At 62.5% G+C, this 114190-nt stretch carries 111 protein-coding genes, 3 tRNA genes and 1 pseudogene (1 of these 115 cut by a window edge); 48 read left to right on the top strand and 67 right to left on the bottom strand.

The annotated features are described in order from the left end of the window. Window positions 1-900 precede the first annotated feature (900 nt). A complete protein-coding gene (locus KTJ77_RS12450; RefSeq protein WP_217339028.1) occupies window positions 901-2775 on the bottom strand; it encodes an FAD-binding monooxygenase in 1875 nt (624 codons plus the stop codon). 136 nt (window positions 2776-2911) lie between these two features. Here KTJ77_RS12450 and KTJ77_RS12455 point away from each other — a divergent pair, with 136 nt between their 5' ends. Beyond that, on the top strand, window positions 2912-3721 hold the full coding sequence (locus KTJ77_RS12455; RefSeq protein WP_217338884.1) for an IclR family transcriptional regulator: 810 nt from the start codon (window positions 2912-2914) through the stop codon (window positions 3719-3721). A 105-nt stretch (window positions 3722-3826) separates the two neighbouring features. Here KTJ77_RS12455 and KTJ77_RS12460 read toward each other — a convergent pair whose 3' ends face one another. The 7 genes from KTJ77_RS12460 to KTJ77_RS12490 all read right to left on the bottom strand — a co-directional run bounded on the left by KTJ77_RS12460 (window position 3827) and on the right by KTJ77_RS12490 (window position 10215). Then, a complete protein-coding gene (locus KTJ77_RS12460; protein ID WP_217338885.1) occupies window positions 3827-4597 on the bottom strand; it encodes an enoyl-CoA hydratase/isomerase family protein in 771 nt (256 codons plus the stop codon). Between the two features lie 7 nt (window positions 4598-4604). Further along, the gene (paaE, locus tag KTJ77_RS12465; protein ID WP_217338886.1) at window positions 4605-5747 is read right to left on the bottom strand and encodes a 1,2-phenylacetyl-CoA epoxidase subunit PaaE; all 1143 of its coding nucleotides are present in this window, start codon (window positions 5745-5747) and stop codon (window positions 4605-4607) included. 1 nt (window position 5748) lies between these two features. Then, entirely contained in the window at window positions 5749-6246 is a 498-nt protein-coding gene (gene paaD, locus KTJ77_RS12470) for a 1,2-phenylacetyl-CoA epoxidase subunit PaaD (RefSeq protein ID WP_217338887.1), read from the bottom strand. After that, complete coding sequence (gene paaC, locus KTJ77_RS12475; RefSeq protein WP_217338888.1) at window positions 6240-7109, bottom strand: 1,2-phenylacetyl-CoA epoxidase subunit PaaC; 870 nt, start codon at window positions 7107-7109, stop codon at window positions 6240-6242. The genes paaD and paaC overlap by 7 nt, the downstream gene beginning before the upstream one ends. Next, the gene (gene paaB, locus KTJ77_RS12480; protein WP_147826293.1) at window positions 7106-7411 is read right to left on the bottom strand and encodes a 1,2-phenylacetyl-CoA epoxidase subunit PaaB; all 306 of its coding nucleotides are present in this window, start codon (window positions 7409-7411) and stop codon (window positions 7106-7108) included. Before paaB ends, paaC begins: the two co-directional genes overlap by 4 nt. Beyond that, a complete protein-coding gene (gene paaA / locus KTJ77_RS12485; protein ID WP_217338889.1) occupies window positions 7408-8376 on the bottom strand; it encodes a 1,2-phenylacetyl-CoA epoxidase subunit PaaA in 969 nt (322 codons plus the stop codon). The genes paaB and paaA overlap by 4 nt, the downstream gene beginning before the upstream one ends. A 225-nt stretch (window positions 8377-8601) precedes the next feature. After that, window positions 8602-10215, bottom strand: a complete 1614-nt coding sequence (locus KTJ77_RS12490; protein ID WP_217338890.1) for an HNH endonuclease signature motif containing protein — start codon at window positions 10213-10215, stop codon at window positions 8602-8604. 149 nt (window positions 10216-10364) lie between these two features. On the opposite strand from KTJ77_RS12490, the gene KTJ77_RS12495 reads away from it, so the two are divergent. Further along, window positions 10365-10760: an HNH endonuclease signature motif containing protein gene (locus tag KTJ77_RS12495; protein ID WP_217338891.1), complete on the top strand. Its 396-nt coding sequence runs from the start codon at window positions 10365-10367 to the stop codon at window positions 10758-10760. Between the two features lie 38 nt (window positions 10761-10798). On the opposite strand, the gene paaI is transcribed toward KTJ77_RS12495, so the two are convergent. From paaI to KTJ77_RS12515, 4 genes are all read right to left on the bottom strand, one after another. Beyond that, on the bottom strand, window positions 10799-11197 hold the full coding sequence (gene paaI / locus KTJ77_RS12500; RefSeq protein ID WP_217338892.1) for a hydroxyphenylacetyl-CoA thioesterase PaaI: 399 nt from the start codon (window positions 11195-11197) through the stop codon (window positions 10799-10801). 291 nt (window positions 11198-11488) lie between these two features. After that, window positions 11489-13633 carry a phenylacetic acid degradation bifunctional protein PaaZ gene (gene paaZ / locus KTJ77_RS12505; RefSeq protein ID WP_217338893.1) on the bottom strand — a complete coding sequence of 715 codons (2145 nt, stop codon included), beginning with the start codon at window positions 13631-13633 and terminating at the stop codon, window positions 11489-11491. Beyond that, window positions 13630-14601: a 3-hydroxyacyl-CoA dehydrogenase family protein gene (locus tag KTJ77_RS12510; RefSeq protein WP_217338894.1), complete on the bottom strand. Its 972-nt coding sequence runs from the start codon at window positions 14599-14601 to the stop codon at window positions 13630-13632. Before KTJ77_RS12510 ends, paaZ begins: the two co-directional genes overlap by 4 nt. Then, entirely contained in the window at window positions 14598-15395 is a 798-nt protein-coding gene (locus KTJ77_RS12515; RefSeq protein WP_217338895.1) for an enoyl-CoA hydratase/isomerase family protein, read from the bottom strand. Before KTJ77_RS12515 ends, KTJ77_RS12510 begins: the two co-directional genes overlap by 4 nt. Window positions 15396-15516: 121 nt before the next feature. Between KTJ77_RS12515 and KTJ77_RS12520 the strand changes: the two genes are divergently transcribed. Both KTJ77_RS12520 and KTJ77_RS12525 read left to right on the top strand, forming a co-directional pair. Then, entirely contained in the window at window positions 15517-15990 is a 474-nt protein-coding gene (locus KTJ77_RS12520) for a GNAT family N-acetyltransferase (RefSeq protein WP_217338896.1), read from the top strand. Between the two features lie 460 nt (window positions 15991-16450). Next, complete coding sequence (locus KTJ77_RS12525; protein WP_217338897.1) at window positions 16451-17728, top strand: hypothetical protein; 1278 nt, start codon at window positions 16451-16453, stop codon at window positions 17726-17728. Between the two features lie 435 nt (window positions 17729-18163). Here KTJ77_RS12525 and KTJ77_RS12530 read toward each other — a convergent pair whose 3' ends face one another. Together KTJ77_RS12530 and KTJ77_RS12535 are read right to left on the bottom strand one after the other, a co-directional pair. Then, on the bottom strand, window positions 18164-18706 hold the full coding sequence (locus KTJ77_RS12530; protein WP_217338898.1) for a hypothetical protein: 543 nt from the start codon (window positions 18704-18706) through the stop codon (window positions 18164-18166). Continuing rightward, window positions 18690-20189 carry a reverse transcriptase domain-containing protein gene (locus KTJ77_RS12535; RefSeq protein WP_217338899.1) on the bottom strand — a complete coding sequence of 500 codons (1500 nt, stop codon included), beginning with the start codon at window positions 20187-20189 and terminating at the stop codon, window positions 18690-18692. The genes KTJ77_RS12530 and KTJ77_RS12535 overlap by 17 nt, the downstream gene beginning before the upstream one ends. A gap of 367 nt (window positions 20190-20556) precedes the next feature. Here KTJ77_RS12535 and KTJ77_RS12540 point away from each other — a divergent pair. The 4 genes and pseudogenes from KTJ77_RS12540 to KTJ77_RS12555 all read left to right on the top strand — a co-directional run. After that, window positions 20557-20955 (top strand): annotated as a pseudogene (locus KTJ77_RS12540) (TrmH family RNA methyltransferase); the annotation flags it as partial. Between the two features lie 249 nt (window positions 20956-21204). Continuing rightward, window positions 21205-21864 carry a hypothetical protein gene (locus tag KTJ77_RS12545; RefSeq protein ID WP_217338900.1) on the top strand — a complete coding sequence of 220 codons (660 nt, stop codon included), beginning with the start codon at window positions 21205-21207 and terminating at the stop codon, window positions 21862-21864. Then, on the top strand, window positions 21857-25144 hold the full coding sequence (locus tag KTJ77_RS12550; RefSeq protein WP_217338901.1) for a DEAD/DEAH box helicase: 3288 nt from the start codon (window positions 21857-21859) through the stop codon (window positions 25142-25144). Before KTJ77_RS12545 ends, KTJ77_RS12550 begins: the two co-directional genes overlap by 8 nt. 2 nt (window positions 25145-25146) lie before the next feature. Then, complete coding sequence (locus KTJ77_RS12555; protein WP_217338902.1) at window positions 25147-26181, top strand: Eco57I restriction-modification methylase domain-containing protein; 1035 nt, start codon at window positions 25147-25149, stop codon at window positions 26179-26181. Between the two features lie 159 nt (window positions 26182-26340). Here KTJ77_RS12555 and KTJ77_RS12560 read toward each other — a convergent pair whose 3' ends face one another. From KTJ77_RS12560 to KTJ77_RS12595, 8 genes are all read right to left on the bottom strand, one after another. Then, complete coding sequence (locus tag KTJ77_RS12560; RefSeq protein ID WP_217338903.1) at window positions 26341-26808, bottom strand: hypothetical protein; 468 nt, start codon at window positions 26806-26808, stop codon at window positions 26341-26343. Continuing rightward, on the bottom strand, window positions 26805-27281 hold the full coding sequence (locus KTJ77_RS12565; RefSeq protein ID WP_217338904.1) for a hypothetical protein: 477 nt from the start codon (window positions 27279-27281) through the stop codon (window positions 26805-26807). Before KTJ77_RS12565 ends, KTJ77_RS12560 begins: the two co-directional genes overlap by 4 nt. After that, on the bottom strand, window positions 27242-27667 hold the full coding sequence (locus KTJ77_RS12570; protein ID WP_217338905.1) for a hypothetical protein: 426 nt from the start codon (window positions 27665-27667) through the stop codon (window positions 27242-27244). The genes KTJ77_RS12565 and KTJ77_RS12570 overlap by 40 nt, the downstream gene beginning before the upstream one ends. 311 nt (window positions 27668-27978) lie before the next feature. Next, window positions 27979-28932 (bottom strand): Shedu anti-phage system protein SduA domain-containing protein, encoded by a 954-nt coding sequence (locus KTJ77_RS12575; RefSeq protein WP_367948920.1) that lies wholly within the window; start codon window positions 28930-28932, stop codon window positions 27979-27981. 88 nt (window positions 28933-29020) lie between these two features. Then, the gene (locus KTJ77_RS12580; RefSeq protein ID WP_217338907.1) at window positions 29021-29425 is read right to left on the bottom strand and encodes a hypothetical protein; all 405 of its coding nucleotides are present in this window, start codon (window positions 29423-29425) and stop codon (window positions 29021-29023) included. A gap of 1 nt (window position 29426) precedes the next feature. Further along, complete coding sequence (locus KTJ77_RS12585) at window positions 29427-30104, bottom strand: DUF433 domain-containing protein (RefSeq protein ID WP_217338908.1); 678 nt, start codon at window positions 30102-30104, stop codon at window positions 29427-29429. A gap of 185 nt (window positions 30105-30289) precedes the next feature. Next, window positions 30290-31168 (bottom strand): hypothetical protein, encoded by an 879-nt coding sequence (locus KTJ77_RS12590; RefSeq protein WP_254367833.1) that lies wholly within the window; start codon window positions 31166-31168, stop codon window positions 30290-30292. Between the two features lie 295 nt (window positions 31169-31463). Further along, window positions 31464-32207, bottom strand: a complete 744-nt coding sequence (locus KTJ77_RS12595) for a hypothetical protein (protein ID WP_217338909.1) — start codon at window positions 32205-32207, stop codon at window positions 31464-31466. A gap of 266 nt (window positions 32208-32473) precedes the next feature. Between KTJ77_RS12595 and KTJ77_RS12600 the strand changes: the two genes are divergently transcribed. Then, window positions 32474-33226, top strand: coding sequence for a DUF4839 domain-containing protein (locus KTJ77_RS12600; RefSeq protein ID WP_217338910.1), 753 nt, complete (start codon window positions 32474-32476; stop codon window positions 33224-33226). A gap of 133 nt (window positions 33227-33359) precedes the next feature. Here KTJ77_RS12600 and KTJ77_RS12605 read toward each other — a convergent pair whose 3' ends face one another. The 4 genes from KTJ77_RS12605 to pdhA form a co-directional block, all read right to left on the bottom strand. After that, a complete protein-coding gene (locus KTJ77_RS12605; RefSeq protein ID WP_254367843.1) occupies window positions 33360-34490 on the bottom strand; it encodes an acyltransferase in 1131 nt (376 codons plus the stop codon). Window positions 34491-34568: 78 nt separating this feature from the next. Then, window positions 34569-36206 (bottom strand): dihydrolipoamide acetyltransferase family protein, encoded by a 1638-nt coding sequence (locus KTJ77_RS12610; RefSeq protein WP_217338912.1) that lies wholly within the window; start codon window positions 36204-36206, stop codon window positions 34569-34571. Next, complete coding sequence (locus tag KTJ77_RS12615; RefSeq protein ID WP_217338913.1) at window positions 36203-37222, bottom strand: alpha-ketoacid dehydrogenase subunit beta; 1020 nt, start codon at window positions 37220-37222, stop codon at window positions 36203-36205. Before KTJ77_RS12615 ends, KTJ77_RS12610 begins: the two co-directional genes overlap by 4 nt. Further along, window positions 37219-38328: a pyruvate dehydrogenase (acetyl-transferring) E1 component subunit alpha gene (pdhA, locus tag KTJ77_RS12620; protein ID WP_367948927.1), complete on the bottom strand. Its 1110-nt coding sequence runs from the start codon at window positions 38326-38328 to the stop codon at window positions 37219-37221. Before pdhA ends, KTJ77_RS12615 begins: the two co-directional genes overlap by 4 nt. A 247-nt stretch (window positions 38329-38575) precedes the next feature. Between pdhA and KTJ77_RS12625 the strand changes: the two genes are divergently transcribed. Both KTJ77_RS12625 and KTJ77_RS12630 read left to right on the top strand, forming a co-directional pair. Continuing rightward, the gene (locus tag KTJ77_RS12625; RefSeq protein WP_217338914.1) at window positions 38576-39013 is read left to right on the top strand and encodes an Lrp/AsnC family transcriptional regulator; all 438 of its coding nucleotides are present in this window, start codon (window positions 38576-38578) and stop codon (window positions 39011-39013) included. Then, entirely contained in the window at window positions 39010-39594 is a 585-nt protein-coding gene (locus tag KTJ77_RS12630) for a TetR/AcrR family transcriptional regulator (protein WP_217338915.1), read from the top strand. Before KTJ77_RS12625 ends, KTJ77_RS12630 begins: the two co-directional genes overlap by 4 nt. A 189-nt stretch (window positions 39595-39783) precedes the next feature. Here the strand turns inward: KTJ77_RS12630 and KTJ77_RS12635 are convergent, their stop codons facing one another. Then, a complete protein-coding gene (locus KTJ77_RS12635; protein WP_217338916.1) occupies window positions 39784-40125 on the bottom strand; it encodes a LysR family transcriptional regulator in 342 nt (113 codons plus the stop codon). A 275-nt stretch (window positions 40126-40400) separates the two neighbouring features. On the opposite strand from KTJ77_RS12635, the gene KTJ77_RS12640 reads away from it, so the two are divergent. From KTJ77_RS12640 to KTJ77_RS12675, 8 genes are all read left to right on the top strand, one after another. Further along, window positions 40401-41072, top strand: coding sequence for an amino acid deaminase (locus KTJ77_RS12640; RefSeq protein WP_217338917.1), 672 nt, complete (start codon window positions 40401-40403; stop codon window positions 41070-41072). A gap of 254 nt (window positions 41073-41326) precedes the next feature. Beyond that, entirely contained in the window at window positions 41327-42004 is a 678-nt protein-coding gene (locus tag KTJ77_RS12645) for an HAD family hydrolase (protein WP_217338918.1), read from the top strand. A 27-nt stretch (window positions 42005-42031) separates the two neighbouring features. Further along, window positions 42032-43042, top strand: coding sequence for a phosphate/phosphite/phosphonate ABC transporter substrate-binding protein (locus KTJ77_RS12650; protein ID WP_217338919.1), 1011 nt, complete (start codon window positions 42032-42034; stop codon window positions 43040-43042). Further along, window positions 43043-43879: a phosphonate ABC transporter ATP-binding protein gene (gene phnC, locus KTJ77_RS12655; RefSeq protein WP_217338920.1), complete on the top strand. Its 837-nt coding sequence runs from the start codon at window positions 43043-43045 to the stop codon at window positions 43877-43879. Beyond that, window positions 43876-44706 (top strand): phosphonate ABC transporter, permease protein PhnE, encoded by an 831-nt coding sequence (phnE, locus tag KTJ77_RS12660; RefSeq protein ID WP_217338921.1) that lies wholly within the window; start codon window positions 43876-43878, stop codon window positions 44704-44706. The genes phnC and phnE (KTJ77_RS12660) overlap by 4 nt, the downstream gene beginning before the upstream one ends. Then, window positions 44703-45533, top strand: a complete 831-nt coding sequence (phnE, locus tag KTJ77_RS12665) for a phosphonate ABC transporter, permease protein PhnE (protein WP_254367834.1) — start codon at window positions 44703-44705, stop codon at window positions 45531-45533. The genes phnE (KTJ77_RS12660) and phnE (KTJ77_RS12665) overlap by 4 nt, the downstream gene beginning before the upstream one ends. Window positions 45534-45578: 45 nt before the next feature. Continuing rightward, on the top strand, window positions 45579-46442 hold the full coding sequence (locus tag KTJ77_RS12670; RefSeq protein WP_217338922.1) for a MurR/RpiR family transcriptional regulator: 864 nt from the start codon (window positions 45579-45581) through the stop codon (window positions 46440-46442). Between the two features lie 149 nt (window positions 46443-46591). Then, window positions 46592-47539 carry an LLM class flavin-dependent oxidoreductase gene (locus KTJ77_RS12675; RefSeq protein ID WP_254367835.1) on the top strand — a complete coding sequence of 316 codons (948 nt, stop codon included), beginning with the start codon at window positions 46592-46594 and terminating at the stop codon, window positions 47537-47539. Between the two features lie 11 nt (window positions 47540-47550). Here KTJ77_RS12675 and KTJ77_RS12680 read toward each other — a convergent pair whose 3' ends face one another. Together KTJ77_RS12680 and KTJ77_RS12685 are read right to left on the bottom strand one after the other, a co-directional pair. Beyond that, a complete protein-coding gene (locus KTJ77_RS12680) occupies window positions 47551-48990 on the bottom strand; it encodes an aldehyde dehydrogenase (protein WP_217338924.1) in 1440 nt (479 codons plus the stop codon). Window positions 48991-48992: 2 nt separating this feature from the next. After that, entirely contained in the window at window positions 48993-50057 is a 1065-nt protein-coding gene (locus tag KTJ77_RS12685; protein WP_217338925.1) for a zinc-binding dehydrogenase, read from the bottom strand. Window positions 50058-50281: 224 nt separating this feature from the next. Here KTJ77_RS12685 and KTJ77_RS12690 point away from each other — a divergent pair, with 224 nt between their 5' ends. The 8 genes from KTJ77_RS12690 (at window position 50282) to KTJ77_RS13490 (ending at window position 58919) form a co-directional block, all read left to right on the top strand. After that, complete coding sequence (locus KTJ77_RS12690) at window positions 50282-51403, top strand: ABC transporter substrate-binding protein (protein WP_217338926.1); 1122 nt, start codon at window positions 50282-50284, stop codon at window positions 51401-51403. Between the two features lie 218 nt (window positions 51404-51621). Next, window positions 51622-52464: an ABC transporter ATP-binding protein gene (locus KTJ77_RS12695; RefSeq protein WP_217338927.1), complete on the top strand. Its 843-nt coding sequence runs from the start codon at window positions 51622-51624 to the stop codon at window positions 52462-52464. Continuing rightward, window positions 52461-53336, top strand: a complete 876-nt coding sequence (locus KTJ77_RS12700) for an ABC transporter permease (protein WP_217338928.1) — start codon at window positions 52461-52463, stop codon at window positions 53334-53336. Before KTJ77_RS12695 ends, KTJ77_RS12700 begins: the two co-directional genes overlap by 4 nt. Window positions 53337-53374: 38 nt before the next feature. After that, window positions 53375-54544: an acyl-CoA dehydrogenase family protein gene (locus KTJ77_RS12705; RefSeq protein ID WP_367948921.1), complete on the top strand. Its 1170-nt coding sequence runs from the start codon at window positions 53375-53377 to the stop codon at window positions 54542-54544. 5 nt (window positions 54545-54549) lie between these two features. Beyond that, window positions 54550-55746 carry a thiolase family protein gene (locus tag KTJ77_RS12710; RefSeq protein ID WP_217339032.1) on the top strand — a complete coding sequence of 399 codons (1197 nt, stop codon included), beginning with the start codon at window positions 54550-54552 and terminating at the stop codon, window positions 55744-55746. After that, entirely contained in the window at window positions 55743-56507 is a 765-nt protein-coding gene (locus tag KTJ77_RS12715; protein WP_217338929.1) for an SDR family NAD(P)-dependent oxidoreductase, read from the top strand. The genes KTJ77_RS12710 and KTJ77_RS12715 overlap by 4 nt, the downstream gene beginning before the upstream one ends. Further along, window positions 56504-57757, top strand: coding sequence for an acyl-CoA dehydrogenase family protein (locus tag KTJ77_RS12720; RefSeq protein WP_217338930.1), 1254 nt, complete (start codon window positions 56504-56506; stop codon window positions 57755-57757). The genes KTJ77_RS12715 and KTJ77_RS12720 overlap by 4 nt, the downstream gene beginning before the upstream one ends. After that, window positions 57750-58919, top strand: coding sequence for an acyl-CoA dehydrogenase family protein (locus KTJ77_RS13490; RefSeq protein ID WP_217338931.1), 1170 nt, complete (start codon window positions 57750-57752; stop codon window positions 58917-58919). Before KTJ77_RS12720 ends, KTJ77_RS13490 begins: the two co-directional genes overlap by 8 nt. 50 nt (window positions 58920-58969) lie before the next feature. Here KTJ77_RS13490 and KTJ77_RS12730 read toward each other — a convergent pair whose 3' ends face one another. The 10 genes from KTJ77_RS12730 to KTJ77_RS12775 are packed head-to-tail and all read right to left on the bottom strand — an operon-like array spanning window position 58970 to window position 69842. Further along, window positions 58970-60517, bottom strand: a complete 1548-nt coding sequence (locus KTJ77_RS12730; protein WP_217338932.1) for an AMP-binding protein — start codon at window positions 60515-60517, stop codon at window positions 58970-58972. Then, window positions 60514-61542, bottom strand: a complete 1029-nt coding sequence (locus KTJ77_RS13740; RefSeq protein WP_217338933.1) for an acyl-CoA dehydrogenase family protein — start codon at window positions 61540-61542, stop codon at window positions 60514-60516. Before KTJ77_RS13740 ends, KTJ77_RS12730 begins: the two co-directional genes overlap by 4 nt. Beyond that, the gene (locus KTJ77_RS12740) at window positions 61539-62765 is read right to left on the bottom strand and encodes an acyl-CoA dehydrogenase family protein (RefSeq protein WP_217338934.1); all 1227 of its coding nucleotides are present in this window, start codon (window positions 62763-62765) and stop codon (window positions 61539-61541) included. The genes KTJ77_RS13740 and KTJ77_RS12740 overlap by 4 nt, the downstream gene beginning before the upstream one ends. After that, complete coding sequence (locus KTJ77_RS12745; protein ID WP_217338935.1) at window positions 62758-64722, bottom strand: acetate--CoA ligase family protein; 1965 nt, start codon at window positions 64720-64722, stop codon at window positions 62758-62760. Before KTJ77_RS12745 ends, KTJ77_RS12740 begins: the two co-directional genes overlap by 8 nt. Then, the gene (locus tag KTJ77_RS12750; RefSeq protein ID WP_217338936.1) at window positions 64677-65483 is read right to left on the bottom strand and encodes an enoyl-CoA hydratase/isomerase family protein; all 807 of its coding nucleotides are present in this window, start codon (window positions 65481-65483) and stop codon (window positions 64677-64679) included. Before KTJ77_RS12750 ends, KTJ77_RS12745 begins: the two co-directional genes overlap by 46 nt. 11 nt (window positions 65484-65494) lie before the next feature. Next, a complete protein-coding gene (locus KTJ77_RS12755) occupies window positions 65495-66628 on the bottom strand; it encodes a hypothetical protein (protein WP_217338937.1) in 1134 nt (377 codons plus the stop codon). Beyond that, window positions 66625-67017 (bottom strand): OB-fold domain-containing protein, encoded by a 393-nt coding sequence (locus KTJ77_RS12760; protein ID WP_217338938.1) that lies wholly within the window; start codon window positions 67015-67017, stop codon window positions 66625-66627. The genes KTJ77_RS12755 and KTJ77_RS12760 overlap by 4 nt, the downstream gene beginning before the upstream one ends. A 10-nt stretch (window positions 67018-67027) precedes the next feature. After that, window positions 67028-67882, bottom strand: a complete 855-nt coding sequence (locus tag KTJ77_RS12765) for a MaoC family dehydratase (RefSeq protein ID WP_217338939.1) — start codon at window positions 67880-67882, stop codon at window positions 67028-67030. After that, entirely contained in the window at window positions 67876-68775 is a 900-nt protein-coding gene (locus KTJ77_RS12770; RefSeq protein ID WP_217338940.1) for an SDR family NAD(P)-dependent oxidoreductase, read from the bottom strand. Before KTJ77_RS12770 ends, KTJ77_RS12765 begins: the two co-directional genes overlap by 7 nt. After that, window positions 68772-69842, bottom strand: coding sequence for an MBL fold metallo-hydrolase (locus KTJ77_RS12775; RefSeq protein WP_217338941.1), 1071 nt, complete (start codon window positions 69840-69842; stop codon window positions 68772-68774). Before KTJ77_RS12775 ends, KTJ77_RS12770 begins: the two co-directional genes overlap by 4 nt. Before the next feature lie 123 nt (window positions 69843-69965). Here KTJ77_RS12775 and KTJ77_RS12780 point away from each other — a divergent pair, with 123 nt between their 5' ends. After that, the gene (locus KTJ77_RS12780; protein ID WP_217338942.1) at window positions 69966-70853 is read left to right on the top strand and encodes a LysR family transcriptional regulator; all 888 of its coding nucleotides are present in this window, start codon (window positions 69966-69968) and stop codon (window positions 70851-70853) included. Here KTJ77_RS12780 and KTJ77_RS12785 read toward each other — a convergent pair. The 7 genes from KTJ77_RS12785 to KTJ77_RS12815 are packed head-to-tail and all read right to left on the bottom strand — an operon-like array spanning window position 70766 to window position 77671. Continuing rightward, window positions 70766-71719 carry a LysR family transcriptional regulator gene (locus KTJ77_RS12785; protein ID WP_217338943.1) on the bottom strand — a complete coding sequence of 318 codons (954 nt, stop codon included), beginning with the start codon at window positions 71717-71719 and terminating at the stop codon, window positions 70766-70768. The two genes, KTJ77_RS12780 and KTJ77_RS12785, sit on opposite strands and share 88 nt — an antisense overlap. A gap of 43 nt (window positions 71720-71762) precedes the next feature. Continuing rightward, on the bottom strand, window positions 71763-72917 hold the full coding sequence (locus KTJ77_RS12790) for an acyl-CoA dehydrogenase family protein (RefSeq protein WP_217338944.1): 1155 nt from the start codon (window positions 72915-72917) through the stop codon (window positions 71763-71765). 10 nt (window positions 72918-72927) lie between these two features. Beyond that, entirely contained in the window at window positions 72928-73965 is a 1038-nt protein-coding gene (locus KTJ77_RS12795) for a CaiB/BaiF CoA-transferase family protein (protein WP_217338945.1), read from the bottom strand. Further along, window positions 73950-74714, bottom strand: coding sequence for a crotonase/enoyl-CoA hydratase family protein (locus KTJ77_RS12800; RefSeq protein WP_217338946.1), 765 nt, complete (start codon window positions 74712-74714; stop codon window positions 73950-73952). The genes KTJ77_RS12795 and KTJ77_RS12800 overlap by 16 nt, the downstream gene beginning before the upstream one ends. A 13-nt stretch (window positions 74715-74727) precedes the next feature. Continuing rightward, complete coding sequence (locus KTJ77_RS12805; RefSeq protein ID WP_217338947.1) at window positions 74728-75729, bottom strand: nitronate monooxygenase family protein; 1002 nt, start codon at window positions 75727-75729, stop codon at window positions 74728-74730. Then, window positions 75726-76511, bottom strand: a complete 786-nt coding sequence (locus KTJ77_RS12810; RefSeq protein WP_217338948.1) for an enoyl-CoA hydratase/isomerase family protein — start codon at window positions 76509-76511, stop codon at window positions 75726-75728. The genes KTJ77_RS12805 and KTJ77_RS12810 overlap by 4 nt, the downstream gene beginning before the upstream one ends. Then, window positions 76508-77671: a thiolase family protein gene (locus KTJ77_RS12815; protein WP_217338949.1), complete on the bottom strand. Its 1164-nt coding sequence runs from the start codon at window positions 77669-77671 to the stop codon at window positions 76508-76510. The genes KTJ77_RS12810 and KTJ77_RS12815 overlap by 4 nt, the downstream gene beginning before the upstream one ends. 244 nt (window positions 77672-77915) lie before the next feature. Here KTJ77_RS12815 and KTJ77_RS12820 point away from each other — a divergent pair, with 244 nt between their 5' ends. Both KTJ77_RS12820 and KTJ77_RS12825 read left to right on the top strand, forming a co-directional pair. Next, window positions 77916-79013 carry an ABC transporter substrate-binding protein gene (locus KTJ77_RS12820; protein ID WP_217338950.1) on the top strand — a complete coding sequence of 366 codons (1098 nt, stop codon included), beginning with the start codon at window positions 77916-77918 and terminating at the stop codon, window positions 79011-79013. A gap of 422 nt (window positions 79014-79435) precedes the next feature. Next, the gene (locus tag KTJ77_RS12825) at window positions 79436-79627 is read left to right on the top strand and encodes a hypothetical protein (RefSeq protein WP_217338951.1); all 192 of its coding nucleotides are present in this window, start codon (window positions 79436-79438) and stop codon (window positions 79625-79627) included. A gap of 46 nt (window positions 79628-79673) precedes the next feature. On the opposite strand, the gene KTJ77_RS12830 is transcribed toward KTJ77_RS12825, so the two are convergent. Then, the gene (locus KTJ77_RS12830) at window positions 79674-80579 is read right to left on the bottom strand and encodes a LysR family transcriptional regulator (protein WP_217338952.1); all 906 of its coding nucleotides are present in this window, start codon (window positions 80577-80579) and stop codon (window positions 79674-79676) included. Window positions 80580-80702: 123 nt separating this feature from the next. Between KTJ77_RS12830 and KTJ77_RS12835 the strand changes: the two genes are divergently transcribed. From KTJ77_RS12835 to KTJ77_RS12840, 3 genes are read left to right on the top strand one after another with little or no spacing between them, the layout of a single operon-like run. Beyond that, a complete protein-coding gene (locus KTJ77_RS12835; protein ID WP_254367836.1) occupies window positions 80703-81620 on the top strand; it encodes a YeiH family protein in 918 nt (305 codons plus the stop codon). A gap of 11 nt (window positions 81621-81631) precedes the next feature. Next, entirely contained in the window at window positions 81632-81853 is a 222-nt protein-coding gene (locus KTJ77_RS13500; protein ID WP_254367837.1) for a hypothetical protein, read from the top strand. 40 nt (window positions 81854-81893) lie between these two features. Then, a complete protein-coding gene (locus KTJ77_RS12840; protein WP_367948922.1) occupies window positions 81894-82328 on the top strand; it encodes a MepB family protein in 435 nt (144 codons plus the stop codon). Window positions 82329-82412: 84 nt separating this feature from the next. Here the strand turns inward: KTJ77_RS12840 and KTJ77_RS12845 are convergent, their stop codons facing one another. Both KTJ77_RS12845 and KTJ77_RS12850 read right to left on the bottom strand, forming a co-directional pair. Then, on the bottom strand, window positions 82413-84596 hold the full coding sequence (locus KTJ77_RS12845) for a malate synthase G (RefSeq protein WP_367948923.1): 2184 nt from the start codon (window positions 84594-84596) through the stop codon (window positions 82413-82415). Then, complete coding sequence (locus tag KTJ77_RS12850) at window positions 84593-85024, bottom strand: heme-binding protein (RefSeq protein ID WP_217338953.1); 432 nt, start codon at window positions 85022-85024, stop codon at window positions 84593-84595. The genes KTJ77_RS12845 and KTJ77_RS12850 overlap by 4 nt, the downstream gene beginning before the upstream one ends. 85 nt (window positions 85025-85109) lie before the next feature. On the opposite strand from KTJ77_RS12850, the gene KTJ77_RS12855 reads away from it, so the two are divergent. Further along, window positions 85110-85874 (top strand): IclR family transcriptional regulator, encoded by a 765-nt coding sequence (locus KTJ77_RS12855; protein ID WP_217338954.1) that lies wholly within the window; start codon window positions 85110-85112, stop codon window positions 85872-85874. Between the two features lie 54 nt (window positions 85875-85928). Here KTJ77_RS12855 and KTJ77_RS12860 read toward each other — a convergent pair whose 3' ends face one another. From KTJ77_RS12860 to KTJ77_RS12895, 8 genes are all read right to left on the bottom strand, one after another. Further along, a complete protein-coding gene (locus tag KTJ77_RS12860; RefSeq protein WP_217338955.1) occupies window positions 85929-86516 on the bottom strand; it encodes an isochorismatase family protein in 588 nt (195 codons plus the stop codon). 215 nt (window positions 86517-86731) lie between these two features. Then, a complete protein-coding gene (locus KTJ77_RS12865; protein ID WP_217338956.1) occupies window positions 86732-87853 on the bottom strand; it encodes an FAD-binding oxidoreductase in 1122 nt (373 codons plus the stop codon). Window positions 87854-87870: 17 nt separating this feature from the next. Continuing rightward, window positions 87871-88671, bottom strand: a complete 801-nt coding sequence (locus KTJ77_RS13745; RefSeq protein WP_217338957.1) for an IclR family transcriptional regulator — start codon at window positions 88669-88671, stop codon at window positions 87871-87873. Between the two features lie 73 nt (window positions 88672-88744). After that, window positions 88745-90301, bottom strand: a complete 1557-nt coding sequence (locus tag KTJ77_RS12875; RefSeq protein ID WP_217338958.1) for an ABC transporter substrate-binding protein — start codon at window positions 90299-90301, stop codon at window positions 88745-88747. 51 nt (window positions 90302-90352) lie between these two features. Further along, the gene (locus tag KTJ77_RS12880) at window positions 90353-91183 is read right to left on the bottom strand and encodes an ATP-binding cassette domain-containing protein (RefSeq protein ID WP_217338959.1); all 831 of its coding nucleotides are present in this window, start codon (window positions 91181-91183) and stop codon (window positions 90353-90355) included. Beyond that, on the bottom strand, window positions 91180-92148 hold the full coding sequence (locus KTJ77_RS12885; protein WP_217338960.1) for an ABC transporter ATP-binding protein: 969 nt from the start codon (window positions 92146-92148) through the stop codon (window positions 91180-91182). The genes KTJ77_RS12880 and KTJ77_RS12885 overlap by 4 nt, the downstream gene beginning before the upstream one ends. A gap of 1 nt (window position 92149) precedes the next feature. Continuing rightward, the gene (locus tag KTJ77_RS12890) at window positions 92150-93037 is read right to left on the bottom strand and encodes an ABC transporter permease (RefSeq protein WP_217338961.1); all 888 of its coding nucleotides are present in this window, start codon (window positions 93035-93037) and stop codon (window positions 92150-92152) included. Beyond that, window positions 93030-93947: an ABC transporter permease gene (locus KTJ77_RS12895; RefSeq protein WP_217338962.1), complete on the bottom strand. Its 918-nt coding sequence runs from the start codon at window positions 93945-93947 to the stop codon at window positions 93030-93032. Before KTJ77_RS12895 ends, KTJ77_RS12890 begins: the two co-directional genes overlap by 8 nt. A gap of 243 nt (window positions 93948-94190) precedes the next feature. Here KTJ77_RS12895 and KTJ77_RS12900 point away from each other — a divergent pair, with 243 nt between their 5' ends. Continuing rightward, a complete protein-coding gene (locus KTJ77_RS12900; RefSeq protein WP_217338963.1) occupies window positions 94191-95534 on the top strand; it encodes a deoxyribodipyrimidine photo-lyase in 1344 nt (447 codons plus the stop codon). Between the two features lie 196 nt (window positions 95535-95730). After that, window positions 95731-97326 carry an isocitrate lyase gene (locus tag KTJ77_RS12905; protein WP_217338964.1) on the top strand — a complete coding sequence of 532 codons (1596 nt, stop codon included), beginning with the start codon at window positions 95731-95733 and terminating at the stop codon, window positions 97324-97326. Window positions 97327-97503: 177 nt separating this feature from the next. Here KTJ77_RS12905 and KTJ77_RS12910 read toward each other — a convergent pair. After that, window positions 97504-97587, bottom strand: a tRNA-Leu gene (locus KTJ77_RS12910). A gap of 385 nt (window positions 97588-97972) precedes the next feature. Here KTJ77_RS12910 and KTJ77_RS12915 point away from each other — a divergent pair. From KTJ77_RS12915 to pknB, 7 genes are read left to right on the top strand one after another with little or no spacing between them, the layout of a single operon-like run. Next, complete coding sequence (locus tag KTJ77_RS12915; RefSeq protein WP_217338965.1) at window positions 97973-98707, top strand: DUF3662 and FHA domain-containing protein; 735 nt, start codon at window positions 97973-97975, stop codon at window positions 98705-98707. After that, entirely contained in the window at window positions 98704-99198 is a 495-nt protein-coding gene (locus KTJ77_RS12920; protein ID WP_217338966.1) for an FHA domain-containing protein, read from the top strand. Before KTJ77_RS12915 ends, KTJ77_RS12920 begins: the two co-directional genes overlap by 4 nt. A 3-nt stretch (window positions 99199-99201) precedes the next feature. Further along, window positions 99202-100437 carry a Stp1/IreP family PP2C-type Ser/Thr phosphatase gene (locus KTJ77_RS12925; protein WP_217338967.1) on the top strand — a complete coding sequence of 412 codons (1236 nt, stop codon included), beginning with the start codon at window positions 99202-99204 and terminating at the stop codon, window positions 100435-100437. Window positions 100438-100493: 56 nt separating this feature from the next. Then, entirely contained in the window at window positions 100494-101819 is a 1326-nt protein-coding gene (locus KTJ77_RS12930; protein ID WP_217339035.1) for an FtsW/RodA/SpoVE family cell cycle protein, read from the top strand. Next, a complete protein-coding gene (locus KTJ77_RS12935) occupies window positions 101816-103273 on the top strand; it encodes a penicillin-binding protein 2 (RefSeq protein WP_217338968.1) in 1458 nt (485 codons plus the stop codon). Before KTJ77_RS12930 ends, KTJ77_RS12935 begins: the two co-directional genes overlap by 4 nt. Then, window positions 103270-105069 (top strand): serine/threonine-protein kinase, encoded by a 1800-nt coding sequence (locus KTJ77_RS12940; RefSeq protein WP_217338969.1) that lies wholly within the window; start codon window positions 103270-103272, stop codon window positions 105067-105069. Before KTJ77_RS12935 ends, KTJ77_RS12940 begins: the two co-directional genes overlap by 4 nt. Before the next feature lie 30 nt (window positions 105070-105099). After that, complete coding sequence (pknB, locus tag KTJ77_RS12945; RefSeq protein WP_217338970.1) at window positions 105100-106809, top strand: Stk1 family PASTA domain-containing Ser/Thr kinase; 1710 nt, start codon at window positions 105100-105102, stop codon at window positions 106807-106809. 25 nt (window positions 106810-106834) lie between these two features. On the opposite strand, the gene KTJ77_RS12950 is transcribed toward pknB, so the two are convergent. From KTJ77_RS12950 to KTJ77_RS12960, 3 genes are read right to left on the bottom strand one after another with little or no spacing between them, the layout of a single operon-like run. Then, window positions 106835-107467, bottom strand: a complete 633-nt coding sequence (locus tag KTJ77_RS12950) for a gamma-glutamyl-gamma-aminobutyrate hydrolase family protein (RefSeq protein ID WP_217338971.1) — start codon at window positions 107465-107467, stop codon at window positions 106835-106837. Between the two features lie 12 nt (window positions 107468-107479). After that, window positions 107480-107635: a hypothetical protein gene (locus tag KTJ77_RS12955; protein WP_217338972.1), complete on the bottom strand. Its 156-nt coding sequence runs from the start codon at window positions 107633-107635 to the stop codon at window positions 107480-107482. Between the two features lies 1 nt (window position 107636). Continuing rightward, complete coding sequence (locus KTJ77_RS12960; protein WP_367948924.1) at window positions 107637-108425, bottom strand: class E sortase; 789 nt, start codon at window positions 108423-108425, stop codon at window positions 107637-107639. Window positions 108426-108480: 55 nt separating this feature from the next. Between KTJ77_RS12960 and KTJ77_RS12965 the strand changes: the two genes are divergently transcribed. After that, on the top strand, window positions 108481-108714 hold the full coding sequence (locus KTJ77_RS12965; protein WP_217338973.1) for a cell division protein CrgA: 234 nt from the start codon (window positions 108481-108483) through the stop codon (window positions 108712-108714). Between the two features lie 172 nt (window positions 108715-108886). Here KTJ77_RS12965 and KTJ77_RS12970 read toward each other — a convergent pair whose 3' ends face one another. Continuing rightward, on the bottom strand, window positions 108887-109603 hold the full coding sequence (locus KTJ77_RS12970; RefSeq protein ID WP_254367838.1) for a rhomboid family intramembrane serine protease: 717 nt from the start codon (window positions 109601-109603) through the stop codon (window positions 108887-108889). A 155-nt stretch (window positions 109604-109758) separates the two neighbouring features. Continuing rightward, window positions 109759-110316, bottom strand: coding sequence for a peptidylprolyl isomerase (locus KTJ77_RS12975; protein ID WP_217338975.1), 558 nt, complete (start codon window positions 110314-110316; stop codon window positions 109759-109761). 114 nt (window positions 110317-110430) lie between these two features. Here KTJ77_RS12975 and KTJ77_RS12980 point away from each other — a divergent pair, with 114 nt between their 5' ends. After that, on the top strand, window positions 110431-110949 hold the full coding sequence (locus KTJ77_RS12980; protein ID WP_217338976.1) for a DNA helicase: 519 nt from the start codon (window positions 110431-110433) through the stop codon (window positions 110947-110949). Then, complete coding sequence (locus tag KTJ77_RS12985; RefSeq protein WP_217338977.1) at window positions 110946-111419, top strand: YbaK/EbsC family protein; 474 nt, start codon at window positions 110946-110948, stop codon at window positions 111417-111419. Before KTJ77_RS12980 ends, KTJ77_RS12985 begins: the two co-directional genes overlap by 4 nt. Before the next feature lie 69 nt (window positions 111420-111488). On the opposite strand, the gene KTJ77_RS12990 is transcribed toward KTJ77_RS12985, so the two are convergent. After that, a complete protein-coding gene (locus KTJ77_RS12990; RefSeq protein ID WP_217338978.1) occupies window positions 111489-111908 on the bottom strand; it encodes an NUDIX hydrolase in 420 nt (139 codons plus the stop codon). A 247-nt stretch (window positions 111909-112155) separates the two neighbouring features. Between KTJ77_RS12990 and KTJ77_RS12995 the strand changes: the two genes are divergently transcribed. Then, window positions 112156-112701 (top strand): CGNR zinc finger domain-containing protein, encoded by a 546-nt coding sequence (locus tag KTJ77_RS12995; RefSeq protein ID WP_217338979.1) that lies wholly within the window; start codon window positions 112156-112158, stop codon window positions 112699-112701. Between the two features lie 44 nt (window positions 112702-112745). Here the strand turns inward: KTJ77_RS12995 and KTJ77_RS13000 are convergent. After that, window positions 112746-112818: transfer RNA gene (locus tag KTJ77_RS13000), tRNA-Ala, on the bottom strand. 143 nt (window positions 112819-112961) lie between these two features. Continuing rightward, window positions 112962-113038: transfer RNA gene (locus KTJ77_RS13005), tRNA-Ile, on the bottom strand. A 139-nt stretch (window positions 113039-113177) separates the two neighbouring features. Between KTJ77_RS13005 and KTJ77_RS13010 the strand changes: the two genes are divergently transcribed. Beyond that, window positions 113178-113888, top strand: coding sequence for a VIT family protein (locus KTJ77_RS13010; RefSeq protein WP_217338980.1), 711 nt, complete (start codon window positions 113178-113180; stop codon window positions 113886-113888). A gap of 68 nt (window positions 113889-113956) precedes the next feature. Here KTJ77_RS13010 and KTJ77_RS13015 read toward each other — a convergent pair whose 3' ends face one another. Then, window positions 113957-114190: the end of a hypothetical protein gene (locus tag KTJ77_RS13015; protein WP_217338981.1), read on the bottom strand. The gene runs 1260 nt beyond the window's last position; the window shows 234 of its 1494 coding nt (coding positions 1261-1494); its start codon lies off the right edge, out of view; its stop codon occupies window positions 113957-113959.

Genomic DNA, 114190 nt, shown 5'->3' on the forward strand with positions numbered 1-114190 from the left:
CTCACCCAGCCGAAGCTAGACGAGGATAATTTGGCATTTGACAAGTGCACGCTGTTGAGTTCTCAAGGATCGGATGCTCCCCCACCAAACCATTCCTGGCCTGCCGAAGGGCAACTTCTCTATCTTATATGTTTCGTTCTCGCTGTCAAATCGACAGTTTCAAGCGAAATAAGATTTCCCAACACAAACTCAACCGAATTTCTTCGGCATGAAGTGTGTTTTGGGAGGTGGTCCGCCGCTTGAGGGGAGCCAGACCTTCCGGCCTTCCGCTCTACCCTGTGGGGCGAACAGGTAATAACTTACGCGGGTTCCGGGGGTCGGGCAAATCCAGCTCAAACCTCGGGCGTGTCGCCGCGGCTGTTGCCGTCGACCGCGAGGAGAAAAGTCCTGAGTAGGCCACGAATCTCCGCCAACTCGGCCGCTTCTGTGCGCCAACCGGCGCCATATCTGCACGCCTCCGGCCCACCACGCTCACCCTGTTCTGCACGATCAAATGGCCGAAGCGCGACGAAACGCCGCGATTTCAGCGCGTGCGCGCACTCCGGTCGTGCAGAACAGGATTTCAATCGTGCAGAACAGGATTGCGCAGCGGAACCTGGAGGCGAGAGGAGACCTCGGAACCAGGAGGCGGGAGTTGACCTCGGAACCAGAAGTACGTGAAGGACAAAGAGCGGAACCATAGCGACTCGGCTAAAGAGGAGGAGAAGACCACCCGTAAAGACCAATGCACCCGGAAAGACAAGATCACCGGGAAAGACACAAGCACCCGGACAGACACATGCACCCGGACAGACACATGTGGCCGGACAGACACATGCACCCGGACAGATACATGCGGCGCCCGGGGAATCTTTACCCGGGCGCCGCACGTATCCTCGCGAGCGCAGTGCTCGCGAGCTCTTACTGGTCGATCATGAGGCCCGCGAAGAAGGTCGCGAGCTCGGTGGTCGCGCCATCCAGCGGAAGGATGTGCGCGACGTAGTGGTCGGGGCGCACAACGACGACGACACCGCCGCGGTCGATGCCGCGCTCGGCGAAGATGTCGGCGTCGGGCGAGACGGCGTACACCTTCTCGTGGTCATCGAGCTGGAATGGACCGACCTGCGGGAAGAAGAGGCGCGGAACCGCGGTGAGGTCTACGTCTTCATAGCGCGTCGGGTACACGGCCTTGACATCGAAGACCGCATCCTTATCGGCGCCGGCCGGCGTAAAGCGGGCGATCGGGGATTCGGGGGACGTGTTCATCCACTCTGCCCACGCGTCCAGCTTCGGCGACTGCCCCGTGGTTCCGTCAGCGAATGCGTACACGCGCCAGCGGCCGTCAGCACGGTGGTGGTGTCCGATGTGAATCGGGTTCGCATCGGCGACGCGCGTGGTCATGACCGACTTGAAGCGCTTGCCGAGCGGGAATCCGGTGGCGAGCTGCTGCTGGGCGTCACCCGACGTGATCATCGACGGCTCGTACTGCGTCATGAAGCCTGCCGGGAACTCGGCGGTCGTCGTGTAGAACTCGGCGAGGTCGTCGGGGTTTTCAAACTCCTCCGGCTTCTTCGCCATGAGCGTCGACCACTCCTTATCAAAGTCGATGAGGTTCTGCGCGATGACCTGACGCTCGCCCGAATAGGTGGCAAGCAGCGACTCGGGGCTGCGGCCCTCGAGCACCTGGCCAAGCTTCCAACCAAGGTTGAAGCCGTCCTGCATCGAAACGTTCATGCCCTGCCCCGCCTTCGCGGAGTGGGTGTGGCATGCGTCGCCTGCGATGAAGACGCGAGGCGTCGTGGTGTCGTCGTTGACGTCGTCGAACTTGTCGGTGACGCGGTGGCCGACCTCATAGACGCTGTGCCACGGCACATCCTTCACGTCGACCGTGTAGGGGTGCAGAATCTCGTTCGCCTTCGCGATGATCTGCTCGATCGTGGTCTTACGGATCTCGCCATTGTTGTCGGCCGGAACCTCACCGAGGTCGACATACATGCGGAACAGGAATCCGCCCTCGCGGGGGATCAGGAGGATGGAACCATGGGTCGACTGGATCGCGCACTTGGTGCGGATATCGGGGAAGTCAGTGTTGGCGAGCACGTCCATGACACCCCAGGCATGGAATGCCTGGTCGCCGACAAGCTTGCGTCCGATCGACTCGCGCACGGCGCTGCGGGCACCATCGCAGCCGACGACGTACTTCGCCTTGATGGTCTGTTCTTGGCCGGCCTTCTCTCCGTCGGTGTGCTTGAGCGTCACGGTGACGGGGTATTCGCCCTCCCCCACGCTGAGGGTGACGAACTCGTAGCCGAAGTCGGGGTGGATGCGTGCCGGCCCGTTGGCTGCGTACTCGGCGAAGTAGTCGAGCACGCGGGCCTGGTTGACGATGAGGTGTGGAAACTCGCTGATGCCGTGCGGGTCATCTTCGGCGATCGCCGTGCGGATGATGTTGCCGTGGTTGTTGGGGTCTGGTGACCAGAAATTCATCGCCGAGAGCTGGAAGGCCTCGGCGACGATGCGCTCGGCGAAGCCGAATGCCTGGAATGTCTCGACGCTGCGGGCTTGGATGCCGTCTGCCTGACCGATCGCGAGGCGGCCAGGGCGGCGCTCGATGATTCGCGTGGTGACGCTCGGGTACCGCGAAAGCTGCGCGGCAAGCAGCATGCCTGCGGGGCCGGAACCAACGATGAGCACGTCGGTCTCGTCGGGGAGCTCGGTTGGGCGATTGAGGCCGGTGCCCTCGGCGGGGAGAACTCGGGGCTCGCCTGAGACGTATCCGTGGTGGTGAAACTGCATCGTCGTCATCCCTTATTCAGCAGCTCTGCTGGTCTTGTTATCCGGGTTTGCCTGTTCTAATATCGAACACAAAGTTCGTATAGTGAACACGAGCATGGTACGTGACCATTTCGTATACGACAAGTGAGGGATTGCGATGGCGACGGAACCACGTGCTGCGGCCGGCGGGAGCGCGAGCGATGTCGACACCCGAAGCCGCGCAGGCGGGAGTGCAAGCGCCGCAGGCGGGAGTGCGGGCGCGGCGACCGAGAAGGAGGCGCCGGCTTCACAGACCCTGAGTCGTGGCGTCAGGATCTTGGAGATTCTGGCTTCCGCCCGGGAGCCGCTACTGATTGCGGACGTTGCCCGTGAGCTCGGTGTACACCGCTCCATTGCGTACCGCCTGTTGCGCACGCTTGAGGGGCACGGCCTCGTCACGCGCGATGCGAATGGCGTCATCGAGCTAGGCCCGCGCATGGCTGCGCTGGCGGCCGGTGTCGCGCGCGATCTCCAGTCGCAGGCGCTGCCCGAACTCACCGCGATTGCGAACGAGCTGGGTATGACGTGTTTTCTCGGTGTGCTCGATCGAGATGAGGCCATCACGATCGCGACCGTCACCCCTCGTCACTCAATCGCGACCGTTGCTCAGCATCCGGGTGCGCGGCACTCGGTGCGACTTGGGGCGACGGGCAAGGCGATTCTTGCTGCGATGCCGGAGTCAGATTGGCCGTCGGATATTTCCGATGCCCTCCGCGACGAAGTGCGCATCGTGCATCAGACCGGTTATGCCGTGAGTCACGATGAGGTGATTCCCACCGTCAAGGCGATTGCGGTTCCGCTCGCTCTGCGCGGCCAGCGCCCGGCGGCGATCTCCGTCATCTACGTTGGTGAGAATGCCGACGCCGAAGCAGTGGGCGCACGGCTCACCGCGTCAGCCGCCGCGATTCGCGCCGAGATGGGCCAGTAGCCGCACTACTCCGCGTAGCGCACAACGGCGGCTACAGAGCGACGCAACCGCAGAAGGCGGGTCTGCAGACCTCGGAAACCACGGGGCGGCGAAACCGCGGAACCATTAATTGCCGCGGAAGTTCGGCATGCGTTTCTCCTGGAAGGCGGCGAAGCCCTCGCGATAGTCGTCGGTGTCGCAGAGGGCGGCCTGAGCGGCGTTTTCGTCGGCGACGGATTCCCAGAGTCCGAGGCGCTCATCGCGGAGCTGGGCGATGAGGTTCTTCGAAGCGACGAACGCGTGGGTGGCGCCGGTTGCCGCTCGAGTAGCCGCCGCGCGCACCGCCGCGAGCGCCTCCCCCGCCGGGAACACCTGCGAGAACAGTCCGGACTGCACAGCCTCGGTGCCGCTCATGAGCCGGCCGGTATAGATGAGGTCGAGAGTCTTGTGGGCGCCGAGTCGCTCGAAGAAGAGGGCATGGCCACCGGAGTCGAGGGTCGCGCCGAGGTTCGCGAACGGTGACCCGATTTTCGCGTTTTCGTCGACGTACACGACGTCGGTCGCGATCAAGAGGCCAAGACCCACGCCCAGGCAGGGGCCGTGCGCCGCAGCGAACGTCGGCGCGGGAAAAGCCGACATCTTGCGCAGGAGCGGCGTAACGAGTTCGCCGAGATATCCGATGACGTCGTCGTCGCGCGGGTCGACGCCGGCGATATCGCGCCCGGCGCAGAAAGCCCGGCCCTCACCCCGCAAAACGAGCGCGCGCACCGCCGCGCCCTGCGCCTCGTCATATGCATCACTCAATGCCGCGAGCGCGTCTTCGCCCAGCGCGTTGAGTTTGTCGGGGGCGTTCAGCACGATTTCGGCGACGCCATCAGCAATGGTCAGCTCGATCATCAGAACCTCACACGTCGTAGTCGACAACGACCTTCTCGGTCGTCGGGTGGGATTGGCAGGTGAGCACGTACCCGCGTTCGAGTTCGGCGGGTTCGAGCGCATAGTTCTCCGTCATCGTGACGGAACCTTCTCTCAGCAACGCGCGACAGGTTCCGCACACCCCGCCGGCACAGGCGTACGGCACGTCGGGTCGCACGCGCATCGCGGCGTCGAGGATCGCCTCGCGGGCACTCATCGGCGACTGCACGGTCGCTCGCTGCCCATCGAGGGTGAAGTCGATCGTGATCGTGGGTTCGTCGGCGCGGGCGATGACGGGGCGGGCCGGTCCGCGGTGCGCGGAGTCGGTGGTGAACAGTTCGTGGCGGATGTGTTCGCGGGCGACCCCAACGTCGGTGAGCACCGAGCGGCACATGGTCACGAGTTCAAGGGGCCCGCAGAGGAACCATTCGTCGACGGTATCGGGCAAGACGAGCCGCTCGACGATTGCGTGAAATTTCTCGGCGTCGACGCGTCCGGAGAGGAGTTCGGCCGCCCGCTGCTCGCGCGACAGGATGTGATGCACCACGAATCGGGTGGGGTATTTGTCTTTCAGGTCGGCGATCTCCTGCAAAAACATGATGTCGTGGGCGGAACGATTCGTGTAGACAAGCGTGAACCGGGACGTCGCCGATCGTTGCAGCATCGCCGTCGCGAGTGCCATGAGGGGTGTGATGCCGGAACCGGCCGCGACTCCTACGACGTGGGTGCCGTCGACGTCGGCGAGGGTGGAGGTGAACATGCCCTGCGGGCTCATCACGTCGATCGTGTCGCCTGCGCGCAGTTCGGTCTGCGCCCACGTGGAGAACACGCCTCCCTCGTCGCGCTTGATGCCGACAGAAATGCGGCCGGGTGTCGGCGGACGGCACAGCGAGTACGACCGACGAATTTCGTGGCCCTCAAACTGTGCGCGCAACGCGACGTATTGGCCAGGCAGGTAGTCGTATTCGTCAGCCAGTGGTTCCGGAACCACGAAGGTCACTTCGACGGCGCTCTCGGTGAGGGGACGCACGTCGGCCACTTCGAGGGCGTGGAATTTCGCGCGGCGGCGGGCGGGAGCGCCGCCGACTGCGGTCTGCAGGAGAGCGGTCGCGACGTCTGTGTTGTCTGCCATGTCAGTGATTCTTGAAGTGGTCGAAGGGTTCGAGGCAGTCTTCGCATTGCCAGAGCGACTTGCAGGATGTGGATCCGAATCGTGCGAGCTCTTTGGTGCGCAGTGACGAGCAGCGCGGGCACTTGACGGCGAGCGTCAGCGGGATGGGCCCCCTGACCGCCGATCGGCCGGTGGGCGGGGCGATGCCGTAGGCGGTGAGTTTTTGTTTGCCTTCGTCGCTCATCCAGTCGGTTGTCCAGGCGGGCGTGAGGGTGAGGTTGATCACGACGTCGGTGAAGCCGGCGGCTTCGAGCGCGAGGTGCAGGTCGTCGCGGATCGTCTCCATCGCCGGGCAACCGGAGTAAGTGGGCGTGATGGTGACGGTGACGGTGCCGGTCTCTTGATCGATGGCGACGTCGCGGAGGACTCCGAGGTCGGCGATCGTGAGCACCGGAACCTCGGGGTCTGCGACAGCACCCGCGATGGCCCGGGCGTGGTCGAGTTGGGTTGTGGTCACCATGTCGCTCCCGGGTGTTGGCGGGCGAGCACCTGCATTTCGGCGAGGATGAAGCCGAGCGCTGAGAAGTGGCTGCCATGGCGGCCGCCGGCGCTGGATGGTTGGGGCTGCGGAACCTCGAGATCTTCTTCGGCGAGCACGGCGGTGAAGATGGCTTCGCATTCTTCCTGGAGGCTGGACGGACGCACGGCGATGCCGCGTTCGATGAGCGGTTCTATCGAGGCGTCGTCGCGGAAGAGTTCCCCGACGAACGGCCACAGATTTTCCAGCGCGCGCTGGGTGCGGGTGCGGGATTCGTCGGTGCCGCCCGCCAGTCGGAGCGTCCACTGTACGGCGTGGTCACGGTGGTATTCGACCTCTTTGACTGCTTTCGCGGCGATCGCGGCGAGGGCCGGGTCGGTGGAGTCTGCGAGGCGCGTGTAGAGGGCGAACATGTAGGTGGCCATGACGAGTTGGCGGATGATCGTGTGGGCAAAATCGCCGTTGTCTTGTTGCACCATCCAGCTGCACCGGAACTCTGGTTCGTTACGGAAGTAAGCGAGGTCGTCTTCGGTGCGGCCGCTGGCGGATCCCGCGTAGCGGAGGAGTGCTCTGGCGTGGCCGAGGAGATCGAGGGCGATGTTTCCGAGCGCGACGTCTTCTTCAATTTCGGGTGCATGGGCGATCCAACGGCTGAGTTGTTGCGCAAGGATGAGCGCGTCGTCGGCGAGCCAGAGCACGTATTCGGCGGTCTCGGGGGTCGCGATGGCATCGGCATCGCCAGCGAGTTCTGCTTCGAGATCGAGTTGGTCGACGGTGACGGCACCGTGCGGGTTTTCACTGTCGTCGCGAGCCAGCTCTGTGGTTCCGTTCTGTGCGCTCGTCATAGGTGGGGCACCCCTTCGGACGCCGTGTAGTAGATGGCGTGGCGGTAGTTTTTGCCTGCGGGGCTTTCGAAGAAGGCGCCGCGGGAGTCGGGGTCGCTCGTCGTGATGGCGTCGGCCGGAACCACCCAGATGGAGGTGCCTTCGCTGCGGCGGGTGTAGAGGTCGCGGGCGTTGCGGAGGGCGAGTTCGGCGTCGGGCGCGTGGAGTGAGCCGGCGTGCACGTGGCTGAGGCCGCGGTTGGATCGCACGAACACTTCCCAGAGTGGCCAGGTGTCTTTGTTGTCTGATCCGGGGCTGGTCATGCTGCTTGCTCCTTCGCGGCTTGCTTTGCCGCCTGCTTCGCGGCGTAGGCGACGGCGGCTTCGCGCACCCAGGCGCCCTCTTCGTGTGCTGCGCGGCGGTTTTGGAGTCGCGTGGCGTTCATGGGTCCGCGGCCGGAGAGGACTTCGTGAAATTCGGTCCAGTCGATCTCGCTGGTGTGCCAGTGGTCTTCGTCCCAGCGAAGTTCCGGGTCGGGGAGTGTGATGCCGAGGATTTCGGCTTGCGGAACCAGCATGCCGATGAAGCGTTGGCGCAGTTCGTCGTTGGAGAATCGCTTGATTTTCCACGCCATGGACTGTGCCGAGTTGGGTGATTCGTCGTCGGGCGGGCCGAACATCATGAGGCTGGGCCAGTACCAGCGGTTGACGGCGTCTTGTGCCATGTCGCGCTGGGCTTCGGTGCCCTGCATGAGGGTCAGGAGGATTTCGAATCCCTGTCGCTGGTGGAACGATTCCTCTTTACAGATGCGCACCATGGCGCGTCCGTACGGTCCGTAGGATGCGCGGCAGAGCGGAACCTGGTTGCAGATGGCGGCGCCGTCGACGAGCCAGCCGATCGCCCCCATGTCTGCCCAGGTGGGTGTTGGGTAGTTGAAGATCGAGGAGTATTTGGCTTTGCCGTCGATGAGTTGCTGGGTCATTTCGTCGCGGGTGATGCCGAGGGTTTGGGCTGCGGAGTAGAGGTAGAGGCCGTGGCCGGCTTCATCCTGGACTTTCGCCATCAGGATCGCTTTGCGCTTGAGTGAGGGGGCGCGGGTGATCCAGTTGCCCTCCGGTTGCATGCCGATGATTTCGGAGTGGGCGTGCTGGGAGATTTGGCGGATCAGGGTGCGGCGGTAGGCGTCGGGCATCCAGTCGCGGGGTTCGATGCGCTGTTCTGCGGCGATGAGCGCGTCGAACGTCTGTTGCTCGTCTGTGACGGCGGATAGTTGTGCGGCAGTCATCATCGACTCCTATTTACAGAACGATCGGTCAGTAAATAGTGTACGGCGGGTGTGTGGTTTGGGGAAGGGGTGCGGAACCAGGTGCTGCGGTGGGTGCACCACACGCGGGTGCCGGCTCGCGTGTGGTGCTGGGTGCGCGGAGGGGTGCAAAAGCAGGTGTAGCACTTACCCACTCGGGCACCAACTCGGGGGCTGGATCTCATCCATGCACACCCCTCCCCCGAATGGTCAGGCGGCGTCGGCGCGCTCTGCTGGCCGGAATCGTGGGCGTGGCAGCGTCACGTTTAGCCAGGCGTATTCGAGTGGAGCCTTTGGTGGGAGTGTGCGAGGCGGATGGTCGGGATGGGTAAGCATGAACTCCCCCTTACCCTCCCGGGTGATGCGCCAGCCTCCGTTATGGAGGTTCATATGGTGATGCTGACAGAGCATGATTCCGCGGTCGGCGTCGGTGGTTCCGCCCTCTGACCACGGATCGATGTGATGCGCTTCGCAATAGGAGGCTGGACGGTCGCAGTTGGTCCAGCGGCAACCACCGTCGCGAATCGAGAGTGCAATCTTCTGCGCCGCCGAGAACATACGCTTCGCGCGGCCCAGGTCGAGAGGGTTGCCGTGCGAATCAACGGTCACGTGGACGCTCTCGCTGTCACACAACCGCTGGTCAGCGACCCCACCGGGCAGCGACACGAGTCGGTCTTCGGTGTGCGCGATATTCGCGCGCTCACCAGCCCCGTCGATCACCTGCACCAGGCGCACGCCAGCCTGCCTGGTTCCGAATACCGTCTTGGACTCGGCGAGCACACCGGCCCGCAGGATGTCGACCATCAGGTCATGAGCGAGTTGGGCGTTCGAGCGCGGATCGGCCGACAGCTCGGCCGCCTGGGCACGTTCGGCGGAGTCGACGAATCGCGGCCCACCTCGTCGCGGACGCAGTGCGGCGTCTTGAATTGACGCGATGAAGAGGGCGGTCTCGTCGTCGAGGATCCAGCTGGCACGAGTCGCGCCGTTGTCGAGCGAGTGGAGGCGGAACGATCGCGCCTCATACCGCTCATCGAACCGGCGCTGGGCGCCCTCGGGATCGAGCTGGTCACGCATGGTGCGGGCATGCTGATGGAGATCGTGAACGGTAGATACCGGAGCCTCGTCAATCAACACCTCAACCGCGGCCGACCAAGCTTCACGCGCCTGCGCGTCGAATGCGTCAGCCTCGGCCGCGGAGATCACTCCGCCGGCACCGACGCCACGGCCCTCTGCGTCTCGCTCAATGAGAGGAGGCTCCCCCAACCCATTCTTGATCGCGTCGTACTGCGCCGACGAAAGATGTTCGGCACGCAGCGCGACGTTAAGCGGCTGATGCCACGGCGGAGGCGGGGCAACAAAGCAATCGGGAGAGCTCTCAACCGACTCGAGTTCGCGCTCTTCGGCCGAGATTGCACTGTCAGGCAACGCCGCAGACCCGGCGGCATCAACGAGAGCCTCGCTCACCCGAACCTGTCGGGCAGCCTCAGCCTGGCTGACACCCATAACCTCTTGCACAAGCGATACCGCCGAGCGATGACCCCGCTTCGCGGCCAGGCCGTCATGACCAAACTGACGACTCGATCGCGCCGACGCGATGCCCGTCGCAATCTGCCGCAGGTGCGCGGCCTGACGCTCCAGCATCGACGCCTCGTGCATCACCGCGTGAATCTCGGCGTCATTCATCGTAAGCATGCGCGACTGCATCTCACTCGAAGCCGCCACGGCATCTTCATCGATCGCGACAGCGCTGGCAGGCGCACCACCGACCGTGCCGTGCCCACACAGGGTGGGTATCAGCGCCGCGACGTCGGTTAAAAGTGCCATGCTTTATTCTCGCATGCACCACCGACATTAGTAAATAGATTCTATAGAACTGGGGAAAAGAACTTCAATGATCCGAAACCGCCCCCGAAGTTCCCACCAAGACCAGTGATCGCCCACGCTCCGACACCAACCCCGCTAGTTTTGAACCCGTGACAACCCGCCGCAGGTTCCCCGCCAAGCAGTCTGCGGCGACCAGCGCGCGCTACGCGAAACGCCGAAAGAATCGCCTCGCCCGCGTCGACAACGACCTGACTCCCGAGCAATGGCAAACCATCCGCGAAGCCTGGAGCTCCTGCGCCTACTGCCAAGCCACCGACGTCCCGCTGCAGCGCGATTGCGTGCAGCCCGTCTCCCGCGGCGGACGCTACACACTCAGCAACGTGGTCCCGGCGTGCGCATCCTGCAACGCGAGCAAGCACAACAGCGAAGTCACGTCGTGGCTGCGCCGCAAAAAGCTCGACGAACGCACATTTCTCCTCCGCCACGCCGAAATCCTCGGCGTGCTCCTCACCGCCGAGGCTGAAGAGAGCGGAACCATCGACTGACGCCTAGAGGGAGCGAGCGGAACCACGTGGTTGCGTCGCTAGTCGATGGATGTGCTTGTGGTGCGGGAGCGTCCACGGAATTCGGCGGCCACATCGCCGGATGCGGTGGTGACGGTGACGTCGTAGATTCCGCTGCGGCCGCGGAGAGAGACGCGGCGGGCGTGGGCGGTCAGCACGTCGTCTTCGCGCGTGGGCGCGAGGAAGGAGATGTCGGCGCCGGCGGCGACCGTCACGGTCTCCCCCTCGTTGCACGCGAACGCGAACGCGGTGTCGGCGAGCGCGAAAACCATGCCGCCGTGGGTGATGCCGAATCCGTTCAGCATGTCGCGTCGCACCGTCATGCGGAGGGTCACGTCGCCTGGCTCGGCGGCGACGATCTCGATGCCGAGCGCTTGGGAGGCGTAGTCGTCACGCATGAGCCGGTCAGCGGCAGTCATGAGACACCCCGCCCCACGGACGTTGAGCGAGGACGCGAAGCGCCCGAGACGAAACGGATCGGCCCGGCGTGACTCGTCAGGTCAAGACGTTTCGTCTCGCTCCGCTCGCTCAACGGCCGGAGGGAGAGGTCAGCGGTCGCAAGAGCAGCTGCGCGAGTAACGGGGCTCGAACCCGTTACCTCAATTTCGGAGCTCCACCCCCGCTCCCCGCCCGTTGAGCGAGGACGCGCAGCGCCCGAGACGAAACGAACCGACCCGGCGTGATCGGCCAGGTCAAGACGTTTCGTCTCGCTACGCTCGCTCAACGACCGACCCGCCGTCAGCCCCAGCCGCCGCCCCAACCCGTTTCTCCACAAGCGTCAACACGTCATACTGCGCGACGACCTCATCGTTCTGGTTATGAATGACAGCATCCCACCGCACCTCGCCATACTCATCGGTCTCACGCGGTGAGATCTGCTTTGCGGTCAACGTGACGCGAATCGAATCGTCCGGCGACACCGGCGTGATGAATCGCAGATTCTCCAGCCCGTAGTTCGCCAGCACCGGCCCGGGCGCAGGGTCAACGAACAGCCCCGCCGCCCACGAAACGAGCAGGTAGCCGTGGGCGACGCGTCCGGGGAAGAACGGATTCGCCGCCGCATCCTCCTCATTCATGTGCGCGTAAAACGTATCGCCGGTGAAGTGCGCGAACGTCTCAATATCGTCCAACGACACCGCCCGCAGCCCCGACGCAAACTGGTCCCCCACCCGCAGTTCCGCGAGCGACTTCCGAAACGGATGCACCCCGTCCGAACGAGCAGACGCCCCCGCATGCCACACCCCGGTGAGCGCGGTCAGCATGTCGGGCGAACCCTGAATCGCCGTGCGCTGCATGTGGTGGAGCACCGCGCGGATTCCGCCGAGCTCCTCACCACCACCCGCACGTCCGGGCCCACCGTGCACCAAATGCGGAACCGGCGCGCCATGCCCAGTCGACGTCTTCGCGTCGTCGCGGTCAAGAAACAGCAGGCGTCCGTTATAGGCAGCGGAACCAGTGAGCAGGTCCGCAGCGAAGGCCGGGTCGTGCGTCACAACACTCGTGACGAGCGACCCACCACCCCGCGCCACCAACGCGGCAGCCTCAGCAGCAGACGAATACCCAATCACCGACGACACCGGCCCAAACGCCTCAACCGAGTGCACAGCGTCAGGCTCAGCACCAGCACCAGCACCAGAACCAGCACCCGAACCCGAACCCGAACCACCAAACCGCAGCACCAGCGGCGCAACGAAAGCTCCCTCGGGCGCCAGCCCAATGGTTCCGTCGCGCTTCACAACTGAAGGAGCAGAAACGTCGCCGATCACCACCTCGCCACCCGCGTCGACCAGCCGAGCAACCTGCGCGAGCACGTCGTCGCGCTGCTCGACCGACACAAGCGGCCCCATCGTCACACCCTCGGCATGCGGGTCGCCGAGCACGATGCGCTGGTCGATCTTCGCGCGCAACGCGGCAACGACGTCGTCAACCACCGCAGACGGCACAATCGCGCGGCGAATCGCGGTGCATTTCTGCCCCGCTTTCGACGACAACTCCACAAACCATTGCGATACGTACGCGTCGAACTCCGGGGTTCCGGGCACCGCATCGGGCCCCAGCACCGACGCGTTGATCGAGTCGGTTTCGCTCGTGAATCGCACCGTCTTGTTCTGCACGTTGGGGTGCGTGCGCAGGCGGTCGGCGGTGGTGGCGGAACCAGTGAATGCGACCAGATCGCCGAGGCGGAGGTGGTCGAAAAGGCCGGGGATGCTGCCGTTGATGAGCTGGAGGGTTCCGTCGGGCACGAGGCCGGTTTCAAGCAGAATCCGCACCCACGCCTCCGCGATGTACGCAGTAGGAGTGGCCGGTTTAATCACGCTCGGCACGCCGGCGAGAAAAGCGGGCGCGAACTTTTCGAGCGCACCCCACATCGGAAAGTTGAACGCATTAATCTGCACCGCGACCCCGGGCAGCCGCGTGTAGATGTGCCGGCCGATGAAGGTTCCGTCTTTCGACAGCGGCTCGACCGGGCCATCGAGATACACGGAACCAGCGGGCATTTCGCGGCGCCCCTTGCCGGAGTAGGTGAACAGCACGCCGATGCCGCCGTCGATGTCGGCGCCCGAGTCGCGCACGGTGGATCCGGCGCGCTTGGAGAGTTCGTACAGCTCTTGCTTGCGCTCGGTGAGGGCCTGACCCATCTGCTTCAGCAGCATCGCGCGCTGCGGAAAAGTGAGCTCTCCGAGGCTCGCCTGCCCGACCGTGCGGGCGTAGTCGAGCGCTCCGGCAAGGTCGATGCCCTTGCTCGACACGCGCGCGATGACCTCGCCGGTCGACGCATCACGCACGTCGACGCCGTCATCGCCCGTGGGCGTAACCCATTCGCCGCGAACAAAACTAGGCAGGATGGCAGTCATTCGGTGCTCCATTCGTAGAATCCGCGGCCGGTTTTGCGGCCCAAATGCCCCTCCGCGACGAGACGCCGCAGAATCTCCGGCGGCGCAAACCGCTCGCCGTACGCGCGGTGCAGTTCTTCTGCGATGTCGAGTCGCACGTCGAGTCCGACGATGTCGGTGGTGCGTAGCGGGCCGGTGGGGTGACGGTAGCCGAGTTGCATCGCCGTATCGATATCGGCGGCAGATGCGACGCCCTCCTCAAGCATGCGCATCGCCTCGAGCGCGAGCGCGACGCCGAGTCGACTCGACGCAAAACCGGGGGCATTCGCGACCGTAATCGCGGTCTTACCGAGGTCGTCGACCCACGTTTGCGCCCGCGCGATCACGTCGGGCGCGGTGTGCGCCCCGCGCACTATCTCGACGAGACTCGACGACGGAACCGGGTTAAAGAAGTGCATCCCCACAAACCGCTGCGGGTTGTCGATGGCACCGGCGAGGTCGTCAATCGAGATGGACGACGTATTCGTCGCCATCACCGCCGTGCGCGCGACGACCTCATTCACGCGGGCGAGCGCGACGGCCTTGAGCGCGCGCGATTCGGTCACGGCTTCGATCACGAGCTGCGCGCCGGCGAGCGCGTGCATGTCTGCCGACGTCTCGAAACCCGCCCCCGCTTTTGTGCCGACTGTCGTGGTTCCGGAACCATCGGCTGCGTTGGATGCAGAACCTGCGGCGACGGAACCATCGGCTGGCACGTGCGGGGCGGAGTCGTGGTGCGGGTGGTGTTGGGGTGCGTGTTCGGCGGCGTGTTGGGCTGTGCGTTCGGCGGATCGGGCGAGGAGGGTGGCGATGCGTTCGTGGGCGACGAGGGCTGCCGCGTCGTTTTGCTCGACGACGGTCACGTGGCTGCCGGCGAGGATGAAGGCGTGGGCGATGCCTGCGCCCATGCGTCCGCCGCCGACGACGGCGACGTGGGAGGGAACGGTCATCGGGTTTTCCTCTCGAGAAAGGCGGTCATGCGGCGCATTTTGGCGTCGCTGTCGAAGAGTTCGGCCTGGAGTTCGCCGATGAGTTCGGGCTGGTCTTGTTTCGGCGTGTGGAGCACGGTTTTGGTGTGCTCCACTGCGCGGGGTTCGAGCTGTGCGATGCGGTCGGCGATGGCGTGGGCTTCGGCGAGCGGGTCGTCGGTGATGCTCGTGATGAGGCCGTAGGCGAGCGCTTCTTCGGCGGTGAGGGTGCGGCCGGTGAGGAGGAGTTCGGCGGCGCGCGCGTGGCCGACGATCTCGGGCAGGCGCATCGTCGCGCCGGCGGCCGCGATAATGCCGAGTCCGGGTTCGGGGTTGCCGATTTTTAGCGTGGGTGATGCGATGCGGATGTCGGCCGCGTAGGCGAGTTCGGCTCCGCCGCCGAGCGCGTAGCCACTGAGCGCGGCGATCACGGGCATAGGCAGGGCGTGGATGCGCTGGAACGCGGTGAGGTTGATGCCCTGTTTAGCTTCTGCGGCGCGGCGGTCGCGGAGTTCGGCGATGTCGGCCCCGCCCGCGAAGTGTGGGCCAGCCCCGGTGATGATGAGGGTCTTGGGGTGTTGCTCGAGCTCGGCGCAGAGGTCGTGGAGGGCGTCGATCGTTGCCTTGTTGATTGCGTTGCGCTGCTCGGGTCGGTTGAGCGTGGCAACGACGCGGTCGGCGTGGTGCTCGATGAGGAGGGGGGCTTGCGCTTGGCCGTGGGGTTCTTCGCGCGCGCGAATCACCGGCTCGTCAGGTGCCAACGGTTGCGACGTCATCGTCGAACTCCCTAATTACAGACCGATCGTTCAGTAAATAGTACTGGGGATGTAGGAGGAGGGGAAGATGGTGGTGGGACCTTGCGGCCGACGCACCCCTCGCCCGTTAGGGGTGAGAGCCGTGCACGCCGCTCATTTCCGTCCTCTGAGTGGGTCCGAAACCGCGCTCCTCGAGTTCGCGACCCTCGGAACCACGAAATGGTGCGGTGAGCGCATCACACCTGATGACGTGCGAACGAAGCCGGAGTACACGCACTACACACGGCTCATCGCCGAGCGGGGTGACTTTGGTGTCGTGGCTGAGATCGATGGCGAAGTCGCCGGGGTTGCGTGGGCGGTGTTTCTGCCAATCACCGACGCGGGCTACGGCTTCGTCGACGAGCAGACCCCCGAGCTCAGCCTCTGGGCGTCAGCCGATCATCGCCGGCTCGGAATCGGGCGCAAGCTCCTGTACGCCCTCATTGCGGAGGCGACCGCTCGAAGTCGCGCGCAAATCAGCCTGTCGGTCGAAGCCGGCAACCATGCCAAGCGGAAGGGCTCGCCGAGGTTCCGGGGCGCCGAAGCCGACGGTGTCATGCTGCGGCGGTTGCCATAGAGGTCGTACGTGGCGCGGCTACGGTGCGCAAACGAGGGCGACAATCTCTTCGGCCAACCGCGCGTCATCGCGATCGAGCCCATCAAGCATGTCGTGCAACACGGACTTCTGCCGCACCTCGCGCTTGCCGCCGTATGCCAAGAACAGTCGTCAGCGTCGTCCGCCCCAGCCGCGCCCCGCCCTCACAGACACTCGCACCGGTTGCGTTGCGAGTGACCTTTGGGAATCCGGGAGCGCGTGCCGGCATGTCGGCGGTATGCGACCTCTCGATCACATCCCGTCAACATTGACCGGCTTTCCACATTCCTTCGCTTGGAACGGATGATCCACAACCCGGTGCACGCCCGCGCACGCCCAGCCGCCTGTCGGATCGGCCGCGCCGCCGCTCGACCGGTCGCGTAATACCCGTCGCGCCGAGGCCCAGGGGTCGGTGTCGCAACGGCCATGTAACGTGCTACCTATGAGCACGGAGCGTCCCGAGGAACACCTCAACGACGGAGTCGACAGCGATGATCGCGTTGAACTCGTCAGCGACGGAGAGAATATCCTCATCGTCGGATCTGATCGAGGCATCGTGGAGCGAGCTCTGGACGCCTACGGTCTTGTGAAGCACGCCAGCGAGGTGAGCCTCGAGAGGCTCTCGCAGATGATCCAGACGGGTGCTTCGATCGCGCAAGAAACGACGAAGGTGGCTGGCGAGTTCGGCATGTGGCTCAAGGTCACGCCTGAGTCCGCCAAGGCGATCCAGGACGCCGGCCTGATCGACACGGGCGTGAAAGGCGTGAAGTATGCCATGGTCGGCGTGCCGGGGAAAGTGCAGTCCTGGGTGTCGGTGGAGACCGGCGTTGGTGCAGCGCTCACCAACCCGGCCGTGCTCGCCGGTGCCGCGGGGGTCCTCGCTCAGGCCGCGCGGCAGCAGGAGGCCGCCCAGCTCAAGGCGTTGCTCGAATCGATCGACGGCAAGCTCGACGAGGCGCTCCGCAACCAGCGTGACCAGCTCCTGGGCGACCTCGAAGGCATCGAGGATGAGCTGCGCGAGGCCTTCACCATCCGCGATCGTGAAGGCCGCGCGGACGAGATCGCCTGGTCGAAGGTCCAGGGCGAGTCGTCGGCGATCAAGAAGACGCTGAGGAAAGCGCTGCGCAGGCTCGACGGGCTGGCCGAAGACCTAGAGAGCCAGAAGAAGCTCAAGGACATATCTGTGCGCATCCCGGCAGCGCAGGGCGAGGCCGAGTGCTGGCTGTCGGTCGTCGCGCGCTGCCTCCAACTCCAGGACCAGATGGCCGTGCTCGAGCTCGATCGAGTCCTCGAGATCGACCCCGGCAACGTGAACAACCGCCGCTTGTCCCTTGAGGAGTTCAGGGATACTCACCGGGCCCAGGTGCTCGCGACCGCGTCGGAGCTCGTGGCGCGCATGGACGCGGCTGCGACGCGAGCCGACAGGCAGGGGCTCCTGCACAAGGACAAAGCACCCGCGGTCGTGCAGGCGATCGACGGCACCAAGAAGTCGATCGCCGAACTGGTGAAATCGATCGGCGTGGAGCTGGCGCTCGACGCGATCCGGAGCACCGACTGGAAAGAAGCGCTCAAGAGCAAGGAGCACCTGAAGGCGGCCGGCAAGGAAGCGGGAATCACGGCGCTGAAGGGCCTCGGCGCGGTAGCGGTTACCGTAGTGGCCGTCGTCGTGTCCAAGGACAAGGTGGGAGACCTCCTCAGCGGCAAAGGATCGTCTGTTTGAGCGTCAGGCCGTGGTCTCCGGCCTGACGCGAGGGTCGCGCCGAGACGCCGGGGCGTCAGCAACAGCCGGAGTGCAGAGAGCGCGGGCCTGCGCACCGGCCAGCAGCGGAAGTGATATGGGCCGAGCACTTATCGCTTCCTATCGAAAACGTTGATGAGTACCTTCTCTCAAGTCAGCCTTCGGTGCGCGCCGTGCGCGAGATCCGGCAGTTCCGCGGGCAGAGGCAAGAGGCCCTGGCCGAGCAGCCCGGGATCACCCCGCGGTACGTCGCCGGCATCGAGCGGAACCTCGCACTGGACTCGATCGAAGCGTTGGCGGCGCAGTTCGGGTCAGCGCAGCGTCGTTGCTCCTGCGAACCGAGTGAGTTCGCACAACGACCGCTACCGATGGCTGCGGAAAGTCATCTTTTCCGGCGATGCGCGTCGAGGAAGAATGCTATCGCGCCACCACGGAAGCCTGACGGCGACCTGCCACGTCATCCAGTGCGCGGACGTACTGACTAACGATCTTGATGGCTTTCTGCACGGTCGCCTCGGAGCACGTCACCTGGTCGCCGTCCGTGTGCGCTCCTAACTTCCTCTCGAAATCGGCTAGAAGCGAGAGCTGTTTGGGGAGGCTCTTTCTCTGCAGATGAGTGATTCGACCGCCTCCGTGGGCGATCGCATTGCGCAGATCGACGACCAGGTCGAAATCCTGGGAGACGCTCTGCCCGGACAGAGCGACGCCGAACGTGCTCAACCACTTGCGTCGCTCGGACCAGCTCTGGCGCAGTTGGGTGCCCACGAGATCTGCCACGGCGCGCTCGAAGGTCGTCGTGTCGCTGAGGTGACGCGAGGAGAGCTCTTCGAGAAGTTCGTCGACGTAGACTTCGACGATCGAACTGACGCGCAGAATCGCGTATTCGGGCTCCGCGGTCGAGTCCGCGTCCGCGATTCCGATCAGCGCCCGCTCCGCGAACTCGCTAAGCACCGGAGGCATCGGCTTTGCTTCCCCACTCGTGCGCTGCCTTGAACAACGGTGACGCGCCGATGATCGACTTCGTCAAGCTGGTGCTATGCGATGCGCCTGAGCGCCCGAGCGCCGCGGCCAGTCCAGGTCTGGTGATCCGGGTCGCGCGACCGAAGAGGTCCCCGAGGTCATGTTCTGGTAGCGAACCCCAACCCGCCAGAACCCAGGCTGCTTCGGCTCGCACGATCTCGTGCTCGTCCTTGAGCTGTGCGATGACCCAGTCCCGCAAGGCGGTCCACTCGGCAGAATCGTCGACAAGCGATGCCTCTGCTGCGCTCAGGAGCCAGATCTTCGCCCAAGGGCTCTGGCGTTCCATCGCCGCCAGTTCAGCCAGCGACTTCAGATTCTTAGCGGCTTCGTCGCTTCGCTTGCTGAAGTAGGCGATGATGCTGCTGAGCTTGAGCGGATCTATCCAGACCATCTGAGTCAGGGCGTCATCGCTGATTCGTGTGCTCGCCGGGCCGAGCGATCGGATGGCTTTGGAGATCAGCCGGGGAGGGAAGCTCGAATCCCTTGGCTCGGCGGTCCAATCCTGGAGGAGCCGGCGAAACGCTTCGTGCAGCGCCTCGTGCTCGGTCGGTTCGATCTCGATCTCGCCCGGCTCGCCGTACCAGTCCATCACGTCGTCGAAGACGGTGAGGTCAGTCATCGCTTCTTTGAAGTATCTGTCCACCAGGGCCTGCAATGCATCTTCGTCCTCACGGAGGGTTGACGCGAGTCTCACGGTGGTTTTTTCGGACGACAGCACGAGCCCGATCGACCGAGCGGCCTCAGCGGCGTGTTCGATGATCCGATGCGCTTCGCCCCAGGACTGCGCGAGGACGCGGAAGTCATCGGCGAAGCGCGCCAGCTCGTACCCTTGCCGAAGCAGTTCTCGTTCCAGTATCCCGAGGTAGACGTCGCCGAGCAGGTCGCTTGACGAAGTCATCTGGGGCAGCCCCCGAGCGAAGCTGAAGGCCTCTCCGAGAAGATCGATGATCGCCTCGGCGGTCGGTCGGTCGAGCGTTTGCACGAGCAGCTCGCGCTTGAGCACTTGATGGTCCACGTATTCGTACATGGATGCGATGTCGATGGACACGACGTACTTCGGAGAAGCGTCGTCCTGGGGGAGTCCGAACTTGCTGAACGCGGCCCAGTTCTCCGTGCCTCGCGACTCTGGCGGCAATGCGGGACGCAGACGGTCCACCAAAGCGTCAAACAGCGCGCGGTCACGCCCTGACAGCACGGTCACGGGACGTGGGCCAAACCCTTTCCGGGGCATGCTGAAGGTAGCGGAGGAGACCCGCGTTCCAGAAGAGAAATCGGTGCTAATCGACCTCGCGAGATTGCTTGTCGTTTCGGCGAGTGCCCGTTCTGAGATCAGCACGGGGAGTCTATCCAAGCTCTTGGTCGTCACCTGAGCGGCTGCTTCACGCAACTTGAGGCTCTTCAGCAAGTCGGGGCTCAGTTTCATTCGTACTCCCTCATAGGAAGACATTGCGCTCGGGCGGGGGATGCCAGCGCTATGAAGCGCGGTGCTTAACCACTTCGAGTACCGCCGTGGTCTCTTTCTGACTCAGCATACGTATGCCCAAGCCTGCCAGATTCTGACGGCCGAGCCAGTCAAGCGCCCAAGCCCGAGACCAGAAGTCGGTACCGCTGTGCTCAGAGAGCGCGAGCGTTGTATTCCGCGACCGCCCCATCGACATCAGCAGGACTTCGCTGGCTCGCGAAACGCTTAGCTCGAGCGTCAGGGCATAGGCGGGGCGATCTAGCGACTTCGGTCCCATCTTCGCGCGCTTGGTGTAACCGCGCTCGTCGACGCCTCGCAGGATGTGCCATCCTGGCGGACGAACGCTGCAGCGCTCGGTGTCGATGCCGTTCTTGTGACGCCGACCTGCGCGGATCCGCTGTATCGGCGCTCTGTGCGCGTCTCCATGGGCACGGTGTTCCAGGTGCCGTGGACGCGGATTCCGGAGTGGCCAGCGGGCATCGACGAGCTCAAGGACGCTGGCTACGTTGTCGCCGGCATGACGCTAGGGGAGGGAGCGATCACCCTCGACGAGCTGGTTGCTGAGGATCACGAGAAGCTCGCGCTGGTGTTCGGCACCGAAGGCGACGGCATCACGCCAGCAACCGACCGCCTGCTCGATCGCCGCGTGACCATTCCCATGATGGGTGGGGTCGATTCGCTGAACGTCGCGGCGGCGACGGCGGTGACGTTCTACGCGACGAGCTAGCACCCCCGTGGTGCTGTCGGCCTGAATTGAACGGGTCGCACCCCTGTCCTGACGGGAGCGCGGGGTCTGACGGGTTTCTGCCGCCTGAAAAGTGCAATGTCCGAGTCTGCGGCTACTGTGATGCGGAAGCGGCTCACTTCGCGCTCGGACTTGGGATGATTCTTTCGGCCGCCATCCCGGTCGGCTCGTGATGAGCCAGTAAACTCGCAGGCGGACGGCATCTGCCGACCGTGCAAACGAAGAGGGACAATGGCAGTGCTGTCGGATGACGAACGACTCATCAAGTCGCGTCAACGAGTGAAAGCTCACGGAGAGGTATTTACTCCTCGTCAGATGGTGGACCAGATGCTGGACCTCGTGAGCCTAGAGCTCGAGTCCGGGCCAGGCTTCGTAGACAAAACCTTCCTTGAACCGGCCGCCGGTGACGGCAATTTCCTGGTTGCCATCCTTCAGCGCAAGCTGCGCGCGATCGAGAAGACCATCCAGCCAGAAGAGTGGGTCACTGAATCGCTCTTCGCGCTCGCCTCCATCTACGCAGTGGAGTTCCTCGAGGACAACCACGCAGCTGCACAGGCAACCTTGCTGAGTGAGTTCGCCGCATTCCACAAGCGTGCTGGCAACGCCTGTGGCGCTCAGACGAACCTGTATCGGTCAGCGCGCACGCTCATTGAGTCCAACATCATCTGCGGGAACACGTTGACCGGCCTCGACGTACGCGGTGAAGAGATCCAGTTCTCATGGTGGCATCGCGTTCCCAACGAAGCCGGCATGGTTCAGCGCGAGCCGTTCACGTTTGCCTCCCTGCGTGAGGGTGCCGGCGGAAACGGCATGTTCGATTTCACTACCTACGAGACCTACGCCGTGTGTCGCATCGACCACGTCTACGATGAAGTGAGGGCCGATGGCTAATCCCGAGATCAGCACCTTCCGCGAGGTCGTGCCGGTCGTCTACTCGTGGACGACTCCGGACATCCCCAAGTATGCGGGCTGGGAGAAGATCGGCTATACCGAGCAGGAGGGCGGTGCTGACGCACGCATCGCCCAGCAGGCCTCACAGCTGGGGATCGCCAAGCAGAAGCTCTGGTCTCAGCGCGCGTACTTTACGTCCGAGTCTGGCGGTGCCTTCACCGACAGAGAGTTCCATGCGTATCTCAAGCAGGTCGGTGTAGAGCGCGAGCTCTCGCCGCGGACCGAGTGGCACCGTTTCAACGACATGCCGATGACCTCCAAGCAGTACTTTCTCGATTTCGCCAGTCAAGATGGTGCCGATCTCCAGCGCGGCGGTGTCGAGGATTACGAGCTTCGTCCGGAACAGCAGGCAGCAGTCCAGCAGGCTCTGACGGCCTACGCAGCTGGCTATTCCGAGGTGCTCTGGAACGCCAAGCCTCGATTCGGTAAGACCCTGACGACGTACGACCTCATGCGTCAGCTTGATGCCACCAAGGTTCTCATCGTCACGAACAGGCCGGCGATCGCCAACTCGTGGTTCGACGACTTCACCCGCTTCATAGGCCACCAGACTTCGTATGTCTTCGTTTCAGACTCGGCCTCGCTCGCCGGCCGGGCTGCCATGTCACGCGACCAGTGGGCTGGCTATGCCCGCGAGCATTCCGAAGACGATCCCCGCATCATCGAGTTTTTGTCACTGCAAGATCTCAAGGGCTCGCAGTACTTCGGCGGCGTCCACAAGAAGCTGAAGCACATCGCTGAGTATGAGTGGGACCTGCTTGTGATCGACGAAGCCCATGAGGGCATCGACACCACGAAGACCGATGTCGCGTTCGACAAAATCAAGCGCAAGCAGACTCTTCATCTCTCTGGCACGCCGTTCAAAGCACTGGCCTCAGGCAAGTTCGACGGCGAACAGATCTTCAACTGGACGTACGAAGATGAGCAGCAGGCCCGTGTTGACTGGTCAGACGCGACCAGAGAGAACCCCTACTCAGCACTCCCGACACTCAACATGCTCACCTATCAGGTGTCGCGGATGATCAGCGCACGTCTGGCTGAAGGCGTTGCGCTGGCAGAAGACGAAGCCAACATCGACTACGCCTTTGACCTGGGCGAGTTCTTCGCTACCAAAGAGAACGGTGTTTTTGAGCATCGCGATGACATCGTGAAGTTCCTTGACTGCCTGGTGTCGAACGAGAAGTACCCCTTCTCGACGCCGGAGCTGCGTGACGAAGTCCGGCACTCCTTCTGGCTACTCAACCGTGTTGCCTCTGCCAAGGCGCTGGAGAAGCTCCTCAAACAGCACGACGTATTCAAGGACTACACGATCGTCCTGGCTGCAGGTGACGGTCGCAGTGAAGACGACTCCGACACGGTGATCTCCGCCAAGTCCCTCGACAAGGTGCGCTCTGCCATCGCCGAGGCGGAGAAGACCGGAGGGAAGACCATCACGCTGTCGGTGGGCCAGCTCACCACCGGTGTCACTGTCCCTGAGTGGACTGCAGTGCTGATGCTCTCGAACCTGTCGTCGCCTTCCCAGTACATGCAGGCGGCCTTCCGTGCGCAGAACCCGCACACCTTCATCCGAGGTGAGCAGATGCTGCAAAAGAAGAACGCCTACATATTCGACTTCGCCCCAGAACGCACGCTAACGATCGTTGACGAGTTCGCCAACAATCTGGGGCCGAATCCGTCGGGCAACGCTGACTTACGACGCGAGAACATCCGGCGTCTGCTCAACTTCTTCCCCATCATCGGGGAGGACTCCGAAGGCCACATGGTGGAACTCGATGCCGCACAGGTGCTCACCTTCCCCCAGGTATTCAAGGCGAAGGAGGTCGTACGCCGCGGCTTCCTGTCCAACCTGCTGTTTGCCAACGTGTCTGGCATCTTCCGCTACTCCGAGCACGTGAAGACGATTCTGGAGAAGCTGCCCGAGGCGAAGCAAGGCAAGCTCAAGACGGGTACGACGATCACCATCGAGGAGCCGACGCCGGTCACTGACAAGGACGGCAACGTCAAGGTCGACGTCGAGACCGTGATCAATCCCAAGGTCGCTGGACTCGGGGCACCCGTCTGGGGTGTCGAGGAGATCCCCGAGATTTCTCTTGAGACACCGGTGAACACCGTGGCCAAGTATCTTGCAGCCCTCGTGACGCAGAAGGCGCACGAGACGCGCGAGAAGCTCAAGGAAGAGTACAACCTCACCGCGGCCCAGGTCACACGCGACGTGAAGCGCACCGAGGACACCGTCACTGCTGCTGTAGAGCGCGCCTTCGTTGAACAGAACATCGCGCAGAAGCACCTCGAGGACGAGCTCGAGACCGCAACAACTGATGAGGAAGTTGCCGCTGTCGCTGAGAAAAAGGCCAAGCAGGACAAGAGCTTTGCCGCTGACATCGCTGTGATTCTTCAGGGCGCAACTGACGCGATCGCCACTGAGGTGGTGACCCGCGAGGAGACCAAGAAGGAACAGAAGCGCGCCAACACCGCCATGGATGACGCTCGCTCCCACCTGCGAGGCTTCGCGCGGACCATCCCGCTGTTCCTCATGGCGTACGGCACACCGAGCATCAAGCTGTCGAACTTCGACGACCACACACCCGACGATGTCTTCGAAGAGATCACAGGGATCACGGAAGCAGAGTTCCGCATCCTGCGTGACGGTCAGGATGTCACCGAAGATGACGGCACTGTCACTCGTATCCCTGGCATGTTCGACGAGGCGGTCTTCGATCAGTCAGTTCAAGAGTTCCTGATCAAGAAGGCTGAGCTTGCTGACTACTTTGACGACGCGCTCACCGAAGACATCTTCGCTTACATCCCGAGGCAGAAGTCTTCGCTCGTATTCACGCCCCAGCCTGTCGTGAAGCAGATGGTTGACATCATCGAAAAGGAGAGCCCCGGGATCTTCGAGGACTCGACGAGGACCTTTGCCGATCTCTTCTCGACCGCCGGTCTCTTCCTCATGGAGTACGTGCGCCGGCTTGACCACGGCCTCGCGACACAGATCCCGGATCCCGACGAGCGCCTCCGGCACATCCTCACCCAGCAGGTCTACGAGATGAGCCACAACCAGATCCTCCACGACATCAGTATTGAAGCTGTCTCCGGTGGCGTTGAGGAACGCAAACGCTGGATGGATGAGTCTGGTCACTACCGCGTCGGCAACCTTGCCGGCATGACATCAGCTGAGCGCGAAGAGATGCTCAACGACATGCTCCAGGAAGGCAACTGACCATGGCCAAGAAGTTTGACGTTGTCATTGGCAACCCGCCGTATCAAGGTGAGTCAACAGGAGATGCAACTCACGCAATGCCGATCTATCACCAGTTCATGGAGGCGGCATACGAGGTCGGCACAAAAGTCGTCCTCATCACGCCCGCTCGGTTCCTATTCAACGCTGGCTACACGCCAAAAGCATGGAACGAGAAGATGTTGCGTGATTCGCACCTGAGCGTTCCCTATTACGCGCCAAATAGTGATGCGCTGTTTCCCGGTACGGACATCAAGGGCGGGATTGCTGTTACATTCCGTGACTCCGAACGGCAGGGCGAGCCGATCGGCACGTTCACGAAGTTTCCGGATCTGAACGATATTCTGCATCGAGTTCAGGGCAAGGCGGGCGATTCGCTCGCTGGATTGATCACGAGCTCGAGGTCGTATGCGTATACGGATACCATGCACGAGGCTCATCCCAACGCCGCAGCCGCGATGGCGACGGGCGAGCAGTACAAGATGAACACCAAGACCTTCGAACTGTTACCGCAGATCTACTCAGAGCAGAAGCCAGCTGACGGACATGATTACGTTCAGGTACTCGGGCTCATCAACAACAAGCGTGTTCGCCGCTGGATCCGCAAAGATTACATAGCTGGTCCTGCAAATTTTGATGCATACAAGGTCGTGCTGTCGGCCGCATACGGTGCTGGAAACTTTGGAGAGACTTTAGCGTCACCACACGTCATCGGCCCAGAGGTGGCTGTCACTCAATCTTTTGCTACTATCGGATGCTTCGATAATGCTGCGGACGCCGATGCATGCCTCAAGTATGTGAAGACGAAGTTTGCACGAACACTGCTCGGCGTTCTCAAGATCACCCAGCACGCTCCTGCCAAGGTCTGGAAACACGTGCCCCTGCAGGATTTCAGCGCCGACTCTGATATCGATTGGACGAAGAGCATCGCTGAAATCGATGAGCAGCTGTTTGCGAAATACGAGCTCACGCCGGAGGACATCGACTTCATCGAGACTCAGATCAAACCGATGGAGTGAGGCTGTAGTCACCACATTGGCCAGCTGCACTGAACTATCCCGTTATCTGTCAACGCAGTACCTGACCTCCTTAGCCAATTAGCCCACCGATTGCAGGACTGCACGAATTGCGCGGAGCGACGGCCTCAGAGGCTCGGCTGCTGCCCGCTGATCAGCGGATCATGCTGTCAACTCCGCCGTAGCTGTCGCCTCGTCGATGAGCTTGGCAAACGCAGAGTTGCTGAGCACCGTGAGCCCGAACTCCTGAGCTTTGCGCCGGACGGCTTCATCGGCGGTTACGACCAGCCAGTCCGGGCTCAGTAGCGATTGGTTGTCATGCTCCTGCCCTTCGAGCGCGCATGCCACGACGATCGGGTCGGCGTTGCCCCGGTTAGCGTAAAGGTCGACTACGCGCGTGTCGTCCGCAGGTACCGTCGCCATGACCCCGGCGAGCCAGAAAAGCACCCGTGGCGTCGTCGGATGCATGTTGTCACGCAGCGCGGCGATGTCCGGGAACCCCGTTGCTTCATACAAGACCTCTTCAGGTATCACCGACTGTTCCAAGAAGAACTCGCTTGAGCGACGCTTCCGGCCGAGCTGGCTGAGAGCGTTGGTGTCGATGACGAAACGTCGTCCAAAGTCGCTCATTGGAGCGCTCGCCGAAGGTCATCGATCCCCGAGTGATCGATATGGTTCAGACAGACCGACCGGCAGAACTCCCCTGTTGAAATTGTGCCGCTGTCGAGCACGCGGAGCATCCGAACGGTCAGTTCCCTGCCGTTGTACTTGCGGACGGCGTTCTCGGGGAGGATCCGATTACCTCCGGTCGTCTTCGGATGGCTCCTGAACTCGTCGCGCAGCTGTGCCAAATATTCACTGGCGACCTCACTATTCATGATGCCCAACCGCATCGCCCGCACCGGGACGGCACTCGCTGTCACCTTGAACTCGTTCGAGGCTGCCTTGAGGTCATCGAGCGTGGCGAGTTTGAGGGTTCGCACCCGATCCGCTGGCATGAGCATCGAACCGGCGATGTCATATTCGCGGCCCGGGTCCGTCTCGGTGCTACCGCCATCCCACGTCATCGGCGCGAAGATGCGTCGCGCGACCAGCACCGCCATGAGCGCCAGGGTAAAGATAGTCCGTCTACCGGTTCCTGATCATCGCCGTGATCACCTCCTGTCAGGAAGATGTATGGGACTTTGTTGTCCCGGATCGTCATCCCGCTGAATTTCACGTGGGACAGGCGCTGCGGCATGGAGTTCTGGACGTTGCGCGAGACCAGTGTCTGGTTGGCCTCGAGGCGCTCGATCATATGGTCAAGCGCCTTCTGCTTGGTCCGGCACGCACTCATGCGGTCGTGAGAGAGGTCGAGCGCCGCCATGAGCTTGGCTGCATCGGCGTCGATAGAAGCTGAGTCATCGCGGAGTAGCCCGATAATTTTGTTCTGCCCCAACGAGTCGTCGTGTTTGCGGACGAGCTGCTGCTTGCGGATGAGGTCTTTCACGATCAGCTCCACATCGCGGGGATCCACCTTGGCGCGCGAGCTGATGGAGAAGGTGTCTCTGCTGACACCTGCGAGGAGCGTAATTCTGGGGCTGCCGCGGGTTCACCCTCATCGGTTCACGCGACCGCGAACCGCCCATCACGCATAGGGATCTGCGTGGGATCTTCGAACGTCATCGAAATTCGGGCGGATTCGCAGAATATGGCGACAGGCCAGCGCGGCCAGGTACTGAGACTGAATCATGCTCACATAGTCTATGTGGGGTGAACGTCCCGAAGTCCTCGCACCGACGATTGTTCCGCTCGGAATCGTTAAGGAGTTGGGATCGGCAGGCTGCCGAGGTAAGTATCTCCACTAGCTATTCGTCTCCCCGCTGACCGCTCTTTTGTCCAGGCGGCAAGAATTTCGCCCGCGCGTACGGAGTTGATCTCCGAGTTCTGCGCAATCGCATTCTCTATCGGCCCGAGATAATGGGCACCTGTTGGGTCTCCGAGCCTGTCGAAAGATTTTGGTACCCATTCGACTCGAAACCTTCCACTCGTTGACGCTGACACGGTCACGAGGTTCTCATTGTGCGAGTTCCACCTCAAAGAATCGAAGGTGCGCAAGTGCACATCGGGACCCGCACCCAAGTAGATACGCTTGCTGTGCCGAGCTTCAATAGATAGCTTGTGATCCTCAGTAAAATCGGACTCACGGCCATAGATCAACACGAATTGCGGTTTCAGGACGCGGCGCGGCCACCTGTTCTTCAGGTAATTCTCTCTGAACAGTTGTTGATTCAGCGCCTCGCTGAACCAACTTCTCCATTGATTGAGCTGGTCTAGGGCCTGGGTCAGTTGTGCAGTTGGGGTTCCGTCTTTCGTGAACCAGCGTTTTGTCGGTCGCTCGATCTCAATGCACACAGGCGTGATTTCAACGGTCGACCTCGGAATCCACATAAAGTCTGGCACTCGAGTGCTGTCGAGCCCCTGGAGAGGAGGTTGCCGAAAAACCGCGCTGTACATGGGTCCGTGGTGACCCCCCGAACCAAACTCACCCCACGCTCCGGGCAGCAGGGCAACATGGCGTTCCAGGAATTCCTGAACTTTCGCCTCGCAATCCGATGACTTCAGCGATTCCCAGGCCCGCCTGGTTGCGTCGTCGAAAGCGTCGTCATTCGGAGCCCCAACTACCAAGACCTCACCCTTCCCTTCCAACTTCCACTGATCAGCTTCATATGGCGGCTGCAATCTGAGCCTCTGCCTCGCGGCGTAGCCTATCAATCAAGAAGCATCGCGGATGCGCGCGTCTGAGCCCCATGTGACATGAGGCTCCTGGAGAATAAGCTTGCTGATTGGCGGGACCTCGCGCTCATGGTCGATGCAATTGCTTTCGTTTCAAGCCTGCCTGGCCTAGGGAAAAGACGAACGGAGCGCGAGCCACCGCCAGTCGGAAGATACTCGCCTCATATCGAATACACAGGTCACCCATTGTCTCCGCGGTCATGTCCCCGCGTGCGAAAGCAATGAGTCGCGCATCGTTCACATAAACGGCCTCGGCTTCCAGCGGCCGTAGCGCAATTCGATGGTCCTTGGAAAGAAGTATGAATCCGCGTGCCGTGCCTTCGCGAATCCACTCTTCATCCCGCATCTGTTGCGCGCGCTGATCGCCGAACTGCTCCGCCAAGGTTGCCGCATCCCACCCTGCTTCACGCAGGCGTGTGACTAACTTTGCACCGCCCACCGATCGATCAAGGAGAAATTGCGCGGCCTGCATGTCAAGCTGCCTGCAATATGAGGGAGCGCACCTCGTGGGCCTCTAGTGCGAAGTCGTCGGCGACCTCCGCTAGTGGTTCCCCCGCCCGCACACGGCTAAGGACGTCCTCAATCCGCACACCTATTCTGTCGATTGTGGGTTGTCCCCCATTGCGCAGCGGGTCAACGACGACGTCAACGACCTCAAACGTCGGCAGCTGAATCACACTAACGAAGCCATCTCGATATGTGATGCTCTTCAAATATTCGCTCACGACCTCTTTGAATACACCCTGGCTGTTGCGGACGACGACGAGGTCACCTTCACCGTTCTGGTAGAGAATTTCAGCTCCATCAGTCATCAGCTGCTCGCTAAGCAACGCATTATGGAGACCAATTTCGTTGCGCAACACTTCGACGGCGGGGCGGATGCGCGCGAGCGGTAGCCCCGCGCGGCGGAAGGACTCGATGATGAAGCCTTCAGCTAGCGCGTTAAACGGCACTGTGATCCCTCGCCCCGGGCGCACGCCAGTCAGGAGCGCGGCGCTCCGACCCCACTGTCCTTCTTGCCGCTGCTTGAAGGTGTGCCCCTGAGCCCAGCGCCCAAAAGATGTCGTCGGCGCCTGAATGATACGCGCGGCTTCGCTCTGCGAGTAGAGCGGTGTCGTATACGCAGAGTCACCGATGCGGCCTGTTTGCATGCAAACAGGCTAGCGCACCCAAATCCGAGAAGCTCCGAACGTGGCTGAGGCGTAAGCGTCTGGCGGCGACACCCTGTGAACGCCGCTCCCTCATGGTGTCAGGGACCCTCGTGAGGACAGGAATTAGGTCACCACTTCGTCACCGCCGACGCTCCGAAGCTGTCAAAATCAGTAGCTAATGGGCTTCAACCATCAAGGCCGAATGCCGCGGAGACCTGGTCGATCGTGAATTGCTGACGCAACTTGGTGGCTGTGTTCTGGTTTGCGAACATGCCAGGCTTCCAGAACCCTTGTTCACGAGGCACAGTATGTATCCATGTGACGGGGACAACCCGCTCGGCCATGTCGTCCGACTCATCGCCGGCGCGGCGATAAGTTCCTTCAAGTGGCAGGTCGCGAAGTGGCGTGGAGACGCCGTCGCGAGTGATGATCGCCTCGTCAAATCGTTTGGCTTCACCGACGACAGTTCCGACGCCGACATAGCCCGTCCCGGGGATGCAGACGAAAACACGACCGCCCACCTCCAGGTTCTTCAGTGTTCGGGAGAACCAGTCTCCCCCGCCTGCCGAAACGAAGCCGTACTCGCGTCCGTCCACCCATCTACGCCCGGTCGGATTCTCGCCGAATGAGACGTACCAATCCAGCTGGTTCCATGTTTCCCGAGTACTCGAACGCTTACCTGGCACCACGGCTTTGGCTGCTGCTTGGACCTCATGCTCTACAAGCCACGTGCGCGCGAGGTAAGTCGACCCGTTGTCGACAAAATGACGGAAGAACACGACGTTGATCGGGACGTTGTAATCCTCGTTCAAGAACCGGACGATCCGCTCCGTTGCAGCGTCAACACTTGCCGCCACGATGGTGAACGTCTGCTGCGCGCTTATCTCATCCGGGACGGTCTCATCAAAGGCGTCAACAAATGCGGATTCCAGTGGGACTCCTGGGCGGTACGCCTCGAACACGTTTTGAATCTCTGAGCGGCCGAGCGTTGACACCCAAGCGCCATAGTCGAGAACTTGCGCAGTGACCTCCCTCGGGGTCTTGTCACGCTTTAGTTCGATCACGTGAACCCCACCGCTCCCGTCCAGTGCAAGGAGGTCGATGAACCCTCCGAACGCCGTTGCCACTTGACGACCGACAATGAGGAGCCTCTGTCCGAGCACCGCGGGGTCGGACTCGATTAGTTCTCGAGTTGAGATTCAAGACCAATCGCTGTTGGAACGATGCGGCTTAGCTTGTCGCCGTCTGCCCGCCAAAGACCCATCTCGATCCCCATTGCTTTTGCTCCCTTCGAGAATGCCTTGACTGGAGAATAGCCCTCCTTGGCGCACCATCCGTCTCATCAGTCAGAGCAGGATCCTAGAGACTGCGCATCGAAGGTCTGTCATCCCTCGTTTCAGCCCACGCCGAAATGCGCCGGTTACGGGCAAGCACGAATTCGACCGCGCGTTCGCTGTATTCCAGGTACTCGGTCACTGTCTGCGGCATTGCGGGTGAATCAAAGTCTTGCCACTTCGTGAAGAAGCGGACGGTTCCGTTACTCAGATCTACAAGATCCTGGAGCAGAAAGTGAGCGACGTACCCCTCGAAATCGTCGAACAGGTCGAAGAAACTCGCATACCGTGCGAGTGTTGCAGTCAAGGGGCTCGGTGCCCCCTCATAGTGACGGCGGATGCACTCGAGGGTCAGGTCAAACCGGTCTTCGATGCGCCGGTGGGTTCCGCGGGCCTGATTGATTGTGTGCTTACCTTCGATTCGGTGAGCCGGGAACACGATTGTTCCACCCACCGTGCAACCGTTTCGGCTCGAGTTCTCTAAAACCTCCTGGGGAACCTGCTCGATAACGTGCCGCATGCGCACAACCGGGATGAAGGAGCGGTGGATCATGTCGCTCGAAAGCATGAACTCACCCAATTCAGACTGATGCTGTAGGTAGCCCTTCGGATACACATCGTCGAGGGGAAATGGCGCACCATTTGGTAGCGGCTTGCCCCACAGCTGCCGGTGGTAGCCCCGCAATGTTGCGCTATACCTGTCGGGGTCCTTGCCGCCAGCATCTGACCGAATGTCGAATGTCACGTCGATCGGCTGGTCCGCAGGCATCGAAAGTCCTTTCCTGGGCTGCCATGGATCCCATAAGTGCGGCATCAGAACACCTCGATACGAGCGGCGCAACGGGTGGGAGCAGCCTAAATCGCCACCGATCACCTCGTTCAGCCCGGTTGCACGCCCCCTACGCAAGCGGTGCGAACCCACACGAGCCCAGCAATCTCTTCGACGCCAACTACACACGTGAAAGTTGGTACGAAGTAGCCGATACGCTCGAAATGTTGGTGCCCGACCAACGAATGCCAGACGTGGGGAGACGCGTGGCCGAGCAAGAAGAAATCAAGTACGAGACCATGACGGTCAAATCCATTCGCGGACGCGAAAGCCGAGCGATCGAGAAGTGGGAGAAGGAAGGCTGGGAACTCGTATCCCAGCCTCCAGGCAAGATTCAAACCGAGATCGTCTTACGTCGCCCCAAGAAGAAGTTGCCCATTGTCCTGTTCGCGATTCTTGGTGGACTGGCGGTCACCGGGTTGATCGTCGGCGTGATCGTTAGTTCGATCAACGCAGGTGAGAACGTTCCTGACGCTGAACCCACCACAATCACGTCTGAGGCACCGGCAGAGCCATCCGCACCTGCATCAGAAGCGACCGAGCCTTCAGAAACGCCGAGCACGACCAATGAAAGCGAGGCCATCACTATTGACAACAATGCTGAGTTCGCTGCGCTTCTTCAGGAACGAGACTACTGCTCACCCGTGGTGTCTACCTTTGCCGAGAAGTACGCCGGAAAGACCATCGAGCTCGACGCAAGCATCGGCGCCATGAACAACCATGACGGATCTGCAACGCGATACGACATTCTGATTAGCGCCGGTGACTTCAGCGAGACCACTGCGGTTGGTCCCGCGTTTCAATTCCGCGATGTAAACGCAGGGGATTTGCACCTCACCGACAATGACCGAGACGCATTCGGCGTCGGCGACAACCTCCGGGTTACCGCCACCGTCGAAAAGTATGAGCAACAGTCATGCCTATTCCTTCTTGATCCGGTGGAGACGTCATTCCGCTAGTCAGATGCCCACGCTAATTGTGGTGAACGTCGAGAGAACTTCGTAGGCGCGGTCGGCGACAGCAGGTCTGGGCGTTTCGCCTCGGGCGCTGCGCACCCTCGTTCAACGATCACCGGGGGCCCGTCCGGGACGTTCAGGAAACCTTAACGGCCTTCGCACGCAGCCGGCGGTCCTGCCAGCCGCGGAATTTCTTCTCCACCGGCTTCTCGACGAAGCGGTGCAAGAACCACGAGCCGAGAATTGAGAGGCCGAGGAGGAGGCCGCCCCAGAAAAGCGTGCGCCAGTACGATCCGTGCTGGCCGCCGAAGATCTCGATCGCCGCATACATGAACGTTGCGTGGATCAGGTAGAACGCGAACGACCATTCACCAAGCAGAACGAGCGGACGCCAGCTACCGATGCGGGTGGTTCCGTTGATATCGCTCGTGGCCGCCGCGGCAATCACGAAGACGCACAGCAGTGCCACAACCTCGGCCGTCATCGCGCTCAGCACCGACAGCGGTCCAGTCGAACGACCAGCAAGAACGCTGACCAGTAGCCAAAGAATGAGCGCGCCGCCCGGAATCAGCACAGGAATGTGCAGGCGCCATCCGTTGCGGAATGCCCACGCTGCGAGCATTCCGATGATGAAGGCAGGCACATGGTAAATCGGCTGCGGCAACGCGGCAAACACACTATCTGGCCACGTCAGCGCCCCGAGTTTCAGCAACAACGAGACGGTGAAGATCAGCGCACCAACGCCGAGGGCACCGTACTTGCGCAGCGGAACCATCATGCGGATGAGAAGTGGGTGCAGCGCGTAGAAGAAGGCCTCGACGGTGAGCGTCCATGCGGCCGGGTTTCCGGAGAACAGAATCACCGGGTCGCGAGACCAGCCCTGAATCACCAGGAAGCTCAGCACCAGAACGCCCCAGTCCAGAGGCTTGATCCAGCCCTGATCGGCGTTAGGAATCATGCGGTAGAACACCGGAATGGCAACCAGCAGCGCGATCAAATGCAGCGGGTAGATGCGCGCAAAACGCCGCCAGTAGAAGGCACGCACCGGCGTCTCACGCCGCCACGACCACGTGAGCACGAAGCCGGACAGGACGAAGAAGAAGGTGACACCGTGGTGCCCTTGTTCAACGAACCACTGCAGCCACGGCGGAAACGTCACCATGTTGCGCATGTGAAACAGGAATACGGCAAACGCCGCCCACCAGCGCAGGCTCGTCAGAGAGTCCAGTCGCGCTACGGGCACAGCAGGAGCAGTGGCGGCGTGCATCAAGGCTTGAGCTTACCTGACACACCCCCCCCGAACCCGCTGGCCGATGAGCGAGCACAAGGCGTGGGGCGCAAAGCCTCAAACCTCCCGAAACCTCACCATCGGCTTCTCGAGCGACGTCACGAGGTGACGCAAGAAACCAGCCGCATACCCGCCGTCACACACGCGGTGGTCAAACACGAGCGACACCTGAACGATGCGGCGCGCGACGATCGCACCATCAACAACCCACGGGCGCTCAATCGCACGTCCCATGCCGATGATCGCGACCTCGGGGTGGTTGATGATCGCAGCCGATCCGTCCACACCCAGCGCACCATAGTTGTTGAACGTGATCGTTGAACCCGTCAGCTCGGCCGGCGCCAACGAACCCGCGCGCGCAGACGCAGAAACAGCACGCAGCGCCGCATCCAACTCCCCCACCGACATCGCGTCAGCGCGCTGAATCACCGGAACCATGAGTCCACGCTCGGTGTCCGTCGCGACGCCGAGATTCACACCGTTGAACGTCACCAAGTCAGACCCGTCAACGCGCGACGCCAACAACGGATACTCCGCGAGCGCCATCAGCACAAACCTCGCCGCGAGCGCCGTGAGACTCGGGGCTGGCTGGTCACCGGCCGCCATTTGCGCGCGCATCGCCCACAGGTCGGTCACGTCAACGTCAACCCACACCGTCGCCTCAGGAATCTCCGCCCGCGACGCCGACATCTTCGCCGCCACCGCACGCCGCAGCATCGACATCGGCTCCCGCGCGGCAACCCCCAACCCGGCAGGTGCGGCACCGGAACCAGCACGCGCGCTGGCTACGGAAGAAGCGGAACCAGCATGCGCGTCGGCGGTGGAAGAAGCGGAACCACGGCTCACGTCCGCGGCGGAGGTGCCGGCAGATGCCGCCAAGACATCGGCACGTGTCACCACGCCATCCGCGCCTGTGCCGACAACCCGGCCGACATCAACACCCAGCTCACGCGCGAGCTGACGCACGATCGGCGACTTTACCGCCACCGGCCCCGCTTTCGCAGCCCGTGGTTCCGGCGCCACGGTGCCCACGGCGGTCGCAGGAGCCCCAGAAGTCGAAGCCTTGGCAGTCGCCTGCACCGCGGAAGTCGCACCGGCAACCAGTGGTTCCGGGGCCACGGCGCCCACGGCGGACGCACCAGCCGTCGCCCGCACACCCATACCCGCGGCCCGTCGTTCCGGAGCACCCACACCCGCACCCGCAACACCGGCAGTCGCCCGCGCCACCGGAACGCGGCGCCGCTGCGGCGCGCCGCCGTGGGAGGAGGTTCCGTACCCAATCAACACATTGCCCGAGCCCGAAGAACCAGAACCGCCCGAACCCACCGGCTCTTTCGTGCCGGCACGCTCTTCGTGGCGGTAGCCCTCCAACTCGCGCGCGTCGTCAGGAACCCGCACCGTCGCAATCTCCGCCGTCGTCGGCCCCGCAACCCCTGGTTCCACACCACCCTCGGCGCCGACAGGAGACACCTCAATAAACGGCGCCCCGACCCGCACCTCGTCACCAACGCCACCATGCAACGCCACCACAACCCCGGCGAACGGCGACGGCAGCTCGACGATGCTTTTCGCGGTCTCGACCTCGGCGATGACCTGATCCACCGCCACCGTGTCGCCGACAGAAACGTGCCAGGCGACGATCGCGGCCTCGGTCAGCCCCTCCCCCAAATCGGGCAGCAAAAACGTGCGGGTCATGACTCCCACCCCAGCGCGTCGATCGCGTCGAGCACGCGGTCAACGTCGGGCAGGTAATACTTTTCGAGCTTCGGCGGCGCGAACGGAACATCGAATCCCGTCACCCGTAGCACCGGCGCTTCCAAGAAAGAGAAGCAGTTCTCCTGAATGCGCGCGACGAGCTCAGCTGCGACCGACGCGAACCCGGCCGCCTCCGCCACCACAACCGCACGACCCGTCGCCCGCACAGCGGCAAAAATCGTGTCGTCATCACACGGCGTCAGCGTGCGCACATCCACCACGCGCACACTCTTACCCTCGGTCTCCGCCACGGCCGCAGCGTCGAGAGCGATCTGCACGCTGGATCCGTAACTAATCAGAGTGACGTCGGAACCATCGCGCACGGTGCGCGCGCGGCCGAGAGCTTCGCGCACGGACGTATCGACCGGGCCCTTTGACCAGTACAGCTTCTTCGGCTCCAAAAATACGACGGGGTCGGGCGACTCGATCGCGGCCCGCAGCATCGAATACGCGTCCTGCGGGGTCGCCGGGCACACCACCGTGAGCCCCGGCGTGTGCGCGTAATACGCCTCAGACGAATCACAGTGATGCTCAACACCACCGATACCGCCCCCAAACGGAACCCGAATCACAATCGGCATCCGCAGCGCACCCCGCGTGCGGTTGCCCAGCTTCGCAACGTGCGACACCACCTGCTCAAACGCGGGGTAGGCGAACGCGTCAAACTGCATCTCCACCACCGGGCGCATGCCGTTCATGGCGAGGCCGACAGCGAAGCCCATGATTCCCGACTCGGCGAGCGGCGTATCAAAGCACCGCTTCTCACCGAACCGCGCGGTCAGCCCATCGGTGATGCGAAACACGCCACCGAGCGCGCCGACATCCTCACCAAACATCAGCACCGACTCATCGGCAACCATCGCATCGGCGAGCGCCCGGTTGAGGGCGGCCGCCATCGTCATCGTCTCGACGTTCGTCGCCGCGGGCGCGTGCACGGGGTGATCAATCAGTGTCATGATTTCTGCTCCTTGGTTCCGCTCTCCGTGGTTCCGCCACCCGCAGCGCCCGTCGCCTCAAACGCCGCCGTCCGCTCCAGCTCGTCTTTCAGCTTGTTCCACTGCCGGTCCAGGTGCGCGGGACGGGAGGCATACACATACCGAAAGAGGTCTTCGGGGTCGACCTCGACCTCACGGTTGAGCGCATCACGCAACGCGGATGCCATCGTCTCGGCCTCTGCCGCGAGCGCCGAATCGTCCTCCGCAGACCACGCACCGGCCGCAGAAAGGTACGCGCGCATGCGGGTCAGCGGGTCGCGCTCGACCCACGCCTTCACCTCGTCGCGCTCGCGATACCGGGTGTCGTCATCAGCGTTGGTGTGCGCCTGCATGCGATACGTGTGCGCCTCCACCAACGACGGACCACCGCCGCCCCGCGCCCGCTCGACCGCCTCGTCGAGCACCGCCATCACCGCGGCGACGTCGTTGCCGTCAACCCGCTGGCCAGGCATGCCGTACCCGATCGCCTTGTGCGCAAGCGACGGCGCATGCGTCTGCTTCGCGAGCGGCACGGAGATCGCGAACTCGTTGTTTTGCACGAAGAAGACGACCGGAACCATGAAGACGGCGGCAAAGTTGAGAGCCTCGTGAAAGTCGCCTTCGCTCGTCGCACCATCGCCACACAGCGCCATCACGACGGTGTCTTCACCGCGCAGTGTGGCGGCGTGCGCGAGACCGACGGCGTGCAGCAGCTGGGTCGCGAGCGGCGTGGCCTGCGGGGCAACCCGGGTGTGCTTCGGGTCATAACCGCTGTGCCAATCGCCGCGCAGCAGCACGAGTGCCTCTTCGGGCGTGACGCCGCGGTTCACGATCGCGACGGTGTCGCGGTAAGTGGGAAAGAGCCAGTCGTTCTCGCTAAGCACGAGCGACGCGGCGACCTGGCAGGCTTCCTGTCCGTGCGACGACGGATACACCGCGAGACGCCCCTGCCGCACGAGCGCCGAACATTGGTCGTTAAGGCGACGGCCGTTCACGAGCGCGCGATACGCGGCGACGAGTCGTTCGTTCGACGGCATCGCGTAGGTGTCATCGGCGTGCGTGGTTCCGGTCTCATCGATCAGCTGCACGGGAGTTTCGCGCGGCAACAGGGCCGGCGCGTGCTCAACAGAAATACTCACGGTTCCCGCCTTTGGGTCGTGTGGCTTCACGTCGACGGCCTCAGTGCCGAAGACGTTTCGTCTCCCCAGCATGCGCCGCACGGCACGAATAGTCACGGGATAGCCCGACCCGGTAGACGTTCTGTATGCTGAGTCCACCAACTTCGGCAATGCGTCTCGTCAGTGATGACGAAACCTTCACATCATCAGGAGAATCGTGGACGCTCTCGATCACGCCATCCTCGACATCCTCCGCGCCGACGCCCGCACCTCCGTCAACGTCATCGCGCAGCAGGTGCACATCTCCCGCGCCAACGCGTACGCGCGCATCAAACGCATGACCGACGACGGCGTGATTCTCGGCTATCGCGTGGTCACCGACCCGGTCAGCGCGGGCTTTCGCTCCTCCGCGTACGTGTCAATGTCGGTCGATCAGCGCCGCTGGCAAGAGATCCGCGCGGCGCTCGACGCCCTCCCCGAAATCGAGCATGTCGCGCTCGTCGGCGGTGACTTTGATGTGATGGTGTTGGTGCGAGCCCGCGACAACCGCGACCTGCGCCGCATCGTGCTGGAAGAAATCCAGTCCATCGACGGCGTCACCAGCACCCAAACCTTCCTCATCTTCGAAGACCACCAACCAAAGGCCACGTCATGACCGACACGCCCCGCCGCGGACGCCCCGGCTACGACCGCACCCAGGCGCTCGACGCCGCCGTCGCGGTCTTCAACGAGCAGGGATACGACGGAACCTCGATTGCAGCTCTCGCAGAAAAGCTGGGGGTCACGAAGTCGGCTTTGTACCACCACTTCGACTCAAAAGAGGCAATTCTCGCCGAGGCCTTGAGCGTTGCCCTCGACGGCCTCGACGACGTGATTGCCGCGGCGGAAGCAGCCCCTGGTTCCGCTCTCGACCGCCTCACCCACGCCATCACGGGCGCCGTGCGCCTGCTCGTGCGGGAGAAGGCGTCGGTCACTCTCCTGCTCCGCGTGCGCGGCAACTCGGCGACCGAGCGGGCGGCGCTGGAACGTCGCCGCGACTTCGATGCCCGCGTTGCCGCACTCGTCAGCGAAGCGCAAGCCGCTGGTTCCGTGCGATCCGATGTTGACGCCCGCACCGCCGCCCGCCTCCTGTTCGGCACGGTGAACTCCGTCGTCGAGTGGTACCGCGGCGACGACCCCGACGGCCTAGCACGCGACGTCGTCGCGATCGGCCTAGACGGCCTCCGCGTCCGCTAGCCCCTTTCTCAACGCCGAAACACATTTTGGTCGGCGAGACACCAGCGGGTTCCATGTGTCTCGCCGACCAGAATGTGTCTCGCATCGGAAGTGGGTTCGCGATGGCCGGGAGCCACGACACCTGTGCGTGCGGGTAGGCCGGGCTCTCCGCGTGCGGGTTAGGCCGCTGAGTCCGACCGGCGGAGCGCGCTACCGCCCCTGACGCTTCTTATAGGGCTTCGGTTGGCCCTTCACGACGGGCGCACGGCCCTTGCCCTTGTTTGCCTTCGCCTTACCGCCAGCCGGCGCCTTCTGCCCGGATGGTTCCGGAGCATCCGCGATGCGTGCGTGAGCTTCATCGAGCAGCAGCACTCCGGAGGGCGTGAGGTGGGTGTTGGCGCCGCGCGTGATGACCGGGTGGCCGACCTCTTCTTCGATCTTTTCGATCGACGAATACAGCGCCTGCAGCGAGATGCCGAGGCGCTGAGCCGCCCGCGGAAAGTGCAGTTCTTGGGCAACGACGACGAAGTGTCGCAGCTGAATGAGTTTCACAGTCGTCGTCCTCTGGAGTCGGTTGATCTCTCCCCAGCGTACGCGGCCACCCTGTCGGCACGCCGTGTTCCCTGAAAGAGTGGGCCGCATGTCTGTCTGGCTCGACAATGCGTGCGCGAACGGGTCCGCCGAGAGCAGCGTCACCGAGGCGATCTGTGCGCGCTGCGCGATGACATCACAGCACAAAGGCCAGGCGGCTGGTCGCAGCGAACTCACGATCTCGTGACCCGCTGAAGCGGAGCAACCACCCATTGACCCGTCCTAGGCTTGAGGTCATGTTTTTGCCGTCGGTCGACACCGCTCTAGATCACATGCGACGCGACGCCGAGGCCGGGCGCTTCGCCGTGTGGGGCCAGTCGACCCTGATCGACGAATTCACCGGAGTCCCCTCCATTGAGAAGGACCTCTTCGACACCCTGCACGCCGCCGCTGGCATCGACGCAGAGTTTCCGATCGGCAACGCGGGCGTGCTGCACGTTTACGGCTACTGGTTCTCCGAGGTTCCGACCCCCTTCGGCTACAAACGCGACCGCTGGGCTGACGGCGCCCTCGCCCAAGCCCTCGGACTCGAACCAGACGCCTTTCACCTGACCTCTGGTTCCGGAACCGCGGGTGCAGACAGCGGAACCACGGGTGCCGACTCCGGAACCACGGGCGCAGGCTCCGGAACCACGCTGCTCGAGCGCGTCACCGCCGCGGTTCTTCCGGCACTGATCTCCCCGCCCGCCAACGCTCACTCGGCGGATGTCCCCGTCGGTGACGTCATCACGCGCGTGGTCACTCTGTCTCCCCGCGCCGGTACTCCTTCGGCCCTGGTCTATGGTTCCGCCCCCGTCTCAGCGCCCACCGATTGGCGCCTCATCACGACGTTTCCGTTGGCGTCAGACCCCGCCGCCATGGTCGCCGAATGCATCGCAGACCCCCGCCTCCGCTTCAACGCCGCCTGAAGTTCGCCCCTCGGTCGCCGAGCGCGCGCAGCGGCGGGCTCAGATCCGTCAAAATGCAACGGATTATGTGACAGAAGTAAACCAGAGTGACGAATGAGCAAGGCATTTCGTCATTCGTGATGCATTTTCACGCGAGGGCTCGAGGGCGACGCCGTACCCCCGAAAGTTCACCGTTCCGTCACCTTTCGAGCGACTTTTCGTCCAAACTCGCTGATACGTTTGGATCAACAGTCCAGAGCGGAAAGCGAGCACACATGACGCCCAGTATCGTCTTCGACTTCGACGGAACCTTGGCCCTCGGCCACGGCCCGGTGATCGCCTTCGCTCGTGCCATTGCCGACCAAGCTGGCCCCGACTACCTCGCTCGCGTCGACGAGAGCCTCGCCGCTTACGACGCCGGCTCCACCGAATACCGCGACGGATACGACATCGTCACGCAGTTCGCGAAGGCTGACGGCGTCTCCGCCGAAGCCCTGCAGGTCGCCTACAACGTGAGCCGCGAATCGCTCGGAACCGATGCTGGTTCCGTCGGCACGATGGACGATCTCGCCGGATTCCTCAAGACCGTCGGAACCTCGGCTCGCCTCGTGCTCGCCACGAACGCCCCCGAAACGGGTGTCGACCGCGTGCTCGACGCCTGGGGCGTCACCGACCTGTTCGACGAGAAGCACTTCACCGTCGGCAAGCCCGCCGGTCTCGGTGGCCTCGTGAGCCGTCTGCTCGCTGACGGCCCGGTGCTCTCCATTGGCGATATCGCCATCAACGATCTTCTGCCCGCCCAAGAACTGGGCGCAGACACAGCCCTCGTCGGCGCAACCGCGCAAACGAGCCCCATCAACACAACCATGCGCGGTGCGTCCCTGGCCGCACTGCGCTCCGACATTGAAGCCTGGGTCGCATCCGCGGCTGCAGGCACTACTCCGGCCGCATAAGCGCCGAACTTCTGAAAGGTCATCACGATGCGTAAACCCCTCATCGCCGTCGGCACCCTCGCGGTCGCGGCCCTCGCTCTCGCCGGCTGCTCGGCAGGAGACACCGGCTCGGCAGGCGCGGGAGAAGACCAGGCGTGGCCGGAAGAGATCACGATCTCGCTGGTTCCGTCTGTCGAAGGTGAAGACCTCGCCGAGGCTCTTGACCCGCTGACCGCCTACCTGTCGGAGAACCTCGGCATCAAGGTCAACGGTGTTGTCGCCAACGACTACGCAGCCACCGTTGAAGCTCTCGGCGCCGACCAGGCTCAGATCGTCATCACCGACGCGGGCTCGATGTACAACGCCATCACGCAGTACGACGCGCAGCTCATTCTCCGCGACGTGCGCTTCGGTGCCACCAGCTACGCAGCGGTTGCGTACACGAACAACCCCGACAAGTTCTGCGACGGTGACGTCACCACCGCGTCCTACGCAGCCAACGGTGCTGAGTTCTCATACTGCAACGGGATCGAGCCGGAAGCTGCCGCAACCGGAACGGGCCCCGCAGGCCTCGACGCTCTGAAGAACATCGACAAGAACACGAAGGTCGCGCTGCAGGCTGTCACGTCGCCCGCCGGTTACCAGTACCCGATCGTCGCCATGCGCGACCTCGGCATCGACACCGACGCTGACTTCGTTCAGGTGCCGATCGAGGGCAACAACAACGCGATCCTCTCGGTCTACAACGGTGACGCTGAGGTTAGCTTCGGCTTCTGGGATGCCCGCGCATCGGTCATCTCCGAGGTTCCGGATGTCGCTGAGAAGGTTGTCGCTTTCGCCTATTCGGACATGATCCCCAACGGTGGCGTTGTCGCAGCTAAGTCGCTGCCGGCAGACCTCACCGACAAGATCGCTGAGCTGATGGACGGCTACGCCGACTCGTCGGAAGAAGCAAAGTCGATCATGTTCGACCTCGTTGGCCTTTCGGACTGGACCAACGAGACCGCTGAAGAAGAGATCACGCGCTACGGCGAGATCCTCGCGGAGTTCTCAAAGTAAATGTCAGCTCCCGCTAACGCGGCCCACGAGGCGGACGCCCGACAGCAGTCGGGTGCCGCCTCGTGGCGCATCGCGCTCGATGATGTTTCGGTCACCTATGGCAACGGAACCAAGGCTCTGCGCAACGTCTCGCTCGACATTGCGCCGGGCGAAATGGTGTCGATTGTGGGCCTGTCGGGCTCGGGCAAGTCGACGCTGATCCGCACGATCAACGGCCTGGTGCAGGCGACGAGCGGAACCGTGAATGTCGGTCCGTACGAAGTCTCCAGCCTCAAGGGTCGCAAGTTGCGTGAAGCACGCGGCCACATCGGCATGATCTTCCAGGCTTTCAACCTCGCCGAACGTGCCGACGTGTACCGCAACACTCTCGTTGGCCGGTTTGCGCACACCTCGTCGTTGCGCACGCTCCTCGGGATTCCGACGGCATCCGACCGCGAGATCGCGCTGCGAGCCCTCGACTCGGTCGGCATTCTCGACAAGGTCTGGACCCGCGCGGGTTCCCTCTCCGGCGGCCAAAAGCAACGCGTCGCCATTGCGCGCGCGCTGTCTCAGCAGCCGAGCGTCATGCTCGCCGATGAGCCGGTCGCGAGCCTGGACCCGCCGACCGCGCACTCGGTGATGGCCGACCTCCGCCGCATCAACGCGGAGCAGGGCCTGACGGTGCTGATCAACATTCACCTGATGGATCTGGCCCGCCAGTACACCACCCGCATGATTGGCCTCCGCGCCGGTGAAGTGGTTTACGACGGCCCGGCAGCAAACGCCACCGACGCCGACTTTGAGCAGATCTACGGCCGCCCGATTCAGGCGAAAGACCAGATGGGCACGGGGGAATGACGACCCTCACCCCCACTCCTGCGGCCTCTGAAGCAGAACTTATGGTTCCGCCGAAGCCCTCGAACCGTCTCAAAAAGGCACTCATTGCGGTCGCCGTTGTGGCGTTCACCGTGGCGACGTGCATTCCGGCGATCGGTGGCATCGAGCTCGACATCGCCTCGATCATCAAGAACTGGCAGAACGGCGCGAACAAAATCGCGCAGCTGATGACCCCCAACTGGGAGTTCTTGCCGCGTACGTGGGCGCCGATGCTGGAGACCATCCAGATGGCGATTGTTGCGGCAGTACTGTCGGCGGCGGTGTCGGTTCCGCTCACCCTGTGGGCGGCAACGACGACAAACCCCAACGTCGTCAGCCGCTTCATTGTGCGCACGCTCGTCAACATCAACCGCGCGGTGCCTGACCTCGTGTTCGCGACCGTGCTGGTCGCGATGCTCGGTGTGGGTGCGCTGCCCGGTGTCGTGACGCTGTTCTTGTTCAACCTCGGCATCGTCGTGAAGCTGGTTTCTGAGGCGATCGACGCCTCCGACCACAGCTACATGGAAGCCGGGCGCGCGGCCGGTGGCACGCAGTTCCAGATCAACCGTCTGACCGCGCTGCCGCAGACCCGCCCGCTGTTCATGAACCAGTGGCTGTACGCGCTCGAGCTGAACGTGCGTATCTCGGCGATCCTCGGAATCGTGGGCGCCGGTGGTATCGGCCGTTTGCTTGACGAACGTCGTGCGTTCTTCGCGTACTCCGACGTCTCGGTCATCATCATTGAGATTCTCGTCGTGGTGATCGCGATTGAAGTGCTCTCCAACGTGCTGCGCCGGAGGTTGGTATGACGATGACAGCTGAAACGAAGGCCCCCTTCTCGGGGCTAAGTTCTGCGGTTCCGGCGAAGCCGTCGAAGCGCGCGGCGACCCTGTGGGCGCTGCTTGCTGGTTCCATTTTCCTGGTGGCAGCCGGTGGCCTGCAGATTTCGTGGGACGATCTGCCGTCGCTGCCCGCGCGCATTTGGGACTACCTCGTGCTGATGTTTGCCGAGCCCAATTGGGACAAGCTGCCGCGCGCACTGTTTGAGACGTGGCGCTCGATTTCGATGGCGTGGATCGGCGCCATCCTCTGTGTTGTCGCGTCGATTCCGCTCGGCATGATGGCAGCGAAGGGCGTCGGCCCGGCGTGGCTGCGCCTGCCGTTGCGTGGCCTGTTTGCTGTGATTCGTGCGGTGCCTGAGGTCGTTATCGCGCTCATCCTGCTGACGGTCACGGGTCTCACGCCGCTGACGGGTGCGCTCGCGCTCGGCATCGCTGGCATCGGAACCCAGGGCAAGTGGGTGTACGAGACGGTTGAGTCGGCAAACGACGGTGCCGCTGAAGCAGTGCGTGCCGCGGGCGGAACCACGGCTGAAGTGACGCGGTGGGCCATCTGGCCGGCGGTGGCACCGACGCTAATGTCGTTCGCGCTGTACCGTTTCGAGATCAACATCCGTACCTCGGCCGTGCTCGGCCTCGTCGGTGCGGGCGGTATCGGAAGCATGCTGTCGAACTACACGAACTTCCGTCAGTGGGACACCGTTGGCATGCTTTTGATCGTCGTCATCGTCGCTACGATGATCATCGACGCGATCTCAGGTGCGATTCGCCGGCGTCTTATGAACGGGGGCAAGTAGCGTGAGCGTTTCTGCGGTTTGCGTGCTGTCTGACGGAGTGATGACGTGAGCTGGATCGGGGCCACCGACGCCAAGCCGAGTGTGCGCATCGCCGCTCTCGCGCCCGACCTGCTGCGCACCGAACGACTCGTCGTCGATGCGATCGCGCAGGATCGCGGCAAGGCAACCGAGCTGACCGCGCAAGAACTCGCGGAGTGGGCGGGCGTTGGCCGCACCACCGTGATCCGCGCGGCGCAAGCGCTCGGGTACGAGGGGTACTCACAGTTGCGGGTGGCGCTGGTTCAGGAGCTCGCCTCTGAGGCTTCCACGTCTGCCGTGGAATCTGACTCATCGTCGCTGGGCGTGATTCGTTCGCGCATGGTGCAGGTGGGCTCGAGACTCGAGAACACGCTCGCAGTGCTGACGCCCGAGGCGATTGACGCTGTGCTCGACCTGCTGAATTCAGCCGGCCGCGTGCTGGTTGCAGGCAATGGCCTGTCTGGCCCGCTGGCGTTGGCCTTGGCCATGCGCTTGAATGCGGCCGGTCGCTCGGTGGAATACTTCGCCGACCCGATCGCGCAGCAGATCGCGGCCAAGCAGTTGGGTGCTGGTTCCGCTCTGTTCGTGCTGTCGGGTTCAGGGGCGAGCCGGTCGACGCTCGACGTGATTGCCGCCGCTCAAGAAAGTGGCGCACAGGTGATCGCCCTGACGTCATTCGCGCGGTCGGCGGTCGCCAAGCTCGCCGACTTCCCACTCGTGATGCCGCCGACGCAAGAGTCGTTCCACGATGAGCTGGTCCACACGTCACGCGGTGCGCTCATGCTGTTCGTGGAGGAGCTCGTCGACCTATTCGTTGAGCGCCGCGGCGAACGCGGGCGCATCGCCCGCCAGACGGCGATTTCAATGCTGGGCCGGGCTATCGCCGACTGAGGTTGGGTTCGCTGGGTTCTCAGTTTGGCCCCGGAACATTCCCGCGCGGTTCGCGGGGAGGTTCCGGGGCCTTTTCGGTTGCGGTCGGGCTATTGATGCCATAGGCGGTCAGTCACCTGTCGGGACTGCTGGACTGGTAACCCTGGAGCATGCGTATCTGTGTGAACTGGTTGCCGCTGTCGTTGTCTCAAACACGAGAAGTGGCGCAAAGGGCCGAAGACGTCGGTCTCTGGGGTATCGGAATCGGTGACTCCCCCCGCTACGCGGAGCTTTACTCCGCCTGCACAAGCGCGCTCGACGCGACCAACGAGCTCCGAGTCACCACCTGCGTGACCAACCCGGTCACCCGGCACTGGTCGTTGCACGCGGCAGCCGCGCGTGGCCTCGTTGGCGAATTTGGCGCCCGTCTGCAACTCGGCTTCGGCCGTGGCGACTCGGCTGTGCATTCGTTCGGAATGAATCACGCGACGCTCCGCGAGCTCGAAACAGCCCTCACCCACGTTCGCGAGGCCGTCGATGTGCCGCTGCTCCTTGCCTGCAGCGGCGACAAGACAGCCGCCATCGGGGGTCGCGCGGCCGACGGCATCATTGCTGGGGTTGGTCGCCACATTTCTGACATTGAACGGATCGCTGCGATCACCCAGGGTGCTGCTGCCGCGAACGTGAAACCCTCCACGTGGGCGACGATCCGCATCGCTGTGGTTGACGATGTCGCCGCCGAACAAGCGATGCGGCGCCGTCTCATCCCCCGGGCAATTAGCGCGTCGCACTTTGCGTTCGGAAGCACCTTTGCCGGCAAGGGTGTCCCCGAGGAGTTTCAAGAAATCATGGCGGAGCGCTACGAGCGTTATGACTACCAATCGCACGGGAGCTCAGGAACGACAAGCAACGCCGAATTGTTCATCGACCACCCGGAGATTGAAAACTACCTGCTGGACCGCTTTGCAATCATCGGAACCATCGACACATGCGCTGCTGAGTTGGATGCGCTCGCCAACCATGTTGACGGCGTCTTCCTCTCCATGCTCTTTGAAGACGCGCTCGACCAGATCGACAAAGTCGGTCAGGCCGCGCGCGAAATCTCACGACTCTCTTAGGAGCCCCGGCCTCAGCCCACGAGGGCCTGGAGGTCGGTGTAACTGTCAAGGGCATAGGTGCCACCGGTGCGCCCCAGCCCGCTCAGGCGGTTGCCACCAAACGGTGCGTCCGGGTGCCTGCGCACCGTGTTGATTCCCACCTGTGCGGCATCGAGTTGTCGGCCCACTCGTACCGCTGCGTCACGATCTCGGGAAAAGACGTAGTCGTACAGGGCATACTTCGTCGAGTTTGCGACTTCAATGGCGTGGTCGTCATCGCGCATGCGCATGAGTGCGACGACCGGCCCGAAGACCTCCTCCTGCATGATTTCCGCATCCGGGCGTACATCAGAAATAAGCGTCGCTGCCTGGTGAAAACCACGTGCTGGCGCACCACTGCTCTGCGCGACGGTGAAGCCATCGTCGCGAGCACGCTGGATCATGCCGGCAACGCGGGTGCGCTGCACCTCGGAGATCAACGGGGCCACGTGCGTCGCCGCGTCACGAGGGTCGCCGTGCACAAGTTCTCCCACGCGCGCCTGCAACCGTTCCTGCAGCTCGTCGTAGACACTGTCGTGTGCAAGAATCCGCGACGCGGTGAGGCATACCTGGCCGGCGTGGTAGGTCCATGCGCGCTCAATCGCGGTAGCCACCGCATCAATGTCGGCGTCGCTCCGCACGATGAGCGCACCCTTGCCCCCCAATTCGAGCAGGAGTCGCTTCATGGTCGGTGCCGCCGAAGCATAGATCGACGTGCCCACAACCGTGCTGCCCGTAAAGCTCACGGCGCCCACGCGCGGGTGCTCGACAAGAGCCACTCCGGAGTCAGGAGTTGACCCCACGACGTAGTTCACGGTTCCGTCTTGCGCACCCGCTTCACGAGCCGCCTCGTCAAGCGCCTGCGCAAGTGCACTCACCAGCAGCGGGTCTTGTGGCGCCGGCTTCATGACGACGGTGTTGCCAGAGAAGAGGGCGGGTGCAACTTTCGCGACCATCGCAAGCAGCGGAAAGTTGTACGGGCTAATGCATGCCACGACACCGACCGGTCGACGCTCGAGGTCGACATTCAAGCCACCGAACTCGGCGGGCCCCTGCGGCTTGAGCAGAGATCCCGGCGCTTGCGACCACTTCTGCAGACGTGCGAGCGCCGCATCAACCTGCATTTCAGCGGCGACGGCAGCGCGCGCACCGGTGTCTGCGATAGCGAGCTCGACAAGCGCGTCTCGCTGCTGCGTCAGGCGGCGAGCCGCTCCCGCGAGTACCGCGCGGCGGGTATCGAGCGACGTCTGCCCCCAGTGAGGTGCCGCATCGGCGGCAGCATTTGCGGCAGCCGTGGCCGCGTTTGCGTCAGCATCGTGTGCGAGCGCGATGACCGATCCGTCATTGGGATCCGTCACTTCATACATGTCTCCCGCCGTCAGGCGTTCGCCACCAATCAGCGAACCGTACGTTGGTACCGTCGATGTTCTCATGCTTATGCCTCCTGAAAACTGAAGAATCCACGCTCGACCGAGCCGCCCCGAAGCTCCGAAACAAGCGTCGCGCATTCGGCCAACTCCACCGTCTTCGTGACGAGTGGTTCCAGATCAATCTCCCCGCTCAAGCACCGCTCCGCGAGGCGCGGGATCTCAATCCAGGGGTCAACGGAGCCCATTCGGCATCCCAGAATTGACTGATCGCGGAACAGATCACGCACTTCTAGCGGGATGACAGTGCCGTGGGGCGGTAGCCCGACGATCACCACGCGCCCGCCCCAGCCGAGGGAACGGATCGATTCTTGAAGGAGGTCACCGCGTCCGACGCATTCAAGAACCACATCAAACCCATCGGGCTCGAGTTCCAACGCGAGCGCAGAGACCGAACCCGGAACGATGAAGTCCGTCGCACCACACGTGCGCGCGATCGCCTCCTTACGCGGGTTGAGGTCGGCGACGACGATACGACCGGCGCCTGCAGCGCGAGCCGCAATCACGGCATTGAGTCCGATGCCGCCGGCACCAATGATGAGAACACTCTCGCCCGGTTGCACGCGCGCCCGCTCTTCGACAGCGCCAAACGCGGTGACCGTCGCACAACTCAACATGGCCGCAATCTCGTCGGAGAGGTCTTCGCTAATGGCGATGATCTGGGATTTTCCGACGACAGTTTCTCGGGCGAACGCGCCGAGGCGAACAAACTGGTGCACCGGTTCACCGTCACGACTGAACGGAGTCGGCGGGGCAGCTGCCGTGCGTCGACAAAGAATTCGGCGCCCGGCGAGGCAGTATTCGCACTCCTCACAGGCACGCATGACGGTCATAACAACGCGCGTTCCAACGGGGGTATCGACGCCAGCACCGACGGCCGCGACGCGACCGACGGCCTCGTGGCCAAGGATCACCGGCAGATCTTGCGGAATGTCCGCGTCAATGGGTTTGAGGTCGCTGTGGCAGAGACCAGCAACGTCCACGCGGACGAGCACTTCACCGTCCCCCGGCTGACGGACCTCGATGTCATCATGCGGAGCAAGCTCCACACCATCCCAAACAATCGCGCGCATGCCGCTCCTCTTCATCGATGACACCGCTCACACGCACAGATATGTGAGGTGAACCCTACAAACAGGAATATCAATCATTCCGGGATCATGAGACGCCAGAAATGCCTATTCTTCGGTTAGCCAATACCTTTGCTCTTGACGTTGACGCTGCTACGGCCGCTCCGCTCGAATGTCGTTACCCCCTACGCACATTGGCGTGCGTAGATGCAAATGGAGGCCATCACATGCAAGCACAAGTTCGTCGCAAGGTCACAGTTGTCGCCGCGCTGGCGGCTCTCGCGCTCACGCTGGCTAGTTGCGGCGGAGCGTCCACTCCCACGGACACGGGAGCGGCTCCCGAACCGTCCACCTCAACCCCGAGCGACGTCAACCCGCTCTGCCCCACCCCAGAAACGACCGGCACGATCACGATCGGAAACCCCGCACAGCTCAGCGTCTTCTCTTCGGTCTACATGGCTGATGAACTGGGCCTTTTCGAGGACGCCGGCCTCGATGTGAAGTACGAAGTACTACCGACGGCCGACGGCATGCCGCTACTGGCTCAGGGCAAGCTCGACATGCAGATGACGTCGTACTCGGCCGGACAGTTCAACGCCGTCAAACAAGGCATCGACATGCAGTGGGTTATGCCCTTCGACTTCGGCCAAGAAGCGCTCCCCGGCGATGCAATCCCGGGCTTCTGGAGCCGCAAGGATGTCGTGGGCGACGCCAAGAATATGGACCTAACCAAACTCAAGGGACAACTCGTTTCATCCCCGACTGCCGGCACCGGAGTTGCGGGCATGATTCTCGACAACGCTCTGAAGACGGTGGGTCTCACCTTTGGTGACGTCGAGATGACCAAGCTTTCCGGCCCTGATGCACTTATCGGCCTCCAAAACGGCGCCGTCTCCGCTGCGTGGATTGCCGCTCCACTCGAGGTTGAGGCAGCAAAGGACCCGAACCTGGTTCCGGTCGCCGGCTACGCGCCGGGTGTCACAGGCACTGCCATGATGGCTGGTCCGAGCATGCTCGATCGTCCGCAGCTTCTGGTCGCTTTCATCCAGGTCGTTAACGAGGCGATCAAGACCAAGATGACTGGCGATTGGCGCGAAGATGACGCCGTCGTCGCAACCCTTGCTGGGGTTCTGAACGTTGACGAGTCGATCATTCGTGACTCGGCACTGCTGGTCTTCGACCCGATGACGATGGACGGTGTGGATACCTTCCTCGAAGGAATTCAGGCCTTCCAGATCGAATATGGCCAGCTCGACTACGACGACCCGCAGGACGTCAACGGACTCTTCGACCGTACGTTCGTCGATGCGGCACTGACCTGCTCCACCGACTGGATGAAGAAGAAGTAAGCATTAGCCCAAAGGGCGCGGTCACGATTTCAGTCGTGACCGCGCCCTTTGTCGTTACCTAGGGCCGGTCATACGGGTGCTCAAGATTGCCTACGCCAATGCCCGGTATCGGCGAATGAGAACGCCGCGGTCTTGCCCCAGCAGGGGTGAGACAACTTAGCTAAAGGCAGGTGGGAAATCCGCCGATAACCTCGTCACCGTCGACAGGAGAAACCGCGATGAATGGTCTGCAACAGACTGCCAACCTCGCTGACTCGGATACAGATTCAGGAGTGGGTTCAGGAAAGATCGTGATCGACAATATGTCGTTCGCGTACCGTCGACCGCACAAACCTGAAGTCGCTGCACTTTCTGACATCAATCTCACGATTCAGTCGGGTGAGTTTGTCTCCATCGTCGGCCCCTCTGGGTGTGGAAAGTCCACGCTGCTACGCATTCTCGCGCAACTTCAGCGTCCGACGTCGGGCGTTGTGGAGATCAACACCGCCGGCGCCGGACGAGCGCTTGTGGCTCCCGTCTTCCAGGAGTACAGCATCTTCCCGTGGCGCACCGTCCGCGCAAACGTTGCCCTCGGCCTGCAGGCCGCACGCGTCCCCCGTGCCGAAATCCGCCGACGTGTTGATGACTGGATCAAGCGCGTTGGCCTCGCGGGCTTTGAAGATGCATACCCGGCCAACCTTTCGGGTGGTATGAAGCAGCGCGTAGCTCTCGCTCGCGCATTCGTACTCGAGCCCGAGATCCTGCTCATGGACGAGCCGTTCGCCGCGCTCGACGCCCAGATGCGCCAGGTGCTTCAAGACGAGCTTCTCGCGATCTGCCAGGAGCAGTCCTACACGGTTTTCTTTGTGACACACAACATCGACGAAGCGATCCTGTTGTCTGACCGCATCATCTTGATGACCGCTCGTCCGGGCAAAATCCAGGGCAGCTACGAGATCCCCTTCGATTACCCCCGCCTACCCGAGCTCCGGAGCGATCCGCGCTTCGTTGAGCTCGAAGACAAGATTTGGGGCGACCTCCGCGGCGAGGTTGCAACGGCAATGGATCAGGAGAAGCGATGAGCCTTCAGACACGCCCCCGCACAATGGGTGTTCAGACCATCGGCAAGGTTCGCATCGAGCCCAACCGTGCGATGGCCGACGTCAACAAGCGGGCCCGCCGGGACAAGGTCCTGCAGATCGCGCTTGGCTTCATGATCCCTGTGCTCGGACTTATCCTGTGGGAAGTTGCTGGCCAGAACAACTGGATCGACGTTCGATTCTTCAGCTCGCCGTCGGCGATCTTCGCGCGGTTCCTTGATGACATGGGCGAAAACCTAATCTTTCCAGAACTCTGGATCACCGTACAGCGTCTGCTGTGGGGCTATGTGATCGGAGCTCTCGCAGGCATCATCATTGGCTTGCTGATGAGTCAGATCACGGTCATCCGCTGGGCGCTGGAGCCGCTGATTCGTGCTCTCTACGTCATCCCGAAGCTCGCGCTGCTGCCAATCTTTCTGTTGCTGTTCGGCCTCGGCGAGTTCCCGAAGATCCTGTTCGTAGCCCTCGGAACCTTCTACATCGTTGCATTCACCACGCTCGCCGCCGCGATGATGATTCCCACGCCGTACCACGAGGTGGCCCGCTCCTATGGCCTCTCCTGGCCGCAGCGGTTCCGTTGGCTCGTTATTCCGGCAAGCACGCCGCAGATCGTGTCGAGCCTCAAGCTCGCTTCCGGTATTTCCATGCTGCTCGTGATCGCCGTCGAGTTCGTGCAAGCACGCGAAGGCCTCGGCTACTACACGTGGCATGCATGGGAGCTATTCATCCCCGACCGTATGTACGTCGGCATCGTTCTCATCTCACTCCTCGGTGTTTCGTTCAGCCTGATCGTCGGCGCTATCGGTTCGCGGGCCACCCGCTGGGCCGACAGCGAGTACAACCAGTCCCGTTAAGCGCTTCGCGCAACCTTTCCTGAAAGGGAGTACTTATCGTGCTCGAAAATGATGACCTCCTTGAGCTTCGCGACGAAGTTCGCCGCATGGCACGCGCCCGCTATGGAGAGAATGCACGCCAGTGGGACGCCGATCGACGCCCCGTTGACCGTGCCGAACGTAAGTTCCTTGGTGCCCAGGGTTACCTCGGAATTGCGATCCCCGAGGAGTACGGCGGGAGCGGCGGAACCCACCAGGAAGCCCTCGTCGTCGTCGAGGAAATCGCTCGCGTATACGCGTCAGCGGCCTTCCAGGTCTTTGAATCCAACACCGGCCCGGCCCAGGCGCTCCTCGCACTCGGCACGGAAGAGCAGAAGCACCGTTACCTCCCCGCCATTGCTCGCGGCGAGGTAACGATGGCCGTTGGTATCTCCGAACCAGAAGCTGGTTCCGCTGCCACCGACATGAGCACGCGCGCCGAGATCCGTGGCGACAAGATCGTCATCAACGGCCGTAAGCGCTGGATCTCCAACGGCGGCGAAGCCGACACCTACCTCGTGTACGCCCGCATGAATGACACTCCGGGCGCCAAGGGCATTGGTGCCATCCTCGTCGACGCTGGTACCCCGGGGCTGTCATTCGGCGCCCGCGAGCGACTGATGGGCTTCCGCACCGTCCCGAGCGCTGACGTTGTCTTTGATGACGTCGAGGTTCCTATTGAAAACCTCGTTGTCAGCCCGCCGGACGGATTCAAGAAGCTGTTCGGCTGCTTCTCGATCGAGCGCCTCGGCAACACCACGATGAGTATCGCGATTGCGCAGGAAGCGCTGGACCGCACGATCCAGTACGTGCAGGAGCGCGAACAGTTTGGTCGCCCGATTGCCGATTTCCAGGCCGTCCAGCTCACCCTCGCTGAGATGACCATCGCCGTTGAATCTGCCCGACTGCTTCGCGACCGCGCCGTCATGAACCTTGACCGCGGCCGACTGTCGGTGCTGGAAGTTTCGCTCGCAAAGTGCGCAGCGAACGAAATGGCCCGCAAGGTGACGGCGCAGGCCATTGAGCTCCACGGCGGCAACGGGTACACGGAAGAGTTCGAGCTCGAGCGATTCCACCGCGACAGCCACGGGTGGGCACTCGCCGGCGGCACGCCCGCCATCCAGAAGATGCGTATTGCCACTGAGCTGACCGGTCGCTCCGTCAGCCACCGACCGGCCACCGCGTCATGACACGTCTGCGCGACGTCGTCATCGTTGACGCGGTTCGCTCGCCCATGGGCCGAGGCAAAAAGGGCGGCGCGCTGTCTGATGTGCACCCGGTTGACCTGCTCGCGCAGGTACTCTCGGCGCTTATCGACCGCAACCAGCTCGACGCAAGCACGGTTGACGACGTTCTCATCGGATGCGTCACGCAAGCGGGTGAGCAGTCCGCTGGTATCGGCCGCATGGCCTGGCTCGCAGCCGGCCTTCCGGTTGAGGTTCCGGCTGTCACCATCGAACGCAAGTGTGGCTCTGGTCAGCAGGCGATGGTGTTCGCCGCTCAGGCCATTGCCAGCGGTATGCAAGACATCGTCATTGCAGGCGGCGTCGAGTCTATGTCGCGGGTTCCGATGGGTGCCGCCAAGCTCGACCAGGACGGCTATGGTCCGGCGCTACGGGCGCGCTACCCCAAGCTGGCCCCGCAGGGAATTGCGGCTGAGCGCGTTGCGCACAAGTACGCCCTGACGCGCACGCAACTCGATGAGTACAGCGCGCGCTCCCACCACCGGGCCGCGGCAACCGCTGAGAACGGTCACTTTGCGAACGAGATTGTGCCGATTCGGACACCAGACGGAACCATCGTTGCCGCTGACGAGACCATCCGACCGGCATCATCGGTCGAGTCGCTCGCGGGTCTCCAGCCCGCGTTCGCCTCCCCCGACTGGGCATCACGCTTTCCCGAAATCGACTTTGCGGTGACGGCAGGAAACTCGTCTCAACTCACCGACGGCGCGAGCGTTGCGCTGCTGATGAGCCGGGCTCGAGCGCACGAACTGGGACTGACCCCGCGCGCGGTCATTCTCGACAGCGTCGTTGTCGGAGATGACCCCGAACTCATGCTGACCGCGCCGATTCCAGCGACACGCAAGCTGCTGGATCGGTTGGGCATGAAGGCTGATGACATCGATGCGTACGAAGTGAATGAAGCCTTCGCCTCGGTTCCGCTGGCTTGGCAGGCCGAACTGGGCGTCGACAGCGCCAAACTGAACCCCCGGGGCGGCGCTATCGCCCTCGGACACCCCCTCGGAGCGTCTGGTACGCGCCTGTTTACGACGATGTTGAACCATCTCGAACAGACAGGCGGAGCCATCGGCGTCCAAACAATGTGCGAAGCGGGAGGCATGGCGAACGCCTTTGCCATCGCAATTGAACCGACAAAGGAGTCACGATGAAACTCGAAAACAGTGCCACCCTCGTTACCGGTGGCGCCTCGGGCCTGGGCCTGGCCACGGCAAAAGAACTGATTACTGCCGGTGCACGCGTGACCATTCTTGACCTGCCGACTTCGGCAGGCGAACAGGTCGCCGCAGAGCTCGGCAACGGAACCACGTTTGTCGCTGCCGACGTCACCGACGCTGACGCTGTCGAGCGTGCGGTAGCTCAGGCAAATTGCGAGCTTCCACTCCGTGCGGTTGTGCACTGCGCTGGCCGTGGCGGCGCCGTGCGCCTCGTCGACCGTGAAGGCAACCCAGGCTCGCTGGACACCTTCATGTCGGTCATCAATGTCAACCTCGTGGGGTCATTCAACATCCTCCGCTTCGCGGCTGCCGCAATGGCAAAGAACGAAAAGCAGGGTGAAGAAGCCGGCGTCATCATCTTGACAGCATCGGTCGCGGCCTACGAGGGCCAGATCGGTCAGATTCCGTACGCAGCGTCCAAGGCTGGCGTCGTTGGCATGACCATCGTCGCCGCACGTGACCTGGCGAGTAAGAAGATCCGTGTCTGCACGATCGCACCCGGCCTCTTCAACACTCCCATCCTCGGTCGCCTTGCCCCCGAGGCTCGTGAGCGGTTGGCCAGCTCTGTACCCAACCCTTCGCGCCTGGGCGACGCCGACGAGTACGCGTCCTTGGCCGCACACATCATTTCCAACCCCATGCTCAATGGGGAAACAATCCGCCTCGATGGCGCCTTGCGAATGGCAGCACGATGACTGACAAATTTCTCGACGTTGAACGCGACTCTTGGGAGCCCGTGCTCCTCGACCCGCCCGCACCAGAAGGCGGGATGTGGGGCGAGCTAACCGCAGAGCAGGACGAGATTCGTCGCCGTGCCCGTGAAGTGGCCGTGACGCACCTGCGTCCGTGGGCAGCCCACTGGGACGAAACCGAAGAGTTTCCGTTCCGTTCGCTTGACGCTGTCAAGGACGCGGGTCTGCTGGACCTGTGCATTCCTGAGGAGTACGGCGGCCAGGGCAAGTCGTTGCTCGAGGGATGCATCGTTGTCGAAGAGCTCGCACGCGTGTGCCTGTCCAGCGCAATGGCCGTGCAGCCCTACCTCAACGGTCCGTGGCGAGCCATTCACGAACTCGGTTCTGACGAAATGCGCGCCCGGCTCCTGCCCGGCGTCGCCGACGGTAGCCGTCACTTCGCCATCGGCATGAGCGAGCCCGGCGCGGGTAGCGCGGGCACCGACCTGCGCACCGAAATTCGCAAGGATGGCGATGGCTATCGCCTCAGCGGATTTAAGTCGTGGATGACCGGTGGATCAGTCGCCGACACCATCATCGTGTTTGGCCGCGCCCCGGGAAGCCAAGGCCCGTACGGCATTGGTGCTGTCGTCGTGAACGGCCGCCCCGAGGGTATGAGCGAACCGCACGTAGATGCCAAGATGGGCATCCGTGGCGTCGCTGAATGCTCGGTGCGATTCGAAGACGTGTGGATTCCGGCAGAAGACGTCTTGATTGAGCCCATCGCCGACAGCAAGCAGGGCGCCCAGATTCTGGTGAACCAGTTCAACCCGGAGCGTTGCGGCAACGCCGCGATGTGTGTCGGCCTGGCACAGGGTGCACTGGATGCCACCGCCGGCTACCTGCGTACGCGCCAGCAGTTTGGTCGTCACCTTTACGAGTTCCAGGGTCTGCAGTGGAGGGTCGCCGACATGGCACTCGACATTGAGCTTGGACGCGTCATGATGTGGCGCGCCGCTCGCTCCGGTACCGCTGGATTCCCTGATGCGTGGCAGACGATGCTCGCCAAGCTCCACACCAGTGAGATGGTGCAGCGTGTCACGAATCAGGCCATCCAGACACTCGGTGCTCGCGGCTACTCGCGTCGCTGGCCGGTGGAGCGCATGTTCCGTGACGGACGCGGTCTCGCCATCGGCGGCGGCACCGTCGAGGTGATGCGCAACATGCTGGCAGGCATGGTGCTTGGCACCCGCGTGAGCCAGCGCCGTGGCTAACCCAGCCCTCGCTCCCTGGGAGGATCGCGACGCCTACGACGATGATCACCGCGAATTTGGTGACGCCGTCGGAGCCTTTGTTCGTCGTGAGGTGGTTCCCCACCAGGCTGAGTGGGAAGCCGCAGGCGCGGTTTCTCTGGACGCGTATCGAGCTGCAGGCGAGGCCGGCTTTGTCGGCCTCGCTGTGCCCGAACAGTTTGGCGGCGGTGGCGCACCGTTTTCGTACAACTGCGTCTTCACTGAGCAGGTGGCGTACGCGCTCGCATCCTTTGGTGCACTGCGCGTACACATGGACGTCATCATTCCGTATGTGACCAGCATTGCCACGCCCCAGCAGCAGGAGCGCTGGCTTCCGGCAATGGCAACTGCCGAAAAGATGGCAGCGATTGCCATGACGGAACCAGCAGCTGGCAGTGATCTTGCTGGCATGACGACGTCACTCAAGAGCGACGGCACTGGGTGGCGACTCAATGGTTCCAAGACATTCATCACGGGAGGAACGCAAAGTGAGCTCACTATTGTGGTTGCCCGCTCTGGTAACGGGAACGACCGCCGCGGCGGATTGACGCTGGCCGTCATTGAGGGCAACCCGGAGGGGCTCACTCGCAGCCAGCCCCAGAAGAAACTGGGCTTGCATCAACAAGACACCGCCGAGCTCTTCTTTGATGACGTCTACATCCCCGCCGAGAACATTCTCGGTGCGGAGGGACGAGCATTCGAGTACCTCTCGCAGAACTTGGCGCAAGAGCGGCTCTCAATCGCAGTGAACTCGCAAGCACAGGCCGTTGCCGCGTTGCAGTTGACTCGCGATCATGCGCGTGACCGCGAGATGTTTGGCACGACCCTCTCGTCGTTCCAAAACACCAAGTTCACGCTGGCGGATCTCTCAACCCGCATTGCCGCTGGCCAGGCGCTTGTGGACCGTGCGATCCGACGTCACGATGCGTCTCACCTCTCGGCTGCCGATGCGGCGCGCGTCAAGCTGTTCACGACGGAGCTACACGGTCTCGTCACAGACGCGTGTCTGCAGCTGTTCGGCGGCTACGGCTACATGCAAGAGCAGGCCATTGGCCGACTGTACGCCGATGCGCGAGTCGCGCGCATCTATGGCGGCACGAGTGAAGTGATGAAGACAATCATCGCCAAATCACTGGGCTTGTAAATACGAAGAGGGCGGGAGCAGTTTCGAACTGCTCGCGCCCTCTTCGGTGTCTACTGACCGGAGAACGCCCCGTTCGGTGCATAGCGGTCACGCACGGTGCGCCGCAACAGTTTTCCCGCCTCCGAATACGGTAGCTCGGCAACGAACTCGTATTGCTTGGGAACCTTGAAACCGGCGATCCGCTGTCGCAATGCTTCAGAGATTTCGAGCGCCCTGGCCTCATCATTTCCGAGCGCACCATCGTGGGTCACCACGACGGCAAGAAGGGTCTCACCCCACTTTTCGTCCGGAACACCGATCACGCAGGCGTCGGCAATGCCGTCGAGCTCCTTCATGGCGTGCTCGATCTCGGCCGGGTAGATGTTGACACCGCCGCTGATGACGATGTCAGCCTTGCGGTCGCAGAGGAAGAGGTAGCCGTCATCGTTGAGAAACCCGATGTCGCCCAGCGTGATGGCGCCACCCTTGCGGGATGACGCGGTCTTCTCCTCGTCGTTGGCATAGACAAACGCCAATGCCGCATTCTCAAAGAAGATGTGGCCAGGCACGCCAGCGGGAGCCAGCTCGCCTTCGTCATCACGAATCTCCACCCGGGCACCCGGACGTGCGCGTCCGACACTGCCCGGATACTTCAGCCACTCGGGTGACGTGATAAACGTCGCGCTTCCCTCGGTGCCGCCATAGATTTCCATCAGAATCGGCCCCACCCAGTCGATCATGGCGCGCTTCACGTGCGGTGGACACGGGGCAGCCGTGTGAATGACCGATCGCAGCGACGACACATCTGTTTGCCGTGCCCCGGGCAAACGCAACAGCTCCTGGAACATAAGCGGAACCATGTACGTCCACGTGATCTGGTGATCGACGATGGCTTTCAAGGCGGCTTCTGCCGACCACTTGGGAAGGATCACCACGGTATGCCCCAGATCCAGAGATTGATCGGCGTACGCGCACGGGGCGGCGTGGTACATCGGGGCAACGCTGAGGTAGCGACCGTCCTCATGGCCAGCCCCGTAGAGGGTTGCCCGAGCAACATTCGCCTGTGCCTGATCCGCGACAGACGCGGTCGGCAACGGCCGCAACACTGCTTTCGGATGCCCCGTGGTTCCAGACGTATAGAGCCGCCTGGTTCCGGCGGTCGAGGTGACTGGACGCCCGTCAGGTGCCGTCAATTCTCGCTTACGCAGCGAAAGCTGTTCGCTTTCCGGGGCGTCGACGATGATGAGAACATCCTCGGGGAGCTCAGCTAGCCGAACAGCTTCGCGCGCGGTGGGCGCCATCGCCTCGTTCGTAAAGAAGATGCGTACCGCCGAGTCCCGCAAAATGTAGGAGATCTCGTGCGCGGTGAGGTGCCAGTTGATGGTCGAGAAGTACACCGGGAGCTGCATGACACCACGTTGCACGACGAGCATATCCGCACCGTTGGGCAGGAGCGCACAAATAACGTCGCCGCGCTGGGTCCCGGCCGTGAGAAGCACCTGACTGACACGATCCGCCGCGAGCGCCAAGCTCTGGTACGTGTGAACGGGTGTGTCGCCTTCGATGATGGCGACCCGCTCGGGATCAGTCTCGACGTAGTGTCGAAAGTGCCTACTCATGCCTTCTCCAATGCAGCGTTCATGATGGTTGCGTAATGGGACTCGTCACTGCCAAACAGGTGACGAGAAACGGTGGCCCGGCGAAACAGGAAGTGCAGGTCGTGCTCCCACGTGAAGCCAATTCCACCGTGGATCTGCAGTGACTGCTGGGCCGTGAGGTCGAGTGCGCGCCCGCTCGCAACCCGGAGAAGTGCCAGCGCAGCGTCATCATTCACGTTACTGAGGACGCTCCACAGGGCGGATCGAGCAGACTCCACAACCATCAGCATGTCTGCACACTTGTGTTTGATGGCTTGCCGTTCCGCAATCGCCATGCCGAATTGCACGCGGGTTCTTGCGTAGGCCACGGCCATGTCCAGAAGGCGCTGTGCGGTGGCAACCTCGGCTGCACCAACCCAGGCGGTCGCAAGCCGGGTGGCCGAGACGATGGCCGCTTCAACCTGTTCTGACCCGGCTGCGAGCTGACGGGCACGAACGCCACGCAACTCGACATCCGCGATGGGCATCGTGGGATCCAGGCTCTGACGCGGTGCCACCGTGACGCCCGGCTCGTCGAGCCGAACCTCCCACAGGCCACGCGTTGCGGCGTCGATGAGCAGGAGCTTGTGTGCCCATGCTCCGTACAACACCCGAGAAATATCGGCCTCCAGCAGACCATCGGGCGTGACGGTGAAGTCTGCAGTCGCCAGACCACCGGCCTCATCCAGTGCAACGGCCCAGTCACCATCTGTCTGCTCGCCACCATCGACGGCAGCCATCAGAGTGGGAACGATCACGGCCGACGTGAGCGCGGGCACGAGTGCCGGTTGCGCTCCGGTTGCCTCGGCGAGCGCCATGAGCGCACCGATCTCACCATCAGAGGCCAAATCGGCGACGCCCATTGCCGTCATCTCTGCCCAGAGTTCCGTGTTCCACATTCGCGGGAGCTCAGCATTCGTGCGCGTGTGCGCGACGGCACCCCGAGCATCGAACAACTCGGCGAGCGCACCCAGGAACTCCTGTTCCTCATCGAGCGGAATTCTCACGATTGTCCTTTCGCCAACTGCGCAATGAAGTCGCGCCACGGAACCCGTTTGCTGGGGTCATCAAACCGGGGCAAACCCAGCGCCCGTTCCGCAATCTGATCGCGAAGCACCTCACTGGTTCCACCGGCAATGGTCTTCGCCTGCACGCGCATGAATGCCCACTGGTCTGCGGCCGCGGTCATGTCATCAATTGCTGGTGACGTGCGGTCGATGGAACCACTGGACATACGCAGTCCCTGGAGCCGTTTCGTGTGTTCCGCCTGAAGAACTTTGTTAACCGGTGCGCCCTTGGCAATGGGTTCGGCGCCGGCTGCCCGGAGCGCCGCATTGCGGGCATTGTTGAGGCCGATCAGCAGATCATCGACGAGGCTGGAGGCCAATCGCGTGCGCTCCACGGCACCAGCCTGGTTCCACCGCTCTTCAATGAGAGATTCGATGCCGCGTCCGATGACGGAGCCGGGAGTTGCGGCTCCTGCGCCCGAGCCAGCACGGCGCTCAAAGGCAAGCACCGTGCGCACAATTTCCCACCCCTGTCCCGGGGTTCCGAGAAGAGAATCGTTGGGCAGCGAGACGTTGTCGAGACGCACTTCAAAGAATTCGGCGTCGCCGGTCATCTGTTTGATGGGTGCGATGGTGACGCCCGGCGCATCCATCGGAACCAGGAAGACACTGAGTCCGGCGTGCTTAACAACAGAGGTATCGGTTCGCACCACCGCCAAGCCCCACGCTGAGATGTCTGCGCGGCTCGTCCACACCTTGCCACCGTTGAGAACCCAACCGCCATCCGTCGCGGTCGCCGCGGTGCGGACGCTCGCGAGGTCACTGCCTGCCTCGGTCTCGCTGAAGAGTTGGCACCAAAACACCTCGTTATGCGAAATGCGCGGAAGGTGCAGGTCGCGTTGCTCAGGCGTGCCGTACTGCAAAATTGTGGGACCAATCCAGCCGCTGCCGATCGCACTTTCAACCCGGCCGACACGCCAACGTGCCAGTGTGCGCCGCGCGAGCACAGCGGCGTCAGCATCGATGCCGCGCCCGCCATATTCCGTGGGCCATTCCGGGGTCAGCCACCCCTCGGCCGCGACGGCGTTCGCCAGGCTCCGCCCGTGGACATCGTCAGCAACGAAGCTCGCGAGCGCATCGTCATCACCAGTCTCGACGGCACGGATCCACGGCTCGGGCAGCAGGTCACGCAACAGGGTTTCCAGCTCACGTACCTCAGACATCGTGCACCACCACTCGAGCATCCAGGGCGATAAGTGAACCGTCAGCGACCCCAATGGGGTTCGCCTCGACGAGTCCGTAACCACGCTGTGCGACGCGGATCATGCGTTGTGCAACATCAGCAAGCTGTGCCGCCAGGGTGTCGTATCGCTGGCCGCCTCGGGCGAACACGTTCTCATTCAGCGCAGCCGTCAGCTCGGCCGCACTCACGGCCGCCGGCATCGTGACCGTACGACCCATGAGTTCCACGTTGGAACCACCGAGCCCAGCCGTCACCACAAGCCCAAACGTGGGGTCGTGACGCACACCCACAAAGAGCTCGAGCGAGGCAGCAATCTGCGTGGCAACGATGACCTGCTCACTGCCGGCAAGCATCACCGCGACGGAAGAGCGCAGTGCCTCGCGGCTGACACCGAGCCGCACGCCGCCTGCCAAAGCCTTGTGCGTTGCGGCATCGACATCACTCTTGAGAACGACCGGCCACCCCAGGGCGCCCGCGTGCTTTTCTGCTTCATCCGGCGACTGCACGACCGCCCACGGCGCCACTTCAATGCCCGCTTCTTCAAACAGCGCCAGGCTATCTGAGGCCGACAGCGTCACCTCGGCGAGCTCAGCGTCGTGACGAATGAGTTCCACCGGGGCGTCGCGACGGACGGCACCGGTGAGCGCCGCCACGGCTTCGCCCATGGCCTCCAGGTCGCCGGCGACGAAGACATCACCAGACATCTCCGGAGCGCCCAGACCATCAAGAAGAGCCACCACGGCGGGGACCTTAAGCTGCTGCAGCGGTGCAACGAACGCCGTGCGACCAATCGCGACTACAGCGTCAACCTCACCGCTGGCGGCGATTTCAGCACACAGTCGGCCGACAAGCTCAGCATCAGCGACCGCCTGTGCCGTCACGTCAACGGGGTTGGCGGCGCTGGCAAAAGCGGGGAGATGAGCCAGGAGTGAGGCTTGCAGTTCAGCGCTCAACGTCGGAACAGCAAGCCCGTGGCTGGCCAGAATATCGGCGGCCACGACGCCCGCACCACCCGATCCGGTCACCAGGGCGACGCGATGACCGGGAACACGTCGGGCGACGGCGATGGCGTGCGCTGCCGTCAGGAGCTCACGGTCGGAGTGCACGACATGGGCACCGCACATCTTCAACAGTTCAATGAGCACGTCTGAGTCCGTTGCCAGTGCACTCGTGTGCGAAGCCGCTGCGTTCGCGCCGACTTGGCTTCGTCCGCCGACCAGCGCCACAACGGCAACATCGTGCTCACGACACGCATTGAGCATGCTGACCACGTCATCGGCGTCACGGACGGCCTCGATGTAGAGCATCAAGACCCTCGGGCGATGCTGCTCGGATTCCACCAGAGCGCGACCAAAGGTCGTCGCACTCAACGCCGTCTCGTTTCCCGTCCCGATGAATCCATCGAGCGCGAACCCGCGAGCCCGGGCAGCCCTCGCAACGCGAGCGCCGAAGGCGCCGCTCTGCGAGATCAGAAACGCGCCGCCACCGGGAGGGCAATCCGTCATGTCAGCGAATGCCTGCGCAAAAGTCAGCACCATGCGTGAGTCTTGCGCGTACAGACCGACCGAGTTCGGACCGATCAGGGTGGTATCCCGCGGTGCGCGGAGGGCGGTAGACCCAGCCTCCTCGAATCCCGAGCTCATGACGATCGCATGCTGCGCTCGTCCTTCCCAGCGATCAAGCACTGACTGCACGTGTTCGGCGGGCACCGCGATCGCCGCGATGTCAACGTCTGCGCTCGGTTCCTGAGTCGGGTCATGGGCGGCGACCTCACCGGCAAAGCCAGCCGAGGCGAGATTTGCGAGCAGTCGGCTCCCCAACCCACCCTCTCGCGAGGTCGACCCGATGACGGCAATCGAACGCGGCGCCAGCAGGGTGTGGATATCGAGGGTCATCGAAGCTCCGCCGGAATTCGCGTGTGCTTCGAGGTACCCCATGCTGGCTTCTTCTTGTTCGTGATGGCGTCGATGCCACGCAGCGTCTCGCCGAGCGTACGAATCCAATTCAGGGTGCGACGCTCACGGTTGTATGCGCGAATGCGGTCGGGCTCCTCAAGGAACTCGTACATCAGTCGCTTCGTGACGGTCACGGACGCGGGTGCGCAATAGGTTGCGATGTCTTCGGCGAAGGCGAGGGCGGTGGGCAGCACCTCGGCTGCCGGTACCGACTCGGAGGCGAGACCCCACTGCATCATGCGGTCACCCATGATCGTGCGTCCGGTCAGCAAGAGATCCATCGCCGGACCGAACCCAGCAAGACGGGGCAACAGCCACATCGAGTTGCGGTCGGGCATGATGCCGACGCGGTTGAACGAGAACGCAATGCGCGCGTCGCTCGCCACAATGCGAATATCTGCCTGCATCGCCCACGTGAGGTGAACACCAATAGCGTCGCCGTTGATCGCCGCAATAATCGGCGTAGTCAGGTTCCACGGCGCCTTTTCGGGCTCGCTGAGCGATTCCACCGCGTGAGCCTGCGGATCGCGCCAATCGATCCCGAAGTCGGCACCCACACCGAAGTGGTCACCAGACCCGGTGACGACGATCACACGGACGTCGTCATCGGCGTCGCATTCAACAAGCGCTTCCTGAATGCGTACCGCCATCTCTGGGGTGTACGCGTTGCGGTGCTCTGGCCGGTTCAGCCACACGATAGCGACAGCGCCTCGCCGTTCGATAAGAACTGATTTTTCGGTCATTGTTTCTCCGATCACTGCGGTCTTCCAAAAATGAGGGTGCCGGCGGCTGTGAGCATGCCACCGATACCCAGTGCGATGCTGGTCTGGGCGCCATTAACCTGCGCTGGTGCTTCGCCGCGCATTTGGCGAATGGACTCGTTCATGGCGAACATGCCGTACATACCGGTGTGCGTGTAGGCGAGTCCGCCGCCGTTGGTGTTCAGCGGCAACCGCCCACCGGGTGACGTGTGTCCGCCACTGATGAGCGCAGCGGCGTCGCCGGCTTCAACAAAGCGCATCGACTCCAGGCCAACCCAGGGCAAGTGTGCGAAAGCGTCATAGATCATGACGTGGTCGATGTCGGTGCGACGCAGCCCCGCCTCGTCGAAGGCGGCATCTGCCGCGGCAGAAATGGCACGGGAGAAGCCCGGATCCTGTTGATCCATGATCATGACGGCGTCCGTACCTTCACCGGTGCCGAGAACGGGGACAGAACGGCGGCGTTGGGCCGCACTGACGTCATCGGCGGCAGTCACAATGACCGCGCCACCACCATCAGTCACCATGCACACTTCCGGTGAATGAAATGGGTACGCGACGAGTGGACTTGCCAGCACCTCGTCGATGTCAAGGATGTCACGACGGCCCGCTCGCGGGTTACGCGACGACCACTGCCGCTGCGCCACGACGACAGACGCCAGGTCGCGCTCGTCGTAACCACGGTCCCGCATGAGCCGCATGACGGGCAGCGTGAATTTCGTGAAAGCGGCCCGTGCACCGTAGGGTTCTTCGAATTGGCCCGGCAGCGATGCGGGGTCACGTGGGCGCGGTGGTTGCCCAACGCGAGACCGGCCCGACTCGCCGTGCGTGACGAGAACTCGGCGCGCATAGCCCGCCCTGATCGCGGCGACCGCGTGGCGCACATGCAGCATGAACGAGCCACCGCCCACGTTGGTCGTGTCCACCCACGTGGGTTGGATACCCATGGCATGGGCAACAAGATGTGGATTCTGTGCCCCGGCGATCCCGTCAATATCGGCGGGGGCAAGCATGGCGTCGTCAAGGGCGCGCCATGCTGCCGCAATGTTCAACCCCAAAACCGACTGATTCGGAAGCACTCCGATCGCTTCAGTCTCGGCTGCCCCAACAATCACAACACCGGTCACGATGCGCTCTCCAATTGCCAAACCGGAACCTGTTGGTCACCACGAGCGTCAAAGCGGACGATGACGGGAGCGTCGATGAGGCTCGTGTCGGGAGCCGCCACGCCATGAACAATCCCGGTCATCCGTGGCCCTTCGTCAAGTTCGACAACGGCCAGGACATAGGGAGCAAGGTCAGCAAACGCTGGCTCCGCGCGGTGCACAACGATGAACGACCAAATGCGACCGCGGCCACTCGCTTGCCGCCACTCGAGAGCCGCAGCCGCGCAGTGTGAGCACCGTTCACGGGGGTAAAACACCCACTCGTCACACGCCGTGCAGTGCTGGATCGTGAGCATATTCGCGTTCGCGCCGTCCCAAAACGGCTGCGTCTCCGGAGTCGCTCTGGGCACCGGCATACTCTCAATCACGTTCACGCACCCCCATCGATCCGGAGTCGATGACGACACGGTCGCCAACCCGCACCACGAACGCGAAGTGATCGGGGGCTGTACGCCACGCGTCGACGGAGACGGTGTCGCCCGGAAAGACAACGGCGGTAAAGCGCCCGCCGAAATGACTGATCGCCGACATGTCACCATCAACGAGCGCGCTGAGCAGCCGCGCGGCGATACCCCACGTGCAGAGCCCGTGGAGGATGGGGCGGTCAAAGCCGGCCTTCGCGGCAAAACGCGGATCGGAGTGTAGCGGGTTGCGGTCGCCGCACAGGCGATAAAGGAGGGCCTGATTCGGCCCGGTGGCGAAGTCAGCGGTGAAGTCGGCGGCGGTTTCGAGCCCGCGAAAAGAAGCGAGTCCGCGAGCGGCCGTACCGCCACCGCCAAAGCCACCCTCGCCCCGCACAAACAGGCCCGTCGTGGATCGGAAGAGCTCGGCGTGAGACTGCGGGTCGGTGGCCGTGGACTCAATCTCAATGAGAGCCCCACTTCCCTTGTCCTCGATCGCAGCAACGCGCGCAACCACGTCGATTTCGCCGCTGGCGGGCAGTGGCGTCACGAACTCAACCAGCTGGGTTCCGTGCACCACCATGCCGCCTGGCCACGAACCGATCCTCTCCCGGAGCGCTCCCGCGCCACCGGCAATCACTGCGGCGAAGGTGCTTACCGCTTGCAGATCGACACCCGCGGTGTTTTCGGTCGTGAGGTCAAGATCAGCCACCCCCGCACCGACCGCGAGCGCATACAGAATCGTGTCCTTCTCGGTCCACTCCTTGCGCATGACTTCTCCGGAGAGGCCAACGGAGTCGAGATTGATTACCATGCGGCGCCGCGCATGTCGCTGTTGGGTCGGGCCTGGGCCAGCAGCATCCGGAGGGTGGCGTCCAGGTCTTCTGCTGCTTCAACGGGCTGCGATGACGGTCCGTGTGACCATCCCTCGGCTATACCGAGACGTCGCCCGCTCGTCATGAACACGCGACCCGTGACGCCACGGGACAATCCAGACGCGAGCCATTCCACGACAGCCGCCGGCCAGCGAGGCGAGAAGCTGTCATCCTCGGCCATGGCATTGGCGTCTCGACCCGGGATCGATGCCGTCATACGGGTAGCGGCACCCGGGCTGATGCAGTTGGCGGTTACGCCGTACTTGCCAAGTTCAAGCGCAGCCACCAGCGTTGCACCAACAATGCCGGCCTTCGCCGCCGCGTAGTTCATCTGTCCGACGTTGCCGAACAGGCCAGCGACGGACGTCGTATTGATGATGCGGGCGTCAAGCTTCTCGTGCTCGGCACGGTCGCGCCAGTAGGCGCCAGCGTGGTGCATGGTTGCGGCAGTGCCCTTCAGGTGAACGGCAATAACGGCGTCGAACTCTGCCTCCGACATTTTCACGAGCGAACGGTCGCGGAGGACGCCAGCATTATTGACCAGCACATCGAGCCGGCCAAAAGATTCGACGGCAAGCTGCACGAGCTCGCCGGCTTCGTCCCACTTCGACACGTCATGCCCGCTGAGCACGGCCTGACCGCCAGCGGCGCGAATCTCTTCCACGAGCTGAACGGCGGGGCGCTCCGGGTCAAGCCCGCCATCGAGCGCGACGCCCAGGTCGTTCACCACAACGCTGGCCCCGGCCGCTGCGAGACGACGAACATGCGCCGCACCCAGACCCTGGCCACCGCCGGTAACAATGGCGACGCGTTGATCGCAGGACTTCGTCATTCGGGTTCTCCTTCGTTGCCTAGTGACGCGGGCCACCAGGTGTGTGCGTGGGTGCCCTCCGCACGGATCTCACCGCGACGCTGGAGGTAAATGATGTGGGCAAATGCTTCTTTGATGGCCATCCGAGCTTGATCGATCGGCATGTCCGCGAGGGGTTCGCGCCAGTCCAGGACATGAGCAAGCTCGAAGCAGGTTTGGCCGGGGGCGCGCAGAATCTCAGCGCGCAAAATGTTGAGCCGATTCTCGTGGTGTGCAAGTAGCTGGTCGATGCGTTCGACGAGACCGGTGAACCGGTACTGGTGAGCGGGCAATGCCACGCCCCACTCCCCATTTCGAACGCGCATCAGTGACGTGAGGTAGTCATCAAGAACGTCGCGCGACGGGTCGGACAATTGCGTTACCTGTGGCGTGATGGTGGGGAGAATGTGATCCCCCGTAATCAGCAACCCCAATGGTTCCACTGCAAAGCACAGGTGACCCGGCGTGTGCCCCGGCGTCCAGATAGCGCGCAGCGAGAGATCTCCAGCGTCGATACCGTCACCAGTGGTGATCGCACGGCAGCGGCTCGCGACGGTCGGGTCCAGCGTGCTGGACGGAATGATCCGGTTCGTCATGTCGTAACGATCGGGAGCGCCCATCGAGTTCATGAGCGCCAACCACTCGTGCATGGTTCGTGCCCGCTCGTCATCGGCACGGCCGTCAACAAGCATGAGGTCAGCGTCATGCATGTAGAGGACGATGTCGGGATTGGCTCGCATCAGCGTGGGTACCAGGCCGAAGTGATCAGGGTGCATGTGCGTTATGGCAATGGCCGTGATGTCATTCACCGTCCATCCCAGGGAAGCGAGCGCCTCGTGAAGCCCCTGCATGGCTTCGTCCTTGTGCCACCCGGTGTCGACAAGCAACAGACCCTCGGGGCGCTCAAAGAGATAGGTGATCGTGTAGGCGATCGCGCTGTGACTTCCGGGCAACGACAATGCCCAAACACCATCGGCCACTTTCTCTGGACCCGGTGCTTGACGCTCCGCCCAACCCATAACTTGGGCTTCACTTGCTGCACGCATCATTCGTTCACCACCTCATCGTGTTGTTGATATCCACCATTGCCTGCCCTCGCGATGCAGACAAAGTCCCTCTGCCACTGGGTAGCTTCGACGCAATCTATGGAGGGAAGTCGTTAGCATGGCCACATGGAACTCCGGCAGATGCGCTACTTCCTCGCGGTTCTCGACGAGGGCGGAATAACCCGCGCTGCTCGTGAGCTATATATCTCCCAGCCATCGCTCTCCCAGGCAATCCGCACTATCGAGAGTCAGTTCCAGACGACGCTGTTTGATCGAGTGGGACGCGAGCTGCGTCCCACTCCGGAGGGCCTCGCCCTTGCGGAATCGGTTCGAGGCGTCCTCGCGCTCGTCGACGATGCCACCGAGCGAGTGCGCGAAGTGGTTGAGCTGGAAACGGGCCGTCTGACCATCGCCGCCTCGTCGACGCTTGCCATCGATCCGCTCGTCGGATTGGTCACGGAGTTTCTTGCGCGCCATCCCAAAATGTCGGTGCATATCGAAGATGTCGGAACCACCGCACACGCAGTAGCACTCGTACGGTCCGGGGTTGCGGATGCCGGCTTCGTGGAAATGCCCGTAACGGAGTCATCCATTATCACCGGACGCTTTGCCACCGAAGAGCTGAAGCTTGCTGGGCATGTTCGTGAGCTCGAGGGTTATGTGAACAAGGTGCCCGCCGCGGCACTGGCAAAAATTCCGATGGGTATCGTGTCACGTGACGAAGGCGGCCACACGCCGAGCCTGCGAAAGATCGCCGGTCTGGTCGGTGAGGTCCGTGCCGCGTGCGCGGATCGCGAATTCCTGTGGGATCTCGTGCGCGAAGGCGCCGTTGCGACGTTCATCCCGGAAAATGTGGCGCGGATCATGCTACCGACCACGCCAACGTATAGCCTCGATCCCCCGGTCATGCGTGATATCGGCGTGATTTACCGCGATGGCACCCCATCGCCGGCAACGGACGCATTCTTGTCTCTCGCATTCAGTGCAGCCCGAATGAATTCAAAGAACGCCTGAGCCACGGCCGAGACACCCACGTCACTGTAGACCATCCCCAGTTGGCGGGCAGCGGGAGGCTCCAAACGCCTGCTACTAATACCCGCTTGACGGCCACGCTCTGCCAGCGTCGCACGCATATAGGTTGAGCCGACCCCGGCGGCGACGAGCGCATAGCGTGTTTCCCGTTTACTGGCGATAACGGGTGGCAACGCTGGTTGTCCGACGGCGGATATCGGTCCGGCGAACATGGAGTCACCGTGGTCAGATTGTGGCGCGAGCACGCGCCTGAGCGCCGGGTCACCTGACCAGGACAGGGGCGCGTCGTCGGGCTCGACTTCGGCATCGACCGGAAGAGCAAAAACGATCTCAGACGTTCCCACCTCAAGCACACGGAGCGGACTGTGCGGGTGACTTAGAAGCGGATCCGCCCGGAGCGGAAGCTCGGTAAATACCGCATCGGACAACCGTTCGTCGAGCGCCGCGATAATGTCGGCATCGTTTGCCAAATGGCGCGCGTTGAGCGTGACTTTGGGGTGACTCTTCAGGAAGCCGGCCAACAAGCGCGGAACAGTTCCGGTCATCGCGCCTGCGGTGATCGACAAGTCGAGTCGTCCTGCGAGCACGCGCCCACGATTGATGAGAGTGTCTCTGGTCGCGGCCGAAGCTCGCAAGATACGTCTCGCCGGGCCCACAAGTGCGTGACCAGCACTTGTCAAGACCATGCCTCGCCCCACACGGGAAAAGAGCGGGGTTTTCATCTCATGCTCGAGCGATTGCAGCGCCTGAGAAATCGTGGGCTGCGTGACACCCAGCGATGCGGCGCCAGCAGAAATACTGCCGTGTCCTGCGACGGCCGTGAAGTACCGAAGTTGCTGAAGATCCATGCTTCTTCTCTGAAGTGGTCGGGTACTTCGAGGCTACCTCAAGTCACAGCCCCAGCGACTTCGCGATGATCCCCCGCTGCACTTCGTTCGTACCTCCGTAGATCCGGCTAATTCGAGCATCGGTGTACATGCGGCCAATACGGTACTCGGTCATAAATCCGTAGCCGCCATGAAGCTGCAGACAAATATCGATGACCTTGCTTTGTAGCTCGGTGCAGAAGACCTTTGCCATCGAAGCCTCGGCCGCCGTCAACTCTCCGCGGGCATGCTTGCGCATGCTTTCATCGACTAGAGCGCGTCCCGCCGCAATTTCCAGGCGGCACGAGGCGAGCTGAAACTTGGTGTTCTGGAACGAACTGATGGGCGTGCCAAAGGCCTTGCGCTGTTTGACGTAGTCGACGGTGATTCGCAGCGCCGTCTCGGCAGCAACCTGGGCACCGAGAGCAATTCCCATACGTTCTTGAACAAGGTTCTGCGCGAGGTAAGAAAACGCCTTGCCTTCTTCGCCCAGCATTTCGTCAGCGGTCAGCTCAACGTTGTCGAAGAATAGTTCCGCGGTGTCGTTCGCCTTCAGACCAATCTTCTCGAGGTTCCGCCCCTTCGCGAATCCGGGCTTCGTCACGTCAACGACGAACAACGACAGTCCGTCACGGCGATTCTCATGATCGCTTGTGCGTGCCACAACGACGACGACGTCCGCGTTGATACCGCCGGTAATGAAGGTCTTCGCTCCGTTGAGCACCCACTTGTCACCAACACGGTGTGCTCGAGTGGCCATCCCGGCGAGATCAGACCCGGTTTCCGGTTCGCTCATCGCGATCGAACCCATCAGCTCACCAGAGACCATCTTGGGTAGCCAGCGCTGCTTCTGCGCCTCGGTTCCCGACTTCAAGAAGTAGGGGATGACCAGGTTCACATGGGTCTGCGCGCCGCCGAGTCCAACGCCAGCGCGTGAACATTCCTCAACCCACACCGACGTGTAGAGGAAGACCTCATCGCCCAACCCGGAGCCGCCGTATTCCTCCGGTACTCGGAGTCCGAAGTAGCCGAGATCACCAATCTTGCGGTAGAACTCATGCGGCACGAGTCCCGCTCTTTCCCATTCACTGAAGTGAGGAACGACCTCACGCTCGAGAAAAGACCGGATGAGTGCGCGGAACTCGTCGTGTTCTGGCTGGTAGATGGTCGATTGCGTCATTGCGTTCTCCTCAGGTCGTGCTCGTCAGCACGGGAAGTGCGGTAAATCGGTTGGCAGCCAGCGGCTGGAACCCTCCGGGGATTTCCGAGAAGGTGCCGCGGGCAGCGTTGTGGGGGTGAGTGGGCGCTTCCGCAAGGGAGAGCACGGGCGTCACGCAAGCGTCAACGCCGGCGAAACGCTCCTCCCACTCGTCGCGGGAGGCTGTCGCGAAAGCCTTTCCGAAGAGTTCTGCCTGCAGGGCCCAGGTCGAGCGATCGGTTTGCGCACTCACACTGAGCTGGCCGCTCAGTCCCAGCACTCGCACCAGCTCGGCATAAAACTGCGGCTCAATCGCACCGACGGCGATAAATTTTCCGTCAGCGCACTCATACGTTCGGTAATAGGGCGAACCGCCGTCAAGGATGTTGTCCCCTCGCTCGCTATCCCAACGTCCGTTGGCCACGAATCCGTAGATCATGCTGGTGAGGGTGGCAGCACCGTCAACCATCGCGGTGTCCACGACCTCGCCTATTCCGGTGCGTGCGACACGGAGGATGGCCGCGGTGACCCCCAGGGCCAGCATCAATCCGCCACCGCCGAAGTCAGCAACGAGGTTCAGCGGAACCGTCGGGGCGGAATCAGCGGGGCCGATCGCACCGAGCGCTCCGGACAGGGCGATGTAGTTGATGTCATGCCCGGCGCGGTCTGCCAGTGGACCGCTACGCCCGAAGCCGGTGATTCGACCGACAACCGCCGCGCGGTTAAGGGAAGCGATGTGGTCAGGTCCGAACCCGAGGCGTTCAGCAACGCCCGGACGGAAGCCTTCAATGACGACGTCTGCACCTGCCACCAGTTCACGTACGCGAGCGGTGTCCGCTGAGCTTTTCAGGTCGGCGTTGAATACAGTTTTTCCGCGATCCAAAGTGGGGTGAAGCACTTTGCCTGGCCGCGCGACAACCGTCACTGTGGCGCCCAGCTGTTGCAGGATCATCCCCGTGAAGGGAGCCGGTCCAATTCCACCAAGCTCAACAACCTGCGTGCCCGCGAGTGGGCCTACGTTGCTGTCCATACCGGCTCCCGCTTCTCTGCGAAAGCGCTCGCGCCTTCTTTCGCGTCGTTGGATTCAAAGACGTGATCAATGAGCGGGCGCTGCAATACAAATCGATGCTGTGCGGGCCAGTTTGGCGCCTGGGTGAAGACGTCCTTGCTTGCTTGCACCGCCAGCGGACCGTTCGCGGCGATGGCGGCGGCGAGCTCGTGAGCGGCAGCGAGAGCACCACCCTCCTCAGCAAGCCGGTTCACAAGACCGACCTCGTACGCACGCTCGGCAGCGATCGGGTCGCCCGTGAGGATCACTTCGAGCGCGACCTGACGAGGAATGCGATCCGCAAGACGGAACAGCCCGCCGGCGGCGGCCGCCAGCCCGCGCTTCACTTCCGGCAGGCCGAAACGTGCCGTGCGTGCTGCAACGATCAAGTCGCACGCGAGCACAAGTTCGCATCCTCCCGCGAGCGCCCAGCCTTCCACAGCCGCGATGATCGGCTTCTTTGGGGGCGTCTGCGTCATGCCTCCGAGGCCACGACCGGGGATACTCGGGCGTTCGCCGCGCAAGAAGCCTTTAAGGTCCATGCCGGCACAGAAGGCGCCGCCCGATCCGGTGAGAACAGCCACCGACAGCGTAGGGTCGGCGTCAAGCTCGTCCAGCGCTGCCGCCATGCGCTCCGACATCGACTTCGTGAGGGCATTTCGTGCCTCGGGACGGTTCATCGTGATGGTCATGACGCGACCCTCACGCTCGACCAGTACCTCTTCTGTCATGTCCTGTTCCCTTTCACGCGGTTCCGATAACCAGCGCCGACATGCGCTTGGTCATCGTGTCGATTGCCTCGCCAACGATGCGTTGCACGAGTTCCGCCACCGGCGGGATGTCGGTAATAAGGCCCTGCACCATACCGACCGTCCAGATACCCAGATCCGGGTCACCGAGCTCATAAACGCGGCGGCCTCGCGCACCGGCCACAAGCTCACGGACGTCTTCGAACTGTCCGCCGTCGGCCAGAATCTTGACAACCTCGCGACTCACTTCGTTGCTGGCAACACGGGACGTGTTCCGCAACGAACGGAAAATCAGCTCCGTGTCGTTCTCCGTCTGCGCGACAATTCGTTCCTTGATGTCGTTGTGAATCGGCGCCTCTTGCGTTGCCATGAAGCGGGTACCCATGTTGATGCCATCGGCGCCCAGGGCGAGCGCAGCGGCGAGGCCACGTCCGTCGCCAAAGCCACCGGAAGCAATGACCGGAACAGAGAGGGCATCGATGGTGCGTGGAATCAGCACCAGTCCTGGGATGTCGTCCTCACCGGGGTGACCGGCGCACTCGAAGCCATCGATGCTGATGACGTCTGCACCCATCCGTTCGGCGGTCAGCGCATGACGGACGCTGGTGCATTTGTGGATGGTCTTGACGCCATGCGGCTTCAGCATCTCGTAGATCATGCCGGGTACGTTGCCGGCTGTTTCGACGATCCCCACGCCACCTTCGATGATCGCCTTGCAGTATTCGTCGTACGGCGGCGGCGTGATCGTCGGCAGGATCGTGAGGTTCACCGCAAAGGGACGATCCGTCATCGCCTTCGTCCGCTGGATTTCCTCGTAGAGCGCATCGGGCGAGGGCTGCGTGAGCGCCGTCAACGTACCCAGTGCTCCGGCATTGGACACGGCTGACGTGAGCTCGGCACGGCCGACCCACTGCATTCCGCCCTGCGTGATCGGATGGTCTATGCCGAGCAGCTCGGTAAACCGAGTAGAGATTCGCGGTTGCGCATCGGTTGTCATAGTTGCCACTTTCCTTCGAATTCGGGCTTTTTCCCCTCGGCGATTGCCGCACGGGCGGCAGGCGCATCGGTTGCAAAGTTGATGCCCTGCGCGATGTTTTCGCGGAGGAGTTGATCGGCGAACGATGTCGTCCAGGTCGAGTTGATGAGTTGTTTGTCCATATCGACCGCTGCTGGCGGCGCCGCTCGGAGTCGGTCGACAAGGCTCATCGCCGCCTCCTCCAACGCCTCGGGAGCGTGGGTGCTCAGTACGAGACCCAAATCTGCGGCCTCCGCGGCACCAATCATCTCCGCCATGTAGATGAGTCGCTTTGCCTGCTGTGGCCCGACAATGCGCGGCAACAGCCAGGAGCCACCGCAGTCGACTGAGAGCCCGCGCCGGGCGAAGATCTGATTGAACTGGGCGTCCTCGGCAGCGAGAACAAAATCGCACGCCAGCGCGACGTTCCATCCCGCGCCAACGGCCGACCCACGCACAACAGCAACCGTCGGCATTGGCAAATCGTAAATTGCGAGCACCGCGTCTGACACATTTCGCATGCGGTCGAGAGGGTGTCGTCGAGGCCCGCCCGCTCGAATGTCAGCGCCCGCGCAGAAGTGGTCACCGGCACCTTGAATTACGGTGACCCGTACGTCCGGGTTCACCCGGATAGAGGTGACGGTCTCCCGCAGATCTCGCCACGCATCCGCGTCAAGGGCATTGCGTCGATCGGGTCGGTTGAGTGTGACCGTCGCAACACCGTCGCGAATGGCGAGGTGGATGGCGTCGTTTGCATCGGTCATGCCAATCGCTCCAAGATCGTGGCATTCGCCATGCCTCCCCCTTCACACATGGACTGCAGCCCGTACCGATGGCCGTTGTTGACCATGCGGTGAATCAGAGTCGTCATGAGACGTGCCCCAGATCCGCCGAGTGGATGCCCCAGAGCGATTGCGCCGCCGTCAGGGTTCGTGCGTCGGGGGTCGGCACCTGTGTCGCGGAGCCAGGCGCCAACGACGCTTGCAAACGCTTCGTTGATCTCGAACGACTCCATGTCAGAGATCGAAAGGGAGGCCCTCTCAAGGGCGCGCTGGGTTGCTGGAATCGGACCCGTCAGCATGGTCCGGGGGTCAACCCCCACGGCGACGGATGTGTGAATGCGGACGATCGGCTTGAGCCCAAGACGAGCCGCGTTTTCCGAAGTCGTCACCAATAGCGCGGCGGCACCATCTGACATCTGCGATGAGTTGCCCGCCGTGTGAAATCCATCGTCACCAAATGCGGGTGCGAGCGACGCCAAACCTTCCGCCGACGTCGTTCGGCGAATACCTTGGTCATGGCGGACGGTGACGCTATTGCCATCGGAGTCGACTCCATCAATTGCAACGATCTGTCCATCGAATCGACCTTCGTCGGTGGCCGAGGCCGCACGCTCGTGCGATTCGTATGCCAGTTCATCAAGTTCGGTGCGAGATATGTTCCAACGACGAGCAATTTCGTCCGCACCGTGGCCCTGACTGAACCGTTTAACCCCGTAACGCTCTTCCACATATGGGCCCAGCGGGCTGGCAGCATCCATGCGTGCGGACCCCATCGGTACCCGGCTCATCGACTCGACCCCACCTGCAACAACGACATCGCGGAGTCCAGCCATGACGAGCGCCGCAGCGAACTCGACAGATTGCTGGGAGGATCCGCACTGACGGTCGACCGTCGTTCCCGGAACCTGTTCCGGAAAGCCCGCTCCAAGGATGGCCGTGCGGGCAATGTTGCCCGCTTGCTCTCCCGCTTGGGATACGCATCCCCAGACCACGTCGTCAATGATGCTCGGATCAATCCCGGTACGCGAGACCAGCGCCCGGAGGACGTCGGAAGACAGCGAGGCTGGGTGTGTTTCCCGTAATGCTCCACGCACCTTGCCTACCGGTGTGCGCACTGCTTCGACGATGACTGCGTCCCGCATTTTTGTCTCCGTTCACGATGATCTGCTGAGTTGATTCAATGATCGAAATAGCCCCACGACAATGAGCATTTCCCAAAGGGCGAAGAAAGGGTCTCCTATTTGAGTCTGATAAACACCTGATCAAATGGATTAAATCAGTTGCGGCGGCGACGTCGCGCAACGATTTCTCGTCATTGACACGCCCGGGAACCACGGCGAACCTAGCCATACCGGTCAATGACGACCCTCAACGAAAAGAGAACCCATGCGAGTCAAACCCCGAGGCCTAGCAGTACTGGGCCTCTTCGCCCTTGTCGCTACCGCCGCCGCCTGCAGCGGCCCAGCCACCCCCGCACCTGAGACGGAAAAGCCGGCTGCGTCCGGGGCTCCATCGGAGGCACCCGCCGATGCCTGCGCAACCCCCGCGAACGGTGAGGAGATCGTCCTGACGGTCAGTAACCCGATCGAGGGCTTTGCTCCGCTGATCATTGCCATGGAGTCAGGCGCGTTCGAAGAAGCCGGACTCAACGTCACCGTGGAAAAGATATCCGCCGCAGACTCCCTCGCGCAGATCGGCCAGGGCCGATTCGACGGCCAACTCACCTCATATGGCGCCGGAAACTTCAACGTGGTCGCCAGCGGCATCGAAATGAAGTGGATCGCTCCGTTCTACGAGCTTCCCTTGGACACGGACAAGCCACTGCCGGGCTACTGGGCGAACACGAAATACGTCGGAACCGCCGATGACGCCGATCTCACTGGCCTCGAAGGTCAAACGATCGGATCCCCAACCGGCGGAACTGGTGCCGGTGGACTCGTGCTCGCACAGGCCCTGGAAGACGATGGCCTCACCCTGGATGCCATCACGTTCACAACAATCTCCGGTGCAGACGCACTCGTGGCACTCGAGAATGACGCCGTGGCCGGTACCTGGCTGTCGGCACCATTCACCGAAACCGCCGCAAAGAACCCGAACCTCCGCCTTGCCGCGACCTATCAGCCCGGGCTGAATGGTTCCGGAATCATCGTCGGATCGAAGCTCCTTGACCGTCCCGACGTACTGGTGAAGTTCCTCCAGGTTCTCGCGGAAACCAATGAAGCGTACCTGCAGGGCGACTACCACAAGAACGCGGACACCCTGGAGTATCTCGCCACCGGGCTCGACCAGGAGGCTGACACCATCGCGAACGGCGTGCCCCTGATCTTCGACGCCACGCTCGACATGTCGGACGCCGTTGCGTATCTGGAAAACCTACAGAACTTCTTGCGTTCGCAGGGGGCACTGGACTACGCCGAAAACGTGCCAGCCAGCGAGCTGATGTCAACGGAGTTTGCCGAACAAGCAGCCTCCTGTCTGAAATAACGCACGCCGGGCCACCCAACACGTCAGCCCACCTGTAACCGGGGTTCGGGACCATTCACGGTTCCGAACCCCGGTCTTTTCGTGTTGATGGTTGCGGTAATGGCGGTTGTCGCAATCGCGTTCGCGGGTCACCCGCAACGAACTCGCATGAAACATATCAACCAACTTCAGACGGCCTTGTTTCTGCGCCACGGTTCGGCTTGAATCAACAGCCTTGCGCGATCTTGGCTAGTCTGTCCTCTCGCTTAGAAGGCGAACGGACCCTGACCACAGAAGACTTCGCGAAGGCTCGTCGTGACTCGGATTCCGAAGAACGACTACCCACGTCGTCACCGGTCGCGAAGCAAGATGCAACCGCCAACCAAGCGCGGGGACGACCTCGTTGCTCGACGCTCATTGGGCAGGGAGTCGGAACCACCCTCATGCGCCACGCGCTCACCCTGCCCTACGACGAATTCGTGTTGCGCGGCATCAAAAACAACAACCTCGCGGCGCTCGGCCTCTACCGCAAACTCGGCTTTCGAGAAATCTCGCGGCGACCGGTGCGCTTTGCCAAGCGAGCCGGCTTCGAGTCCTACGTTTCGATGAGCCTCAGCCGCGGCGACGCGCACTGAGTTTGAGAGACAAACCGCTACAACACCTGCCGCGTGGCGAAGTTCATCACGATGAAGACTCAGCGACCACCTGCAAGAAGTCCCGCACGAGGGGCGGCGGGGTCTTGCCGAGCCAAATCGCCGTGAGGGGGCGACGGATCGTGAAACCATCAACGGCGACAGTGACCAACCGGCCCGCCACCACATCGTCGCGCACCGCCAGCGAACTGAGCGCCGCCGGACCCACACCCGCCATCACGGCACTACGAACCGCCAGCGTCGTCGATGCGGTGAGTGCAGGTTCCGCGTGCATCTGGAGTCCACGAGCTTCCAGTGCCGCCTCGAGGGCGCGTCGGGTTCCGCTACCGCTTTCACGGACAACGAGCGGTGTCTCGGTGAGTTCGGTCAGTGCGACAGCACCGGCGCGATCCCACGGGTGGTCGCGCGCGACGACGATCTCCACGGTGTCCGTACCGACAACAACCGACCCGAGATCATGGGGCACATCAGGCGTCTCGATGAATCCGAGTTCGACTTCGCCAGCACGCACGCGGGCAATGACATCCTGGCTATTCGTCGCCTGCAACTGAGCGACCGCACCGTCGGCGCCGACGGTGCCACGCCAGGCCGCAATCCACCCCGGAACCAGATGCTCAGCAATCGTCAGGCTCGCCGCAATGCGCACCGCTGTCTTCCCCGCCGCGCGCAACGACGTCACCGCAGCGGCAAAAGAATCTGCCGCCCGCAGCACATCACCCGCCCACTCAACGATTAGAATTCCGGTCGGCGACAGCTGCGAACCCCGGGGCGAACGCGACAACAAACGTACATCCAGCTGGGTCTCAAGCGCCCGAATTCGCAGAGATACCGACTGTTGAGACACATTCAACCGCCGACTGGCCGCCGAGATACTCCCCTCTTCGGCAACCAACACGAGCGCACGCAGACCCGCAAGATCTGGTTCCGCGTTCATGCGCCCTCCACTTCGATCACCGCCGCGTCAGCCGACGCTGACGCCACCTGCCACAAGGTTAGCTTGTACCCAGCCAAGGAGGTACCTCTACTGCGGACGAAGCCAGAAGCGGAGGATCGAACCATGACCGACAGTTCCGCCACCCCCGAAACAGAAACCGCTGCCCCCGATCCGACCACCTCGCGGTCGTTGAACGAGCGCGTCGAGACGAACCACCCCGACTCGGTGCAGTCGGCGGGCGGAACCACGGCACCGGCCCCGTCACTGTGGTCGCGCATTGCGAAGTACATCCCGGGTGTCGCGGTCTGCGCTGTCGCGGCGGCAGCGGCATACGGAGTCAGCGCCATTTTCCCGGGTGTCAGCGCGATGCTCGTCGCGATTCTGCTCGGAATCCTCGTCACCAATATCGCACCGCTGCCCGCCGTCACCCAACCTGGCGTTACGTTCTCGGCGAAGAAGCTCCTCCGCATCGGCATCGTCTTCCTCGGCATCCAACTCGTGCTCGGCGACATCATCAGCCTCGGCGCCCCCATGCTGCTCGTGGTCGTCGCGATCGTCACGATCGGACTCTTCGGAACCGTGTGGCTCGGCAAACTGCTCAAGATCAAGAGCAACCTCGCACTCCTCATCGGCTGCGGATTCTCGATCTGCGGTGCCGCCGCGGTCGCCGGCGCCTCAGGCGTCACCGACCCCAACGACGAAAACGAAGAAGACACCGTCACCGCCGTCGCCCTCGTCGTGCTGTTCGGCACGCTCATGATCGCGATCGTCCCGGCCGTCGTCGGACTCCTCGACCTGAGCCCCCGCATCGCGGGAATGTGGGCGGGCGGCGCCACCCACGAAGTCGCCCAGGTCGTCGCGATCGGCGGCATCATCGGCGGCGGCGCACTCGCTGCTGCCGTCGTCGTCAAACTCGCCCGCGTGCTGCTGCGCGGCCCGGTCATCGCGATCCTCAGCGTGCGCCAGCGCCGCATCGCCCGCGCCTCGGGAGAGGAAGCCGCCGGCGCGAAAATCCCCCGATCGTTCCGCTCTTCGTCATAGGCTTCATCGCCATGGCGCTGAAGCGCTCGTTCGTGCCGCTGCCCGATTTCGCCATCGCCGCAGGCGGCACGATCCAGACCGCGCTGCTGGCCGCCGCCGTGTTCGCCCTCGGACTCGGCGTGCAGGTACGCAAGCTCATCAAGGTGGGTCTGCCCCTTCATCCTCGCGGCACTGTCCACCGTGATCGTCGCCGGCACAGCCTTCGCCGGGGTGATGCTCTTCGCGTGATCTAACCGGGTCGGGCAAGACTCCCACCGCACGATAGCGTGAGGTGTGCAGTTCGAGTCATATGAGGCATATGCCGCCGCAACACGGACGCCCGTGCAGGTGGCTCCGGAACCACAAAACAGCGACTACGAGTCGGGCTCGGCTGTCATCGGCGAAGAGGTGTGGCACATCCGCACCGCGAGAACCACACCCACCAAGCCCGGCGCCTTCGTCGCATTCTGGCGACGTGACGACAACGGTGAGACGGCTCCGTTTCCGAGCACCGACGCCTCTGCCGGGCTCCTCGTCTTTGTAGCGCAAGGCAACAATCGCGGCGTGTTCCGCTTCACTCGCGACCACCTCGCGCAGCTCGGAATCACATCAGCACCCACACGAGCAGGAAAGCGCGGATTCCGCGTCTACCCGAGCTGGTGCACCGACCTCAACCCACAAGCAACCCGTAGCCAACGCACCCAAGCGCCCGCGTTCGAAACATACTAGAGAAAACCCCCGGAGAACAGATTCCTCCGGGGGCAGCTACGCCACACAGGGCACAGGGCGGCGTAGCGGGTCAGCGCGAGCGTGTCATCCGCGCGACTTCTTTTCCTTGCGCATTTCGTGCAGGATCGGCTCGGTGTAACCGTTGGGCTGTGCTGCGCCCTCGATGATCAACCGACGAGCCGCCGCAAACGCGATACCCGGCTCTTCGCCGGCGATCAGCGCCTCATACGACGCATCCCCAGCATTCTGACCGTCAACGACCGGCGCCAGCCGACGCAGGCTCGCGTCAACGTCAGCCTCAGAAATCACACCGTGCGTCAGCCAGTTCGCCAACAGCTGGCTCGAGATGCGTAGCGTCGCGCGGTCTTCCATGAGCGCCACACCGTTGATGTCGGGCACCTTCGAGCAGCCAACACCCTGGTCGATCCACCGCACGACGTATCCCAGAATCGACTGCACATTGTTGTCGAGCTCCGTCGCGATGACTTCGGCAGAAAGGTCCGAAGGCGAAGCGAGCGGAACCGTCAACAGCGACTCGAGGGAGGCCGGGTCAAACGTGATGCCAGCGCGCTGCGCAAACGCATCCACCTGGTGGTAGTGCAGTGCGTGCAACGTTGCCGCGGTCGGCGACGGAACCCAGGCGGTCGATGCCCCCGAACGGACGTGACCGATCTTCTGTTCCACCATGTCGTGCATGAGGTCGGGCATTGCCCACATGCCCTTACCGATCTGAGCGCGTCCGTCGAGACCCGTCTCAAGCCCGATCGCCACGTTGCGGTCTTCATACGTCTGCATGAACGGACGCGACTTGATGACCGACTTGGGCGGGAAGATGCCCGCGTGAATCGAGGTGTGAATTTCGTCACCCGTGCGGTCCAAGAATCCGGTGTTGATAAACACCACGCGCTCCGACGCGGCAGCGATGCACGCGGCAAGGTTGGCCGATGTGCGACGCTCTTCGTCCATGATGCCGATCTTCACCGTGTTGGGTGCCAGGCCCAATAGCTCTTCGACACGACCGAACAGCTCAGCGGCGAAAGCGGCTTCCTCCGGTCCGTGCATTTTCGGCTTCACGATGTACACCGAACCAGCGCGCGAGTTCGCACCTGCACGGTCACCGCGCAGGTCAGGCAGCGCACCGAGCACAGTCATAATCGCGTCAAGCACACCTTCAAATACCGGCTCGCCCTGGGCGTCAAGCACTGCATCCGTGCGCATCAGGTGCCCTACGTTGCGGATGAACAGCACCGAACGGCCAGGCAACGTCAGCGTCTCACCCGTCGGCGTGACATACGAACGGTCCGGAGCCATCACACGCGTGATCGTGCGACCGCCCTTTTCGAGGGTCTCACTGAGCGTGCCATCCATCAGGCCGCGCCAGTTGCGGTATCCGAGCGCCTTGTCTTCGGCGTCGACGGCGGCAACCGAGTCCTCCAGGTCGATGATCGTCGTGATCGCCGACTCCACGACAATGTCTTGCACGCCAGCAGCGTCGGTTGCGCCAATGCCACCGGCACGGTCAATCACGATCTCCAGGTGCAGGCCGTGGTGCTTAAGCAGCACGGAAGCCGGCGCGTCAGCCGCACCCGTGTAGCCAACGAAAGCCGACGGATCAGCCAAAGCGGTGGATCCGGTAGCCGTCTGCACCACCAGCGCACCGGTTGCGTCAACCGCATATCCCGTGGCGTCAGCGTGCGAACCCTGCGCAAGCGGCGCCGCCAGGTCGAGCAGTTCACGCCCGCGGGCAATAACCGCGGCACCACGCACGACGTTGTACGTGGCACCGGGGGCCAGGTCACCCTCCTGCGAAATCGCGTCGGTGCCGTACAGCGCGTCATAGAGCGAACCCCAGCGAGCGTTAGCGGCGTTGAGGGCAAAGCGGGCATTGAGCAGCGGAACCACGAGCTGCGGGCCAGCGGAGGTTGCGATCTCCGGGTCGACGTTGGCAGTGGAAATCTGCGCGTCAGCAGGCTGCTCGACGAGGTAGCCGATGCTCGTCAGGAAGGCGCGATAGGCCTGCGGCTCGGGCTGACCCGGGTTGGCGCGGTGGAAGTCGTCAATCTGCTGTTGCAGCTCATCGCGCTTCGCGAGAAGCTCAACGTTGCGGGGCGTGAGATCGCGGACGATCGCCGCTGCCCCCTGCCAGAACGCGTCGGCATCGAGGCCGAATGTGGCCAGCGTCGACTCCGCGAAGTCGGCAATTTCCGGCGCGACAGCAAGGTCGGCACGTGTCAGGTAGGCGGTGCGGGTGGTGGTGGAGTCGGTCACAACATTTCTCCTTCAGATCGTGCGCCCAGGAGGCGAAGAGTTTCCAGGGCAACCTCGGCGTCTTGTGCGGGGGTTCCGCCTGCGACGCCCAAGCCACCGACATGCACGTCGCCGAAGTAGATCGGCATGCCCCCATCGACGGCCGTGAGTAAATTGCCCGTGCCGAGCGCAAGCTTGGTGACGAGTGCCTCTGGAATAAGTGCGGAACGTTTGCGGGTCGAGGCAGACGTCGCGGCTTTGCGACGGCTGGTTTCGGCGCTGTGGGGGGTCGCCCCGTCAGCCATACCGTATGCGACAAGAGTCATGCTCGGGTCAGCGATCGAGATCACCGGGCGGATGCCGGCCCTCGCTCCCACCTCCATCGCGATCGCGATTGCGCGCGTTGCGGTTTCGTACGAGATGGATGCGGTCTGGCGATACAGCGTCATGTCATTCCTGTGTCAGGCGGATAGTGCTCCCCATACGCTACGAAATATTCCACTTCTTGGAGTGGAAATTTTGTATGGTGAAATTATGTCGTCTGTGCCCCCAGCCGGGTCTGTCCAGTCCATCACCCGCGCATTTGCCCTCCTCGAGGCGATTGCAGAAGCCGAAAACGGTCTGCCGCTGGCCATCGCCGCGGAAAAGGCCGGGCTCGCCGTACCCACCGCGCATAGGATTCTCGGGACCATGCACGCGCTGGGGTATGTGCGTCAGACGGACAAGCGCCGGTACGCCCTTGGTGCGGGACTCATCGGGCTCGGTCGGCGAGCGGTGCCACCATTGGCCGACCTCGCCAACCCCCTGCTGGAACGGCTGGAAGAAGAATTTCACGAGACCGCGAATCTTGCCGTTCTCGACGGCGACCTCGTTCTCTACGTGGCCCAGACGCCATCACGTCATCGCATGCGGATGTTCACCGAAATCGGCCGGCGAGTCTTGCCGCACTCCACGGGAGTTGGCAAAGCGATGCTCTCAACAATGCCCGAGGACCGTGTTCGCAGCTTGGTATCTCGAACGGGGCTACCCCGCTTCACTCCGGCAACCCTGGTGACAGCCGATGAGTTCATCGCCGACCTTCGCGTCGCCAAGCGACGCGGGTTTGCTGCCGACGACAGTGAGCAAGAAGTCGGCGTGCGCTGCATCGCGGTCGCTGTGCCTGGGCTCGAGCAGCCAACGGCACTGTCTGTTTCAGGGCCAACGACGCGCATCACCAGCGCCATTGTTCCGCAAGTCGTGAAGGCTCTTACCGAAGCCGCCGCAGAGCTTCGAACCGCAGCCCTCACTCAACAGTCGTGACGAAATGGCAAAGCGGGAGCGCAGAGTTTCCCCTGCGCTCCCGCTGAATCCGGCTTACTCGGCGCGCCCGGCGAACGCCGCCTCGATCTCGTCAACGGAGCGCACGCGCCCGATCAGCGGGAAGATCGTCGACACGCTGTAGTCGTGACCAGCCGTCGTGATAGCAGACATCGCCTCATTAGCGAATACGACGTTGTAGTAGTTCTCGTACGCCGCACGAGCAGTACCTTCGACGCCGTAGTTCGTCGACATACCAACCATGACGACCGTCTTGATACCGTGGCGTCGCAACTGCACGTCAAGGTCAGAACCGTGGAAGGCATTCCACGAGCGCTTGATGATGACCGGTTCGTTCGGAAGCGGAGCAACCTCGGCGACCAGCTCATCCCACCGCGGCTCACGCACCGGGTTCAGCGGGCGCATCTTCTCAATCTGCATCGGCGCGAGGGAGTCCTTCTCGTTCGGAAGGAAACTCGTACGAACGTGCACGATGAGCGACCCTGCGGCGCGCGCCGCAGAGAACAAGCGCAGCGAGCGGTCAAGAACGTCACGTGGGCTGTTGGGCTCGTGGTGGCTGGTCAGGTTTGCTTCCTGCAGGTCAATGGAAACAATTGCCGTGGTGGCTGGGTCAAAGAGGGTCACGATATGTGCCTTTCATTAGAGAACTCGAGGGTTCAGTCGTCGCAGAACCGACGGTTCGGGATGAGTGCGGAACCGAGAGGTTCGACACAAAGTGCGTAGCGCGGCGCCGCGGTGGCGCAACGAGCGCCCTGTGCGCAGGGGGAGTGCGCACAGGGCGTACCACGTCGACCGCTCAACGCACAGGGAACCGCGAGAACGACGTGGTGTCTGAAAAACTATGAGACGGATTCAGCGGGCATAGCGAAGGGCGCTAGTTCGGGTGCGGCATCGCCCATCACGTCACGAGCAACGGCGTCGCCGAGGAGCGGACCCATGGTGAGTCCACCGGCGCCGTACCCGGAAGCAACCCACAGGCCATCGCGCCCGGGTACCCGTCCGACGACGGGCATGTGGTCGTCGCCCATCGGTCGAATGCCGACGCGGGTTTCCACGAGGGTTGCCTCGCCGAGGCCGGGTGCGAGTTCCAATGCCTTCTGCAACACCGACATCTGACCAGCCGCGGTAACGCGCGGGTCGAATCCGCTGCCCGTCTCGCGAGTAGCGCCGACAGCGATACGGCCGCCATCAAATGGAGTCATGTAGTGATCGCCAAGGGGATGAACAGTCGGCCACGGGGACGTGTTTACGCCACGCAAGTGCAGGTGCACGATCTGCCCGCGCTGCGGAGTCACGCCAATTCGCATGTCGAGCCGGTCAAAAATGTCCATCACGCGAGCGCCCGCAGCGACCACAACGGCATCGAACATCGTCGTGCCCGTGGTTGTCTTGACACTCCAGCCCGTTTGCGTTTGCTCCAACCCGATGACCGCGTCAACGAGGTGGCGCGCACCGTGCGCAATGGCGCCGGTCAGCGCGGCATCTCGCAGGATGCGGCCGTCGACACGCCCGCCACCGGTGACCAGTAACCCCGTCAGGCCAGAAGCGAGTGCGGGGAAAAGGCTCTGCACGTCATCGCCCGCAACACGTTTAACCTCACCGGCAACGTCACCGGCATCACGCACGCGGGAAACGATGCGCTCATACTCAGCTTCGATACCTTCCGCATCGACGTCGACCATGAGGGCGCCCGAGCGACGGTAACCGAGTTCAGGGATTCCCAGGGCTTCGAGCTGAGACAGGAATTCGGGGTAGTAGTTTCCGCCAGCGGCGTATGCTGCGTAGAAGTCGCCATCCGACTTCGACACCCATGGCGCGATGATGCCAGCGCTAGCCGCTGTCGCCTGTCCGAAGCCACCGTCGTCGATAACCGTGACCGTTGCGCCTCGACGAGCGAGGTGGAAAGCGGTTGTAACTCCGGCGATACCGCCGCCGATAACGGCGATGTTTGTCGTGCTCATGGCGTGGATCAGAACTCCTAGTCGTGGGATGTGAGGTAGCGGACTCCGCGCAGATCGTCTGCGAGTGCAACGGCGGCCTTGCGGAGAGTGTCGACGGTCGTCGTTAAGACGTCGTCAGGCATACGAAGGGTGGGAGCAGAGAGAGAAAAACCGATGGGTGCCAAGTCGTAAGTAATTGCTACCGCAACGCAACGCATGCCCTCTTCCTGCTCGCCTTCGTTTACCGCATAACCGCGCTCCTGTGCTGTTGCGATCGCATCCAGCAAAGTGGGACGGTCAGTGATCGTCGCTGGAGTGAAACGTGGCATATGCGTGTGGTCAAGAATGTGGTGCACCTGTTCGACCGGCATGGTGCCGAGCAGGAGCTTGCCTAACGCTGAGGCATGTGGATGCGAGGGCACCCCAATACTGGTGTGAATGCGAATCGATCGGGTGCCCGGAGTGCGGGCAATACCGACGACGAAGCCGCCCTTGAGGGTGCCGACGGCAACAGTCTCACCGAGCTCTTGCGCAATGCGATCCAAATAGGGTTGAGCGATCGCGGCGACAGTTTTCTGACGCGTTCCGGTCAGTTTGGTCAACCGTGGTCCGGCGAAGTACTTGCTGCTTTCGTCTTTGTCCACATATCCCAGCTCGTACAGTGACTGCACCAAGCGGTGAATGGTTCCGACGGGGAGGTCACACTGACGGGCGAGCTCTGTCACGCCGACAGGCAGGTCATGAGCGACAACCGCTTCGAGCACGGCGAAACCGCGACTAATGGACTGCACAGCACTGCGCGATTTAGCGTTTGGCTCTGAGGCAAACGTGCTCTCCACGGTTACTCCTTCGTATTTGATCCGTGTGCGTTGGGGTGGGCGATGGCAGTTATCGCCCACCCCAACTACAGGATCACTTTGTCAGTTCGACCGCGTCGAACACCACACCATCGTCTGCACGCGGCGAGAACTTCAGGCCGGCATTCACGCCGTAGGCCGAGGGCTGCAGATACAACATGACCTGCGGGCGGTCTTCCTCAGCGATGATCTTCTGCACCTGCGCGTAAAGGTCTTCGCGCTCGGCACTGTCCAACGTGCGGTTGGCCGCAGCCAGGAGTTCATCAACCTTTGCGTTGCTGTACCCGAGGCGGGGCATGCCCAGCTCGGTCGCATAGCCCTGGAGCGCGTAGGATGCGTCGAGCAAACCGTCGGCCAGGGCAACCTGGTAGACCTCCTGGCTGGAGTAGTCGCTGTAGATGTCTCCGAAAGCGCCGCCTTCAAGAATCTCGAGGTTGACAGTGAAGCCAGCCTCAGTCAGCATCGCGCTGACCATCTCGGCCAGTTCTGCATCCATGGGGTAGCTACCGCGCGAGGCGCTGTAGTGGAGTTCGACATCGCCGCCTTCAGCGACAACCTCGGCTACGAGCTCCTTGGCACGATCGAGGTCATACAGCGACGTGTTGTACAGGTCGGGGTCGCCTCCGAAAACAATTCCGTGCGGGGCGCGCGTACGCACCGGAACCGCGTTTCCGTTGAAGAGGGTGTCAACAATGGCCTGCTTGTCGATCGCGAGGTCGATGGCCTCGCGCAAGCGCACGTCTTGGGTTGCGTGAGGCTCGTTGACGCGCAGCATAAGCATCATCGTGCGCGACGTCTCACCGAAGGCCATAGTGGTTTCGCCCGAGCCGACACGCTCCCAGTCGACGACGGGAATATCGGTCGCAATGTCAACGCCACCGGTCAGCAGCTCCGACACGCGCGTCGAGTTCTCGGGAATGGTACGAACCTCAACGGAAGCCCATTTCGGGGTGCCACCCCAATAGTCGTCGTTGCGCTCGAGTACGACGCGGTCGTCGCGTCGCCACTCGACGAACTTGTACGGACCCGAGCCGATCGGCGACTTGATGAACTCTTCGATGCCGTGCTCTTCGATGTAGGCGGCCGGCATGATGTCGGCACCGCTCTTCGACAGCGCTGCCAACAGCGTCGGCATAGGGCCATCGGTCGTGATCTCGATGTCGAACTCGCCCGTCGCTGTCACCTCGGTGATCTGCGAGTACCAACGCGATTCGAGGAGCGCCGGATCCTTGAGGCGGTCAAGCGTAAACTCGACGTCGGCCGCTGTCAGCGCGGTGCCATCGTGGAACGTCGCGTCGTCGCGAATCGACATCGTCCACGTTGTGTCGTCGACCTGCTGGTACTCAGTGACGAGTTGGGGAACGATCTCTGATTTGTCGTTGCGGGTGAATAGACGGTCGTAGACGTTGCGGTTGATGCGATCTGCAGAGGTCTGCAGTGCGTTCTGCGGGTCCAGGTTGCGGGGGTCGACGGTCTGCGCGAACACCAGCGTGTCCTTGGTCGCACCGGAGTCGCCGCCAGCGTTTCCGTCAGATCCGGTGCCGGGGACGCAACCGGTCAGGAGGAGCGCTGCCGCGCCAACGACGGCAATCGCTTTGAGAGCCTTTTTCATGGCTTTCCTTTCACACTTCTGTGGGTGAGGGCCTTGCAATGACGACGACGCTCATGCTGTCTTCACGCCGTCGCGTTCTTTGAAGGGCTGTGCACGAGACGACTCAATGAGCTGCTTCGTGTACTGGTGAGTGGGGTGATGCAAGATCTCGTCTGCGGTGCCGTGTTCGACGACCTCGCCCTTGTACATGACGCTGATTGTGTCGCTCATGAAATAGACGCTTTCCAGTCCGTGACCGATGAACACATAGGTCAGGCCAAGTTCTTCCTGCAGTTCTTTCAGCAGGTTCAGAATCTGACTCTGAATCGATACGTCCAGAGCAGAAACCGGTTCGTCGCACACCAGGACAGGTGGTTTTCGCGCCAGCGCGCGTGCGATAACCAATCGCTGGCGCTGACCACCGGAAAATTCGTGCGGAAATTTGTCTAGTGCGGAGGTGGCCAAGCCGACCTGATCGATCAGTTCGGTGACGCGTGCGTCGATAGCCTGTCGAGATTCACGTGGCGAAACCGTGAGCGGTTCGGCCAGGATCGACCTCACCCGCATGCGCGGGTTCAACGCCGAATAGGGGTCTTGGAAAACCATCTGTGCGGCTGTTCGCCCCGCGACGGTCGTACGCCCCTTGGCGTCAAAGACCGGGGCGCCCGCGACAGTAATGTCACCGGTGGTCGGTGCGAGCAATCCGGCGATCATGCGCGCGACGCTCGTCTTACCTGACCCTGATTCGCCAATGATCCCCAGTGTTGTCGCGGGCGGAACGGTGAAGTTCACGTCGCGCACGGCTTGGAAGTCACGCTTCTTCCCGAAGAATCCCTCGGGAATCTGGAAGGTCTTGGACAGCCCGGTGACGGATACTGCCGCGGCGTTCTTCAGCTCACTCATGATGCTTGCCTCCACTCACGAACGCGGTCTGTGTGCCAGCAGGCTGCCTGCTGGCCGTCGACATCAACCACGGGGGGCTTCGAAGTGCACTGTTCGGTCGCGAACTGGCACCGTGCCGCGAATCGACATCCGTCCGTCCACTCACTCGGCGTCGGGACACGCCCCGGGATCGCGAGCAATCGCTCGGGTTTGGACTCCAAAGAGGGAGCGGAACGCATAAGTGCGGCCGTGTACGGATGCTGCGGATTCGAGAGCACTTGATCCGTGGTTCCACTTTCGGCGATGCGTCCCGTGTACATCACCGCGACATCATCGGCGATGCGGCGCACGACGTTGAGGTCGTGACTGACCAGCAGCAGCGCCGTGCCCGTCTCAACGGTGATGTCATAAATCAACTTGAGAACCTGATCCTGAACCGTGACATCAAGCGCAGTCGTGGGCTCGTCTGCGAGAAGGAGTCGCGGCTTTCCGAGCAGAGCCATCGCAATCATGACGCGTTGACGCATACCACCAGACAGCTCATGCGGGCGCTGACGCAACACCCGCTCAGGCTGGTGGAAACCGACACGGTCGAGCATGGCAAGAACGTCGTTTCGCGTCGCGTGCACGTGTTTGGCCGCTTCGCCCAGCTGGTTTCCGATCGACAGAATCGGGTTCAAAGACGTCAGCGGCTCCTGATAAATCATGGAGATCTCACGGCCACGAAGTTGGCGCAGCCGCGAGTGCGATGCCTTCGCGATGTCTGTGCCGTTCCAGCGAATCTCGCCGCTCGTCACACCCAAGCCCTTGGCGAGCAAGCTAATGATCGACATGCAGGTCAGGCTCTTCCCCGAGCCCGATTCGCCTACGAGAGCAACTCGCTGACCCGCATCGATGTCGAGCGAAACGCCATCAACCAGAGTGAGGTCCTTCTTCACCGCCTTGACCGTGAGGTCGCGGATGCTGAGCATCGGTTCATTCGACATGTCAGGCCCCCAGTCGCGGGTCAAGTGCGTCGCGCAGCCAGTCGCCGAGCAGCAAAATGCCCAGCACGGTGGCGGTAATGGCAACGCCAGGGAGGGTGCTCAGCCACCAGGCGCTTGTGATGTAATCGCGTCCGGCTGTCAGCATGAGGCCCCACGAAATGTTCGGGGGCTGCACTCCAAGGCCAAGGAAGCTCAACGAGGATTCGGTGATGATGATGGTCGCCACGCTCAGTGTGGACAGCACGATGAAGGTGGGCATCACGTTGGGTGCAATGTGTCGCGCGATGATTTTGACGCTTGGCACGCCGAAGTTGCGTGCCGCTTCGACGAACAGTCGCTCACGAATTTCAAGAACTTCCGCGCGAATCTGGCGGGCGTAGATGACCCAGTTGGTGAAGCCCAGAACGACGACCAGCGTCATCACGCCGGGCTTGACGACACCGAGAATGACAAGCACGAGAAGAATGCCAGGAATGGCCAACAGCGCATCCACAATGCGCATGATGATCGCGTCGGTTGCGCCGCCGTAATATCCCGCAGCGAGTCCGGCGACCAGACCAATCGTTCCGGCCAACACGACGCCCAACACACCGACGAGCAGCGAAATGCGAGACCCTTCGATGAGGCGGCTCAGCATGTCGCGACCGAGGTTGTCGGTGCCCAAAAGGTACGCGGCCTCGCTGCCTTCGAACGGGAAAGGAGGAAGTAGTGACCGAGATGGATCGATCTGCGAAGGATCGTGCGGCATGATCCACGGCGCCAGGATAGCCACGAGGGCGGGAACGATGATGAGCACGAGCCCAAACATCGCCGGCGCCGGAATGCGCTTCATTGTGGTGATCAGGCGGAACGGGGCGCGCTGACGGGGCAGCGTAATGAACTCAGTCAAGTTTGATCCGCCTATCAACGAGCTTGAAGGAAATGTCAGACAGGATGCTCAATGCGATGACCATCAGCGCGATGACGAACACCGCCGCTTGAACCACGGGCATATCGCGCTGAGTCACCGATTTAACGAGAAGCTGGCCGAGACCGGGCCACGCGAACACAGCTTCAGTCACGAGCGCTCCGCCGAGAAGGGTGGAGAACTGGAGCACGGTGATTGATGCGACGGGAATGAAGGCATTGCTGAGCGCGTGCTTGAAAACCACAATAGATTCGCGCAGGCCCTTTCCATGCGCTGTGCGCACGTAATCCTGGCTCAGGATTTCGACCATGGACGAGCGAACGAGGCGAGTGATCTCGGCCGCCGTTCCCGTTCCCAGCGTGATTACCGGCAGAACGAGGTGCGCCCAGGTGCCGGAACCAGAGACGGGGAACCAGCTCAGGGTGACGGCGAAGAGCAGGATGAGCATGATGCCGAGCCAAAAGTTGGGCATCGCCTTAGCAAGAACTGACAGCGACGAGACGACGTTGTCGATGGCGCCGCCGCGGTGCGTCGCAGCCCAGACGCCGAGGGGAATTGCAATGACGAGGGCCAGGATGATTGACCCGACCGCGAGTGTGAGAGTCAGCGGGAGGCGCTCAAGCACGATGGCCATGGCAGGCTCTCGGTACTGATATGAGTCGCCAAAGTCGCCGACGAAGGCGTGCGTTATGTAGTTCCAGTATTGAACGAGGAGCGGATCGTTAAGGCCCATCGAATCGCGAATCGCCTTGACCTGTTCCGGCGTCGCGTTCTCGCCGAGCATGAGCGTGACAGGGTCACCCACGATGTAGACGAGGAAGAACACGATCGTCACGATCAGGAAGAGGGTCGGAATGACTTCAAGGAGCCTTCTCCCGATGTAGTACCCCAAGTGATTCCTCCCGGATCGCCTCGTTGAGATGTCTGTAGGTTGGGTCAGTTCTACTGGGACATTCCACGATGCGTCAAAAGGATTCCATAATGCGGTAAACCTTCACGCCCGCTTGAGATCCGCTCACACGGGTGATAATTGCGCGGGCGCGCGCGCCGGTGTCGTTTTCACGCACCCCTTGAGCGCGCGGTTGCGTAGTCGCGCAAGGAGTCGTTGAGAGAGGAGGCGCGTACCCTGAAGAGGATGACTTCAGACGCCTCACCAACGGTCATGTGGTTCCGCGATGATCTGCGCCTTGCCGACAACCCCGCGCTGACGGCGGCGGCCGCACGCGGGCCGGTCGTTGCGCTATTCGTTCTCGACGAGGAGTCGCCCGGAATCCGCCCGCTGGGCGCCGCGGCACGGTGGTGGTTGCACCATTCGCTGGCGTCGCTGGCGGACCGACTTTCTGCGCTCGGTGTGCCGCTCGTGCTGCGGCGCGGGGCGGCCGGTGCCGTGGTGCGCGACGTTGCGGCTTCGCTCGGAGCCGGAGCGGTGATGTGGAACCGTCGGTACGCGGGTGCGGAACGTGCGGTTGATACCGAGCTCAAGTCGGGACTCCGAGCCGCCGGCGTCGAAGTGCAATCGTTCGCGGCATCCCTCTTGTTCGAGCCGTGGACGGTACAGACCGGATCCGGCACCCACTACTCCGTCTTCACGCCGTTCTGGCGCGCATGCCAGTCGTTGCCCGCACCCCGCCGGCCCCTCCCCGAACCCGCCGACCTGCACGGTGGTTCCGCCTCCCCCGCTTCTGATGACCTTGATAAGTGGAACCTGTTGCCGAGCGCACCAGACTGGGCCGCGGGATTGCGCGAGACCTGGGAGCCGGGTGAGCCGGCCGCGCTGGCACGGTTGCAGGAGTTTGTGTCGCAGGATCTTGGCGATTACGACCGGGCGCGCGATGAACCGTCGGCAGGGGCAACGTCAATGCTGTCGCCGCGGTTGAGATGGGGCGAGTTGAGCCCTTTCACGGCCTGGCACGCGGCAGTCGACGCTGGCGAGTCGGCGCGTTTCTTGAGCGAGTTGGGCTGGCGAGAATTCGCCTGGCACACGCTATTTCACTTTCCTAATCTGGCGACCGAAAACCTGCGTCCCGAGTTCGACGCCTTCCCGTGGCCTCGGCCAGACGAGGGCGCATTAGCTGCATGGCGCGAGGGCAACACCGGCTTCGGCATCGTCGACGCCGGCATGCGCGAGCTCTGGCACACCGGCCACATGCACAACCGCGTGCGCATGATCACAGCGTCGTTTCTCATCAAGAATTTGATGGTTGATTGGCGTGTGGGCGAGGCCTGGTTTTGGGACACGCTCGTCGATGCCGACGCCGCCAGCAACCCCTTCAATTGGCAGTGGGTTGCTGGTTCCGGAGCTGACGCTGCTCCTTATTTCCGCATCTTCAACCCCGAACTCCAGGCGAAGAAGTTCGATCCGCACGGTCTGTACGTACAGCGGTGGGCCGCCGACGCCTCTCCCCTGCAGATCGTCGACCTGGCCACAACGCGCCGGGCCGCGCTGGCGGCGTACGACGCGGTGAAGCGCTCGAAGTAGCGCGTGCATCTCCAGGCGATCTGAATCGCTCTTCCGGACTATTTACGCCCTCCCACGACTGGATTCTGCACAACAGCAAAAATTTCACGAAACTTCTCCCCGGCATTGGCAAGAAGAGGCCATCTCACTGCCCCATTGTGAGAATAAGCAAACGCCAATGTGAGTGACCGAGTCACCACCCGCCGAAGGAGTCATCGTGACTGCATTCCAAAACGACAAAGAAGCCGTGGATTCGCTCAAGCAGCAGAACGGTTCCAGCTGGGACAGCGTCAACCCGGAATACGTCGCCCGCATGCGTGCACAGAACCGGTTCAAGACGGGCCTGGAGATTGCCCAGTACACCGCTGACATCATGCGCCGTGACATGGCGGAGTACGACAACGACGTCTCCGCTTACACGCAGTCGCTGGGTGTCTGGCACGGCTTCATCGGTCAGCAGAAGCTGATCTCGATCAAGAAGCACCTGAAGACCACGAACAAGCGATACCTCTACCTTTCCGGCTGGATGGTCGCCGCACTCCGCTCCGAGTTCGGTCCCCTGCCCGACCAGTCCATGCACGAGAAGACGTCTGTTCCGGCTCTCATCGAGGAGCTCTACACGTTCCTCCGCCAGGCCGATGCTCGTGAGCTCGACCTCCTCTTCACGCAGCTCGATGACGCCACCGCCGCGGGCGACGAAACGGCTATCGAGTTCATCCAGTCGCAGATTGACAACTTCGAGACGCACGTGGTTCCGATCATCGCTGACATCGACGCTGGTTTCGGTAACCCCGAGGCGACCTACCTGCTGGCCAAGAAGATGATCGAGGCTGGCGCGTGCGCCATTCAGATCGAGAACCAGGTTTCGGACGAAAAGCAGTGCGGTCACCAGGACGGTAAGGTCACGGTTCCACACGAAGACTTCATCGCCAAGATCAACGCTGTGCGCTACGCGTTCTTGGAGCTCGGCATCGACAACGGCATCATCGTTGCCCGCACCGACTCGCTCGGAGCGGGCCTCACTCAAAAGCTCGCCGTCAGCAACACGCCAGGCGACCTGGGCGACCAGTACAACTCGTTCCTGGATGTCGAAGAGATCTCTGAGGCAGACCTCGGCAACGGCGATGTTGTCATGAAGCGCGACGGCAAGCTGGTGCGCCCGCGCCGTCTGCCCAGCAACCTCTACCAGTTCCGTCCGGGAACGGGTGAAGACCGCTGCGTTCTCGACTGCATCACGTCGCTGCAGAACGGGGCCGACCTGCTCTGGATTGAGACCGAGAAGCCGCACGTCGAGCAGATTGCTGGCATGGTTGACCGCATTCGCGAGGTCATCCCGAACGCCAAGCTCGTTTACAACAACAGCCCGTCGTTCAACTGGACCCTCAACTTCCGCCAGCAGGCATACGACCTGCTCAGCGAGCAGGGTCACGATGTTTCGGCTTACGACCGCGCCGCGCTGATGAGTGTCGAATACGACAACACGGAGCTCGCCCAGAAGGCGGACGAAATGATCCGCTCGTTCCAGCGCGATGGTTCCGCCCGCGCCGGAATCTTCCACCACCTCATCACACTGCCGACGTACCACACGGCCGCACTGTCGACCGATAACCTCGCGAAGGGCTACTTCGGCGACGAAGGCATGCTCACGTACGTTCGCGACGTTCAGCGCCGCGAGATCCGCGAAGGAATCGCCACGGTCAAGCACCAGAACATGGCTGGCAGCGACATCGGCGACAACCACAAGGAATACTTCGCTGGCGACGCCGCTCTCAAGGCTGGCGGCAAGGACAACACGATGAACCAGTTCAGCTAAGTTCTCCCGCGATGAGGACCCATCACGCTCGACGTGGTGGGTCCTCGTCATTCCCGCTCGGCTTTCTCAGCGAGCGAAGCGACCGGAACCACCCGAACCACCGGACATATGGTCGGTGAATCGGAAACGACGAAGGCCCCGGATAAAAATCCGGGGCCTTCGTCTGTTCTGTGTGTGTGCGCGAAGGGGGACTTGAACCCCCACGCCCTTGCAGGCACTGGCACCTGAAGCCAGCGCGTCTACCTATTCCGCCACTCGCGCGTGTTCGATTTCTCGAACGGAACCTCCCGAGCGTATCACGCACAACGCGCTCCCGAAAAACCGGCCGTTCTCCCGGGCGCGTGCGCCATGGTTCCGCACCCTCCCGCGCCCCCCATCCCCCGGCGAAACACATTCTGGTTGCCGAGACACATGGAACCCGCTGGTGTTTGGACAACCAGAATGTGTTTCGCCGGGGCGGACGGGCCGGGGACGCTGGGGGGAACGACGGGAGGGAGAGGGGAGAGAGAGGGGGGAGAGCGGTGGGAAAGGGGTGTGAGTTCCACGAGTTTTGCTGATCCGGGTACCGTTTTCCGGGTCTGTCCAGAGTTAGCGTCTATTCTGTCGGTTAGGTCTCAGACCCGATCCACCATGCCCGAGGAGATCCGTGGGATTACTTGACAGCTTCGAGAAGGGGCTTGAGCGCGCCGTCAATGGCGCCTTCGCTCGTACCTTCCGCAGCGGCATTCAGCCGGTGGAAATCGCCTCGGCCCTGCGCCGCGAACTCGATACACAGGCAGCCGTCGTCAGCCGCGAGCGCATTCTCGCGCCAAACACTCTCGACGTTTACCTCAACCCCGCCGATCACAAGCGGATGGCATCGCTCGGCTCATCGCTTCAGGACGAACTGCTCGAGCTCGTTCAGGCCCACGCCCGCAAGCAGGGATACTCCTTCGCTGGCCCCGTCTCGATTAACCTGCACGCGCACGACAGTGTGGCGACCGGAACCATTCGGGTTGAGTCGCAGACAGCGAAGGCCGCCGACATCACGTGGCAAGCCGCCGTCGACATCAACGGGCGCCGCTACCCGCTGACCAAGGCGCGCACGGTCATTGGGCGCGGTAGCGACAGTGATATTCCCGTTGCGGATGCCGGAACCAGCCGCAAGCACGTCGAGATCGTGTGGGATGGCGAGCGTGCGATGGCGGTTGATCTCGGATCAACGAACGGTTCCAAAATCAACGGACAGCGCTTCACCAAGGCATCGCTGTCGGCTGGGCAGAGCATTCTTATTGGCGAGACGACGATCACTTTCCAAGTGGTTCCGAAATCTTCCCGCTCTGCCCGTAACGAGCCGGAAGTATCGACACGGATCTTCGACGCACGGGAGTACGGTGCATGACTGAACTCACCCTGTTGTTGTTGCGCATCGGATTCCTGGTGCTGCTGTGGTTCTTCGTCTTTGCCGTCGTGTATTCATTGCGCGCCGACCTCTTTGGCGTCCGAGCGCGCAAGATGCCCGAAACCGAGGCCCCGAAGCCAGCAAAGCCCGTCAAAGAAAAGCCGCAGCGCACTCCTGCTGGCGACGCCGCGACGACAAGCACGGTCAGCCGCATCGTCATCACTTCCGGCCCGAAGGCGGGCCTGGAGATTCCGCTCGGCACCGAACCACTGACGATCGGCCGCTCTCGCGAATCCGGCCTCGTCATTCGCGATGATTTCACCTCCAGCCACCACGCACGACTTGTGCTGTGGGGCGAACAGTGGATGATCCAAGACCTCGACTCGACCAACGGCACCTGGCACGACGGCGAGAAGGTGACCACGCCGACACCTATTCGGGCCGGTGCTCCCGTCAAAGTGGGCGCCACCGTCTTCGAACTGCGGAAGTAACGCATGGCATTCGAGGGCTCAAGCGTCGCGATCTCCCACACCGGTAAGGTCCGCTCCAACAACCAGGATTCCGGATACGCCGGCGCCAATCTGTTTGTCGTGGCCGATGGAATGGGTGGCCACGCCGGTGGCGACGTCGCGTCATCGATCGCGATCTCCCGCCTTGAGTCGCTTGACCGCGCGTTCGCTGCGCCGCATGAAGCCGAAGCAGCCCTGCGTGAGGGCATCACCCAGGCGGCCACCGACCTGATCGAGATGGTCAAGAAGCGCCCCGAGTTGGCGGGCATGGGAACCACGGTCGTCGCGATTGTGATGGTCGACGACTACGCCGTCATCGCGCACATCGGCGACAGCCGCATCTATCTGTTCCGCGATCACGCCCTCACCCAGATCACCACCGACCACACCTTCGTGCAGCGACTCGTTGACTCCGGCCGCATCACCGATGAAGAGGCCCGCTATCACCCGCGCCGCTCCGTGCTGATGCGCGTGCTCGGCGATATGGATCCGAATCCCGAGATCGACACCTTCGTAATGAAGACGCAGGAGGGCGACCGCTGGCTGCTCTGCTCCGACGGACTGAGCGGCGTCGTTGACGACGCGCACACGGAGAAGGCGCTCGCACACGGATTCGCTCCCGGTCGCACCGCAGACATCCTGCTGAAGCAGGCACTTGATGGCGGCGCACCTGACAACGTCACGATCGTGATGGTCGACGTCGGTGGCGCCCACCAGATGTTCTCCGGAACCCCCACAATTGTTGGTTCCGCCGCCAACCCCATCGGTATTGAGGTTCCGGCAGCCAAGCCCCGCACCAGCTGGCTTCACCCGGTGCGCACCGCGGCCAACGAACCCAGTCACTTCGAACCTGCCGCTGAGTTTCTCGAAGAGGTCATCGAAGAGGACAGGCGCCGTGCCCGCCGCCGCCGGCTGGGCTGGCTCACCGCGGTTATCCTCGTGCTCGCAGCGATCGCTGGCGGTCTCTACATGGGCTATCAGTGGACGCAAACGTTGTTCTATGTCGGCGCCGATGAGGATTCCGTCGTCATCTTCCAGGGCGTGCAGCAATCGGTCGGACCGTTGCGCCTCTCGCACCCCTATGAAGACACCAACATCATGCTCGCCGACCTCACCGACTTCGACCGCAGCCGCGTCGAAGCGACCCTCGGTGCTCGCTCACTGACCGACGCAGAAGCGATCGTTGAGCGACTGCGCACATCGGCGGAGGCGAACAAGTGACCGCCCAGGCCCAAAACACCGATACCGCAGTGCTTAAGGCGCTACGCAAGATCCGGATGCCGCAAACTCAACGCAACCGCGAGCTCGCGCTCATCTTGTTTGCGTTCGCTGTCATCGCTATCGCGATCGTGCTTGTGCAGCTGGGGGCGATCGGAACCATCCAGACAGACTTCTTGCTGCTCACGATTCCGATTGCGGTTTTGGTGCTTGGCCTGCATGTTCTGTTGCGCTTCGTCGCTCGCGATGCTGACCCGTTCGTGGTTCCGATCGCGACGATTCTCACCGGGCTCGGACTCACGATGATTTACCGCATCGATATTGCGGTTGACAGCTCGGGATGGGATGCGACCGGCACTCGCCAGGTGGTGTGGACCGTCCTTTCGCTGGCCGCGGCGATCGCTGTCGTGGTTTTCCTTAAGAACTACCGCGTGCTGTTCCGGTACACCTACCTTTTTGGCCTCACCGGTATCGTTCTGCTGCTGTTGCCTTTCATCCCCTTCCTCAATGGCGGCGGAAACGCCGACGTGTGGATCTCGATTGGTGGCTTCTTCAGCTTCCAGCCGGGTGAAATCGCGAAGATCTGTCTCGCGATCTTCTTCGCCGGTTACCTCGTGCGCACCCGCGAAAGCCTGGTCTCGACGGGCCACCGCTTCCTCGGGATGACCTGGCCGCGTGCTCGTGAACTGGGCCCGCTGCTGGTGATCTGGCTGGTATCGCTCGGTACCATCGTGCTCCAGCGCGACCTCGGTACGGGTCTGCTCATCTTTGGCATGTTCGTTGCCATGCTGTACGTCGCAACAGGCAAGACCAGCTGGGTGTTCATCGGTGTTGTGCTCGCCAGCGTCGGCGCCTTCCTTGCCTCGCAGGTCTTGCCTTATGTGCACTGGCGTTTTGTGAGCTGGCTCAATGCGTTCGACCCCGATGTCTTAGAGGCGCAGGGCGGAAGCTACCAGCTCGTTCGCGGCCTGTTCGGCATGGCATACGGCGGAATCTTCGGTCAGGGCTGGGGTCAGGGACGCCCGGAAGAAACGCCGCTGCCACAGAGCGACTTCATCTTGCCTTCGCTCGCAGAAGAGCTTGGCCTGGTCGGTGTCTTCGCGATTCTCGCGCTGTACATGATCTTCGTGAGCCGTGGCCTGCGCATCGGTATGGCCGGTCAAGATGACTTCGGCAAGCTGTTGGCAACGGGCCTCGCCTTCACGATGGCGCTCCAGGTGTTCATCATGGTCGGCGGCGTCACCCGCGTCATTCCGCTTACCGGTCTCACCACGCCGTTCCTGGCCGCCGGTGGTTCCTCACTCGTCGCGAACTGGATCATCGTCGCGCTCCTGCTGCGTATGTCTGACGCGGTACGCCGTCAGCCGCGGGTGGTGATCGGATGACGAAAGAAGTTCGCCGCCTGAGCATCGTGATTCTCGTGATGTTCTTGGCTCTGTTGACCTCCACGACGTGGATTCAAACGATTGCCGTCGACAACCTCGCCGCGCACCCGCAGAACAAGCGCACCCTGTACGACAGCTACGAAGTACAGCGCGGTGACATCATTCTGTCCGACGGGACCGTCATCGCCTCCAGCGTGCCATCGAATGACGTGTTCTCCTTCCAGCGCGTGTACCAGTCCGCCGACATGTGGGCTCCCGTCACCGGCTACCTGAACCCGGTCATTCAGTCATCCACCGGCATCGAGTCGGCAGCGAATGACGTGCTCACCGGAACAGACGACAGCCAGTTCTTCGACCGCATTCAACGCATTTTGTCTGGCCAGCCGCCGCGTGGTTCCTCCGTCCAGCTGTCGCTTGATCCGGTCGCGCAGCAGGCGGCGTGGGATGCCCTACAGGGTTATCAGGGCGCGGTCATTGCGATCGAGCCGAAGACCGGACGCATTCTGGCGATGGCGAGCACGCCAAGCTATGACACCAATCTGCTGGCCTCACACGACTCGGATGCCGTCGAAGCCGCGTACCAAGAACTCCTCGCCGCCGACGGTGACCCGCTGTTCAACCGCGCCATTGCCGGCAACCTGAACCCCCCGGGTTCCACGTTCAAGGTCGTCGTCGCTGCCGCCGCCATCGAATCCGGAAAGTACACAGAAGCCTCAACCCTGCCGAACCCCGCGACCTACCAGCTGCCGCAATCGGTACACCTGGTGAGCAATGCGAATGGCGGAACCTGTGGTCCTGGTGAGACGGTGACGATTGCCGATGCGCTGCGGCTCAGTTGCAACGTGCCGTTTGCCGAGCTCGCCGTGAAGCTCGGTGACAAGGCCATTCGCGAGCAGGCAGAGAAGTTCGGCTGGAACCAGTCGTTTGATGTGCCGCTCACGTCGACTCCTTCGTTCTATCCGCCGACGCTGGACGACGCGCAAACGGCGATGAGCGGATTCGGTCAGAGCGACGTTCGTGCAACGCCGCTCCAGGTCGCGATGGTGTCGGCCGCGATCGCCAACAAGGGCCTCGTGATGACGCCGACAATGATCGATCGGGTGATCGCACCCGACCTCACCGTCGAGTCAGAAACCGTTGCCACTGAATTTGGTCGCGCAATCGACAAGAAGACGAGCGAAACGTTGGTCTCAATGATGGTCGCGAATGTCGCAAACGGTGCGGCCAGCGGTGCAACAATAGAGGGAATCTCTGTGGCCGGTAAAACCGGTACCGCAGAGAACGACGAGGGGCCCTACACACTTTGGTTTACTGGCTTCGCGCCAGCAGAAGACCCGCAGATCGCGATTGCAGTCGTTATTGAAGACGGCGGCGGTCAAGGCCAATCGGGTTCAGGGGATGAAATCGCGGCTCCAATCGCGAAAAAGGTCATGGAGGCGGTGCTAAACCAATGAGGCCAACACAGGGTGTGACCTTCGGCGGTCGTTACGAGCTCGTATCGCGGATTGCTATCGGCGGCATGGGCGAGGTCTGGGAGGCAACGGATCACGTCATCGGACGAACCGTCGCCATCAAGATCCTTAAAGACGAATACATGGGTGATCCCGGGTTCTTGGAGCGCTTCCGCGCCGAGGCCCGTCACGCCGCGCTCGTCAACCACGAGGGCATTGCCAGTGTCTTTGACTATGGCGAGGAGGCAGGTAGCGCCTTCCTCGTGATGGAACTTGTTCCTGGTGAAGCGCTGTCGACCGTGCTGGAGCGCGAAGGATCGCTGTCCACCGACAAGACGCTGGACATTATCGGCCAGACCGCGGCAGCCCTGCAGGCGGCCCACGCTGCCGGTCTTGTGCACCGTGACATCAAGCCGGGCAACCTGCTGATCACGCCCGATGGCCGCGTCAAGATCACCGACTTCGGTATCGCTCGTATCGCCGACCAGGTGCCGCTGACGGCCACCGGTCAGGTCATGGGTACCGTGCAGTATCTCTCCCCCGAACAGGCATCCGGCCACCCCGCCTCTCCCGCCACCGACACCTACTCGCTCGGCATCGTTGCCTACGAGTGCCTGGCAGGTAAGCGCCCGTTCACGGGTGAGTCGCAGGTCGCCATTGCGATGGCGCAGATCAACGATGCGGCACCGGCTCTCCCGCCGACCGTGGCAGAGCCGGTGCAAAACCTGGTCATGGCTATGATCGCGAAGAAGCCGGAAGATCGTCCGGCATCATCGGCGACAGTGGCTCGCGCGTGCGCAGCGCTGCGTCGTGGCGACGTATCGGCTGCCGCCGCTGCTGTTCCCGCCATCGCGGGCGCTGCCGCTATGGCCGCCGCGCCTGCTGACGAAATGACGCAGCTGCTTGGCGGAACCGCCACCCAGATGCTGCCGCAGACGGCTGCTCTCGAAACGCAGGCACGCGATCGTTCTGACCGCCCGAAGCGTAGCCCATGGCTGTGGCCGCTCATCGCCCTCATTGCCGTACTGCTGATCGCACTGGGCGTGGCCGTATTCTCGATGATGAGCGGTGGCGGCGAGCCCGATCCCTCCGTCTCCCCGACGGCGTCATCGAGCGCCAAGCCCACCCCATCGCCCACCGCAACGACGCCGCCGCTCGTTGACATTGATGGCCTCGGCCTTTCTGGGCTGACCTGTCAGGAAGCAACCGCGAAGCTCGTCGAGAACAAGTTCGACGCTGCCTCGGTGAAGTGCATCCCTGGCAAGTCGAACCCGAACACCGAAGAGGTCGACACCGTTTACGAGTGGAGCCCAGGCGGTAAGAACAAGGTCACCACTCCGGTCACACTGACGATTTACGTTGCCGAAAGTGCGCTCACCGCTCCAGAAAGCGCCCCGGTGCTCGAAGTGAACGGCGAGCGGGTTGAGGCGAATGGCTCGGTCACCGTTGGCGACACGGTTACGGTGCGCTGGCTGACCAACTACACCGGTTGCGGCGCTGGCACCCACACCGGGTTTGATCTGCTCATCAACAACGAGCGTTTCACTTTCGATACCGGCACCTCGTCAACGCAGTATGTGGTTCCGGAGGGTATCGAGACCCTCTCGACATCGCTTGCTGCCGTGTGCCAGGAGAACGGTCAAAACCGGTACTCCCCGGCAGCCGTGACTCAGGTCTTCGTCAACGCGCCTGCGCCCGAGCCCACTCCCACTCCCGAACCCACGCCGACACCTTCTGAGGGTGAGGGCGAGGGCGAAGAAACAGGTTCTGATCAGACTCAGGATCAGCCAAACGGGTAAGGTTGTGGCACAGCAGTAGAGGGGTATGCCGTGTCCGATCAGTCACGAGTTCTTGCGGGGCGCTATCGCGTCGACGGAACCATCGGGCACGGTGGCATGGCGATGGTGTACGAAGGCTTCGATATGAAGCTGGGTCGTGCCGTCGCCATCAAAATCCTCGACAAGGATCTCTCCCGGGATACGACGTTTCGTACGCGCTTCCGCATGGAAGCGCAGGCGGCGTCGCGTATGTCGCACCCGTCCATCGTGCGCGTCTATGACGCGGGCGAAGATGTCACCGAGGGTGTTCTCACGCCCTTCATCGTGATGGAGCTCGTGCGTGGCCGCACGCTCAAAGAGATCATGGCGGAGGCGCAGCTCTCCACCGATGATGCGGTGCACTATGTGTCCGGAATTCTTGAGGCGCTCGAGTATTCACACCGCGCTGGCGTGATTCACCGCGATATCAAGCCAGGCAACATCATGATCACGGCTGATCGCCGCGTCAAGGTGATGGACTTCGGTATTGCCCGCGCCGTCTCAGACTCATCATCAACGGTGGCTGAAACCACATCGATTCTCGGCACCGCCGCCTATTTCTCGCCGGAACAGGCCAAGGGCGAGCCGGTCGATGCCCGTGCCGACCTGTACTCCACGGGCGTCGTCCTTTACGAAATGCTCGCCGGGCGCCAACCGTTCCGTGGCGACACCCCGGTCGCTGTCGCGTACCAGCACGTCTCGGAAACCCCGATACCGCCGAGCCAAATCGATCACCACGTGCCGCGCTCGCTCGATGCGGTCGTCCTCAGGGCGATGGCAAAAGACCCGTTCAGCCGGTATCCGGACGCGGCCACTTTCCGCACCGCACTCCTCGGCGCCACCGCAGGCAAGGTTCCGTCGCAGCGTCAGCTCGACCAGTTGACCAACGACCTCTACGGCGCCAACCCGCGAGCTGCGGCAGAAACGGCACGCAGCCTGCGACAGATGTCATCTGACACCGGCACCACACGCACACAGCAGGGCCCGCCCGTCGCATGGATTTGGGCAACGGTCGCCGTCATCTCCGTCTTGCTCGTGTCGGTGCTGATCTGGGCGATGTCCTTCAAGTCTGTTGATGCCGTCCCCGATAGCGCGCGCGAGGTTCCGTCACTTGTTGATCTGAACTACGAACAAGCAGTCGAGGCGTTGAAAGAGAATGACCTCAACGCCAAGCGCGGCTCAGATGAGTCAAGTGCCAGTGTGCCAGAGGGCACCGTTGTGCGCACAGACCCGCAAACCGGAACCACGGTAGCCAAGGGCGAAACGATCACGGTATACATTTCGTCTGGCACCCTCACATCGACCGTGCCCACGCTCGTTGATCTCTCCGAAGAGACGGCGAAGGAAGCACTCGCGAAGGCCGGCTTGGATTACGGCTCCATCAAGCGCGTTAACAACCCTGATTTGCCCGCAGGTACCGTGATTTCGTCGAATCCGGCCACGGGCGACGAGGTCGCACCCGGCACGGTCGTCAACCTCGAGATCGCCACTGGCAAGGTCACCGTCAAGAACTACGCGCCGACCTTCACGCTCACCTCCGCTGTCGACGAACTGCAGGGTCCGACGCTCAAGCTCGTCGTCCAGGTTCTTGCTGACGTGGACTGCGCAGTGGAAGAAGTGCCGAAGGTGAAGAGCCAAGATCAGGTCGGCGATGTCGCCATTGGTTCGACCGTGCAACTGCACGTGTGCTCCGGAACCACGATTCCCGAGGGTCTCGGATAGTCGCGTTACTCGCGCTGGCGGCTAGCTAGACGCTCAGAGGCGACAGCGAGCGCGCACGCTCAGGTGCCGCTGCGAGCCCGGTTTCTGCGAGCCAGCAGGCGAGCATGTCGTACCCGTGTTCAGTGAGCACGCTCTCCGGGTGAAACTGCACGCCATGAATCGGCAACGCACGGTGACGCACCGCCATGATGATCCCCGACGCCGTCGTTGCGGTCACCACGAGATCGTGCGGTAGCGTCTGTGGCGCGATGGTCAGGGAGTGGTAGCGGCCAACGTTCAACGGCGAGGTGAGGCCGGCGAAAACGCTCGTGCCGTCATGGGTGATCGCTGAAACCATTCCATGCTTAAGCTCCGGTGCATGTGACACCGTCGCGCCAAACGCAACGGCAATCGCTTGGTGTCCGAGACACACGCCAAGCAGCGGAGTGTTCGTGTCAGCGCACGCCCTCACCACCGCGATCGATGCACCCGCTTTCTGCGGGGTTCCGGGTCCAGGTGAAATCATCACGCCGTCCCATGCGGTGACCTCTGCGTGCAGTGCGACGGGGTCAAGGGCATCTGCTTCAACGAGCGTGGCTTCAGCGCCGAGCTCGTGGAGGTAGCCCACCAGCGTGTGTACGAAGCTGTCGTGGTTGTCGACGACGAGGATGCGGGTCACGCCGACGCTGCGCTATTCAATCGTGCTGTCGGGCTGCGGGAGGATCTCCGCTACCCAGGGGAACACAAAGTAGAACAGGCCGTACACGATCGCGGCAGCGCCGATCAGCAGAATCAGGATGCGAATTATTGCTGGTCCCGGAAGTGCGCGCCAGAGTGCTGCATACATATTAGAAACCCACCGCCACGGTCACAGGATCAAGGGAAGCCGGTTCGCCAACGGAACGCGGCGTGAAGTACTCGAATTCGGCATACCCGATGGCGCGTTCGTCCCACCCGTAGCGGGGTGAACACGTTGTCATGGTGAGGTACTGGCCAATGCCAACCCGATCGAGCTCGTGAGGCAGCGGTGCAAGAACCTCGCCAGCGGTGGGTGCCACGTACTCAAGGTTGCGGAACCGGTAGGTGTACCAGCCGTCCTGCGTCTCGACAACGACGGCGTCGCCTGCGCGCATACCAGGCAGGTTCATGAAGGCGCCGCCATGGCTACCGCGGTGTCCGGCGACCGCAAAGTTGCCAACTTCACCTGGCACTTGCGTTGCCGGATAGTGCCCGACGGCGTTAACGTTCAGGCTCTCCCACGTCTGCACGCCACCGTTGATGTTCCAGTGATAGTTGTCACCGAGGCGCGGAATACGAAGAACCGCAAAGGTCTCGCCCGATGCGGGGTGAGCCATGACAGGCGGCTCGTAATAGGCGGGTGCGCCGTCTTCCGGCTGCACCAGCTTCGGCGGCGCGATTGCATCGTCTGGTAGCTCTTCCCACTCTTCGACGGTGGCAGCCCCGAGCTGGTTGCTTTGCGCACCCTGGATCATGTCGCCGATCCACATTTGCCAGGCGACGAACAGGAGCACGACGGTGCCAGCTGTCAGCATGAGTTCACCGAGAACGCTCGTCACCGTCGCGCGACGACGTCTTTTTTGGCGCCTCGCCTTGCGATTCTGGTGCGGCTCACTCACACGCTGAGTGTACAAGACGTGGTTGTTAGGTGTCTGACTAGATAGGATGTGCGTTATGGCACGTGCTCCCAAAAACGATGACGTCGATCCCACCACCTACGATGCGGCGCCGAACCCAGTGTGGTTCAAGCCCGTCATGGTCGGCTTCCTGCTGCTCGGGCTCGTCTGGGTCATCGTCTTCTACCTTTCCAACCAGGCTTTCCCGATTCCGGGAATCGGCGGCTGGAACATCGTGATTGGCTTCGGCATCGCGTTCATCGGCTTCCTCATGACGATGCGCTGGCGCTAAAAGTTCTCCACAGTTTCTGTTAACAACGGTGAATAACATCGGTGTAATTCATCCCCACCTGTGGATAACTTGTGGATGAATCCGCTTCAGATAGCAAAGAGGCCAGCTCAATGAGCTGGCCTCTTTGCTATGAGCGCACCGCACATGCGTGGTTCCGGCGCACTGGTTCCGCTTAGCCGAAGACTGCCGCCAACCGCAGTACGGGGATGAACGCGAGAAATACGAGCACCGCGGTCGTCGCCACCAACAGCAGGATCTGCAGGGTACGCTTCGAGCGCTCGCGCGTCGTGTAGTAAATGATCCCGACGATCGCGCCAGCGACAACACCACCGAGGTGGGCCTGCCACGAGATGCCCCCGGCAATCAGCCCGTACGCGAAGTTGATACCCAAAATCACCAGCATGCTGGTGATGTCGGTACCGAGCCTGCGGGCGATGACCACGAGCGCGCCCATCAGCCCGAAGATCGCGCCGGATGCGCCGACGACAAATGTCATCGGCGCCAGCAGCGAGACCGCCGCTGATCCACCTATCGTTGAGATCAGGTAGAGCGCGAGGAATCGCCACGTGCCGATCACTGGTTCCAAGCTGCGCCCAATCATCCAGAGGGCGAGCATGTTGAAACCAATGTGGAAGATGCTGGCGTGTGTCAATGACACGGTCAGCAACCGCCACGGCTCCTGACCGACCAGAAAGGCGAAGTAGCCCAGGTGTTCGTTGACGGCGAGGTCCGGGATCATGGCGATGACGTACGCCACCACCGTGACGGCGAGGATGCCGAATGTCACCGGTGTCTTCGAGGTCACCGGTGACATTACAGCGGAGCCGCCTCGCCAGCGGCGTTCGGCCTTCTTCTGCGCGGGGGTGCGAGTGGACTTCTGCTCCTTCATGCACTCAGGACACACAACGCCAACGGCGCCGGGCGTCTGGCATTCGTGGCAGATAGTGCGCAGGCACCGCTGACACATCACGAAGCTCACCCGATCCGGGTGACGGTAACAGAAGTTGTCGCTGTTGCGCGAGAAGTCGGCCGTCGACACGTCGCTTAGACGGCCTGTACGTCGATCGAGGAGATCACGACGTCCTGCTTCGGACGGTCGTTGGCGCCGGTCGGAACCGCCGCAATCGCGTCGACAACGGCGCGCGATGCCTCGTCAGCAACCTCACCGAAGATGGTGTGCTTGCCGGTGAGCCACGGCGTCGGGTCAGTCGTGATGAAGAACTGCGAGCCATTCGTGCCCTCAACAGCGCCGGTCAGGGCGTTGCGGCGCAGGCCAGCGTTTGCCATGGCGAGCAGGTAGGGGTTTGCGAAGGTGAGTTCCGGGTGGATTTCATCGTTGAAGTTGTAGCCGGGGCCACCGATGCCCTGGCCAAGGGGGTCGCCACCCTGAATCATGAAGTTCGGGATAATGCGGTGGAAGATGACGTCCTTGTAGAGGGCGCCCTCGCCCGGCTTGCCGGTGCGGGGGTCAGTCCAGTCCTTGGAACCGTCAGCAAGACCAACAAAGTTGGCAACGGTCTTGGGTGCGTGGTCGCCGAAAAGGTTGACCACGATGTCACCGTGGTTGGTGTGAATTGTCGCTACTGCGCTGTGAAGAGCCATAGGGTAATTCTCGCAGAGTTCGCTGAGAAGTCGGCGGAGGAAGTCAACCCCTTGCGCTGAAAAGGGGGCAACGTGACAAGATGGAGTCGAACTCACAAGTAGGGAGGGCTTCGCGTGAACATCACTCGCAAGCGCAAGAAAGAACTGAAGAAGCTTCAGCAGTCAGCCAACCAGTTGTGGGCTTCGCAGCAGGCAGTGCTCGGGGACGCAGCCAATGTCGCGCGTGAGGCGGGCCGCCAACTCAGCCACTACGGCCGTGAACAGGTTGTTCCCACCGTTCAGCACGAGTATGACGAGCGCGTTGCTCCGTATGTGAACCGTGGCGTTCACGCGTCTAAGACGTTCCTCGACAAGCGCGTCGTTCCGGTTGTCGGAGGTGTTGTCGGTACTGCGATCTCCGCGTGGGATGCAGCGAAGACCACGCGTGAACGTGTCGCACACGGCGGCCCGGTCTTCACGCTGGCTTCGACACCCGCTCCCGCCCAGAAGAAGGGCACGAGCGCTGGCAGCGTTATCGCCATCATCCTGGGCGTCGGTGCAGCGATCGGTGTGCTGTACGCCGCGTGGCAGACGCTGCGTGCCGACGACGAGCTCTGGGTCGCTGACGACCCGCTGGCGGCACCCGAAGCGTGACCGCTCCCACTGACCGTGTCGTTGAGGCTGCGCGCGAGCGCGGCCTCAACGTTCATGTGCAGGAGCGGCCGGCGGCCAACAGCCTCACCGAGGCCGCCGAACTGCTCGGCCTGAAACCGGCCGACATCATCAAGACGCTCGTCGTGAAGCGCTCTGACGATACGTATCTGTTCGCCCTGGTTCCGGGCGACAAGGCCATCTCCTGGCCGAAACTGCGCGCCCTTGTCGGCGTCAACAAGCTGCAGCTACCCGATGCTGCCGCGGCACTCGCCGCCACCGGGTACGAACGCGGAACCATCGTGCCGATTGGCTCAACAACGGCATGGCCGATCTACGCTGACGAATCGATCGTTGGCCGGCGCATCGCGATGGGCGCCGGCGCGCACGGCTACAGCCTGTTTATCGAAGCTGACGACCTCATTGCCGCGTACGGCGCCGTCGTCGCAGACATTTCGAAGCCCATCGACTGACGCCTCTCTCTGCGGCGCACCCCATGGTTCCGGCGCTCTCAGCACACCCCGTGGTTCCGCTCGACGTTTCTAGCGCCAGAGACCCGCGGTGCGGAGAGCGTATTCGACGAGGCTGACGCGCTGCGACGGAATGTTGTCGAGATCGAACCACTCGGCACGGTCGCTGGAACCATCGACTTCGTTTGTGAGGGTGCCGCCGGTGATCGTGGCTCGGTACACGATACGCAGGGCCTGCATCGGCACGTCACGGCCCTCAGCGAGTCGTCTCGTGGCGGGAATGACCATCGAGTCCACCCCGAGCAGGTCGCCGATCTCAACGTCGTAGCCGGTCTCTTCGCGCACTTCGCGGATCGCGGTCTCGACGGGGTGCTCCCCCGGATCCATGCCGCCGCCGGGCATTGACCAGGCCGGGCCGCCCGTCCAGTGACTCAACAGCACACGACCAAGGTCATCCTGAATGACGGCATACGCCGCGACGCGCAAATCCATTCGTACAGCCTAGGACCAGATGCTACGTCGGCGCGACGCTGAGTCTCAACGCAGGTCCGCATCATCGTGCACGCGCACGCTGTGTGTGCCGCACTGTGTGCACTGCACGTAGGTGACGTGTCCGGTCGAGGTGATGTGGCGCGACCGCGTGCGCCACATGTGGTCGTGGGGTGCTGCTGATGTCGATTTCTGGGCGGCAAACTTTCGTGGTGTATCAAACATGGTTCCACTGTGATGTAATGCCATTATGTATCTCAACCCTTACGGCGAGTACGCGGTTCTATTGGCGGCATCCCTCGCGAATGAGTGGCCCGATAACCGCGACGGCATCGTGGCGCGTGCGCGCGAGGTGGGCATGACTGTCGAGTTTCCGGAGACGCCCGGCGACCACGATGACGTACGCGCGATCATCGACGCGTGGCTCACGGTCGTTGACACGGTCGACCCGTACGAGCGCGCGGCAGCACTCAACGCACAGATGGCGGCCGCGACCGCCTACCCTCAGCTCACCGATCACGACAATGAAGGCTGGCACCTGCACTACCGCGACGCGGATGCGCGGTCGCTACCCGAAGTGCTGTCGGCGGTCATCAGCGTCGGAACGGCCTTACACCTCACGACGCGCGGCATGGGGCGCCTGCACCGGTGTGCGGCCGGCGACGACCCGGGAGACGAGTGTCGCGCTGTTGTCGTTGACGTGACCCGCAACGGGCGGCAGAAGTATTGTTCCGTCCGCTGTGCGAACCGAACCGCCGTGCGCCGTCACCGTGCGCGCGCCGCGGTTCGGGGGTAGACCCCAGAAAAGCAAAAAACCCGGGGTGGAGCCCGGGTTTTTCGTGGAGCCTAGGAGATTCGAACTCCTGACATCCTGCTTGCAAAGCAGGCACTCTACCAACTGAGTTAAGGCCCCGTATTTTGTTTTCAACCCGGTTTCTCAACCGGACTCAATTACTTTATCCGCGCCGTTTCGAATCTGCAAATCGAGCCCGGCGCGGGAGTGTCGCACCGCTACCGGCACAACACGAAAGGCCAAGCAATTTCTTACTTGACCTTTGGTGGGGCTACCAGGACTTGAACCTGGGACCTCTTCATTATCAGTGAAGCGCTCTAACCACCTGAGCTATAGCCCCGTTTCGAACGATGTTCGCAACCTCATCGAGATTACCCGATCGCGACGCGATTCGCGAATCGAAAGCCGCGTGAGACACAATTTATCCGATCATCGCGGCGATTCGTCTCCTGGCTGCGCCTGAGGGGCAAACTAAGTGCATGACAACACATTCTGGTGAAGCGCATGGCGAGAAGACGAGCGCACGGCTGAACAGCCTTCGCGCCGGCGTCTTAGGGGCAAATGACGGCATCATCTCCGTCGCATCCCTGGTCGTCGGTGTTGCCGGCGCCACGACGAACTCCGCCGCACTGCTCACCGCAGGTATTGCTGGCCTCGTCGGTGGCGCCATTTCGATGGCACTCGGCGAGTATGTGTCGGTGAGCAGCCAACGCGACAGCGAGCGCGCCCTCATCGCAAAAGAGAAGCATGAGCTGGCCACCATGCCAGAAGAAGAACTTCAAGAGCTGGCCGAGCTCTACGAACAACGCGGCCTCTCCCCCGAGACCGCCCGCACGGTGGCGACCGAACTGACCGCGCATGATGCGCTCGCTGCCCATCTCGAAGTTGAGCTACACATCGATCAGCACGACCTCGTGAATCCCTGGCACGCAGCACTGTCATCCGCGCTCGCATTCACCGTCGGTGCAATTCTTCCGCTACTCGCCATCCTCTTGCCGCCGCCAGAGCTGCGGGTTCCGGTCACCTTCATTACGGTCATCGCAGCCCTCGCGCTCACCGGGTGGATTTCCGCCAGGATCGGCAATAGTCCCGCGGGTAAAGCGGTGATGCGTTTGGTGGTCGGCGGTCTACTCGCCCTCGGCGCCACCTGGTTGATCGGAACGCTGCTCGGAACCGCGGGCGTGGTGTAAAGCACATCGGCACCGGAAGAAACGAAAAAGCGGGCCCCGATATCGGGGCCCGCTTTGCGTGCTACGTGTTACTTCCAGGTCACTGCAAGCTTGTCACCCGAAATATCGATCGTCGGGTTTTTGGAGCCTCCGAAGGACCAGATGTCGCACGTACCGGTCTGACCTGACGTGTCAGTGCACGTCGCGGTGAGGTCCGGGTAGAACGACTCCCACGTCGTGATGAGCAACGGGTTCTTGTAGTCAAACTCGAGGTCCATCGTGTCGATGTCTCCCCAGTCTGCAGACTCAAGCGTGCGGGTCAC

The organism is Microbacterium sp. NC79 (genome assembly GCF_019061125.1).
Lineage (GTDB): Bacteria > Actinomycetota > Actinomycetes > Actinomycetales > Microbacteriaceae > Microbacterium.

What these genes read in the sequence shown, in the direction of transcription:
- KTJ77_RS12450 (WP_217339028.1), bottom strand. Translation starts at nt 2,775, where the DNA reads ATGCAGTTTCACCACCACGGATACGTCTCAGGCGAGCCCCGAGTTCTC.
- KTJ77_RS12455 (WP_217338884.1), top strand. Translation starts at nt 2,912, where the DNA reads ATGGCGACGGAACCACGTGCTGCGGCCGGCGGGAGCGCGAGCGATGTC.
- KTJ77_RS12460 (WP_217338885.1), bottom strand. Translation starts at nt 4,597, where the DNA reads ATGATCGAGCTGACCATTGCTGATGGCGTCGCCGAAATCGTGCTGAAC.
- paaE (WP_217338886.1), bottom strand. Translation starts at nt 5,747, where the DNA reads ATGGCAGACAACACAGACGTCGCGACCGCTCTCCTGCAGACCGCAGTC.
- paaD (WP_217338887.1), bottom strand. Translation starts at nt 6,246, where the DNA reads ATGGTGACCACAACCCAACTCGACCACGCCCGGGCCATCGCGGGTGCT.
- paaC (WP_217338888.1), bottom strand. Translation starts at nt 7,109, where the DNA reads ATGACGAGCGCACAGAACGGAACCACAGAGCTGGCTCGCGACGACAGT.
- paaB (WP_147826293.1), bottom strand. Translation starts at nt 7,411, where the DNA reads ATGACCAGCCCCGGATCAGACAACAAAGACACCTGGCCACTCTGGGAA.
- paaA (WP_217338889.1), bottom strand. Translation starts at nt 8,376, where the DNA reads ATGATGACTGCCGCACAACTATCCGCCGTCACAGACGAGCAACAGACG.
- KTJ77_RS12490 (WP_217338890.1), bottom strand. Translation starts at nt 10,215, where the DNA reads ATGGCACTTTTAACCGACGTCGCGGCGCTGATACCCACCCTGTGTGGG.
- paaI (WP_217338892.1), bottom strand. Translation starts at nt 11,197, where the DNA reads ATGACTGCCGCTGACCGGCTCATGCGTGACGACTACGCCTCCCAAGCG.
- paaZ (WP_217338893.1), bottom strand. Translation starts at nt 13,633, where the DNA reads ATGACTGCCATCCTGCCTAGTTTTGTTCGCGGCGAATGGGTTACGCCC.
- KTJ77_RS12510 (WP_217338894.1), bottom strand. Translation starts at nt 14,601, where the DNA reads ATGACCGTTCCCTCCCACGTCGCCGTCGTCGGCGGCGGACGCATGGGC.
- KTJ77_RS12515 (WP_217338895.1), bottom strand. Translation starts at nt 15,395, where the DNA reads ATGACGTCGCAACCGTTGGCACCTGACGAGCCGGTGATTCGCGCGCGC.
- KTJ77_RS12525 (WP_217338897.1), top strand. Translation starts at nt 16,451, where the DNA reads ATGAGCACGGAGCGTCCCGAGGAACACCTCAACGACGGAGTCGACAGC.
- KTJ77_RS12530 (WP_217338898.1), bottom strand. Translation starts at nt 18,706, where the DNA reads ATGCCTCCGGTGCTTAGCGAGTTCGCGGAGCGGGCGCTGATCGGAATC.
- KTJ77_RS12535 (WP_217338899.1), bottom strand. Translation starts at nt 20,189, where the DNA reads ATGAAACTGAGCCCCGACTTGCTGAAGAGCCTCAAGTTGCGTGAAGCA.
- KTJ77_RS12545 (WP_217338900.1), top strand. Translation starts at nt 21,205, where the DNA reads ATGGCAGTGCTGTCGGATGACGAACGACTCATCAAGTCGCGTCAACGA.
- KTJ77_RS12550 (WP_217338901.1), top strand. Translation starts at nt 21,857, where the DNA reads ATGGCTAATCCCGAGATCAGCACCTTCCGCGAGGTCGTGCCGGTCGTC.
- KTJ77_RS12555 (WP_217338902.1), top strand. Translation starts at nt 25,147, where the DNA reads ATGGCCAAGAAGTTTGACGTTGTCATTGGCAACCCGCCGTATCAAGGT.
- KTJ77_RS12560 (WP_217338903.1), bottom strand. Translation starts at nt 26,808, where the DNA reads ATGAGCGACTTTGGACGACGTTTCGTCATCGACACCAACGCTCTCAGC.
- KTJ77_RS12565 (WP_217338904.1), bottom strand. Translation starts at nt 27,281, where the DNA reads ATGGCGGTGCTGGTCGCGCGACGCATCTTCGCGCCGATGACGTGGGAT.
- KTJ77_RS12580 (WP_217338907.1), bottom strand. Translation starts at nt 29,425, where the DNA reads ATGCAGGCCGCGCAATTTCTCCTTGATCGATCGGTGGGCGGTGCAAAG.
- KTJ77_RS12585 (WP_217338908.1), bottom strand. Translation starts at nt 30,104, where the DNA reads ATGCAAACAGGCCGCATCGGTGACTCTGCGTATACGACACCGCTCTAC.
- KTJ77_RS12595 (WP_217338909.1), bottom strand. Translation starts at nt 32,207, where the DNA reads ATGCCTGCGGACCAGCCGATCGACGTGACATTCGACATTCGGTCAGAT.
- KTJ77_RS12605 (WP_254367843.1), bottom strand. Translation starts at nt 34,490, where the DNA reads ATGCACGCCGCCACTGCTCCTGCTGTGCCCGTAGCGCGACTGGACTCT.
- KTJ77_RS12610 (WP_217338912.1), bottom strand. Translation starts at nt 36,206, where the DNA reads ATGACCCGCACGTTTTTGCTGCCCGATTTGGGGGAGGGGCTGACCGAG.
- KTJ77_RS12615 (WP_217338913.1), bottom strand. Translation starts at nt 37,222, where the DNA reads ATGACACTGATTGATCACCCCGTGCACGCGCCCGCGGCGACGAACGTC.
- KTJ77_RS12630 (WP_217338915.1), top strand. Translation starts at nt 39,010, where the DNA reads ATGACCGACACGCCCCGCCGCGGACGCCCCGGCTACGACCGCACCCAG.
- KTJ77_RS12640 (WP_217338917.1), top strand. Translation starts at nt 40,401, where the DNA reads ATGTTTTTGCCGTCGGTCGACACCGCTCTAGATCACATGCGACGCGAC.
- KTJ77_RS12645 (WP_217338918.1), top strand. Translation starts at nt 41,327, where the DNA reads ATGACGCCCAGTATCGTCTTCGACTTCGACGGAACCTTGGCCCTCGGC.
- KTJ77_RS12650 (WP_217338919.1), top strand. Translation starts at nt 42,032, where the DNA reads ATGCGTAAACCCCTCATCGCCGTCGGCACCCTCGCGGTCGCGGCCCTC.
- phnC (WP_217338920.1), top strand. Translation starts at nt 43,043, where the DNA reads ATGTCAGCTCCCGCTAACGCGGCCCACGAGGCGGACGCCCGACAGCAG.
- phnE (WP_217338921.1), top strand. Translation starts at nt 43,876, where the DNA reads ATGACGACCCTCACCCCCACTCCTGCGGCCTCTGAAGCAGAACTTATG.
- phnE (WP_254367834.1), top strand. Translation starts at nt 44,703, where the DNA reads ATGACGATGACAGCTGAAACGAAGGCCCCCTTCTCGGGGCTAAGTTCT.
- KTJ77_RS12675 (WP_254367835.1), top strand. Translation starts at nt 46,592, where the DNA reads ATGCGTATCTGTGTGAACTGGTTGCCGCTGTCGTTGTCTCAAACACGA.
- KTJ77_RS12680 (WP_217338924.1), bottom strand. Translation starts at nt 48,990, where the DNA reads ATGAGAACATCGACGGTACCAACGTACGGTTCGCTGATTGGTGGCGAA.
- KTJ77_RS12685 (WP_217338925.1), bottom strand. Translation starts at nt 50,057, where the DNA reads ATGCGCGCGATTGTTTGGGATGGTGTGGAGCTTGCTCCGCATGATGAC.
- KTJ77_RS12690 (WP_217338926.1), top strand. Translation starts at nt 50,282, where the DNA reads ATGCAAGCACAAGTTCGTCGCAAGGTCACAGTTGTCGCCGCGCTGGCG.
- KTJ77_RS12695 (WP_217338927.1), top strand. Translation starts at nt 51,622, where the DNA reads ATGAATGGTCTGCAACAGACTGCCAACCTCGCTGACTCGGATACAGAT.
- KTJ77_RS12700 (WP_217338928.1), top strand. Translation starts at nt 52,461, where the DNA reads ATGAGCCTTCAGACACGCCCCCGCACAATGGGTGTTCAGACCATCGGC.
- KTJ77_RS12715 (WP_217338929.1), top strand. Translation starts at nt 55,743, where the DNA reads ATGAAACTCGAAAACAGTGCCACCCTCGTTACCGGTGGCGCCTCGGGC.
- KTJ77_RS12720 (WP_217338930.1), top strand. Translation starts at nt 56,504, where the DNA reads ATGACTGACAAATTTCTCGACGTTGAACGCGACTCTTGGGAGCCCGTG.
- KTJ77_RS12730 (WP_217338932.1), bottom strand. Translation starts at nt 60,517, where the DNA reads ATGAGTAGGCACTTTCGACACTACGTCGAGACTGATCCCGAGCGGGTC.
- KTJ77_RS12740 (WP_217338934.1), bottom strand. Translation starts at nt 62,765, where the DNA reads ATGTCTGAGGTACGTGAGCTGGAAACCCTGTTGCGTGACCTGCTGCCC.
- KTJ77_RS12745 (WP_217338935.1), bottom strand. Translation starts at nt 64,722, where the DNA reads ATGGGGTACCTCGAAGCACACGCGAATTCCGGCGGAGCTTCGATGACC.
- KTJ77_RS12750 (WP_217338936.1), bottom strand. Translation starts at nt 65,483, where the DNA reads ATGACCGAAAAATCAGTTCTTATCGAACGGCGAGGCGCTGTCGCTATC.
- KTJ77_RS12765 (WP_217338939.1), bottom strand. Translation starts at nt 67,882, where the DNA reads ATGGTAATCAATCTCGACTCCGTTGGCCTCTCCGGAGAAGTCATGCGC.
- KTJ77_RS12770 (WP_217338940.1), bottom strand. Translation starts at nt 68,775, where the DNA reads ATGACGAAGTCCTGCGATCAACGCGTCGCCATTGTTACCGGCGGTGGC.
- KTJ77_RS12775 (WP_217338941.1), bottom strand. Translation starts at nt 69,842, where the DNA reads ATGATGCGTGCAGCAAGTGAAGCCCAAGTTATGGGTTGGGCGGAGCGT.
- KTJ77_RS12780 (WP_217338942.1), top strand. Translation starts at nt 69,966, where the DNA reads ATGGAACTCCGGCAGATGCGCTACTTCCTCGCGGTTCTCGACGAGGGC.
- KTJ77_RS12785 (WP_217338943.1), bottom strand. Translation starts at nt 71,719, where the DNA reads ATGGATCTTCAGCAACTTCGGTACTTCACGGCCGTCGCAGGACACGGC.
- KTJ77_RS12790 (WP_217338944.1), bottom strand. Translation starts at nt 72,917, where the DNA reads ATGACGCAATCGACCATCTACCAGCCAGAACACGACGAGTTCCGCGCA.
- KTJ77_RS12795 (WP_217338945.1), bottom strand. Translation starts at nt 73,965, where the DNA reads ATGGACAGCAACGTAGGCCCACTCGCGGGCACGCAGGTTGTTGAGCTT.
- KTJ77_RS12800 (WP_217338946.1), bottom strand. Translation starts at nt 74,714, where the DNA reads ATGACAGAAGAGGTACTGGTCGAGCGTGAGGGTCGCGTCATGACCATC.
- KTJ77_RS12805 (WP_217338947.1), bottom strand. Translation starts at nt 75,729, where the DNA reads ATGACAACCGATGCGCAACCGCGAATCTCTACTCGGTTTACCGAGCTG.
- KTJ77_RS12810 (WP_217338948.1), bottom strand. Translation starts at nt 76,511, where the DNA reads ATGACCGATGCAAACGACGCCATCCACCTCGCCATTCGCGACGGTGTT.
- KTJ77_RS12815 (WP_217338949.1), bottom strand. Translation starts at nt 77,671, where the DNA reads ATGCGGGACGCAGTCATCGTCGAAGCAGTGCGCACACCGGTAGGCAAG.
- KTJ77_RS12820 (WP_217338950.1), top strand. Translation starts at nt 77,916, where the DNA reads ATGCGAGTCAAACCCCGAGGCCTAGCAGTACTGGGCCTCTTCGCCCTT.
- KTJ77_RS12825 (WP_217338951.1), top strand. Translation starts at nt 79,436, where the DNA reads ATGCGCCACGCGCTCACCCTGCCCTACGACGAATTCGTGTTGCGCGGC.
- KTJ77_RS12830 (WP_217338952.1), bottom strand. Translation starts at nt 80,579, where the DNA reads ATGAACGCGGAACCAGATCTTGCGGGTCTGCGTGCGCTCGTGTTGGTT.
- KTJ77_RS12835 (WP_254367836.1), top strand. Translation starts at nt 80,703, where the DNA reads ATGACCGACAGTTCCGCCACCCCCGAAACAGAAACCGCTGCCCCCGAT.
- KTJ77_RS13500 (WP_254367837.1), top strand. Translation starts at nt 81,632, where the DNA reads ATGGCGCTGAAGCGCTCGTTCGTGCCGCTGCCCGATTTCGCCATCGCC.
- KTJ77_RS12850 (WP_217338953.1), bottom strand. Translation starts at nt 85,024, where the DNA reads ATGACGCTGTATCGCCAGACCGCATCCATCTCGTACGAAACCGCAACG.
- KTJ77_RS12855 (WP_217338954.1), top strand. Translation starts at nt 85,110, where the DNA reads ATGTCGTCTGTGCCCCCAGCCGGGTCTGTCCAGTCCATCACCCGCGCA.
- KTJ77_RS12865 (WP_217338956.1), bottom strand. Translation starts at nt 87,853, where the DNA reads ATGAGCACGACAAACATCGCCGTTATCGGCGGCGGTATCGCCGGAGTT.
- KTJ77_RS12875 (WP_217338958.1), bottom strand. Translation starts at nt 90,301, where the DNA reads ATGAAAAAGGCTCTCAAAGCGATTGCCGTCGTTGGCGCGGCAGCGCTC.
- KTJ77_RS12880 (WP_217338959.1), bottom strand. Translation starts at nt 91,183, where the DNA reads ATGAGTGAGCTGAAGAACGCCGCGGCAGTATCCGTCACCGGGCTGTCC.
- KTJ77_RS12885 (WP_217338960.1), bottom strand. Translation starts at nt 92,148, where the DNA reads ATGTCGAATGAACCGATGCTCAGCATCCGCGACCTCACGGTCAAGGCG.
- KTJ77_RS12900 (WP_217338963.1), top strand. Translation starts at nt 94,191, where the DNA reads ATGACTTCAGACGCCTCACCAACGGTCATGTGGTTCCGCGATGATCTG.
- KTJ77_RS12920 (WP_217338966.1), top strand. Translation starts at nt 98,704, where the DNA reads ATGACTGAACTCACCCTGTTGTTGTTGCGCATCGGATTCCTGGTGCTG.
- KTJ77_RS12925 (WP_217338967.1), top strand. Translation starts at nt 99,202, where the DNA reads ATGGCATTCGAGGGCTCAAGCGTCGCGATCTCCCACACCGGTAAGGTC.
- KTJ77_RS12930 (WP_217339035.1), top strand. Translation starts at nt 100,494, where the DNA reads ATGCCGCAAACTCAACGCAACCGCGAGCTCGCGCTCATCTTGTTTGCG.
- KTJ77_RS12935 (WP_217338968.1), top strand. Translation starts at nt 101,816, where the DNA reads ATGACGAAAGAAGTTCGCCGCCTGAGCATCGTGATTCTCGTGATGTTC.
- KTJ77_RS12940 (WP_217338969.1), top strand. Translation starts at nt 103,270, where the DNA reads ATGAGGCCAACACAGGGTGTGACCTTCGGCGGTCGTTACGAGCTCGTA.
- KTJ77_RS12955 (WP_217338972.1), bottom strand. Translation starts at nt 107,635, where the DNA reads ATGTATGCAGCACTCTGGCGCGCACTTCCGGGACCAGCAATAATTCGC.
- KTJ77_RS12965 (WP_217338973.1), top strand. Translation starts at nt 108,481, where the DNA reads ATGGCACGTGCTCCCAAAAACGATGACGTCGATCCCACCACCTACGAT.
- KTJ77_RS12970 (WP_254367838.1), bottom strand. Translation starts at nt 109,603, where the DNA reads ATGAAGGAGCAGAAGTCCACTCGCACCCCCGCGCAGAAGAAGGCCGAA.
- KTJ77_RS12975 (WP_217338975.1), bottom strand. Translation starts at nt 110,316, where the DNA reads ATGGCTCTTCACAGCGCAGTAGCGACAATTCACACCAACCACGGTGAC.
- KTJ77_RS12990 (WP_217338978.1), bottom strand. Translation starts at nt 111,908, where the DNA reads ATGGATTTGCGCGTCGCGGCGTATGCCGTCATTCAGGATGACCTTGGT.
- KTJ77_RS12995 (WP_217338979.1), top strand. Translation starts at nt 112,156, where the DNA reads ATGTATCTCAACCCTTACGGCGAGTACGCGGTTCTATTGGCGGCATCC.
- KTJ77_RS13010 (WP_217338980.1), top strand. Translation starts at nt 113,178, where the DNA reads ATGACAACACATTCTGGTGAAGCGCATGGCGAGAAGACGAGCGCACGG.